The 87326-nt window shown below is 59.4% G+C and carries 77 protein-coding genes (1 of these 77 only partly in view); 41 read left to right on the top strand and 36 right to left on the bottom strand.

The features are described 5' to 3' along the window. The first annotated feature begins 342 nt into the window (after positions 1-342). The 4 genes from GVK95_RS22155 to GVK95_RS22140 all read left to right on the top strand — a co-directional run bounded on the left by GVK95_RS22155 (position 343) and on the right by GVK95_RS22140 (position 5760). Entirely contained in the window at positions 343-1296 is a 954-nt protein-coding gene (locus GVK95_RS22155; protein WP_159952851.1) for an ornithine cyclodeaminase family protein, read from the top strand. Then, positions 1293-3770 (top strand): ATP-dependent helicase HrpB, encoded by a 2478-nt coding sequence (gene hrpB, locus GVK95_RS22150; protein ID WP_159952850.1) that lies wholly within the window; start codon positions 1293-1295, stop codon positions 3768-3770. The genes GVK95_RS22155 and hrpB overlap by 4 nt, the downstream gene beginning before the upstream one ends. 25 nt (positions 3771-3795) lie before the next feature. After that, positions 3796-5097, top strand: a complete 1302-nt coding sequence (locus GVK95_RS22145) for an ActS/PrrB/RegB family redox-sensitive histidine kinase (protein WP_159952849.1) — start codon at positions 3796-3798, stop codon at positions 5095-5097. A gap of 69 nt (positions 5098-5166) precedes the next feature. Beyond that, on the top strand, positions 5167-5760 hold the full coding sequence (locus GVK95_RS22140) for an ActR/PrrA/RegA family redox response regulator transcription factor (RefSeq protein ID WP_200844356.1): 594 nt from the start codon (positions 5167-5169) through the stop codon (positions 5758-5760). 1 nt (position 5761) lies between these two features. On the opposite strand, the gene GVK95_RS22135 is transcribed toward GVK95_RS22140, so the two are convergent. Continuing rightward, positions 5762-6244, bottom strand: a complete 483-nt coding sequence (locus GVK95_RS22135; protein WP_159952860.1) for an MmcB family DNA repair protein — start codon at positions 6242-6244, stop codon at positions 5762-5764. A 177-nt stretch (positions 6245-6421) separates the two neighbouring features. On the opposite strand from GVK95_RS22135, the gene GVK95_RS22130 reads away from it, so the two are divergent. Then, the gene (locus tag GVK95_RS22130) at positions 6422-7087 is read left to right on the top strand and encodes a L,D-transpeptidase (RefSeq protein WP_159952848.1); all 666 of its coding nucleotides are present in this window, start codon (positions 6422-6424) and stop codon (positions 7085-7087) included. A gap of 77 nt (positions 7088-7164) precedes the next feature. On the opposite strand, the gene GVK95_RS22125 is transcribed toward GVK95_RS22130, so the two are convergent. The 6 genes from GVK95_RS22125 to hslV form a co-directional block, all read right to left on the bottom strand. After that, complete coding sequence (locus GVK95_RS22125) at positions 7165-9336, bottom strand: malate synthase G (protein ID WP_159952847.1); 2172 nt, start codon at positions 9334-9336, stop codon at positions 7165-7167. Between the two features lie 107 nt (positions 9337-9443). Next, positions 9444-11447 carry a hydantoinase/oxoprolinase family protein gene (locus GVK95_RS22120; RefSeq protein ID WP_159952846.1) on the bottom strand — a complete coding sequence of 668 codons (2004 nt, stop codon included), beginning with the start codon at positions 11445-11447 and terminating at the stop codon, positions 9444-9446. Positions 11448-11493: 46 nt separating this feature from the next. Continuing rightward, on the bottom strand, positions 11494-12957 hold the full coding sequence (locus GVK95_RS22115; protein ID WP_159952845.1) for a cytochrome P450: 1464 nt from the start codon (positions 12955-12957) through the stop codon (positions 11494-11496). Positions 12958-12995: 38 nt separating this feature from the next. Further along, positions 12996-13934: a DUF1402 family protein gene (locus GVK95_RS22110; RefSeq protein WP_159952859.1), complete on the bottom strand. Its 939-nt coding sequence runs from the start codon at positions 13932-13934 to the stop codon at positions 12996-12998. 181 nt (positions 13935-14115) lie between these two features. Beyond that, complete coding sequence (gene hslU / locus GVK95_RS22105) at positions 14116-15426, bottom strand: ATP-dependent protease ATPase subunit HslU (protein WP_159952844.1); 1311 nt, start codon at positions 15424-15426, stop codon at positions 14116-14118. A 73-nt stretch (positions 15427-15499) separates the two neighbouring features. After that, positions 15500-16027 carry an ATP-dependent protease subunit HslV gene (gene hslV / locus GVK95_RS22100; RefSeq protein ID WP_159952843.1) on the bottom strand — a complete coding sequence of 176 codons (528 nt, stop codon included), beginning with the start codon at positions 16025-16027 and terminating at the stop codon, positions 15500-15502. A gap of 200 nt (positions 16028-16227) precedes the next feature. Here hslV and hisB point away from each other — a divergent pair, with 200 nt between their 5' ends. The 6 genes from hisB (at position 16228) to coaA (ending at position 20438) form a co-directional block, all read left to right on the top strand. Beyond that, positions 16228-16821: an imidazoleglycerol-phosphate dehydratase HisB gene (hisB, locus tag GVK95_RS22095; protein ID WP_007605741.1), complete on the top strand. Its 594-nt coding sequence runs from the start codon at positions 16228-16230 to the stop codon at positions 16819-16821. Positions 16822-16909: 88 nt separating this feature from the next. After that, positions 16910-17560, top strand: a complete 651-nt coding sequence (gene hisH, locus GVK95_RS22090; protein WP_159952842.1) for an imidazole glycerol phosphate synthase subunit HisH — start codon at positions 16910-16912, stop codon at positions 17558-17560. A gap of 22 nt (positions 17561-17582) precedes the next feature. After that, positions 17583-18317, top strand: coding sequence for a 1-(5-phosphoribosyl)-5-[(5-phosphoribosylamino)methylideneamino]imidazole-4-carboxamide isomerase (gene hisA, locus GVK95_RS22085; RefSeq protein WP_159952841.1), 735 nt, complete (start codon positions 17583-17585; stop codon positions 18315-18317). A gap of 10 nt (positions 18318-18327) precedes the next feature. Continuing rightward, complete coding sequence (hisF, locus tag GVK95_RS22080) at positions 18328-19104, top strand: imidazole glycerol phosphate synthase subunit HisF (protein ID WP_159952840.1); 777 nt, start codon at positions 18328-18330, stop codon at positions 19102-19104. 18 nt (positions 19105-19122) lie between these two features. Further along, a complete protein-coding gene (locus GVK95_RS22075; RefSeq protein ID WP_159952839.1) occupies positions 19123-19446 on the top strand; it encodes a phosphoribosyl-ATP diphosphatase in 324 nt (107 codons plus the stop codon). Next, complete coding sequence (coaA, locus tag GVK95_RS22070) at positions 19443-20438, top strand: type I pantothenate kinase (protein ID WP_159952838.1); 996 nt, start codon at positions 19443-19445, stop codon at positions 20436-20438. Before GVK95_RS22075 ends, coaA begins: the two co-directional genes overlap by 4 nt. A gap of 22 nt (positions 20439-20460) precedes the next feature. Here the strand turns inward: coaA and GVK95_RS22065 are convergent, their stop codons facing one another. The 4 genes from GVK95_RS22065 to GVK95_RS22050 all read right to left on the bottom strand — a co-directional run bounded on the left by GVK95_RS22065 (position 20461) and on the right by GVK95_RS22050 (position 23842). Continuing rightward, a complete protein-coding gene (locus tag GVK95_RS22065; protein WP_159952858.1) occupies positions 20461-21069 on the bottom strand; it encodes an alpha-ketoglutarate-dependent dioxygenase AlkB in 609 nt (202 codons plus the stop codon). A gap of 48 nt (positions 21070-21117) precedes the next feature. Next, positions 21118-21591, bottom strand: coding sequence for a peptidoglycan-binding protein LysM (gene lysM / locus GVK95_RS22060; protein ID WP_159952837.1), 474 nt, complete (start codon positions 21589-21591; stop codon positions 21118-21120). 85 nt (positions 21592-21676) lie between these two features. After that, positions 21677-22111, bottom strand: a complete 435-nt coding sequence (gene arfB, locus GVK95_RS22055) for an alternative ribosome rescue aminoacyl-tRNA hydrolase ArfB (RefSeq protein WP_159952836.1) — start codon at positions 22109-22111, stop codon at positions 21677-21679. Positions 22112-22231: 120 nt separating this feature from the next. Continuing rightward, entirely contained in the window at positions 22232-23842 is a 1611-nt protein-coding gene (locus GVK95_RS22050) for a phosphoenolpyruvate carboxykinase (RefSeq protein ID WP_159952835.1), read from the bottom strand. A 357-nt stretch (positions 23843-24199) separates the two neighbouring features. Here GVK95_RS22050 and GVK95_RS22045 point away from each other — a divergent pair, with 357 nt between their 5' ends. From GVK95_RS22045 to trxA, 12 genes are all read left to right on the top strand, one after another. Beyond that, a complete protein-coding gene (locus GVK95_RS22045) occupies positions 24200-24925 on the top strand; it encodes a response regulator transcription factor (protein ID WP_085995842.1) in 726 nt (241 codons plus the stop codon). 95 nt (positions 24926-25020) lie between these two features. Continuing rightward, positions 25021-26802: a sensor histidine kinase gene (locus GVK95_RS22040; protein WP_159952834.1), complete on the top strand. Its 1782-nt coding sequence runs from the start codon at positions 25021-25023 to the stop codon at positions 26800-26802. After that, positions 26799-27245 (top strand): HPr kinase/phosphorylase, encoded by a 447-nt coding sequence (locus GVK95_RS22035; RefSeq protein ID WP_159952833.1) that lies wholly within the window; start codon positions 26799-26801, stop codon positions 27243-27245. The genes GVK95_RS22040 and GVK95_RS22035 overlap by 4 nt, the downstream gene beginning before the upstream one ends. A gap of 108 nt (positions 27246-27353) precedes the next feature. Then, positions 27354-27755, top strand: a complete 402-nt coding sequence (locus tag GVK95_RS22030) for a PTS sugar transporter subunit IIA (protein ID WP_159952832.1) — start codon at positions 27354-27356, stop codon at positions 27753-27755. A 6-nt stretch (positions 27756-27761) separates the two neighbouring features. Beyond that, the gene (locus tag GVK95_RS22025; RefSeq protein ID WP_007605706.1) at positions 27762-28040 is read left to right on the top strand and encodes an HPr family phosphocarrier protein; all 279 of its coding nucleotides are present in this window, start codon (positions 27762-27764) and stop codon (positions 28038-28040) included. A gap of 164 nt (positions 28041-28204) precedes the next feature. Next, a complete protein-coding gene (gene ahcY / locus GVK95_RS22020; RefSeq protein ID WP_159952831.1) occupies positions 28205-29602 on the top strand; it encodes an adenosylhomocysteinase in 1398 nt (465 codons plus the stop codon). 242 nt (positions 29603-29844) lie between these two features. Then, on the top strand, positions 29845-32391 hold the full coding sequence (locus tag GVK95_RS22015) for an ATP-binding protein (RefSeq protein ID WP_159952830.1): 2547 nt from the start codon (positions 29845-29847) through the stop codon (positions 32389-32391). After that, positions 32388-33917 carry a tRNA (adenosine(37)-N6)-threonylcarbamoyltransferase complex ATPase subunit type 1 TsaE gene (gene tsaE, locus GVK95_RS22010; protein ID WP_159952829.1) on the top strand — a complete coding sequence of 510 codons (1530 nt, stop codon included), beginning with the start codon at positions 32388-32390 and terminating at the stop codon, positions 33915-33917. Before GVK95_RS22015 ends, tsaE begins: the two co-directional genes overlap by 4 nt. Before the next feature lie 5 nt (positions 33918-33922). Beyond that, a complete protein-coding gene (locus GVK95_RS22005; protein WP_159952828.1) occupies positions 33923-34654 on the top strand; it encodes a nucleotidyltransferase family protein in 732 nt (243 codons plus the stop codon). 3 nt (positions 34655-34657) lie between these two features. Then, positions 34658-37849, top strand: a complete 3192-nt coding sequence (gene addB / locus GVK95_RS22000; protein WP_159952827.1) for a double-strand break repair protein AddB — start codon at positions 34658-34660, stop codon at positions 37847-37849. Then, on the top strand, positions 37842-41405 hold the full coding sequence (addA, locus tag GVK95_RS21995) for a double-strand break repair helicase AddA (RefSeq protein ID WP_159952826.1): 3564 nt from the start codon (positions 37842-37844) through the stop codon (positions 41403-41405). The genes addB and addA overlap by 8 nt, the downstream gene beginning before the upstream one ends. A 73-nt stretch (positions 41406-41478) precedes the next feature. Beyond that, positions 41479-41799: a thioredoxin gene (gene trxA, locus GVK95_RS21990; RefSeq protein ID WP_159952825.1), complete on the top strand. Its 321-nt coding sequence runs from the start codon at positions 41479-41481 to the stop codon at positions 41797-41799. 51 nt (positions 41800-41850) lie between these two features. Here the strand turns inward: trxA and GVK95_RS21985 are convergent, their stop codons facing one another. The 8 genes from GVK95_RS21985 to GVK95_RS21950 form a co-directional block, all read right to left on the bottom strand. Next, entirely contained in the window at positions 41851-43191 is a 1341-nt protein-coding gene (locus GVK95_RS21985) for a folylpolyglutamate synthase/dihydrofolate synthase family protein (RefSeq protein WP_200844355.1), read from the bottom strand. Between the two features lie 37 nt (positions 43192-43228). Then, positions 43229-44134 carry an acetyl-CoA carboxylase, carboxyltransferase subunit beta gene (accD, locus tag GVK95_RS21980; RefSeq protein WP_159952824.1) on the bottom strand — a complete coding sequence of 302 codons (906 nt, stop codon included), beginning with the start codon at positions 44132-44134 and terminating at the stop codon, positions 43229-43231. Between the two features lie 38 nt (positions 44135-44172). Then, a complete protein-coding gene (gene trpA, locus GVK95_RS21975) occupies positions 44173-45012 on the bottom strand; it encodes a tryptophan synthase subunit alpha (RefSeq protein ID WP_159952823.1) in 840 nt (279 codons plus the stop codon). 2 nt (positions 45013-45014) lie between these two features. Next, entirely contained in the window at positions 45015-46235 is a 1221-nt protein-coding gene (gene trpB / locus GVK95_RS21970; protein ID WP_159952822.1) for a tryptophan synthase subunit beta, read from the bottom strand. After that, entirely contained in the window at positions 46232-46906 is a 675-nt protein-coding gene (locus tag GVK95_RS21965; RefSeq protein WP_159952821.1) for a phosphoribosylanthranilate isomerase, read from the bottom strand. The genes trpB and GVK95_RS21965 overlap by 4 nt, the downstream gene beginning before the upstream one ends. A 72-nt stretch (positions 46907-46978) precedes the next feature. Beyond that, on the bottom strand, positions 46979-47737 hold the full coding sequence (locus tag GVK95_RS21960) for a SprT family zinc-dependent metalloprotease (RefSeq protein WP_159952820.1): 759 nt from the start codon (positions 47735-47737) through the stop codon (positions 46979-46981). Between the two features lie 91 nt (positions 47738-47828). Continuing rightward, on the bottom strand, positions 47829-48263 hold the full coding sequence (locus tag GVK95_RS21955) for a DUF2852 domain-containing protein (protein WP_037074656.1): 435 nt from the start codon (positions 48261-48263) through the stop codon (positions 47829-47831). Between the two features lie 147 nt (positions 48264-48410). After that, positions 48411-49691 (bottom strand): polyhydroxyalkanoate depolymerase, encoded by a 1281-nt coding sequence (locus GVK95_RS21950; protein ID WP_159952856.1) that lies wholly within the window; start codon positions 49689-49691, stop codon positions 48411-48413. 298 nt (positions 49692-49989) lie between these two features. Here GVK95_RS21950 and GVK95_RS21945 point away from each other — a divergent pair, with 298 nt between their 5' ends. Further along, positions 49990-50580, top strand: a complete 591-nt coding sequence (locus tag GVK95_RS21945; protein ID WP_159952819.1) for a nitroreductase family protein — start codon at positions 49990-49992, stop codon at positions 50578-50580. 125 nt (positions 50581-50705) lie between these two features. Here the strand turns inward: GVK95_RS21945 and gyrB are convergent, their stop codons facing one another. From gyrB to GVK95_RS21920, 5 genes are all read right to left on the bottom strand, one after another. Continuing rightward, complete coding sequence (gene gyrB, locus GVK95_RS21940) at positions 50706-53141, bottom strand: DNA topoisomerase (ATP-hydrolyzing) subunit B (protein ID WP_159952818.1); 2436 nt, start codon at positions 53139-53141, stop codon at positions 50706-50708. A gap of 140 nt (positions 53142-53281) precedes the next feature. Continuing rightward, a complete protein-coding gene (locus GVK95_RS21935; protein WP_007605667.1) occupies positions 53282-53647 on the bottom strand; it encodes a helix-turn-helix transcriptional regulator in 366 nt (121 codons plus the stop codon). Further along, complete coding sequence (locus GVK95_RS21930; protein WP_159952817.1) at positions 53644-54210, bottom strand: Smr/MutS family protein; 567 nt, start codon at positions 54208-54210, stop codon at positions 53644-53646. The genes GVK95_RS21935 and GVK95_RS21930 overlap by 4 nt, the downstream gene beginning before the upstream one ends. Further along, positions 54211-55329: a murein transglycosylase A gene (locus GVK95_RS21925; RefSeq protein WP_159952816.1), complete on the bottom strand. Its 1119-nt coding sequence runs from the start codon at positions 55327-55329 to the stop codon at positions 54211-54213. Next, a complete protein-coding gene (locus GVK95_RS21920) occupies positions 55326-56021 on the bottom strand; it encodes a Tim44/TimA family putative adaptor protein (protein WP_159952815.1) in 696 nt (231 codons plus the stop codon). Before GVK95_RS21920 ends, GVK95_RS21925 begins: the two co-directional genes overlap by 4 nt. Positions 56022-56161: 140 nt before the next feature. Here GVK95_RS21920 and GVK95_RS21915 point away from each other — a divergent pair, with 140 nt between their 5' ends. Together GVK95_RS21915 and secB are read left to right on the top strand one after the other, a co-directional pair. Next, a complete protein-coding gene (locus GVK95_RS21915) occupies positions 56162-56653 on the top strand; it encodes an FxsA family protein (RefSeq protein ID WP_159952814.1) in 492 nt (163 codons plus the stop codon). Positions 56654-56741: 88 nt separating this feature from the next. Beyond that, positions 56742-57218: a protein-export chaperone SecB gene (secB, locus tag GVK95_RS21910; RefSeq protein WP_007605662.1), complete on the top strand. Its 477-nt coding sequence runs from the start codon at positions 56742-56744 to the stop codon at positions 57216-57218. A 50-nt stretch (positions 57219-57268) separates the two neighbouring features. Here the strand turns inward: secB and dnaQ are convergent, their stop codons facing one another. From dnaQ to GVK95_RS21885, 5 genes are read right to left on the bottom strand one after another with little or no spacing between them, the layout of a single operon-like run. Further along, positions 57269-57970: a DNA polymerase III subunit epsilon gene (gene dnaQ / locus GVK95_RS21905; protein WP_159952813.1), complete on the bottom strand. Its 702-nt coding sequence runs from the start codon at positions 57968-57970 to the stop codon at positions 57269-57271. A gap of 2 nt (positions 57971-57972) precedes the next feature. Beyond that, entirely contained in the window at positions 57973-58572 is a 600-nt protein-coding gene (gene coaE, locus GVK95_RS21900; RefSeq protein ID WP_159952812.1) for a dephospho-CoA kinase, read from the bottom strand. After that, a complete protein-coding gene (locus tag GVK95_RS21895) occupies positions 58569-59426 on the bottom strand; it encodes a shikimate dehydrogenase (protein WP_159952855.1) in 858 nt (285 codons plus the stop codon). The genes coaE and GVK95_RS21895 overlap by 4 nt, the downstream gene beginning before the upstream one ends. Next, on the bottom strand, positions 59419-60018 hold the full coding sequence (locus tag GVK95_RS21890) for a Maf family protein (protein ID WP_159952811.1): 600 nt from the start codon (positions 60016-60018) through the stop codon (positions 59419-59421). Before GVK95_RS21890 ends, GVK95_RS21895 begins: the two co-directional genes overlap by 8 nt. A 32-nt stretch (positions 60019-60050) precedes the next feature. After that, positions 60051-60872, bottom strand: a complete 822-nt coding sequence (locus tag GVK95_RS21885; RefSeq protein WP_159952810.1) for a pyruvate, water dikinase regulatory protein — start codon at positions 60870-60872, stop codon at positions 60051-60053. 404 nt (positions 60873-61276) lie between these two features. Between GVK95_RS21885 and hemE the strand changes: the two genes are divergently transcribed. From hemE to GVK95_RS21845, 8 genes are all read left to right on the top strand, one after another. After that, positions 61277-62308: a uroporphyrinogen decarboxylase gene (gene hemE, locus GVK95_RS21880; protein WP_159952809.1), complete on the top strand. Its 1032-nt coding sequence runs from the start codon at positions 61277-61279 to the stop codon at positions 62306-62308. Positions 62309-62312: 4 nt separating this feature from the next. Next, positions 62313-62849, top strand: a complete 537-nt coding sequence (gene hemJ, locus GVK95_RS21875) for a protoporphyrinogen oxidase HemJ (protein ID WP_200844357.1) — start codon at positions 62313-62315, stop codon at positions 62847-62849. Between the two features lie 196 nt (positions 62850-63045). After that, entirely contained in the window at positions 63046-64311 is a 1266-nt protein-coding gene (rho, locus tag GVK95_RS21870) for a transcription termination factor Rho (protein ID WP_159952807.1), read from the top strand. 54 nt (positions 64312-64365) lie between these two features. Next, the gene (gene mnmE / locus GVK95_RS21865; protein WP_159952806.1) at positions 64366-65691 is read left to right on the top strand and encodes a tRNA uridine-5-carboxymethylaminomethyl(34) synthesis GTPase MnmE; all 1326 of its coding nucleotides are present in this window, start codon (positions 64366-64368) and stop codon (positions 65689-65691) included. A 39-nt stretch (positions 65692-65730) separates the two neighbouring features. Next, positions 65731-67602, top strand: a complete 1872-nt coding sequence (mnmG, locus tag GVK95_RS21860; protein WP_159952805.1) for a tRNA uridine-5-carboxymethylaminomethyl(34) synthesis enzyme MnmG — start codon at positions 65731-65733, stop codon at positions 67600-67602. A gap of 29 nt (positions 67603-67631) precedes the next feature. Next, a complete protein-coding gene (rsmG, locus tag GVK95_RS21855) occupies positions 67632-68237 on the top strand; it encodes a 16S rRNA (guanine(527)-N(7))-methyltransferase RsmG (protein ID WP_159952854.1) in 606 nt (201 codons plus the stop codon). 16 nt (positions 68238-68253) lie between these two features. Beyond that, positions 68254-69048, top strand: a complete 795-nt coding sequence (locus GVK95_RS21850; RefSeq protein ID WP_159952804.1) for a ParA family protein — start codon at positions 68254-68256, stop codon at positions 69046-69048. Positions 69049-69071: 23 nt separating this feature from the next. Then, a complete protein-coding gene (locus tag GVK95_RS21845; RefSeq protein ID WP_159952803.1) occupies positions 69072-69953 on the top strand; it encodes a ParB/RepB/Spo0J family partition protein in 882 nt (293 codons plus the stop codon). Here GVK95_RS21845 and holA read toward each other — a convergent pair. Genes holA through leuS form a run of 3 tightly spaced genes read right to left on the bottom strand, consistent with a single transcriptional unit; the run spans position 69950 to position 74134 of the window. After that, a complete protein-coding gene (holA, locus tag GVK95_RS21840) occupies positions 69950-70996 on the bottom strand; it encodes a DNA polymerase III subunit delta (protein WP_159952802.1) in 1047 nt (348 codons plus the stop codon). The genes GVK95_RS21845 and holA overlap by 4 nt on opposite strands. Positions 70997-71004: 8 nt before the next feature. After that, on the bottom strand, positions 71005-71523 hold the full coding sequence (locus GVK95_RS21835) for a hypothetical protein (protein WP_159952801.1): 519 nt from the start codon (positions 71521-71523) through the stop codon (positions 71005-71007). Continuing rightward, positions 71513-74134 carry a leucine--tRNA ligase gene (leuS, locus tag GVK95_RS21830; RefSeq protein ID WP_159952800.1) on the bottom strand — a complete coding sequence of 874 codons (2622 nt, stop codon included), beginning with the start codon at positions 74132-74134 and terminating at the stop codon, positions 71513-71515. Before leuS ends, GVK95_RS21835 begins: the two co-directional genes overlap by 11 nt. A 191-nt stretch (positions 74135-74325) precedes the next feature. Here leuS and GVK95_RS21825 point away from each other — a divergent pair, with 191 nt between their 5' ends. Then, positions 74326-74985, top strand: coding sequence for a YggS family pyridoxal phosphate-dependent enzyme (locus tag GVK95_RS21825; RefSeq protein WP_159952799.1), 660 nt, complete (start codon positions 74326-74328; stop codon positions 74983-74985). Positions 74986-75095: 110 nt separating this feature from the next. Continuing rightward, on the top strand, positions 75096-77009 hold the full coding sequence (locus GVK95_RS21820; RefSeq protein ID WP_159952798.1) for a propionyl-CoA synthetase: 1914 nt from the start codon (positions 75096-75098) through the stop codon (positions 77007-77009). Between the two features lie 137 nt (positions 77010-77146). Here GVK95_RS21820 and GVK95_RS21815 read toward each other — a convergent pair whose 3' ends face one another. Next, positions 77147-77854 (bottom strand): DUF1013 domain-containing protein, encoded by a 708-nt coding sequence (locus GVK95_RS21815; protein ID WP_007605627.1) that lies wholly within the window; start codon positions 77852-77854, stop codon positions 77147-77149. A 233-nt stretch (positions 77855-78087) separates the two neighbouring features. Between GVK95_RS21815 and acs the strand changes: the two genes are divergently transcribed. Then, a complete protein-coding gene (acs, locus tag GVK95_RS21810; RefSeq protein WP_159952797.1) occupies positions 78088-80040 on the top strand; it encodes an acetate--CoA ligase in 1953 nt (650 codons plus the stop codon). Positions 80041-80132: 92 nt separating this feature from the next. On the opposite strand, the gene GVK95_RS21805 is transcribed toward acs, so the two are convergent. Together GVK95_RS21805 and GVK95_RS21800 are read right to left on the bottom strand one after the other, a co-directional pair. Beyond that, the gene (locus GVK95_RS21805) at positions 80133-80552 is read right to left on the bottom strand and encodes a thermonuclease family protein (RefSeq protein ID WP_244618861.1); all 420 of its coding nucleotides are present in this window, start codon (positions 80550-80552) and stop codon (positions 80133-80135) included. A gap of 84 nt (positions 80553-80636) precedes the next feature. Then, positions 80637-80843 (bottom strand): DUF1674 domain-containing protein, encoded by a 207-nt coding sequence (locus tag GVK95_RS21800; protein WP_159952795.1) that lies wholly within the window; start codon positions 80841-80843, stop codon positions 80637-80639. Between the two features lie 123 nt (positions 80844-80966). Between GVK95_RS21800 and htpX the strand changes: the two genes are divergently transcribed. From htpX to purH, 4 genes are all read left to right on the top strand, one after another. After that, entirely contained in the window at positions 80967-81929 is a 963-nt protein-coding gene (htpX, locus tag GVK95_RS21795; protein ID WP_159952794.1) for a zinc metalloprotease HtpX, read from the top strand. Continuing rightward, positions 81920-83308 carry a transcription antitermination factor NusB gene (locus GVK95_RS21790; RefSeq protein ID WP_200844354.1) on the top strand — a complete coding sequence of 463 codons (1389 nt, stop codon included), beginning with the start codon at positions 81920-81922 and terminating at the stop codon, positions 83306-83308. Before htpX ends, GVK95_RS21790 begins: the two co-directional genes overlap by 10 nt. A 200-nt stretch (positions 83309-83508) precedes the next feature. Then, positions 83509-85185, top strand: coding sequence for a heparinase II/III family protein (locus tag GVK95_RS21785; protein ID WP_159952792.1), 1677 nt, complete (start codon positions 83509-83511; stop codon positions 85183-85185). A gap of 94 nt (positions 85186-85279) precedes the next feature. Then, on the top strand, positions 85280-86896 hold the full coding sequence (gene purH, locus GVK95_RS21780; protein WP_159952791.1) for a bifunctional phosphoribosylaminoimidazolecarboxamide formyltransferase/IMP cyclohydrolase: 1617 nt from the start codon (positions 85280-85282) through the stop codon (positions 86894-86896). A 63-nt stretch (positions 86897-86959) separates the two neighbouring features. Here the strand turns inward: purH and GVK95_RS21775 are convergent, their stop codons facing one another. After that, positions 86960-87326, bottom strand: partial view of an MFS transporter gene (locus tag GVK95_RS21775; RefSeq protein WP_159952790.1) — the 3' portion only. It continues 1034 nt past the right edge of the window; 367 of the gene's 1401 nt are visible here — the last part of the coding sequence; its start codon lies beyond the right edge, outside the window — the gene reads right to left on this strand; its stop codon occupies positions 86960-86962.

The raw sequence follows: 87326 nt of genomic DNA, 5'->3' as shown, positions 1-87326 counted from the left end.
CGGCAACCAATCAGCGTCTCAGCCAATTTCCTTAGATTTCTCTAGAACGAAGGTCGTCGTCGCCAGCAGCGCCGCCGCCCTCGTCAGTGAGCGGGGTTATAGATTTCACACCTCAAACAGTCAACAGCCTCTGTCGCAAAAACTTCAGAAAAGACGCAAATGATTGAATTATAAATGTGAATAGGATTTGCTAATGTTGAGGAGCGCTTCAGCTAGCCGAAAGTCATGCTGTTTTCGCAATTCTGGCCACCGAGCAAGGCTCAAACGACCATCGGCCTCGGCGCCCGCTTGCACGAACCGTGCCTCTTGCTAGTGTCACGCACAACAACAGGAGACATGACCATGCTTTTTCTCGACCGGACCGCAACCGCTGACGCCTTGAACTGGGAGCGGCTGATCGAGGCCATCGCCGGATTGTTTGCCGGTGGCTGCGTGATGCCGGTCCGCCACCATCACGGCGTCGCGGTGCCCGGCGAGGCCGAGGCGACGCTGCTATTGATGCCCGCCTGGGTTCCCGGCTCCTATATAGGAGTAAAGCTGGTGTCGGTGTTTCCCGACAATTCCCGGCGCAGCCTGCCGGCCATTCATGGCAGCTATCTGCTGTCGTCCGGCAAGACCGGTGAAATGCTGGCGGTCATCGATGGTGGCGAGCTGACTGCACGACGGACAGCCGCCACCTCGGCGCTTGCAGCACGTCATCTTGCACGCACCGACGCGTCCGTGCTGCTGGTCACCGGCACTGGTCGGCTGTCGCTGAACCTGATCGAGGCACATAGCAAGGTGCGTCCGATCGCTCGTGTCATCGTATGGGGCCGTGATCTGTCGAAGGCTGAGGCGATTGCCGCGGAGGCGCGTGCGCTTGGCCATCCGGCAGAGGCGGTCGCAGACCTGGAGCCGGCGGCGCGGATCGCCGACATCATTTCCTGCGCGACGCTATCGCATCAACCCTTGATCCTCGGCGCGTGGCTGAAACCCGGCGCGCATCTCGATCTGGTCGGTGCCTTCAAGCGCGACATGCGGGAAAGCGATGACGAAGCCGTGCGGCGCGCAACGCTGTTCGTCGATACGCGCGACGGCGCGTTCGGCGAGGCCGGCGACATCCTTCAGCCGCTCGAGGCGGGCATCATCACACGCGAGGACATCCGCGCCGAACTTGCCGAACTGGTAACGGGTCGCCATGCGGGACGGCGGTCAGACGACGAGATCACCCTTTTCAAGTCGGTCGGTGCGGCGCTCGAGGACCTGGCCGGCGCGATCCTCGCCTACGAGACCGCAACGGATACACCTGCGGCATGACGCCTGCCCTATCTGCCGGGTCTGCCCTGCCCAAGCTTCCGATCAGCGACCAGTTGCCGGCTATTGCCGACGCCCTGCAGACCGGCAACCGTCTGGTGCTTTCGGCTCCGCCCGGCGCCGGCAAGACCACGCTGGTACCGCTTCATCTGCTCGGTGAAAGCTGGCGGGCGGATGGGCGGATCATCGTGCTGGAGCCGCGGCGGCTGGCGGCGCGGGCGGCGGCGTCCCGTATGGCGCACCTGCTCGGCGAGAGTGTCGGCGAAACGGTCGGCTACCGGATGCGGCTGGACAACCGGATCTCCGGACGGACGCGGATCGAAGTGGTGACCGAGGGGGTCTTTGTTCGCATGGTTCTGGAGGATCCGGAACTGACGGGCATTGCCGCCGTTTTGTTCGATGAGTTCCATGAACGGTCACTGGACGCCGATTTCGGCCTGGCGCTTGCTGTCGATGTGCAATCGGCTTTGAGGCCAGACCTGAAGCTTGTGGTGATGTCGGCAACGCTGGATGTCGACCGCATCGCAGCCCTGCTCGACAATCCCCCCGTCGTCAAAAGCGAGGGCCGCAGCTTCCCGGTCGAAACCAGCTACCGCGACCGGTCCGGCACGGAACGGATCGAAGACGCGATGACCTCGGCAATCCTGGAGGCCCATGCGAAAGAGCAGGGCTCGATCCTTGCCTTTCTTCCCGGCCAGGCCGAAATCCGCCGCGTGTCGCAGCGGCTCGAGGACAAGCTGCCGCCGGCAAGTCATGTCACCCCGCTTTACGGCAATCTTTCCCAGGCAGAACAGGATGCGGCGATCCGGCCGGCGCCTGCCGGTCAACGCAAGATCGTGCTGGCGACCTCGATTGCCGAAACCTCCATCACCATAGATGGTGTGCGCGTGGTCATCGACAGCGGCCTGCAGCGCCTGCCGGTGTTCGAGCCGGCGACGGGAATTACGCGGCTGGAGACGGTGCGGGTGTCACGGGCATCGGCAGACCAGAGGGCTGGACGCGCCGGGCGAACGGAGCCGGGCCTTGCCATCCGGCTCTGGCATCAGGGGCAGACGGCCGCCCTTCCCGCCTTCACGCCGCCGGAGATCCTGGCGACCGATCTGTCCGGCCTGGTGCTCGACATGGCCCATTGGGGCGTGACGGATCCGGCGCAACTGGCCCTGCTCGACATGCCGCCCGCTGCAACGCTGAAAGAGGCACGTGCGCTGCTGCAGGCATTGGGTGCGCTGGATGCGCAAGGCCAGTTGACAGCGCGTGGGCGAAAAATGCGGGATTTCGGCCTGCCGGTGCGACTGGCAGCCATGGTTCTTGCAGCGGCAGACGAAAACCTTGCGCGACCGGCCGCAGACCTTGCGGTGCTGTTGACCGAGCAAGGCCTTGGCGGCCCGGATCTTGATCTCGACGAAAGATTGCGGCGCTTTCGCCGCGAGAGCGGCCACAGGGCGGTGTCTGCACGCAGGCTCGCGGAGCGGCTTGCCGAGGAGGCGGGCGGCAACAAAGCCGCGACCGATACAGCGGCCGGTGCTCTGCTGCTGCATGCCTATCCCGACCGGATCGCCAAGCGGCGCGGCGGGCGCGGGCGTTTTGTCATGGCGAACGGACGCGGTGCCGAGATTGCCGAGACGGAACGACTGGCCGGCGCAGACATGCTGGTCATCGCCGACCTGACCGGTAAGGCAGCGCAGGGGCGCGTGCTGGCGGCCGCGGAAATAACGCGCGGCATGATCGAGGACAGTCTGCCCGAGGCCATTGCGACATCGGAAGAAAGCGGCTTTGACGCAACAAGCCGGCAGGTGCGCGCGCGCCGGGTCACCCGGATCGGGGCCATAGTGCTGGAAGAGTCGCCGCTTGCAAAACCGAAGGGAGAGCAGGCGGCCCGCGCACTTGCCGAAGGCGTCAAGCTGCTTGGAGTGCCGGCGCTTGCCTTTTCCAGATCGGGCGAGCAGCTTCGACAGCGGCTGGGCTTCCTGCATCGAAGCCTGGGAGAACCATGGCCGGATATCGGCGACGACGCGCTGCTCGACGCGCTGGAAATCTGGTTCGTGCCCTTCCAGTCGGGCGTCACGAGCCTCGAGCAGGTAAGCGCAGGCAGTCTGCAAGACGGCTTGATGTCGCTGATGCCGCACGGGCTCGGCCGCGACCTCGACCGCCTGGCGCCGACGCATTTCACCGCGCCGACTGGGCACGCGCATCCGATCCGCTATGACGGCACGGAGCCGGTCCTGGCGATCCGCGTGCAGGAACTCTATGGCATGAAGAGCCATCCGGCGATTGCCGGCGGCAAATTGCCGCTGGTTCTCGAGTTGACCTCGCCGGCACATCGGCCCATCCAGACGACACGCGATCTGCCCGGTTTCTGGGCCGGTTCCTGGAAGGATGTGCGCAGCGAGATGCGCGGTCGCTACCCACGCCATCCCTGGCCGGAAAACCCGGCAGAAGCGGATCCGACCACACGGGTGAAGCCGCGCGGAACCTGAAGCATCAGACGAAAGGCGAGACTGAATGAGCATGGAGCTTTCGGCCAAGTTCGGCCCCTCGAGCCGCAGGTTGCGACTTGAGACACTGGTGCGATTGCGCTGGGTGGCGGTGGCCGGCCAGGCGCTGACCGTCATGGTTGTTGCCTTCTGGTTCGACTTTCCGCTACCACTGGCCACCTGCCTTGGCCTGATCGGCGCACTGGCCGCCGCCAATGCGCTTTTATCTTTTGCATTCCCTTCGACTTACCGACTGGAACCGGCGGCCGCGCTTGCGGTTCTGGCGCTCGATCTTTTCCAGATGGGCGCCCTGCTGTTCATCACCGGGGGCCTGAACAACCCGTTCGCCCCCCTGATCTGTGTTCCGGTCATCATCTCGTTTGCATCGCAGCCACGTCGCCATTCGACAGCGCTGCTGATCACGGCCGTCGGGTTCATCACGCTGCTGGCCTTCACGCCTTATCCCCTGCCGTGGTTCGAAGGCCGGCATCTGGATGTTCATCCGCTGATGCAGGTCGGCATGTGGTGCTCGATTGTGTCGATGATGGCCTTTGCCGCCTTCTATGCCTACCGTGTCTCGCAGGAGGCCACGCTGCTGGCCGATGCATTGACCGCAACAGAACTCATTCTGCAGCGCGAGCAACATCTCCATCAGCTGGATGGTCTGGCGGCGGCCGCTGCCCATGAACTTGGAACACCGCTTGCGACGATCAGCGTGGTGGCCAAGGAAATGGAGCGCGAACTGGGCGAGGATGATCGCTTCCGCGAAGACGTTCAACTGCTGCGTAGCCAAAGCGAGCGATGCCGCGATATTCTCAGGCGATTGACCAGCCTGCCCTCCGAGGGTGAGGCGCATATGCGGGTACTGCCGCTGTCCTCGATGATCGAGGAGGTTCTGGCGCCGCACCGCGAATTCGGCATCAAGGTGGAACTGATCGAGCTATCCGATCGGGCGACGGAACCGGTTGGTACGCGCAATGCGGCCATCCTGTACGGGCTTGGCAATCTGTTGGAGAATGCGATCGACTATGCGCGATCCAAGGTCATTGTCAGCGTTGAGCACACATCAAGCCATGTCACCGTGACGATCGAGGATGACGGCGCTGGATTTTCTGCCGGAGTCTTGCAAAGAATTGGCGAGCCCTATGTTACAAGCAGACAGGGCGATGCACGTGCCGGCGGCTTGGGCCTCGGGCTTTTCATCGCCAAGACGCTGCTGGAACGATCCGGCGCAGGCCTTCGTTTCGAAAATGGCGCATCCGAGCATCCCGGTGCCCGCGTCATAGTGTCATGGCCACGGGAATTCATGGAGGCAAACACGCCCTTATGACTTTACCGGTCAGCCTTTCGTGCCCATAAGCTCAGCCAGGACGAGAATATCAGTCTCGGGATATAGATCATGACAGATGTTGCACCATCCATTGCGAAAGCAAACCCTTCCACCTCGCCAGCCGGCGTCGATCTCGGAGCAGATCCGTCGCTGCTGATCGTCGATGACGACGCGCCATTCTTGCGTCGCCTTGCAAGGGCAATGGAAAGTCGCGGCTTTGTCGTCGATCTCGCCGGCTCTGTTGCCGAGGGCATCGCCAAGGCGAAGTCGGCACCGCCAAGCTACGCGGTTGTCGATCTCAGGCTCGGTGACGGCAACGGTCTCGATGTCATCGAAGCCATTCGCGAACGGCGAATGGACACGCGGATCATCGTGCTGACCGGATACGGCAATATTGCCACCGCGGTGACAGCGGTCAAGCTCGGCGCGCTCGACTATCTGTCAAAGCCGGCAGATGCCGACGACATCTTCCTGGCGCTCACACAGAGACCGGGTGAAAAGGCCGAAATTCCGGAAAATCCGATGTCGGCGGACCGCGTGCGCTGGGAGCATATCCAGCGGGTCTACGAGAGCTGCGAGCGCAACGTGTCGGAGACGGCCCGGCGGCTCAACATGCATCGCCGCACACTCCAGCGCATCCTTGCCAAGCGAGCGCCGAAGTAAATCAGTCGCGAGGGGTGCGGGCCGCCCACTCCGCCATCATCAAGCGCTGGGCCGCCGCACGGGAGAAATCCAGTGTGACGGCCTTTCTCGTTGCCGGAGCCAAACGATGTTCCGGCGCCTCGCGCACGACATGGCCCGCATATCCATCAGATAGCAGCAGTCCACAATCCTCGGGGAAAATATCGAGGGGAACGGCGGCATGCGTCGCAAAGAACAGGCGATCGCAGTAGCGGCGGTAATCGGGCCATTTGCGGTCCACCCGAAAATCCTCGATGGAGGACTTGATCTCGACAATCCAGATCTCTCCACGTTCGGACAGCGCGATCAGATCGGCGCGACGGCCATTGGCAAGTGCCAGCTCCGGCAAGACTGCAAACCGCATATCCGTCAGCAAAAGCTGGACCCCGCGCCGAACCATTAACGCACGGTCCGACTGGCGGCCATCGATTAGCGGATTATTAACGGCGATCGAAACTAAGGTCATGGATATGTCCGTCCCTGCGGCCCACAGATGTTGCATAAAAACCATGCCGCGTCATTTTGCAGTGCCGAAGACGCCCGGCTGACATACTGCGCTTGCGTCACCGAGATTAATCAAAAATAAACCATAATCAAAGATGGTCGAGACAACCATCTCCCCGCCCAAACCATGAGCTCCCCCATGCGCTTCCGCAATTTACTGACCTTGCTCGGCCTCGTTGCATCCGTAGGCCTTGCCGGCTGTACCACCACATCCGAAGGATCCAAGGAGGTTGCCGAAACCACCAGGGTCGAGATCTTCAGCGATTCCTATGGCAAAGTTACCGATGCTGGTTTCGCACTGCCAGCGATCCCGATCGAAAAGGTGAACAAGAAGTTCCACCGCCAGATCGTCGATTACTCGACCACGGAAAAGCCGGGCACCGTCGTCGTCAACACACGCGAGCGGTTCCTCTACTACGTTCTGCCGCGCGGCAAGGCCGTTCGCTACGGTATCGGCGTCGGCAAGCAGGGCTTTGCTTGGGAGGGTGAAGCCTATATCGCATGGAAGCAGGCATGGCCGACCTGGCATCCGCCAAAGGAAATGGCGGCACGCAAGCCGGACGTGGCCCAGTATGTCGAAAAAGGCATGGACCCGGGCCTGCGCAACCCGCTCGGCGCGCGTGCGATGTATCTGTTCAACGAGAAGGGTCAGGACACGCTGTTCCGTCTGCACGGCACGCCGGAATGGGCTTCGATCGGTACCGCCGCTTCGTCAGGCTGCATACGCCTGATGAACCAGGACGTGATGGACCTTTACAATCGCGTTACGCCGGGCAAGAGCGCCAAGGTCGTCGTCCAGCAATAGGACGCCAAAGTTTTGACAACGAGAAAAGCCGCCAGATCGCTCTGGCGGCTTTTCTTTTTGGCGTTTCAGTGCCGAAATTATCGGCTGGTTTTGGCTTTCAACTCCAGGCGACGGCGATGCAGGACCGGCTCGGTGTAGCCATTCGGCTGTTGCCGTCCCTTCAGGACCAGATCGAGGGCTGCCTGGAAGGCGATCGAGGCATCGTAGTTGCCGGCCATCGGTGTGTAGGCCTGATCGCTCGCATTCTGGCTATCGACCACGACGGCCATGCGTTTCAGCGTTTCGACGACGTGCGCCTCGGTGATGACGCCATGATGCAGCCAGTTTGCCATGTGCTGGGCAGAGATACGCAAGGTTGCGCGGTCTTCCATCAAGCCGATATTGTTGATGTCCGGCACCTTCGAGCAGCCGACACCCTGGTCAATCCAGCGAACAACATAGCCAAGGATGCCCTGGGCATTGTTGTCCAGCTCACGCTGGATCTCGTCCGGCGTCCAGTTCGGCCGGGTTGCGACCGGTACCGAGAGAATATCGGCGAGCTTGGCGCGGGAGCGGGTCTTCAGCCCCTTCTGCACCTGCGCCACATCGACACTGTGGTAGTGGGTTGCGTGAAGGGTAGCGGCCGTCGGAGACGGAACCCAGGCGGTATTGGCGCCAGCCTTCGGATGGGCGATCTTCTGCTCAAGCATCGCAGCCATCAGGTCGGGCATGGCCCACATGCCCTTGCCGATCTGGGCATGGCCGGACAGGCCACATTCGAGACCGATATCGACATTCCAGTTCTCGTAGGCCGAGATCCAGGCTGCCTGCTTCATGTCGCCCTTACGAATCATCGGGCCGGCTTCCATCGAGGTGTGGATTTCGTCGCCGGTACGGTCCAGGAATCCCGTGTTGATAAAGACAACGCGGTCCCTGGCGGCGCGGATGCACTCCTTGAGATTGACCGTGGTGCGACGCTCCTCGTCCATGATGCCCATCTTGATGGTATTTGGCGCCATCCCGATCAAGGTTTCGACGCGCGAGAAGATCTCGCAGGCGAAAGCAACTTCCTCGGGGCCGTGCATCTTCGGCTTGACGACATACATCGAGCCCGAGCGGGAATTCTTCCGGCGACCCGAAGGCCCGACGTCATGCAGGGCGATCAATGCGGTCAGGGCCGCATCCATGATGCCTTCCGGCACCTCATTGCCATCCCTGTCCCGGATGGCTGGATTGGTCATCAGGTGGCCAACATTGCGAACCAGCATCAGCGAGCGTCCGGGCAGCGTGGCGAGTCGGCCGTCCGGCGCCATGTACTCGACATCCGGATTGAGGGCACGGAGAAAACTCTTGTTCCCTTTGGCGACTTCCTCCGTCAGATCGCCTTTCATCAGGCCAAGCCAATTGGCATAGACCGCCACCTTGTCATCCGCATCGACGGCAGCGACCGAATCCTCGCAGTCCATAATGGTGGTTATAGCTGACTCGAGGCGAATATCGTTGATCCGCGCGGCATCGGTCTCGCCGATGATGCCGGAGCCATCGATCAGGATGTCGACATGCAGGCCATTCTTGCCGAGCAAGATCGCTTTCGGCGAATCAGGTGCGCCCCGGTAGCCGGAAAACTGTGCCGGATCGGACAGGCCTGTCATGCCACCGTCGATCAGACGCACGGACAGCGCTTCGTTTTCAACTGTCAGAGCCGCCACGGAAGACCAGTCTCCCGCCGCGAGCGGAGCGGAGCGATTCAGAAAAGCCCGTGCCCAGGCAATGACCTTGGCGCCACGGGCCGGGTTGTAGCCCTTGCCCTTCTCTGCACCATCAGTCTCGGAAATGACGTCTGTGCCGTAGAGGGCATCATAAAGGGAACCCCAGCGGGCATTGGCAGCGTTCAGCGCGTAGCGGGCATTCATCACCGGAACGACGAGCTGAGGTCCGGCAATCGATGCAATTTCCGCATCGACATTGCCGGTTGCGATCTGAAATGCATCGCCCTCCGGCAACAGATAGCCGATCTCGCGGAGGAAAGCCTCATAGGCTGCCAAGTCGCTCGGCGCTCCGTGTTGGCGATACCAGGCGTCTATCTTTTCCTGCAATTCATCACGACGCGCCAGCAATGCACGGTTCTTCGGAGCAAGATCGTGAACAATCGCGGAAAGCCCGGACAGGAAGTGGTCGGGGTCAACGCCGGTCCCTGGAACGGCACTGCGGACGATGAAGTCATGCAATCTGCTGTCGATCGACAGGCCGTGGCTCTCAACAAACGTCATGGGCAATTCTCCTCGCAATGCGGCACACTCTTGGCGCTAGCATCATCCGAATGCATTTATAGTCAATCATGCATAAATTAGAAATATTCTTTCCAAAAACGAAACTATCAGTGTCTGGCCATTCTCGGACGGCCACTGGCGGTGGCAAAGATACGCGCTTCCACCAGCTTGCGGCGGCCTTCGATCTCCGGCGCATCGACCTCTTCGCGCCAGGTCAGGATCGCATCGGCGGCGCCACTTGCCTCGGCATGCGCCAATGCGATGGTCGAGGCTCGGTCGCGTGCCGCCGCAAACGCTTTGTCTTCATCGACGAAACGCAGGCTATCGCCGGCGCCAGAGAGAATAAAGAGGCCCTCTTCCGGCGATGTGATGAACACCGTTGTCGTGCTGCGGACCTGGCCGACCACGGCGCCGACAGCATTGGCAACATCGGCATCGGGCGGGACGGCACATTCGGCCGAGAGAAGATCGGCGATAGCCGGATAATAGACGGCAGCCGAAGCGCCGAGGCCGACCAACGGTCTGTCGAGAGACAAGGCAAAACGAGCGATGCCGGGCTCCCGGTTGAGCGCGCGATCGATCAGCACCGAGCGCACCGGGTCGACATCAGGAATGCCATCTTCGGCAAAACAGGAAGCCAGGATAACCTCGGCGGACTGGCGTGTCAGGCGATCGACGATGCGCTCAGCCAGCGCCTCGGGCGACGCTGCAATCGGCTGGCCTGCTCCATTTTTGTGGCGAATGGCGAGTTTCAAGCCGAGTTCTGCGGCATACCTGTTCCATTGTCCCTGGCGACCCAGCAGATGCATCGCATCCGACGGAGTCAGGCCGATAACATGAACGAGGCCGCGCGCGACGAGACGATCCAGCGTCGCTTTCTGCTGGGTGAAGGAAATCAACTGATCGAGGGGCACAGGCGTGGCGCCGATCTTGGCGAACAGTGCCGCCTCCTGTGGCTGAAGCCCGGCCGCAAGGTGATCGGGAATACCGGTGCGCACGGCAAAACGTCCGTCATGCCGGCCAAGATGGGTCGCCCGAACCTGGCGATCCAGAACATCGAGAATCGCCCCGCCATGCAAGGCGGCGGCGAGGCTAAGTGGCACCAGCCGGCGAGGCCCAAGATCGATACGGGCTGCAAGGCCGCGGTCATCAAAGCGAACCTCCGAATCACCGCCAAGACCAAAAGTGCGCATGGCAACTGCCTCGACCATGGTGCGGAAGTTGCCAACCACCGCGCCATCCTGATCAAGCCGCGGGCGACCGCCTTCCATGATTGCCACGTCCGTGGTGGTTCCGCCAATGTCGGAGACAACGGCGTTGTCCAGGCCGGTCAGGTGACGGGCGCCAACCAGGCTTGCCGCGGGTCCCGACAGGATCGTCTCGATCGGGCGCAGTCTTGCTTCTGCCGCGGAAATCAAGGCACCATCGCCTCGTACCACCATCAGTGGGGCGTCAATCCCGCGCTGCTTCAGATAGTTTTCGGCCGAGCCAACCAGCCGGTCGATCATCGAAACCAGGCGTGCATTGAGCAAGGTGGTCAACGCGCGGCGCGGACCGCCCAACTTGGACGACAATTCATGGCTGCAGGTAACAGGCAGACCACACTGGGCGCGGATCACGTCGCGCACCTTCAGTTCATGGGCCGGATTGCGAACTGCGAAATATCCGGCGACGGCAAAGGACGAAACATGCGGTGATAACGCCGGCAAGGCAGACTCAAGAGCCTCGAGATCAAGTGGAGCCTCGTTGCCATGCACATCATGACCGCCAGCGATGAAAAGCACCGGATCAGAGCCCAGAGCATCGGCCAGGCCATCGCGCTTGAGGTCTTCAGGCCCGAACCCGATCATGACCAACCCGGACCGCCCGCCCTGCCCTTCGACCAACGCGTTGGTCGCAAGCGTGGTGGAGAGCGAGACAAGCCCGATTTCCTCCGGCGCTATGCCGGAAGCCGCCAAAACGTTCTCGAGAGCGCCGGCAATCCCGATCGACAGATCGTGCCGCGTCGTCAGGGCCTTGGCCTTGGCGAGGATACCCGCCGTTTCGCTGTAGATCACCGCATCGGTATAGGTTCCGCCGGTATCGATGCCGAGCATAGTATCTGAGGTCACGCAGGTCGCCTTGTCTTCCGGTCACTGCTCCGGGGAGCCGCAACCGTTATGGCATAGTCGCTTCCGTTTGCACCAGCGGACCTGCGTCAGATGCAGGGTTGTTTCGCGCCTTCCGGCGCGTGATGCGCATCGGTATCCCACCTGCCGGCTGTGTCGTGAGTTTCTGCACCGGCCAGGGATTTGTCTCCGGCGTCACGTCGAAGCGGAAGCGATGCATCAGCACAGCAAGGGCGATGACGGCTTCCTGCAATGCGAACGTGGCCCCGATGCACACGCGAGGACCAGCGCCAAAGGGCAGATACTGGAAACGGCCGATCTTTTCCCGGGCGCCGGGCATGAAGCGCGTCGGATCGAAGACGCGCGGTTTGTCCCAATAGAGTTCGTGCCGATGCAGCGTCCAGGGCATGACGAGCACGGTCGTGCCCTGGGTTATTTCGATCACCTCGCCGCTGGCCGCCGTGTAGCTGTCATCCTCGATTGCATCGCGATTGATCGAAGGCGCCGGTGGATAGAGGCGCATTGCTTCCTCGAAAGCCGCACGCACATGCGGCATCTGTTCCAGCCAATCGACCGGGTCGGCACCACTTGCGATCACCCTGTCGATCTCCACTTCCATCGCGATGCGGACATCGGGACAGTGGGCGACGCAGTAGAATGTCCAGGCCAGTGCGCGTGCCGTGGTCTCGTGCCCGGCGCCGATGAATGTCAGGATGTTATCCTCGATTTCCTCTCCGCTCAGGCCATCCGGGCCTTCGAGGTCCAGCAGCAAGGTCAGGAAATCATTCGGAGCCGTGTTCCGGTCGGCGATCATCAGGGCGCGGCGCTGGTCCATGGTGTTGCGGACAAGCTGTCGGAACTTGCGTAAAACCTTCTGACCGCGGATCCGGGTGAGGCGCGGAACCCATTTCGGCGCCTTCAGCAGATCAAAAGGATCAACGCGGCCCATATTGTGCAGGAGATCCTCGACGTCTTTGGCAAAATCTCCCTGTTCAGAGACAATGCCGTCTGAAAACAGCGTCGCGGACAGGATGTCATAGGTGAGTTCGGTCATGTCGACCGCGATATCGCGCATGACGCCTGCCGGTTCATCCGTCTCGTAGCGGGAGAGGAAATCCTCGCTCTGCTGGCGCATCTGCAGCGCAAAACCGCGCGCGTGGCGGGGTGTGAACACAGGCGCCATGGCCTTGCGCGACCGCTTCCATACGGGGCCTTCCGCGGTCAGCAATCCATCCCGAAGGATTGGACGCAAGACCAGCTGGCGCACCTCGGACATTTCGTAATTGGCTGCATTGTCGACAAGGACATGGCGGATCAGGCCGGGATCATTGGCGATGAGCGTCGTCTGCCCGAAGAAGCGCGTCTCGATCCATGGCCAAGTATAAGACGGCAGGCCCCACAGTTCGAGCGGATTGCGCAGAACAGTTCTGATAATTTCAAGCCGACCGGGAGGAATGGTGCGCGGCAACGGCGCCGGCGGTTCGAAATCTGCGATTTGGGGCCTGGTAGTCATGCCTATGCTCCAACAGGGGCATCATCGCCCCTATGGAGTTAGAGCAGGTCCTCCAACTCGTCCAGTCGATCGTTGACCAACCAGCCGTAATAGTTCTCTTCCGGCCAATTGGTCGCACCACCGGCATTGCGCGAACGCAGCGCGCGGGCACGTTGCTGCGAATTGCCGATATTGAACAGTGTCGCCGTTACGCCGGGGTTCTGCGAGATATCGACATTGGCAATGCTGCGATAGTCATCAATGGACTTGCGGATGACAGCCGCCATGAAGGCGAGCGAGATGTCGGGATCCATGATCGCCTTGTAAACACCGACCGCGTCCTTTTCGTCGAGCTTGGCATAGCCCGATTTCTGATGGACGAGATCCGACAGCATGAGCGCGGTCAACGGATTGATCTGGCCAAGGCCGAATGTCTGGCCAGCATAGAAAGGCTGGAAGAAGACAGCGCTGAACCGATTGTTGGGATAGGCGGTGCCGCCGACCGTCTTGCCGCGAAACCGGTCCTGCCAGACATCTTCGCGGCAGGTCCACAGGCGGTAGGAATCGTCCAGCGCGGCGCATTCGGCAAATTCCGGCCGCTGGACGAAATCGGAAATGTCCTCATTCTTGTAGGCAAACCGGAAGCTGTTGCCGGCATAGGACGCCGCTTTCACATAGTAGCTTTGCAGGCTGTCATAGGCGTCGACGTTATAGGTGTGTTCGCCAACAATCGCACCGACCATGTGGATCGGCGCGATGCCATAAGCCGCAGCCGTCTTCTTGATCTTGCCCACCAAGGCATCATCATCGCGCAGCAGATCGCGAACCTTTTCGAATTTCAGATCAAAGCTGGTCTTGCCGGCCTTGGTGCGGCGGACAGATGCGCCCGGAATCGGCGGCTGCTCGATATTTCGATTGCCCGCCGGCACCGCCTGCGCAGCGTTCGACACCGAAGCCAGCGACCCCGCCAAAGCGACAGTGAGAAGAAAAGTCCGGATGAAAGGTAGCACGCTTCGCCGTCCTCAGACTGAGCCGCAATTTAAATCCCCGTCACCACAATGGGCGGGCCGCAGATCCACTGATCCACTCCTTACATAAGCACAGCCTGCATTGTCGACCTTCGGCGCTCTCACTTTCCCGATACTGCGGGAGGGAAAGAGCGCCATAGGTGCACAAAGATCACAGGATATAGCGGCTGAGGTCCGTATCGGCGGCCAAGTCGCCCACGTGCTTCTGCACATAATCTGAATCGATCATCACTACTGCGCCGCCGCGATCCGGTGCGTTGAACGAAATATCGTCCAGAACACGCTCCATCACGGTCTGCAGTCGCCGCGCACCGATATTCTCGACCGTGGTGTTCAGTTTGACTGCGACATCGGCCAGAGCGTCGATTGCATCCTCGGTGAAATCGAGATTGAGCTCCTCCGTCGCCATCAGCGCCTTGTATTGGCGGATCAGGCTTGCCTCGGTCTCCGTCAGAATCCGGCGGAAGTCTTCCTTGGTCAACGGCTTCAGCTCGACCCGGATCGGCAGACGGCCCTGCAGTTCCGGCAGAAGGTCTGACGGCTTGGAAACATGGAAGGCGCCTGATGCAATGAAGAGGATGTGATCCGTCTTGACCGGACCGTATTTGGTCGAAACCGTGGTGCCCTCGACCAGCGGCAGCAGGTCGCGCTGCACGCCTTCGCGCGACACGCCCGCACCCACGCCGCCTTCGCGGGCGGCGATCTTGTCGATCTCGTCGAGAAACACGATGCCATCGTTCTCGACCGAGCGCACAGCCTCGCGCTGGATCACTTCATTGTCGATCAGCTTGTCGGATTCGTCACGGATCAGGTCTGTGTAGGACGACTTGACCGTAGTCCGTACCTTCTTCGTCCGGTTGCCCATGGCCTTGCCGAACATTTCCGAAATGTTGAGGATGCCGACATTGGCACCGGGCATGCCCGGTATTTCGAAACCGCCCGGCATGCCGGATCCTGCGTCGGCCACTTCGATATCGATTTCCTTGTCGTCCAGCTCGCCGTTGCGCAGCTTCTTGCGGAAGCTGTCTCGGGTTGCCGGTGACGATGTAGACCCGACCAGCGCGTCCAGTACCCGCTCTTCGGCAAGTGCATGCGCCTTCGCCTCGACTTCGTTGCGCTTCTTGTCGCGGACCAGCGTTATCCCGATCTCGACCAGATCGCGGATGATCTGCTCGACATCGCGGCCAACATAGCCGACTTCGGTGAACTTGGTCGCCTCGACCTTGATGAAAGGCGCGCCGGCAAGTTTGGCCAGACGACGGGAAATCTCGGTCTTGCCGACACCGGTCGGCCCGATCATCAGGATGTTCTTCGGCATGACCTCATCGCGCAGATCCTCGGAAAGCTGCTGGCGGCGCCAGCGATTGCGCAACGCGATCGCCACGGCGCGCTTGGCATCGTGCTGGCCGATGATATGGCGATCGAGCTCGGAAACGATCTCGCGCGGAGAAAAATTGCTCATGTGGTTTTACTCCTGGCAGTCGCAAAAGATGCTCGACTGCTTGAACATGGTTTCATGGACCGGACAGGCAGGTTCAAGCGACGTCCAGGGTCTCGATAATGACGCTGTCATTGGTGTAGACGCAGATTTCGCCGGCAATCTGCATGGCGCGGCGGGCAATCTCCTCGGCGGAGCGATCGCTGTCCATCAAGGCTTGAGCTGCGGCATAGGCAAAATTGCCGCCCGAGCCGATGGCCATCGTACCATGTTCCGGCTCCAGCACATCGCCATTGCCAGTGATGGCCAGCGTGATCGTCTTGTCGGCAACCAGCATCATGGCCTCGAGGTTGCGCAGATATTTGTCGGTGCGCCAATCCTTGGCGAGCTCGACGGCCGCGCGCATCAGCTGACCTGGATACTGCTCCAGCTTCTTTTCCAGACGGTCGAGCAGGGTGAAGGCGTCGGCCGTCGCGCCCGCAAAACCGGCGATAACTTCGCCACCCTTGCCGATGCGGCGGACCTTGCGAGCATTGCCCTTCATCACGGTCTGCCCGAGACTCACCTGGCCATCGCCGGCCATCACGACCTTGTCGCCCTTGCGAACTGTAATAATCGTTGTCATCAAACACCTATATGCCCGAACATCGGGCCTTGTTTGCTTCGGCCAGCGGCCGTTTGTCGGAACCTATGTAAGTTGCCTTTTGGCGATTGCAATCATGGCGGACGGCCCGCTGCCGACGCCTTGCGGCAAGGCAATGTAACTTCTGGATATTTGCCTCACCTGCTGATATGGAACGGCGATTATTCCCATGGAGCAGCCCGATGGCAGAGCGCAAAGGCGAGATTTCGCGCAAGACCAATGAGACCTCGGTGTCCGTTTCCGTCGATATCGACGGCACCGGCACCGGCAAGATCTCGACCGGTGTGGGCTTCTTCGACCATATGCTGGACCAGCTCTGCCGCCATTCCCTGATCGACATGCATATCGATGTGAAGGGTGACCTGCATATCGACGATCATCACACCGTCGAAGACACCGGCATTGCGCTGGGCCAGGCGATCTCCAAGGCTCTGGGCGAGCGCAAGGGCATCACGCGCTATTCGTCGATCGACCTTGCGATGGACGAAACCATGACCAAGGCGGCCATCGATGTGTCCGGTCGGCCGTTTCTGGTGTGGAACGTCAATTTCAGCGCACCGAAGATCGGTACGTTCGACACCGAACTGGTGCGCGAATTCTTCCAGGCCCTGGCGCAGAATGCCGGCATTACCCTGCATGTGCTGAACCATTACGGCGCCAACAACCACCATATCGCCGAGACCTGTTTCAAGGCGGTGGCGCGGGCGTTGCGCACGGCCACAGAAATAGACCCGCGCCAGGCGAACCGTATCCCGTCCACCAAGGGTACATTGTGACGGCAGGACGTTTCCGCACAGCGGAAGCGATCTGCACCTTGCTCCGCTGTCGGCCGCGAGCCGAAGCGTCGAGCGGAAAGGATATGACATGCGTGTAGCGATCATCGACTACGGATCTGGCAACCTGCGCTCGGCGACCAAGGCTTTCGAACGCGCGGCGCGCGAAGCCGGCGTTGACGCCACGATCGAACTGACCGACCAGGCGGACCGGGTGGCCTCGGCCGACCGGATCGTATTGCCGGGGGTCGGCGCCTATGCGGATTGCCGCCGGGGCCTCGATGCGGTTCCCGGGATGCATGAGGCAATCGTCGATGTGGTCGAACACAAGGGGCGCCCCTTTTTCGGGGTTTGCGTCGGCATGCAGCTGATGTCCACGCGCGGCCTGGAAAAAACCACCACGCCGGGTTTCGGCTGGATCGAAGGCGACGTCATCGAGATGACACCTGCCGATCCCACGCTCAAGATCCCGCAGATCGGCTGGAACACGCTGACGCTCAGGCACCAGCACCCGCTTTTCGACGGGATCGCCACAGGCCCAAATGGCCTGCATGCCTATTTCGTCCACTCCTATCATCTTGCGGCCACACACGCCTCGGACGTGATTGCGACCACCGACTATGGTGGCGCAATGACGGCCTTTGTCGGCCGGGACAACATGGTCGGCGCGCAATTCCATCCGGAAAAGAGCCAGACGCTTGGTCTCAAGCTGATCGCCAATTTCCTCACCTGGAAGCCCTGACCCTCATTTTCGGATTTCTGTCATGATCCTATTTCCCGCCATCGACCTGAAGGACGGCCAGTGCGTTCGCCTGAAACTCGGCGACATGGACCAGGCCACCGTCTACAATCCGGATCCGGCTGCACAGGCGCGCGACTTCGAAACACAAGGGTTCGAATGGCTGCATGTGGTTGACCTCAACGGCGCCTTTGCCGGAGAAAGTGTCAACGGTGCCGCCGTTGACGCGATCCTGAAAGCTACCAAAAACCCGGTGCAGCTCGGCGGCGGCATCCGCACGCTAGAGCATATCGAGAGCTGGCTATCGCGCGGCCTGTCGCGCGTGATCCTGGGTACGATCGCAGTGCGCGACCCGGCTCTGGTCATCGAGGCCTGCAAGCGCTTCCCCGGCAAGGTTGCCGTCGGTATCGACGCCAAAGGTGGTAAGGTCGCGGTCGAGGGCTGGGCGGAAGCCTCGGAACTCGGTGTGATCGAGCTTGCACAGCGCTTCGAAGGTGCGGGTGTCGCCGCGATCATCTATACCGATATCGACCGCGACGGCATTCTGACAGGGATCAACTGGGCCTCGACGCTGGAACTGGCCGACGCTGTCTCCATACCGGTCATCGCATCGGGAGGCCTCGCCTCGATCGACGATATTCACCGCATGCTGCAGCCTGATGCAAAAAAGCTCGAGGGTGCCATATCCGGCCGCGCGCTTTATGATGGCCGCATTGACCCTGCGGAAGCACTCGCGCTGATCAAGGCCGCCAGAGGTTAAAGGACATACCATGACGCTCAAGGCCCGCGTAATTCCCTGTCTCGACGTCAAGGACGGCCGTGTCGTCAAGGGCGTCAATTTTGTCGACCTGATTGATGCCGGCGATCCCGTGCTGGCCGCAAAGGCCTATGATGCGGCCGGTGCCGACGAACTCTGCTTCCTCGACATCACCGCTTCATCAGACAATCGCGACACGATCTTCGACGTCGTCGCCCAGACGGCCGATCATTGCTTCATGCCGCTGACCGTCGGTGGTGGCGTGCGCGCGGTTGCCGATATCCGCAAGCTGCTGCTGTGCGGCGCCGACAAGGTTTCGATCAATTCGGCAGCGGTCAACAACCCCGATTTCGTCGCTGAAGCAGCCGACAAATTCGGCAACCAGTGCATCGTCGTCTCGATTGATGCCAAGAAGGTATCGGGGGCCGGCGAAACCGATCGCTGGGAGATCTTCACCCATGGCGGACGCCAGCCAACCGGCATCGACGCCGTCGAGTTCGCCATCAAGATGGTCGAACGCGGCGCCGGCGAACTGTTGGTGACCTCTATGGACCGCGACGGCACCAAAAGCGGCTACGACATCGGCCTGACGCGCATGATCGCCGACAGTGTCCGGGTGCCGGTCATCGCATCCGGCGGTGTCGGAAATCTCGACGATCTCGTGGCCGGCATCCGGGACGGTCATGCAACGGCCGTGCTTGCCGCTTCTATCTTCCACTTCGGCACCTATTCGATCGCCGAGGCCAAGGCCTACATGGCCGAATCCGGCATCGCGATGCGGCTCGACTGAGCGCAAGGAAGGCAGATCATGACCGCTTTTTCCCTCTCCGATCTCGAAGCCATCGTGGCAAAGCGCGCCAACGCGACCCCGGAAGAATCGTGGACTGCGAAACTCGTCGCTGGCGGGCAGAACAAGGCAGCGAAGAAGCTTGGGGAAGAAGCCATCGAAGCGGTGATGGCGGCGGTTCAGAACGACCGTGAGAACCTCGTCTATGAAAGTGCGGACCTGCTCTATCACCTGATGGTCGTATTGAAAATTGCTGACATACCTTTACAAGACATCATGCAGGAACTTGAGCGCAGAACGGCTCAAACGGGCCTGAACGAGAAGGCCAGCCGGCGGGATCCATGACGATATCTATGCGGGAATCCGAAGCGCCAGAAGTCCTCGACCATTTCCAGGCCAATGGCTATTCGCCCTACCTGTTCTTCGATTCCGAGGAATGGGCGCATTTTCGGGCCGATACGCCGCTGACTTTGACTGCCGATGAAGTGCATCGGCTGAGGTCGATCGACGACCCGATCGATCTTGACGAGGTGCGGCGGATCTATCTGTCGCTGTCGCGCCTGCTGTCATCGCATGTTGAATCTTCGCAGTTGCTGTTCGAGCAGCGCAATCGCTTCCTCAGCATGTCGGACGTTTTCAAGACGCCGTTCGTCATCGGCATTGCCGGATCCGTTGCCGTTGGTAAATCGACCACGGCGCGTATCCTGAAAGAGCTTCTCGCCCGCTGGCCTTCGAGCCCAAAGGTGGACCTGGTCACGACGGACGGCTTTCTCTATCCGAACGCACACCTGACCAAGAACGATATCCTCAATCGCAAGGGTTTCCCCGAAAGCTACGATATCGGCGCGCTGTTGCGCTTTCTGTCGGCGATCAAGGCGGGGCTGCCAAACGTCAAGGCTCCCTGCTATTCGCACCTGACTTATGACGTTCTGCCCAACGAACATGTGGTCATTGACCGGCCCGACATCCTGATTTTCGAAGGCATTAATGTTCTGCAGTCGCGCAATCTGCCGGCGGACGGCAAGATCGTGCCGATGGTCTCGGATTTCTTCGATTTCTCGATCTATATCGATGCCGATGAACATGCCATTCATCGCTGGTATGTCGAACGCTTCATGCGTCTCAGACAGACGGCGTTCCGCGATCCAAACTCCTATTTCCATCGCTATGCGACAATCAGCGAGCCAGAAGCAATGACTATTGCAGAGGGTCTGTGGAACAATATCAACCTGAAAAACCTGCGAGAAAACATCCTGCCGACCCGGCCCCGCGCCGATCTGATCCTGCGCAAGGGCAACAATCATCTTGTCGAGAAAGTCGCGCTGAGAAAACTGTAGGCGATATAACGCCGGCTATGGATCAGGGATTGACGCGGCGAAGGGTCAGATTGATGCGGCCGCCGTTTTTCAGAAGTGTCGAGGTTTCGGGATAGATCCGGTCGACGCCGTGAAAGCAGAGCCTGCCTGCTCCGCCCAGAACAAAGACATCGCCGCTTTCAAGCTTGAGCGAGCAGGTTCGATCCTTGCGCTCCAATCCGCCGATGCGGAAGAGGCAACTGTTGCCGAGGGAAACGGAGACAACGGGAGCGTTAAAATCGGTCTCGTCCCGGTCCTGATGCAGGCCCATCTTGGCATCGTCGCTGTAGAAGTTGACAAGGCAGGCTTCCGGATCCCTGTCGCAGCCGGACACTTCGCGCCAGAGATCAAGAAGTATTTGCGGAATTGCCGGCCAAGGCCTGCCGGTGACGGGATGTGTCGCCTGGTAGCGATAGCCGCGCTCCTTGTCGGTTACCCAACCGAGCGATCCGCAATTGGTCATGCGTACCGACATGGCTTTGCCGGTGCCAGGCATGACCGGTACATACAACGGCGCTTCTGCCACCACGTCGCGCACCGCAGTCACCAGCACGTCCTGTTCAGCCCGGTCAAAATAGCCTGGAAAATGAAAAAGCCCCTCCGAGAGGGGCAGCCTTGTTTTCACGTTCGTTGTCTTTGCTTCCGTTGCCCTCGGACGAGGTTAGTCGGCAAGCGGGGGGATGCGCAACACCTGGCCCGGATAGATCTTGTCAGGATGGCTGAGCATCGGCCGGTTCGCTTCAAAAATTAGCGTATGCTTGGCACCCTTGCCCTTGCCATAGGCGGCTTCGGCGATCTTCCACAGATTGTCGCCCTTCTTAACCGTATGAAAAACAGGTTCCTTCGCGGCGACGGGCGCTGCACTTTCCACGTCAGCGATCTTCAACTCGGTCGCTTCCACCGTGGAAATGCCCAGCGTATTGCCAACGGCCACGACAGCCTTTTCGAAAATCGACTGATCCTTGACCACGCCCTTCAGCACGATCTTGTCATTGACAACTTCGACGTCAACCTTGTCCGTGCCAAGATCGTGGGAGGCGAGTTCCTTCTTGACCGCTTCGACATCCGGCGCTTCGTCCTCGCCGCCCAGTCCAAGCTTCTTGCCGGCGCTCTTGATGAAATTGAAAAAGCCCATCGGTAGCCCTCCTTGGTTGTTATCGACCAGATGACTGCAGAGGCCTGCAAAAGACAAGCTATTTTCTAATTTAAAGACAACTGAATTAGTCGCCACCCGGTCTGCCGCGCATTTTTTTCACCTCGGAACGACCGGATTTTTCCTTCAGGCGGCGCTCCACCGATCCTTTAGTCGGCTTGGTTTTCCGGCGCGGTGGTGGCGGCGGTTCGGCGGCCTTCAGGATCAGTTCCTTCAGCCGCTCGCGCGCATCTTCGCGATTGCGTTCCTGGCTGCGAAAGCGGTTGGCCTCGATCATCAGCACGCCTTCCTTGGACAGGCGCTTGCCGGCGAGCTTGGCCGCATTCTGCTTCACACGATCATTGAGAGCTGGAGATCCGAGGATGCTGAAGAAGAGCTGGACTGCCGTCGAAACCTTGTTGACGTTCTGGCCGCCGGGTCCACCGGCCAGGACGAACTGCTCGGTCAGTTCCCAACCCGCGATGGTTATGCGGTTGTTGATGTAAAGCGGATCGCTGGCCATGGCTCTTCACGTCGTGTCTGTCGGACATTCCATATCGGCAACAAAGAGCAACATGGCAAGCGACAAGAAAAGGCCCGGTGAAACTCCACCGGGCCTTCCTGTCAGTGTATGAAGCCACACTTACTCGGCTGCGATCGCAACACCCGGCGCCGCTTCGCGCACCTTGCCATCGACATGGGCTTCGAACTTGGCGAAGTTGTTGATGAACATGCCAACCAGTTTCTTCGCTTGCATGTCATAAGCGGCACCATCGGACCAGGTCGAACGCGGATCGAGGATCCTGGTATCGACGCCGTCCACGACCACTGGAACCGCAAATCCGAAGTTCGGATCCGTCCGCATCTCAGCCTTTTTCAACTCACCCTTCAGCGCAGCCGTCAGCAAAGCGCGGGTCGCCTTGATCGGCATGCGGTTGCCGGTGCCGTAGGCGCCACCGGTCCAACCGGTGTTGACAAGCCAGCAGTCGACCTCATGACGAGCGATCAGATCACGCAGCAGGTTGCCGTATTCGGTCGGATGACGCGGCATGAACGGCGCACCGAAGCAGGTCGAGAACGTTGCTTCCGGCTCGGTTACACCCTTTTCCGTTCCCGCCACCTTGGCGGTATAGCCGGACAGGAAGTGGTACATGGCCTGCTCAGGCGTCAGACGGGCGATCGGCGGCAACACGCCGAAGGCATCCGCCGTCAACATGATGATCGTCTTAGGATGTGGCGCCGTACCGGTTTCGGATGCGTTCGGAATGAAGTGCAGCGGATAGGCACAGCGGGTATTTTCCGTCAGCGATCCATCGTTGAAATCCGGAATGCGGTTTTCGTCGAGCACGACGTTTTCGAGAACGGTGCCGAAGCGCTTGGTCGTGGCGTAGATCTCCGGCTCGGCCTCGGCAGACAGACGGATGGTCTTGGCGTAGCAGCCACCCTCGAAATTGAAGATGCCGTTTTCGCCCCAGCCATGCTCGTCGTCGCCGACCAGCGTGCGGCTCGGATCGGCCGACAGCGTCGTCTTGCCAGTGCCGGACAGGCCGAAGAAGACGGCCGCATCACCATCCGGGCCGACATTGGCCGAGCAATGCATCGGCATGACGCCCTTTGGCGGCAGAAGGTAATTGAGGACCGTGAAGACCGACTTCTTCATCTCACCGGCATAGGACGTGCCGCCGATCAAAACGATGCCATTGGCCAGGTCGCAGGCAATGACCGTCTCGCTACGGCAGCCGTGGCGGCCTGGATCGGCGCGGAAGCTCGGAAGGTCGATGATCGTCAGCTTGGGTACAAACGCAGCGAGATCCGGCCGTTCGGGACGGATCAGAAGATTGCGAATGAACAGCGAATGCCAGGCGAATTCCGTCACAACGCGGGTCGGAAGTGCATTATGCTTGTCGGCACCACCGATCAGATCCTGAACGAACAGGTCCTTGCCTGCAGCGTGAGCAAGCATGTCCTGGTGCAGGACGGCAAAATGCTCAGGCGACAGTGGTTTGTTGTTTTCCCACCAGATCTGGCCATCCGTCTTGCTGTCTCGCACGACAAACTTGTCCTTGGCGGAACGCCCGGTGTGCTGACCAGTCAAGGCGCGCAATGCGCCATCCGCAGTGACTTCGGCTTCGCCGCGGCGAATCGATTCCTCGTACAGGAGGCCTTCGCCCAGGTTGTAGCGAACGCTTGCGGCATTGCCGAGACCGATCGTCGCGACCCCAATTGCGGGGTTATTTACACCGAATTCCTCCATGGGCGCGCATCCTCTCAACGTGAGCCACAATACTTGAATAGGTGGAAATTAGTCGGTGAATTTTAGAAAGGCAAGTGTGCCTTCATGAATAATATAATGATATCAATTATTTAATCGATTTAAATTGCGAAACGCATTTTTAAATCGTTTAGTTCCCGTTCCATTCCAAGGGAAAGTACAACCCAAAAGAGTGCTTCAGGCAGCGATCTGCGCGCGCCAAGAGCCTCAGCAACATCGTCCCTTTATCTTTGCCACAATTTGTTCCACCTTTATCCCCATTAAGCACTGCCATGCCACCAGAGCTGGGCTGGGTTACACACCAGGAGCAGCGCTTACATGACGATGGAGACGTACAGCATGCAGACGATCGCGCTCGTGGATGACGACCGCAATATCCTCACTTCAGTCTCGATCGCGCTCGAGGCAGAGGGATACAAGGTCGAGACCTATACCGATGGCGCCTCTGCGCTGGACGGCCTGCTCGCGCGGCCCCCGCAGCTTGCCATCTTCGACATCAAGATGCCGCGCATGGACGGTATGGAACTGCTGCGCCGTCTGCGCCAGAAATCCGACATTCCTGTCATCTTCCTTACCTCCAAGGACGAGGAAATCGACGAGTTGTTCGGCCTGAAGATGGGTGCCGACGATTTCATCACCAAGCCGTTTTCGCAGCGACTGCTGGTAGAACGTGTCAAGGCAATCCTGCGCCGCGCAGCCAATCGCGAAAACCTGTCCGCCATCGGCGGCCCCGGCAAGCCGACGGCCGAGCAACAGGCTCGGACGCTCGAGCGTGGCCAGCTGGTGATGGACCAGGAACGCCATACCTGCACCTGGAAGGGCGATCCGGTGACCCTGACCGTGACCGAATTTCTCATCCTGCAGTCGCTCGCACAGCGACCCGGCGTGGTCAAAAGCCGCGACGCGCTGATGGACGCGGCTTACGACGAGCAGGTCTATGTCGACGATCGAACCATCGACAGCCACATCAAACGGCTGCGCAAGAAGTTCAAAATGGTCGATACGGACTTCGACATGATTGAAACGCTTTACGGCGTGGGCTACCGCTTCCGCGAAGCAGCGTGAACAAACCTGCCCGTTGATCGCGGTAGTCTGGTGAGACCCGGTGAGACCTGGGGCTCACGGACTAGCGGCGCGCAAGGCAGGCGAAGGGGTGGAGTTTGGCCAAGCAGGTAGATGAAGACACCTTGGAGGAGCTGGAAGGCGCCTCGGAGTCGCGTCGGCTCTATACCCACCCGTTCACCCTTATCCGACGCATCTTCGGCCATGCTCTGTTTTCAAGCCTGACGCGGCGGATTGTCTTCTTCAATCTGGCTGCCCTGATCGTCCTTGTCGGCGGGATCATGTATCTCAATCAGTTCCGCGAAGGCCTGATTGACGCGCGTGTCGAGAGCCTGCTCACACAGGGGGAAATCATCGCCGGCGCGATTTCCGCATCGGCGTCGGTCGACACCAATTCGATCACCATCGACCCGGAGAAATTGCTGGAGCTGCAGGCCGGGCAAAGCATTACGCCCGTTCCGAATGACGAAGACCTGGAATTTCCGATCAATCCGGAGCGCGTCGCACCCGTGTTGCGCCGGCTGATCTCGCCGACCCGCACCCGCGCCCGGCTGTTCGACGCCGATGCCAATCTGCTGCTCGATTCCCGTCATCTCTATTCCCGCGGCCAGGTCCTGCGTTTCGACCTGCCGCCGGTGGACAACGATTCTTCCAGTCTGACCAATTGGGTCGCGCGGATCTTCAACACTGTGCTGCAGCCGGGCAATCTGCCGGTCTATAAGGAAGCACCCGGCGGCGACGGTTCGATCTATCCGGAAGTTATGAATGCGCTGACCGGTGTGCGTGGTGCCGTGGTCCGAGTGACGGATCAGGGCGAACTGATCGTTTCTGTTGCCGTGCCGGTCCAGCGTTTCCGCGCCGTGCTCGGTGTGCTTCTGCTGTCCACCCAGGCCGGCGATATCGACAAGATCGTGCACGCAGAGCGCCTGGCGATCATGCGCGTCTTCGGCGTCGCAACGCTTGTCAACATCGTCGTGTCGCTGCTTCTGTCCTCGACCATCGCCAATCCACTGCGCCGGTTGGCCGCGGCGGCGATCAGGGTGCGGCGCGGCGCCAGGGAGCGCGAGGAAATCCCGGATTTCTCCGCCCGCCAGGACGAAATCGGCAATCTGTCGATCGCTTTGCGCGAGATGACCACCGCGCTCTATGACCGTATCGATGCGATCGAAAGCTTTGCGGCCGATGTCAGCCATGAACTGAAGAACCCCCTCACCTCGCTGCGGTCCGCCGTCGAGACCCTGCCGCTGGCCAAGTCCGATCATTCGCGGCAGCGGCTGATGGATATCATCCAGCACGACGTACGGCGCCTCGACCGGCTGATCAGCGATATTTCCGATGCCTCACGCCTTGATGCCGAACTGGCGCGTTCCGATGCCAAGCCGGTCGACATGGAAGTGCTGCTATCGAGCCTGGTGGATATCTCGCGCGAAATCCGCAGCGGCAAGAAGGCTGTAGAAATCGACTATATCATCGACCAGAAACCCGGCTCCAAAGCTCGGTTCCTGGTCAATGGCCATGATCTGCGTCTGGGGCAGATCATCACCAACCTGATCGAAAACGCCCGCTCCTTCGTCCCGGAACAGGGTGGCCGGATCAGGGTTCGCCTGTCGCGCACACGCGGACGATGCCTGGTGCAGATCGAAGACAACGGGCCCGGCATCCAGGCCGAGAATATCGACCGCATTTTCGAACGCTTCTACACAGATCGCCCTGAAGGCGAGAGTTTTGGCCAGAATTCCGGTCTTGGCCTGTCGATCAGCCGACAGATCGCCGAAGCGCATGGCGGGACGTTGCGGGCCGAGAATGTCATCGACCAGGACAGCAAGACGCTGCTGGGCGCACGCTTCGTTCTGACCCTACCGATCGATGCGCCTGTATGACGGACCTTGGCGATAACATTCATGCGACCGCCATCGTTGTTGACGGTACAGGTCTGATTTTTGTTGGCCCTTCAGGGGCCGGAAAATCGTCCTTGGCCTTCGACTGCATGGCCGAAGCGCGCCTCAGCGGAAAATCCGCTGCACTGATCTCCGACGATCGGGTCATCGTTTCGCGCCGAGATGACCAGATCATCGGACGCGGGCCAGCCAGCATCCGTGGGCTTCTCGAGTTGCGCCACAGCGGTATCGTCAGGATGCAGTGGGTCGAGCAGGCTCCGCTTCACTACGCAATCGTGCCCGTAGCATCGGCAGAAGCCGACAGATTGCCCCCAGAGCATGAACAATTGGAAGTCACAACATCAATTCACCTTCCCGTTATCCGTGTTCCTTTGTCTGTCCGGTTTCCACTTTCCCATATCTTCGCCCTTATTCAGAGCGTATGATTCTGAGCTTGCACTTCCCATTTTCATCGCCAAGATGGCCTCGTGCTGATAGACGGAGCCTCTGTGTTGCGTTATTTGGCCAATGTTTGCGCTAAGGGGCAGTAAAGAATGATCGGACTTGTGCTTGTCACACATGGCAAGCTGGCTGAAGAGTTTCACCATGCGGTGGAGCATGTCGTCGGCCCACAAAAAAACGTCGAGACCGTTTCGATCGGCCCGGATGATGACATGGACCAGCGCCGTCAAGACATTCTTGACGCGGTTCTGCGGGCCGATGACGGCCACGGTGTGATCATCCTCACCGACATGTTTGGCGGGACACCTTCCAATCTTGCAATTTCTGTCATGAACAACGGTCGGATCGAGGTCATCGCCGGCGTAAACCTGCCGATGCTGATCAAGCTCGCCGGCGTGCGCGGCGACAATGACATGGACCGGGCGCTGATCGAGGCGTCCGAAGCCGGGCGCAAATACATCAACGTTGCCAGCCGTGTGCTCAGCGGAAAGTAAGACATCATGACTGGTCCGATCGCCCGCGAAATGCTGATCATCAACAAACGCGGACTGCATGCACGCGCTTCGGCGAAATTCGTCCAGATGGTCGGCGGCTTCGATGCGGCCGTGAGCGTGTCCAAGGACGGCACCACCGTCGGCGGTACGTCGATCATGGGACTGATGATGCTGGCCGCAAGCCCCGGATGCTCGATCCATGTCAGCGCCACCGGCAATCAGGCGATCGCCGTCATAGAGGCGCTGGAAACTCTGATCGCCGACAAGTTCGGCGAAGAGATTTAGTCCATCCGACATAAAGACATAAAGACTTCTTTATGTCAGATTGCCAACACTCCCGATCCCTGTTACAGAAGCGGCATGGCCTGCAACGGTTGTTGCGGGCGGCACATTCGCATCGGTCCTGTCAGTGAATGCGGGAGCCGGGCCAAATTTAGCCGGAGAACACCATGAGCCAACATGATTACGTCATTGCCGATATCGGTCTTGCCGATTTTGGACGCAAGGAACTCGACATCGCTGAAACCGAAATGCCGGGCCTGATGTCCTGCCGCAGCGAATTCGGTGACAGCAAGCCGCTCAAGGGTGCGCGCATCACCGGCTCGCTGCACATGACGATCCAGACGGGCGTTCTGATCGAAACGCTGATCGCCCTCGGCGCCGAAGTGCGCTGGGCATCGTGCAACATTTTCTCGACCCAGGACCATGCCGCTGCTGCGATCGCCGCTGCCGGCATTCCGGTCTTCGCCGTCAAGGGCGAATCCCTGACCGAGTACTGGGACTACACCGACAAGATCTTCCAGTGGACCGATGGTGGCCTGTCCAACATGATCCTCGATGATGGCGGCGACGCCACGATGTACATCCTGCTCGGCGCCCGTGCCGAAGCTGGCGAGGACGTTCTCTCCAATCCGCAGTCGGAAGAAGAAGAAATCCTGGTCGCGCAGATCAAGAAGCGCCTGGCTGCAACGCCTGGCTGGTTCACCAAGCAGCGCGATGCCATCAAGGGCGTTACCGAAGAAACCACCACGGGCGTGCACCGCCTGTACGAACTGTCGAAGAAGGGTCTCCTTCCCTTCCCGGCGATCAACGTCAACGACTCGGTCACCAAGTCGAAGTTCGACAACAAGTACGGCTGCAAGGAATCGCTTGTTGACGGCATCCGCCGCGGCACCGACGTGATGATGGCCGGCAAGGTTGCCGTCGTCTGCGGCTATGGCGACGTCGGCAAGGGTTCGGCTGCCTCGCTCCAGGGCGCCGGCGCCCGCGTCAAGGTCACGGAAATCGACCCGATCTGCGCGCTGCAGGCCGCTATGGATGGCTTCGAGGTCGTCACGCTGGAGGACGTTGTTTCTTCGGCCGACATCTTCATCACCACGACCGGCAACAAGGACGTCATCCGCATCGAGCATATGCGCGAGATGAAGGACATGGCGATCGTCGGCAATATCGGCCACTTCGACAATGAGATCCAGGTTGCCGCGCTGAAGAACCTCAAGTGGACCAACGTCAAGCCGCAAGTCGACATGATCGAGTTCCCGAAGGGCAACCGCATGATCCTCCTGTCGGAAGGTCGCCTGCTGAACCTCGGAAATGCAACCGGCCACCCATCCTTCGTGATGTCGGCCTCGTTCACCAACCAGACGCTGGCCCAGATCGAGCTGTTCACCAAGCCCGGCGAATACAAGAACGACGTCTACGTTCTGCCAAAGCACCTCGATGAAAAGGTCGCCCGTCTGCATCTCGCCAAGCTTGGCGTGAAGCTGACCGAACTTTCTGGCGAGCAGGCAGCCTATATTGGCGTCACTCAGCAGGGTCCTTTCAAGTCTGAACACTATCGCTATTAATAAATCTCTGGATAATACCAGATGTGGTAGGCGCGGCATTGACAAATGCCGCGCCTTCTTTTTTGGCCGCCGGCCTTCCCGACACTTTCCATCGGCGGTATTGTTTAGAACTTGATTCGTGGACTGCCCGATGGGCGTGGACTCGAAATCGGATGTCTTGTCGACGATGCGGCACATAATAAGACGGAGACAGACCGAGCATGTCGGTACATCAATGCGACCCGCTTTCGCGGGAGACGGCTATGACGGCGTCTAAATCTGGCCTCTGGCGGCAAACGACACATCAACAGGGGCAAGCCCTTCGCTCGACCGCGCGCAAGCATGCAGTGGTTTCGTGGCGCCGGGTGCTGGCAAACGGTTCGGCTCTGGCCGGTCTGCTCCTGCCGGCGCTTGCGCACGCCCAGACCAGTGATGAAGCCGGAACACAGCTGCTTACCAGCGTCGATATGGCTGGTTACGCACTTGTCATCGGTGTGGTGTCGGCTGCTGTGTTTTCATCGATCTTGCTGATCCGCCAACGCAATCGCCTTGAATTCGAGAACCGGGACATTCGCTCGACACTGTCGGACAACCAGCAGAAGATTTCCGGCTATCATGCTGTCATCGCCGACAATAGCCGGCGGATCGTGATGTGGGACGGGCAAAACGGCAAGGCAGAATTTCTCGGTCAGCTGCCGGCCGATACTGGTGCTCCACAATCGGACAACGAATTTCTGGCTCTGGGACGCTGGCTGAAGCCAAGTTCGGCGAGCGAACTTGAAAAAGCGATCGAAGCGCTGCGCTCGCATGCAAAAACCTTCGACCTGGTGATCGAGACACAGCGGGGCGAAGTCATCGAGGTTCAGGGTCGCCTGTCGGGTGGCCGGGCCTTTGCCCACTTTGTTGCACTCAACAACCTGCGCGCAGAACTGGCCGAGCTGAAGATCGAACGCAATCGTCTGCGCAGTTCCATCGCGACCTTCGAATCCCTGCTCGACTCGATCGAGCAACCGGTCTGGCAGCGCGACGGCGACGGCCGGCTGACCTGGGTCAACCAGGCCTATTGCGAAGCGGTCGAAGCCGGCTCTCCCGAGCAGGCAATCCAGGAAGGACGCGAAGTCCTGAGCAGCCTGACACGCGAGAAAATCAAGGCAAGCACGACGCCTGAATCGCCGTTCCACGACACCGTCTCGACGGCCGTGCGCGGTGCGCGGACTTTCTTCGATGTTGTCGATATCCGCGGGCCTGGCGGTTCATGCGGCATGGCAATCGATGTCTCCGGGACCGAAGCCTTGCGCGAGGAACTGGCCCGCACGCTGAAAAGCCACGCGGAAACACTCGATCATCTCGGCACACCTGTCGCGATCTTCGACGGCGAGCGTCGGTTGCAGTTTTACAACCAGGCCTTTGTCGCCCTCTGGGCACTGGAACCGAAGTTCCTGGAATCCAAACCCGACAACGCCGAAATTCTCGACCGGTTGCGCTCGGCAAACAAATTGCCGGAGCAGCTGAGCTGGAAGGCGTGGAAGGAAAATACCCTTTCCGTCTATCGATCGCTCGAGACACAAACCGATCTCTGGCATCTGCCGAATGGCCAGACACTGCGGGTTATCGCATCTGCGCATCCGCAAGGCGGCGCGACCTGGGTGTTCGAGAACCTGACCGAACAGGTCGACCTCGAGACGCGTTACAACACCCTGCTTCAGGTTCAGGGCGAAACCATCGATCACCTCTCCGAAGGTGTTGCCGTGTTCGGTCCGGATGGCCGTATACAGCTGTCCAACCCGGCATTCCGCGCGCTCTGGGCTGTCACCGACGCCGAGACCGCTGTCGGCACGCATATCCGCACGATCGAAGCGACCTGTGCGCCATCCTACGATCGCGCCGACGGCTGGAAGGCCTTTGGCAAGATCATCACCAGCTTCGAAGACGAGCGGCCGTCGAGCCAGGGCACATTGGAGCTCTATTCCGGACTTGTGCTGGACTATGCCGTCACGCCGCTGCCAAACGCCCAGACCATGCTGACCTTCGTCAACATGACCGACAGCGTTCGTGCCGAGCGGGCACTGAAGGAAAAGAACGAAGCGCTGCGCAAGGCAGACGAGTTGAAGAACGATTTCGTCCAGCACGTTTCCTACGAGCTGCGTTCGCCGCTGACCAATATCATCGGCTTTACCGACCTGCTCAAGACACCGACGATCGGCCCGCTCAACGAGCGACAGGCTGAATATGTCGATCATATATCAACCTCGTCCTCGGTCCTCCTGACCATCGTCAATGATATTCTAGACCTGGCGACCGTCGATGCCGGTATCATGCAGCTCGACTATTCCGAGATTGATCTGAGCGATCTGCTCGACGATGTATCAATGCAGATGACCGATCGCCTGCAGGAAGGCGGTGTGACATTGGAGATCGCCGCGGCCAGCCAGCTCGGCTATGTGATCGCGGATCGGCAGCGTCTCAAGCAGATCCTGATCAAACTGCTGACAAACGCCGTGAATTTTGCGCCCGAAGGCTCTGTTGTCGCGATGAAATGCTGGCGCGAAGACACCGATTTCGTCTTCTCGGTGACCGACAAGGGCTGCGGCATGAGCGAAGAAATGCTTTCCACCGTCTTCGATCGGTTCTCCACACATGGCAAGAGTGGAAAGCGCAGCGGACCTGGTCTCGGCCTTTCGATCGTACAGAGCTTTGTCAATCTGCACAGCGGCAAGGTTTCGATCGACAGCGCTCCCGGCCTTGGCACGACCGTGCATTGCCGCATCCCATCCGCCAGCGTGCCGCAAGCCATCGCCGCCGCAGAATGAGCGACAGCCTGCCCTCGATCATGCTGGACCTGCCGGACGAAGCGGCGACCATGCGGCTGGGCGAGGATCTGGCACTGGCGGTGCAGGCGGGCGACTGTCTGGCACTGCACGGTGATCTGGGCGCCGGCAAATCGACGCTCAGCCGCTCGCTGCTTCGGGCGATCGCCGATGATCCCGAACTGGAAGTGCCAAGCCCGACCTTCACGCTGGTGCAGAGCTACGAGCTTCGGTTGCCGGTTGCACATTTCGACCTCTACCGGCTGTCAGATCCCAGCGAACTTGACGAACTCGGCTTCGACGAAGCGATTGCGACCGGGATATGTCTGGTGGAGTGGCCGGACAAGGCCGGCGGGGCACTGCCGAAATCGAGGATCGATATCCACTTTGCCTTTACGCCCGATGGCGGTCGTCGCCTGACGATATCCGGACCGGAGGCTAAGCTTGCCAGGATCCGGCGGGTCTTGCAGATCCGCAACTTTCTCGACAAGAACGGCTATGCCAATGCCGCGCGCCGGCATCTGATGGGCGACGCCTCGACGCGGGCCTATGAATTTATCTATCCGGTTGGCGAGTACGCACGGCTCGTGCTGATGGATGCGCCAAAACGACCCAACGGGCCTGTCATTCGCGACGGCAAGCGCTATTCGCAAATCGCTCATATCGCAGAGGATGTCTATCCTTTCGTGGCGATCGATCTGGCCCTGCGGGAACGCGGATTTTCGGCACCGGCCATCCTGGCCAGCGATTGCGAAGCAGGCATCCTGTTGCTTGAGGACCTCGGCAGCCAGGGTATTCTCGATGAGGCCGGCCGGCCGATCGCGGACCGCTACTGCGCCAGCGTTGCCTGCCTTGCTGCCATCCATGGCACATCTTTCGAACGGGACATTGCGCTTGCCGACGGTCGAACCCATCAGATCCCGGATTTCGACCGCACCGCAATGAAGATGGAAGTCGAGTTGCTGATCGACTGGCATCTGCCGTGGAAACGCGGTGGTCTCGCAGTCAGTGACGACGCGCGTCGGTCCTATCTCGGCATCTGGGATGATCTGATCGATCAGCTTGCCGATGCGGAAACCTCGCTGGTGCTGCGCGATTTCCATTCGCCGAACATTATCTGGCGAGGCGACAAAACCGGTCACGACCGGATCGGCATCATCGATTTCCAGGATGCGATGATCGGACCATCGGCCTATGATCTCGCGTCAATCGTCCAGGATGCACGGGTGACTGTCGAACGCCCGCTGGCCGACCAGTTGATGGCCGACTATCTCGCGATCCGGCGTGTGTCGCCCTCGTTCGATGAAACTTTGTTCCAGAAAAGCTGGGCTATCATGGCCGCTCAACGCGCCTGCAAGCTGTGTGGTCTGTGGGTACGTTTGAAAGCGCGCGACGGCAAAGACGGCTATATGAAGCATATGCCACGCACGCTCCGGCATCTGTCGGTCGCTTTCGAACATCCGGCACTCGCCCCCTTGCGCGACTGGTGTATTGAAGCTGGAATCGAACTTCCCGAATCAGCGGCGTAGTCACAATGAAAATCACCCAAGCCATGGTGCTCGCGGCCGGTCTCGGCACGCGGATGCGGCCGATCACCGAGACGACCCCGAAGCCGCTGGTGAAAATCAGTGGCAAACCGATGATCGATTACGCCCTGGAGGCGCTTGCGGAGGCTGGCGTCGAAACGGTGGCGGTCAACGTGCATCACCACGCGGATCAGATGGAAGCACATCTCGGCGCTTGCCACCGCCTCGAGATCAAGATTTCCGATGAGCGGGACCGGTTGATGGATTCCGGCGGCGGCTTGGCCAAGGGATTGAAGCGGCTCAATCCGTCACCCGCTTTCGTGATGAATGCCGATCTCTTCTGGATCGGCGAACCAGAGGATGAACCGTCCAACTTGCGGCAGCTTGCGGCAATGTTCGATCCGCAATCGATGGATATCGCCATGTTGTGTGCCGACCCGGAGCGGACGACCGGACACAATGGCAAGATCGACTTTTCGCTAGCTGCCGATGGTCGCTTGACCCGTTACACAGCAGGCGATGTAAATCCTGTCATCTATGCGGGTGCACTGGTGCTGATGCCCGGTTTCCTGGCCGATGCGCCTTCCGAACCGTTCAACCTCAATATCTACTTTGATCGTGCCATTGCGGCCGGACGCCTGCGTGGCCTGAAGCTCGACGGCGAATGGCTGACCGTCGGCACGCCTGAAGCGATCGGCGAGGCGGAAGCGACCATCCAGCGCGTCAACCGAGGCATATAGACCATGGCAAGCGGTCACACGCCACGGGTCTTCACCATTCCGCCGGGTCTGCCTTTTCTGCGAATGCTGACACGTGCCCTGGTCGAAGGCGATCTTGTCGAAAGCTATCGCTATGATCCGGCCGATCCGCTGTCTCTGTCCAGGGTAACTATCCTAGTTCCGACCCGACGTGCAGCACGCGTCCTGCGGTCGGAATTCGTCGATCTGCTCGGTGGCCGCTCGGCGATCCTGCCGCAGATCAGGACCCTGGGTGAGACCGAGGACGACAGCGGGTTCTTCGAAACTGATGCGCCAACGGCTCTCGATCTGGCGCCTCCGGTCAGCGGAACAGTGATGCTGCTCGAGCTCGCCCGGCTGATCCTCGCCTGGCGAAACCAGTTGCCGGAGATCGTGCGGTCCATTCATGCCGATACGCCGCTTGTCGCTCCGGCAAGCCCGGCCGATGCGGTCTGGCTGGCGCGGGCATTGACCGAACTGATCGAAGCGGCAGAGACCGAAGGCAGCGACTGGAAAAACCTGTCCAACCTGAAGGCGGAGAACTTCGCCTCCTGGTGGCAACTCACGCTGGAATTCCTGAAAATCGCCACGGCTTTCTGGCCGGCACGTCTGGAAGAGCTGATGCGCTCCTCGCCGGCCCGCCACCGGGATGCGGTCCTGCGCGCGGAAGCGGACCGCATCCGCCGTCAGGGATCTGAAGGACCGATCATTGTCGCCGGCTCGACTGGTTCTATTCCCGCAGCGGCCGAGCTGATCGCCGCAATCGCTGGACTCGATCAGGGCGTCGTGGTCCTGCCCGGGCTTGACACGAGCATGCCGGACGCGCACTGGGCCAAGCTCGACGATCGTTCGGCTCTTGATGTACTACCAAATCCCGCGGTGCGCGGTCATTCGCAATACGGACTTGCCCATCTGCTGAACCGGATCGGTATAAGCCGAGATGAGGTGCAGCGTCTTGCGGCAGCGGACGCTGCGTTGGGTGATCGCGCGGAAATCCTCTCGCGTGCCATGGCTCCTGCCGAGGCAACTGATGGCTGGAAGGCCTGGCGCGACGGATTTGCCACGGACCGGTTCGGAGTTGCATTTGGTGATGTCGCACTGATCGAAGCAGCCAACGAGCGCGAGGAGGCCACCGCCATCGCGATCGCGCTTCGGCTGGGTCTGGAACAGCCCGGGGCCGACAGTGAAAGCCGCGTAGCGCTGATCACGCCGGATCGCGCATTGGCACGCCGGGTGATGGCAGAACTTGCCCGCTTCGGTATCCAGGCCGACGATTCGGCCGGTACACCGCTGACCGGCACGCAGCAGGCCATGCTCACGCAGGTACTGGTCGAAGCCTGCCTGCGGCCGGGCGACCCGGTGGCGATCGTCTCCCTGCTCAAGCACCCGCTGGCGCGGTTCGGCTTCGATGCGGAGACCGCGCGCACGGCTGCCGACGCGCTTGAAACGATCGCATTGCGCGGCGGCATCAAATCGCTGGATCTGGCGGAGATGGAGCCACTGTTCGAGCAAGGTCTGGCGGCCCATCTTGTCGACCGACACGCACCGCAATGGCGTCAGTCACTCTCCGACGAGGCCATCATGCTTGCGCGGGAACTGGCGCGACGGGTGACGGCTGCGGTGGAACCATTGGTGGGCGTCCTGGTGCGCAACGCCGATGGTCGCGTCCTGTCGAACAGACTGGCGCTGGGGGACTGGGCAGAACGCACAGGTCGGGTGATCGAGGCCGTTTGTGTCGATGAACGCGGAGATCTGGCCGGGATCTGGGGCGAAGAGGCCGGCGATACGCTTGCCGAACTGCTGACCCAGGTCATCGCAACCGAAGGGCGGATCGAGGCCGACGGCTCGCAATGGATCGACATTGTCGCAGCCTTGATGGCCGGACAGGCCGTGAAGCCAAAGGCGATGCGCCATCCTCGGGTTTTCATCTTCGGTACGCTCGAAGCGCGGCTGCAGACTGTCGACATGATGGTGATCGGCGGGATGAACGAGGGTAGCTGGCCGGGACAAACCACCAACAATCCTTTCCTGTCGCGCGTGATGAAAGCGGAAATCGGACTAGAGCCGCCAGAGCGGCAGATTGGTCAGGTTGCACATGATTTCGAAATGGCCTGCGGGACCCGCCGGCTGATCTTTTCGCGTTCGCTGCGCCAGGGATCGGCACCGACCGTTGCCTCGCGCTGGCTGCAGCGGCTTCTGGCGCTGGGTGGATCTGCCTTTGAGAAGGATCTCAAACAGCGCGGCGATCTCTATCGCCGCTATGTCGAACTGCTGGACAATGGCGACAACCAGGCGCCGGCACAGAGACCGGCACCCAGACCGAAGGCAGAGCTGCAACCACGTTCTTTCACCTTCAGCGAGGTCGGACGCTTCCGGCGGGATCCCTACGCGATCTATGCCAAACGCATTCTGCGACTTGATGCCGTCGATCCGTTCAATGAGGATCCCGGTGCAGCAGAACGTGGCACGCTCTATCACGGCATCGTCGATCGCTTCATCAGGGAGGGACATGATCCGGCACGCAGGGATGCCCTCGACATCCTCTACCGGATTACCGACGAGGAATTCCTCAAGGAAGACCTGCCACTGCATATCGATATCGTCTGGCGCCAGCGTTTCTATGGCGTGGCACAGTCGTTTCTCAAATGGGAGAGAGAACGAAGACCGGAGATTCGCAAGACGCTGACCGAGGTGCGCGGCAATGTCGTGTTGAAACCGATTGATATCACCATTCGGGGGATCGCCGACCGGATCGACATCAAGGGCGGCGGCCATGCCGATATCATCGACTACAAGACCGGTCTCAATCCGAGCGCTGCCCAGGCGCGAAGCCTGCTCGATCCGCAGCTGGCGCTGGAGGCCGCAGCGTTGATGGAGGGCGCTTTTGGTCCTGCCGGACAACTGAAGCCGGAAAACCTGATCTATGTACGGTTGAGACCAGGAGACCGGTTCGGTGCAGACCACGTCAACAACGAACTTTCGGGCCGAGGTGACAATCGCAAATCGGCAGCGGAACTGGCCGTCCAGGCGGTCGATGAGCTGGGGAAATTCATCCAGGCGCTGCAATCGGGCGACCGTGGCTTTGTCTCGCGGCTGATCCCGGCCGAGCAGACCAAATACGGCGGCGAGTATGATCATCTGGCGCGTGTGGCAGAATGGTCGACCGCCGACAGCGAGGAGGCGAGTTCCGATGAGTGACAATCCTTCCCTGCCCTCAGACCTGCCGACCGGCGATGATCCTGGTGCGTGGATCGACTGGACGACCGTGGAGCAGTCGCGCGCCTCGCATCCCGGCCAGTCCGCCTGGGTGTCGGCCAATGCCGGCTCCGGCAAGACGCATGTGCTGACCCAGCGCGTCATTCGCCTTCTGCTGGCAGGGGCCCGCCCCTCCTCCATCCTTTGCCTCACCTATACAAAGGCGGCTGCTTCGGAAATGTCCAACCGTGTTTTCGACCGACTGGCCGAATGGGCAACACTGGATGACGCCGAACTGGCCAAGCGCGTGACGGCCATCGAGCAGCGCGTACCGGACCGCACGACGCTTGCGACCGCACGCCAACTCTTTGCCAAGGCGCTCGAGACGCCGGGCGGGTTGAAAATCCAGACAATCCACGCCTTCTGCGAGGCGCTGCTGCACCAGTTTCCGCTGGAGGCCAATGTCGCTGGCCATTTCAGCGTTCTCGATGATCGGGCCGCCATTGCGGTTCTCGCCGAGGCCCGCCGCTCGCTGCTGACAGCGACATCGACCGAAAACAACGCGGACCTGGCGGAAGCCTTCTCCCAGGTACTCAGCATAGCGGATGAAAGTGGGCTGGAAACGCTCATCAGCGATATCGTCGCCAATCGCCACGCCATCCGGCAGTTCCGTCGCGAATCCGCCCGCCACGGCAGCATTGACGCGACCTTGCGCCTGCGCTTCGGAATCAGCCCCGATGAAAGCGAAACATCCCGGGCAGAGGCCTATTGGCCGCTTGCCGGCCTGTCAGGTCCGGTCTTTGCCCACTATGTTCGTTTGGCGCTGGAAAAAGGCGGCGAGAAGGTTCGCTCGGTTGCCGAAACGCTGGAGCGTGTGCTTGTCGAACGCGATCCCCTGGAGCGGGCAAAGCTGCTCGATGGTGCCTTCCTGACACAGGCGGAAGCGCCCAAGGCCGACAGCTCGCTGATTGCCGCTGCCATGACCAAGCAGGCACCCGAGTTGCGCGACGCGGTGATTGCGGCCCGTGAACACGTGGTTTCCACCCGCGACCGGTTGCGGATCTTCCGCATGTACGAGGCGACAAAGGCGGCCCTGACACTCGCAGTCCGGTTGGACGAAGACTATGAAGAGCTGAAGAAACGCCGGTCGCAGCTCGATTTCGAGGATCTGATCGCCCGCAGCGCGGAACTTCTGATGCGCGCCGATGTCGGCGCCTGGGTGCACTACAAGCTCGACCAGGGCATCGATCATATCCTCGTCGACGAGGCACAGGATACGAGCCCGGTTCAATGGTCGGTTATCCGGTCGCTGCGCGAAGACTTCTTCTCCGGTGCCAGCGCCCGTCCCGGCGTGCGAACTTTCTTTGCCGTGGGTGACGAAAAACAGTCGATCTATTCATTCCAGGGTGCCCGCCCGGAACAGTTTTCCGTCGAGGCAAAACAGACGCAGCAGGCCGTCAACAATGGCGGCCAGACGTTCAACACGATCCGCCTGCCGCTTTCCTTCCGGTCGACCTCGGCAATCTTGTCCGCTGTCGACCAGGTATTTTCCGTCCGCGAGAACTTTCGCGGCCTCAGTGCTTTCGGCGATGCCGTCGTGCATATGTCGAGCCGTAGCGGCCACCCGGGCGAAGTCGATCTCTGGGAGATGATTGCAGCGGAAAAGCTGGACAAGAACGAGGACTGGACGGCGCCTTTCGACGCCACCCCGGAAAGCGCGCCGTCGGCCATTCTTGCACGGCGCATAGCGCATACGATCAGCGAAATGGTGGGCAAACAGACGATCATTGAAAAGGGTGTCGAACGGCTGATCCAGCCCGGCGACATCCTGGTGCTGGTGCGCAAGCGCGACAGTTTCGTCAATGCATTGACCCGGTCGCTGAAGCGTCCCTACAGTATTCCGGTAGCGGGTGCCGACCGACTGAAGCTGACAAACCATATTGCCGTGCAGGACATGCTGGCGCTTGGCCGTTTCCTGCTGCTACCGGCCGACGATCTTTCTCTGGCTGCGATCCTGAAAAGTCCGCTGTTCAATCATCTCGAAGACCAGCTTCTGGTTCTTGCCGCCGAACGGCCGGAAAAGCAGAGCCTCTGGGCTCGCCTGCAGGATCTTGCAGCCCAGGACGGATCGCCCTGGGCTGCAAGCTTGAAGAAACTGCAGCTTTTTCTGGATCTCTCGCGCACTCACTCGGTGCACGACTTCTATGCCCGGGTCTTGGGCATGCATGGCGGACGACGGGTTTATCTCGGACGGCTCGGGACGGAAGTCAGCGACATTCTCGACGAGTTCCTGACGTTTGCACTGTCCTTTGAAACCGCCGGGCTGCCGGGCCTGCAATCCTTCATCTCAACGCTGGAGATGGAAGCGCCGGAGGTGAAGCGGGAGCAGGACAAGGAGCGCAACGAAGTCCGGATCATGACCGTGCACGCCTCGAAAGGGCTTGAAGCGCCCGTGGTTTTTCTGGTCGATGGCGGATCAAAGGCTTTCAACGCGAACCATCTCGCCAAGCTCCGTCTGCTTGAATTACACACGGAGCAACCGGCAGTTCCGATCTGGGTGCCGACCAAGGCGCTCGGCAACTCTCTGACCGAGGCAGATAGCCAAATACGCCGGAGCCAGACGGAAGAGGAATATCGGCGGCTTCTCTATGTTGCCATGACGCGAGCGGCCGACCGACTGATCATCTGCGGTTATCGCGGCGTGCAGGATCCGGGCGATATCTGGCACCGGATGATTGCCGATGCGCTTGCCGGTGACGAAATCCATTGCAGCCCTGCAGAATTCAAAGGCGCAGACGGGGAATGGTCAGGTCTCAAATGGCGCCTGCCGCTTTCGCAGAAAGTATTTCCGCTTTCGGACGAGGCGGCCGTTGACGATGTCGAATTGCATCTGCCAGTAGCGCTATCTCGGCCCCTGCCCCCACCTGTCAGTCTTCCGCGACCGCTCAGCCCATCGGGCGCCGGCAGCATCGTTCTCGACGACACCGACGATATGCTGACGGCCTCGGCACTGTTTACCGAGGAGAAGAAGGCGGAGCTTTCGCTTCAGCGCGGCCGATTGGTCCACCGCATGCTGCAGACACTGCCTGCCATCGCGGCCTCCGACAGGGTCCAGGCAGCACAACGTTATGCCGCGCGTGCCGCGCGTTTCTGGCCCCGGCCCGAGCGGGATAGCCTTGTTGATACGGTCATGTCCGTACTTGATGCACCTGGCCTTGCGCCTCTGTTTTCGAGTGCGAGCCAGCCGGAAGTGTCTGTGATGGGCACGCTCATGCTAAAAGGCGAACCTCGCGCAGTCTCCGGCCGCATCGACCGGATGGCCGTGCTGGACGACCGGGTTCTGCTTGTCGACTACAAGACCAATCGCAACCCGCCGCATCATGTGCGCGATGTGCCTCTTTCGCATCGGGCACAGCTGGCGATCTACCGGGAAATCCTCAAACCGCTTTATCCGTTGAAGCCGATCGAATGCCTGCTGATCTACACGGAAACGGGGACAGTGCTGGACCTTCCGGAAGACGTGATGCGCGCCTCTCTTGCCGACCTCGAAACATCATGAGATACCGCATATTGAAATTACCGCGACGCGGCATCACATATCTAGTCAATTCGATATCTATAAGGAGAGCCCGATGGCTACTGTAAAAGTCGACAAGTCCAATTTCCAGGCCGAAGTTCTCGATGCGGCCGAGCCGGTCGTCGTGGATTTCTGGGCCGAATGGTGCGGCCCGTGCAAGATGATCGCGCCGAGCCTGGAGGAGATCTCCAACGAGCTCGCCGGCAAGGTGAAGATCGTCAAGCTGAACATCGATGAAAATCCAGAACTGGCTGCCCAGTTCGGCGTTCGCTCGATCCCGACGCTGGCCGTGTTCAAGGGCGGCGAAGTGGCCGATATCAAGGTCGGCGCTGCGCCCAAGACTGCCCTGTCGAGCTGGATTTCCAGCGCCGCCTGAGGCCCTGCGAAAGCTTGGAGAATTCAAAAGCCCGGAATTTCCGGGCTTTTTTCATGTCGGAATGGTGCCGTTCTGCGCCAGAACATTGCCGGCAAGATAGAGCGATCCACCGATCATGATACGCGGCGGCGGTCCGCCCGCTGTTCGTTCTGCAATCGCATTCAGCGCCTCGCCCAGCGACCCCATCGGCAAAGCGGTCAATCCGGCATCCGCTGCGGATTGCGCCAGCGCGACGGGATCGAGACCGACGTCGGAGCCTTCGATTGGTACGGTGTACACCGCATGGGCGATACCGGCGAATGCGCGGAAGTAGCCGATCGGATCCTTTGTGTTGATCATGCCGACAACCAGATGCAGCGGGCGCGCCTTGCGCTCTTCCATCGCCGCCATGGCTTCGGCAATCACTTCGCCAGCACCCGGATTATGGCCGCCATCGAGCCAGATCTCGGCACCCGCCGGTGCACGATCGACCAGATGCCCTTCGGTCAGTCGTTGCAGACGACCGGGCCATTCGACCGACAGCATGGCCTTCTCGGCAACCATCTCGTTGACCGCAAAGCCAGCCGCCTTCACAGCACGGATGGCCGTTGCGGCATTGCCGATTTGGTGGCGCCCGGGAAGGCGGGGAAGCGGCAGATCCATGAGGCCGAACTCATCCTGATAGACCAATCGGCTGAATTCCTCATAGGCGAGGAAATCCTGGCTGAAGACGGAAAGCGGACAGCCCAGCCTTTCAGCTGTGCCAATCAACACGTCACGGGCGCCTTCGAACTCCTGATGGCCAATGACCACTGGAACACCGCGCTTCATGATGCCGGCCTTCTCGGCTGCGATCAGTTCGACTCGATCGCCGAGATAGGCCTGGTGATCGAGGGAAATCGGCTGGATGATCGAGACGGCGGGCTTTTCAACGACATTGGTGGCATCGAAACGACCACCGAGGCCAACTTCGATAACGGCAACGTCGGCAGGCTGCTCGGAAAACAGCAGGAACGTCACCGCCGTCAGGATTTCGAAGACGGTGATCGACTGGCCACCGTTGGCGTCGGCAACACGGCGGAGCGCATCGGCAAAGACCGCATCATCGACGATCTGGCCTGGACCGGCCTTGACGCCGATGCGATAGCGTTCATGCCAGCGGACAAGGTGCGGCGAGGTATGGACATGGACCGACAGCCCCTGGGCTTCGAGCAGTGCCCGGCAAAAGGCCGTCGCCGAGCCTTTGCCATTGGTGCCGGCGACATGAATGACCGGCGGCAAACGCCTTTCGGGATTGCCCAGAAGGTCGAGCAGGCGGCGGATGCGGTCGAGGGAGAGATCGTAACCCTTGGGGTGCAGCCCCATGAGTTTTTCGATCTCGGCATCGGCCAGACTCAAGGTAGGCACTGTCATCACGGTCGTTCCACTGCCATCGGCCAAATACTAAGTGTCAGGCCGATGCCTTTGTCGGGAGTGTTATGGCGCCGTTCGAAACCACATCGTTGGCCGGACGCTTGGTCATGATCTTCAAGACGCGGGCCAGAAGATCGGGAATCTCGTGACGCTTGACCACCATGTCGACCATGCCATGCTCGAGCAGATATTCCGATGTCTGGAAACCTTCTGGCAGCTTTTCACGGATGGTCTGCTCGATGACGCGTTTGCCGGCAAAGCAGATTTCAGCGCCCGGTTCGGCGATGTGCAGATCGCCAAGCATGGCGTAAGATGCGGTGACACCACCCGTGGTCGGATTGGTCAGAACGACAATGTAAGGAAGCCCGGCTTCCTTCAGCATGTCCACAGCAACCGTCGTTCGCGGCAACTGCATCAAGGACAGGATGCCTTCCTGCATGCGCGCGCCGCCCGATGCGGGGAACATGACCAAGGGGCACTTTTCCTTCAGCGCGCGTTCGAAAGCCTTCACGATCGCCTCGCCGGCTGCAATGCCGAGCGAACCGCCCATAAAGTTGAACTCATGAACAACGGCTACAAGTTTGAGCCCCTGGACGGTGCCGACGCCAGCCAGGATGGTATCCTCCTGTTCGGTCTTCAGACGGCTGTCCTTCAGGCGGTCGGTGTATTTCTTCGAATCGCGGAACTTCAGCGGGTCCTGCGCCACCTTGGGCTGCTGCAGGGCCTCATACTGGCCGTTGTCGAACAGGTCGATCAGGCGATCCTTGGCCGGCATCTTCATATGGTAGCCAGAGGCGGGAATGACCCACTTGTTCTCTTCGAGGTCCTTGTGGAAGACCATCTCACCCGTTTCAGGGCACTTGATCCAGAGGTTTTCCGGCACTTCCCGGCGACCCAGCATGGAATTGATGCGCGGGCGCACGTAATTGGTGATCCAGTTCACGCGGTATACTCCTGACGTTTACAGCCTTTATCGGAAAATTACTCGGCAGCAGCAAGGCGCGCACTGCGCACACCACTTGCAAGGCCGCGAACCAGGGTGACGACGGCCTGAACCGTATCCGCCGTGGCTTTCCCGTCAGCTGTCAGATTGTTGGCGACCTGATTGACGATGGCGGTGCCGACGACAACGCCGTCCGCGCTCGTCCCTATCAGGCGGGCATGTTCTGCGGTCTTGACGCCAAAGCCGACACAAATCGGCAGATCCGTGTGGGACTTGATGCGCTGAACGGCGCCTGCCACACGGGATGGATCAAGCATCGACGACCCTGTGATACCGTTCATCGACACGTAGTAGACAAAGCCGGACGTATTCTGCAGCACAGTCGGCAGGCGCTTGTCGTCCGTTGTCGGCGTGGCCAGACGGATGAAATTGATGTCGCGGCGACGGGCAGGAATACAAAGTTCGTCGTCCATTTCCGGCGGAAGATCGACAACGATCAGGCCGTCGATGCCCACTTCGATCGCAACATCGAGGAAATGCTCGACGCCGAAGACATAGATCGGATTGTAGTAGCCCATCAGCACGATCGGCGTGGACTGATCGATCTTGCGGAATTCGCGTGCAAGTTCCAGCGTCTTAAGCAGGGTCTGGCCCGACTTCAGGGCGCGCTGCCCCGCCATCTGGATCGCAGGACCATCGGCCATCGGATCAGAGAACGGCATGCCAAGCTCGATCACGTCAGCACCAGCTTCCGGCAGCGCCTTCATGATCGCCAGCGATGTGGCATAGTCCGGATCGCCGGCCATGAAGTAGGTCACCAGGGCGGGACGGCCTTCAGCCTTCAGATCGGCGAAGCGTTTATCCATACGTGCAGTCATGATCAGAGCCCCATTCCGAGAATCTTGCCGACAGTGAATATGTCCTTGTCGCCGCGACCGCAGAGATTCATGACAATGATCTGGTCCTTGTCCATCGTCGGCGCGCGCTTGATGACTTCGGCAAGAGCGTGGCTCGGCTCAAGCGCCGGAATGATGCCTTCGGTCCGGGTCAACATCTGGAAGGCGGCGAGCGCCTCGTCGTCCTTGATCGGCACATATTCAACGCGGCCCATGTCCTTCAGCCAGGAGTGCTCTGGCCCGATGCCCGGATAGTCGAGACCGGCGGAGATCGAGTGACCTTCCTTGATCTGGCCGTCGCCGTCCTGCAGCAGATACGTGCGGTTGCCATGCAGGACGCCCGGCGAACCCGCCGTCAGAGAGGCGCAATGCTCTTCGCCCTCAAGCCCCTTGCCACCGGCTTCGACGCCAACGATCCGGACACTTTCGTCATCCAGGAACGGATGGAAAAGGCCGATCGCGTTTGAACCGCCACCGACGGCTGCGATCAGCATGTCCGGAAGACGGCCTTCGGCCGCCATAAGCTGTTCGCGCGTCTCGCGACCAATCACCGACTGGAAGTCGCGGACCATTTCTGGATAGGGATGCGGGCCAGCGGCCGTACCGATCATGTAGTAGGTGTCATCGACATTGGTGACCCAATCCCGCAGCGCCTCGTTCATGGCGTCCTTCAGCGTTCCGTGTCCGGCCGTCACTGGCTTCACCTCGGCGCCGAGCAGCTTCATTCGGAAAACGTTCGGTGCCTGGCGCTCGACATCGGTCGCGCCCATATAGACGACACAGGGAATGCCGAAACGCGCAGCGACGGTTGCCGACGCCACGCCATGCTGGCCGGCACCGGTCTCTGCGATGATGCGGGTCTTGCCCATGCGCTTGGCAAGCAGGATCTGACCAAGGCAATTGTTGATCTTGTGCGAACCGGTGTGGTTGAGTTCGTCACGCTTGAAATAGATCTTCGCGCCGCCCAGTTCTTCCGTCAGGCGCTCGGCGAAATATAGCGGGCTCGGCCGGCCTGTATAATGGGTGTTCAGATGCGCCAGCTCAGCCTGGAATTCCGGATCGGTCTTCGCCTTTTCCCACTCTGCCTGGAGGTCGAGGATCAGCGGCATCAGTGTTTCGGCAACGAAGCGGCCACCGAATATGCCGAAACGGCCGTCTTCGTCCGGACCTTCCCGGAAGGAATTGGGTTTGGGTGTTTCGTTCACTTGACACTCCCTGATACCGGTACGCGGCGCGAGGCATCAGCGACCGCCGCAAAAAACTCGTCCATCATCTGCAGATCCTTGACCCCAGGCGCGCTTTCGACGCCAGAGGAAACATCAATCCCACGGGCGCCCGTTTCGCGCAGGGCGTCAGCGATATTGTCCTTGTTGAGCCCACCGGAAAGCATGTAATTCACACTTTCGTCAAGCGAGCTGAGTAGGCGCCAATCAAAGGTTACGCCGTTTCCACCGGGCAGGTCCGAGCCGACCGGCGGCTTCGCATCGAAGAGAAACCGGTCAGCAATGCCTATATAGGGTTCGATCCGCTTCAGGTCATCGGGCTCGCGGATCGAAAATGCCTTCATGATCGGCAACCCTGTCATAGCCTTGACCGTCAAAAGCCGATCCGGGCTTTCATGTCCATGAAATTGCAGGATATCGGGACGCAGCAGCGCGATGATTTCGTCCAGGTCGTCGGCATCTGCATCGACGGTTACAGCAACGATCTTGGCACGGCCGCGGACGCGGTCCGCAAGGGTCCCCGCAATGTCCGGCTCGATGTTACGCGGGCTCTTGGCGAAAAAAATGAAGCCGATATGGGTCGCCCCGCGCTCAACAGCGCGATCGACAGCCTCCGGCGTCTTCAATCCGCAGATCTTGATATCGGGTCTCATGGCAGCGAATTCGCACGAAATCGCCAAAGAGTCGAGCCAAATTGCGACCTATGCTGAACGGTCAGAGGCCGATCAGCTGAAGTCGATCGCATGAAGCGCAGAGCCATGGCGTTTCAACCATGCCTTGGATTCATCCATGTGCGGGCAGAGTTCCCTGCAAAGTGTCCAGAATGCCGGACCGTGGTTCATTTCACGCAGATGCGCGACCTCATGGGCGGCGAGATAATCGATCACCGGCGGCGGCGCCATGACGATCCGCCAGGAGAAACTCAGCTTGCCATCCCAGGAACAGGATCCCCATCGGCTGCGCGTATCCTTCAAGCTGAGGCTCCTGATCGGTTTGCCGACCGACCGGGCGTGTTGCTCGGCCAAACGCTCCAGGTCCCGACGCGCTTCCTTCTTGAGAAAATCGCAGATACGGCGGGGCAGATGATCCTCGAGACCACTGACGCTGAGGATATGGCCGATTTCGCTGTCGATCGACTGGGTCAGTCCACGCATCTGTCCGGAGTGGACAATGCGGTGCTTGATGCCGCGCAGCGTGATCTCGCCACCATCCTCAATCGCACCGCCAACGGACTGCCGCGCAAGCCGGGTCCGGAGCCAGCCCTGATGGCGATCGAGGAAGTCGTCAATGTCGCGCTCCTTGAGACCATGAGGAATGGTCATCTTCAATGCCCGGCCGCCGGGCTCGATACGCAGCGTGATGCGTGTTGCCCGGATGTTCCTGCGGATCGTCAGAGGCAGTTCCCGGCCATCGACAGCCAGCGTCCTGTCCAGCGCTATACTGGACGTGCGTGTGGCGGCGGGCTTTTTGAACAGGGAGAACATCGATGTCTTTTAGCCGATTCGTACGGGAAAATGACGCATAAAAAGGCCGGCATCAAGGATGCCGGCCTCGTTTGGTCGCGCAAGCACACCGTCAGTTGCCGGAATTGCCCATCGGCGCAATCCCCTGATCGGCAGATTTCACCTGTTGGCGATCGCGCATGAAGCGATCGAATTCTTCCTGGTCCTTGGCGCGACGCAGTTCACGCCCATAAGCGTCGAACTCCGCGCGCATTTCGTCGAGCCTGCGACGCTCTTCATCAAGCCGATCGAGCTCTGCCTTGCGCCAATCGTCGAAGGCGACATTGCCGGTGGCCGAAGTCGAACCCTGATAGCGGCTCGAGCGGCACCAGGCAAAAGCGTCGTCCGCCTTGCGGTTGGCTTCACGCTTGAAAGTCTGGAACTTGTCGCCAAACAGAATGTAGGCAAGCATGGCAAGGCCGAGCGGCCAGAATACCATGAATCCAAGTACCATCAGGACGACGGTCGCCGGAGTCCAATCCGGTCGAAGCAATGCTGACTGGTTCATCATCGATTACCCTCGTTTCATCGGGGGCAGGATGCCGACCGATGGAATCGATGTGGGAAACGGCAGGCTGGCGTTCAAGAGAAAAGCGGATCCAAATGAATAACCATCTGAATCCGCTAATGTAAATCGGATCTAGTAGCTCGCGCTTTAGCTCGCCTTGCCGCCCTTGATAACGCGCTTTACCGGCGTCGCCTTCACGCCCTTGCTGTGCTTGGCAGCGAAAGCGATGATGCGAGGGGCGATTTCCCTGCGGAAACGCGAACCATTGAATACGCCGTAGTGACCGACATCCGGCTGCATGTAATGCATTCGCATCTCATCCGGAATGCTGCTGCAGATCGTCTGCGCCGCCTTGGTCTGTCCAACGCCGGAGATATCGTCGTTCTCGCCTTCAACCGTCAGCAGAGCGACATTGCGGATCGCCTTGGTGTCGACCGGCTTGCCACGATGCAGCATCTCGCCCTTCGGCAGAGAATGCTTGATGAAGACCGTATCGACGGTCTGGAGATAAAACTCGGCGGTGAGATCCATCACGGCCAGGTATTCGTCGTAAAAGTCGCGATGCTTCTCCGCGGAGTCGCCATCATTCTTGACCAGATGGCCGTAGAATTCCTTGTGCGCGATCATATGGCGATCCAGGTTCATCGACATGAAACCCGAGAGCTGCAGGAAGCCAGGATAGACGGAACGCATGACGCCCGGCTGCGGCCACGGAACCTGCATGATGACATTGTCGCGGAACCATTCGATCGGCTTGTTCTGCGCCAGCTGATTGACGGCTGTCGGATTGATGCGTGTGTCGATCGGGCCACCCATCAGCGTCATCGACGCCGGCGCGCAGGTATCGCCATCAGCTTCCATAACAGCGACCGCAGCCAAGACCGGAACGGACGGCTGACAGACGGCGACCACGTTGGTGTCCGGGCCGAGATGATGGAGTATCTCGATCACGTAGTCGATATAGTCATCCAGATCGAAGTCACCATCGGTTACCGGCACCATACGGGCATCGATCCAGTCGGTGATGTAGACGTCGGCGCTCGGCAGCAACGCCTCGACCGTACCACGCAACAGCGTGGCATAGTGGCCGGACATCGGTGCAACGATCAGAATACGGGGGCCCTTATCCGTGCCGGCCGGAAGATGGCGCTTGAAGTGGATCAGGTCGCAGAATGGCTTGCGCCAGACCACCTCTTCCTCAACGGGAATTGCTTCACCGTTGATCGGCGTTGTCGGAAGACCAAATGCCGGCTTTCCGTAGCGGCGCGTGACGCGCTCAAACACTTCGAAGCCGGCCGAAAAGCTACGGCCGACGACCGTGTGTGACCAAGGGTTGAGAGGGTTTTTCCAGGCCAGGTTCATCGCATCCGCTGTCGCGCGAAACGGCGCCATAACAGCATGGTTGAGTTCATAGAGCTGATAGAACATCGCTTGGCTCACCTTCCGGTCGTGTTGGGCATATAAGCCCATTTCGATATGCTACACTAACAGAGTTTTTGCAGTGCAAAAGCCTTTTGATGCGTAGCATCCAAGGAGTGTGAGGCACGCGCATACCCGTTCAGACATAAGCTGACTGAAAAGACTTAAAGTTCCCATCACATCCGCTGGTTAACCGTTATCCGCGTCCGCTTGAGGGATTTGTGCGACAGCGAAGGAAGTGCTGGCAAGGGTTTGGCAATTGCGCCATCTTGTGCGGGCAAGCCTGCCAAAACTGCAAAGGAACCCTATGACCACCAGCAATAGCCGTCAGTCCGAGCACAAAGTTGATTCGGTATTTCTCGACCGTTGGTCTCCGCGCGCTTTCGACGACAGCATCATGCCGAAGGCGGATCTGCTGACCATTCTCGATGCCGCCCATTGGGCACCGTCCGCGTTCAACTACCAGCCCTGGCGTTTTGTCTACGGCCTCAAGGGCACTGCCGAATTCGACAAGTTGCTCGGCATCCTGAATGAGTTCAACCAGGGCTGGGCCAAGACGGCCTCGGCACTGGTCATCGTGTTTTCCGACACGCTGAGCCGCCCGGCGGATGGCTCTGCGCCAAAGCCATTCCGGAGCCACAGCTTCGATGCGGGCGCAGCCTGGGGTCTTCTGGCGCTCCAAGCCGTCAAGTCAGGTTATTTCGCCCACGGCATGACCGGCATCGACTTCGACAAGGCGGCGGCAGATCTCGGCGCTCCGGACGGCTTCCATGTCGAAGCCGCCATCGCGATCGGAAAGCCCGGTGACAAGTCGGTCCTGCCGGAAGGCCTGCGTGCCCGTGAAATGCCAAACGACCGCAAGCCGCTGAGCGACGTGGCGTTCGAAGGTGGCTTCTGACAGCATGTCGAGATTAAGAGTTTCACGTGAATCACGTTAACTATGATTCACGTGAAAACTGCGGACAAACAAAATGGCCACATTCCCGGGAATGTGGCCATTTTGTTTGATGATTGCCGACCAGATCAGATGTCGAGATTGGCAACGTTCAGAGCGTTTTCCTGGATGAAATCACGCCGTGGCTCAACTTCGTCGCCCATCAATCGTGCGAACAGGCTATCGGCATCTGTCGCGTCATTGACACGGACCTGGAGCAGCGAACGAACGTTCGGATCGAGCGTCGTTTCCCACAACTGCTCGGCATTCATCTCGCCAAGGCCCTTGTAGCGCTGCATGGAAAGACCCTTGCGGCCGGCAGCAAAGATATGGTCGAGCAAGGCTCGCGGGCCAGACATGTCGGTCTTGCCATCCTTGCGCGCCAGAACCGGCGGCTCGGAATAGATATCATGCAGACGCGGCGTCAACTGATCGATATGGCGGGCATCGGACGAACCGATCAGCGCAACATCGACGGCTGCCGTTTCTTTCACACCGCGCACCATGCGCTCAAACCGCAGGCCACCCTCGTCAGTGACAAAGCCTTGCCAGCCGCGCTCGGTTTCCTCGGCGATCATGTCGAGGCGGCGCGCGACTTCCGCAGCGGTTGCCTCGGCGCGGGCGCGGTTGTCGGTGAGTTCGGGATTGAGTGCACCGGCAATTGCCGCCTGCTCGATGACATTGCGATTGTAGCGCGAATGCAGACCTTCAACGAGAGAACGCAGGCGAAGGGCATCCTGGATGACATCGCGCAGATCCTGACCGGCGCGAACTTCACCATTGGCAAGCGTCAGGGTCGCTTCCTCGATACCCATGGTGATCAGGTACTCTTCGAGTGCCTTCTCGTCCTTGAGATACTGGACCGACTTGCCGCGCGACACCTTATAGAGCGGCGGCTGGGCGATGTAGAGATGGCCGCGCTCGATCAGTTCCGGCATCTGGCGGAAGAAGAAGGTCAGAAGCAGCGTTCTGATATGCGCACCGTCCACGTCAGCATCGGTCATGATGATGATCTTGTGGTAACGCAGCTTGTCGGCGTTGAACTCATCCTTACCGATCGACGTTCCGAGCGCCGTGATCAGCGTGCCGATTTCCTGGCTCGACAGCATCTTGTCGAAACGTGCGCGTTCGACGTTCAGGATCTTACCGCGCAGCGGCAGGATCGCCTGGCTTTCGCGAGACCGGCCCTGCTTTGCCGAGCCACCAGCCGAGTCACCCTCGACGAGGAAGAGTTCGGACTTGGCCGGATCGCGCTCGGAGCAATCGGCGAGCTTGCCGGGCAACGAGGCGATGTCGAGAGCGCCTTTGCGGCGGGTCAGTTCACGCGCCTTGCGCGCAGCTTCGCGCGCGGCAGCAGCTTCAACGACCTTTCCGACGAGGATCTTGGCTTCGCTCGGATGCTCTTCGAACCATGTGCTGAGCGCCTCATTCACCAGGCTTTCGACCACCGGGCGAACTTCGGACGAAACAAGCTTGTCCTTTGTCTGCGAGGAGAATTTCGGATCCGGCACCTTGACCGAGAGGACAGCAGTCAGGCCTTCGCGGCAGTCTTCGCCCTGGAGCGTGACCTTTTCGCGCTTGGTGATACCCGAGCTTTCACCGTAGGACGTTACCTGACGGGTGAGCGCCGCGCGGAAACCCGCCATGTGGGTGCCGCCGTCGCGCTGGGGAATGTTGTTGGTGAAGCAGAGCACGTTCTCGTGGTAGCTGTCGTTCCACCACATGGCCACTTCGACCGTGATACCGTCCTTTTCGCCGCGGATGGCCACCGGCTTTTGCACCAGTGGCTTCTTCGCACGGTCGAGATAGACAACGAATGCTTCGAGACCGCCGTCATAGACCATTTCTTCCTGGCGGATATCCGAGCGACGCTTGTCGGTCAGCAGAATACGGACGCCGGAATTGAGGAAGGCCAGCTCGCGCAGGCGATGCTCCAGCGTGTTGTAGTCGAATTCGATGTTGGTGAAGGTGTCCGGGCTTGGCAGGAAGGTGACTTCCGTGCCGGAGCGGCCTTCGTAGTCGCCGATGACGCGTAGCGGCGCGTCGGCCACGCCATGGGTAAAGCTGATCTCGTGGACCTTGCCGACACGACGGATCTTGAGGTTCAGCTTGACCGACAGCGCATTCACGACCGAAACGCCTACGCCGTGCAGACCACCCGAAACCTTGTAGGAATTCTGGTCGAACTTGCCGCCGGCATGCAGCTGGGTCATGATGACCTCGGCAGCAGACACACCCTCGCCGGTATGGATATCCGTCGGAATGCCACGACCGTTATCTGTCACGGTGACCGAGCCGTCTGCGTTCAATGTGACCGTGACGATGTCGGCATGTCCGGCCAAGGCTTCGTCGATCGCGTTGTCGACGACTTCGTAGACCATGTGGTGTAGACCTGAACCATCGTCCGTATCACCGATATACATGCCCGGCCGCTTGCGGACTGCATCCAGTCCCTTGAGCACCTTGATCGAGTCGGCACCATATTCGGCCGGTCCATCATTTTCCGTGATCGGCAAGTCGGTCATTCAGCAATCTTTCCAGTCAATTCTCAAAGGGTCTGCCTGATTCGAATCAGCAGCTTCAAGCGGCTCGACTATAGGGGTTTTGATATCAGTTCCAAAGGCGCGAGCATTGTTTCCCGTGGATATCGCGGGATTTACGCCTTTCACATCCGATTTTTGGCAGCATCAAGGACGTCCTGCAATTGCCTTAGCACATCCGGCGGCAACTGGCGAATCAGGCGCGCAAGGTCATTGGCAAAGACGGTGTAGTCAGGCGCCATGCCGGCCGTGTCGAGAACGACACGCGGATCAGACTGCCGTGCGGTCGCAAACAGTTCGTCGGCCTCGTCCCAGATGATGTTGAAATAACCGGCGACGCGCTGGAGGAAGTCGAAATTCGGCAGGCCACGCTTTCCGTGTTCCAGCGCCGACAGATAGGCCGGCGAGACACCGATCGCCGCCGCCATCTGCTTTTGCGAAACGCCCTTGCGTTCCCGCAGTTCGCGCAGCGCATTGCCGAAGGGGGTCATCGACGATCCACTCCATGGCGCGAAAGACGAACATAGAGAGCGCCCTCCCCGCCGTGCTGACGGGCGGCGGGCTCGTAGGACGAAATCAGAAAGCGAAATTCCGGCATGGAAAACCAAATCGGCACCGCTCGTTTCAACGCGCCTTCGCTGCCGAGTGAACTGCCCTTGCCGGTGATGACCAGCACATGACGCAAACCGCGTTCATGGGCGCGGTGAAGGAAATCGAACAGCATGCCATGCGCTTCGCTCTGGATCAGGCCATGCAGATCGATGCGTGCTTCCAGAGCCAGATGGCCGCGCGACAGCTTGCGCTTGACCGGTCGTTCTAGCGGGTGATGGGTTCCAGATGGTTTGCGCGGGCCAGCAACCTGGCTGTTTTCGACGCTTGCGGGCAAAGCGAGGGCAGCCTTGGTCGGTACGGTATGTTCCGCTTCTGCTTCGACCTGGAATTGCTTTTCAAATTCCAGCAGATCTTCCAGTCGGCCAGGCATCGCGCGCGTCGAGCGGGCCACCTTGCCCCAGAGAATGCGATCTTCCGGATTGAATTTTGACCCGCCTGACACTCAGACAAACCTCGCTGCTGCCTGCTTCGGGATCAATATATAGAAGTCTGCCGCATCGCGCACGGCACCGGCCAATTCTCCGGCCTCGTCACCCGAGCCGGTGAAAATATCGCCACGGGCAGAACCGAGGATCGCCGATCCGGTATCGAGCGCCAGCATCAGCCGGGCGAATGGCGCACCGTGATCGAGGCTGGTCAGTGTTTCGGCATGAATGAAGAATGGAAATCCGAAAGTGTGGATCAAGCGATCCACTGCCAGCGAGCGACCTGCCACCAGCGGCACTTTGGCGGCGGCAATTGGTCCCTGGCACAGATCATCGACTTCGGCTTCGCGGAAGAAGATGTAGGAGCGATTGTGCCAGAGGATTTCGTCAACACGCTTCGGATGCGCGGCCAGCCAGGCACGGATCGACTGCATCGATATTTCAGCGTCCGGGATTTCCCCGAGATCGATCAAAAGTCTGCCAATGCCGGAAAACACATGCCCCGCCTTGCCGGCATAGGTTATGCGTTTGATGTTTCCATCCGGATAGCGCAGACGGGCTGCTCCCTGGACATGGGCGAAGAAGACATCGACCTTTGATTTGGCCCAGGCAATCTCCAGATCGCGCCCGTCCAGATAACCCTCGTCGATCGCTCGTCGATCCGGATAATGCGAAATCACGCCGCCAGCCTGATGTGCAAAGACATAGGATGGATCGATGGAGGCTGGCCGATTGTTGTCATCCAGATCGATCAGGTCTGACGGACGGCGGTAGAATGGAAATCGGTACTCATCGTCCGGGCGGCTCGATACCGGCACCTCGGGCTCGTAGAATGCAGTCACACGACCGGATGAGCCATCGAGCAATTCGATACGAAAGGGCTGACAGCGCTCGTCAAAAAAGGCGCGCGCTGAGGCGTCGTCGCTTGGATCGACCTGCTTTGCCTCTTCGAACAACGGCAAAAGGTCGCTGGCGTTCAAGCCAAGCGACCCGGTGCGATAGGGTTTAACGTCCGTGATATATGTCCGGCATGCCTGCATCGCCGGAAAGAGTGCCGAAGGGTCGTCCTTCTCCCAGCCCGGAAGATCTTCGAAGCGCACCGGCTTCAGCCGAAAATCGACACGGCCTTCAGTCATTGTTCTGCTTCGGTCGCGATCAGCTTCCAGTTCGGATCACGCGAACGAATGTCGCGTGCGAAGGTCCAGACGTCGTTGACCTCAGAAACGGCTTCCGCATCGCCATCGATCAGGGCACCAGCCTTGTCGTAGGTGGCCGTAATCAGTTGGCTGGCAATACGAACGGTTACCTGCTCCTCGCTGTCACGAACGGATGCCTGGGTGATTTCCGCTTTTTCAATGCCGACGAATGTTGACTTGATCACTTCGCCGCGGCTTTCGCGATCCGCAATGGCGCTTTCGAAGCCTTCGAGGACATCCCGCGACAGAAGGGTTTTCAAGGTCTTCCGGTCGCCATCGGCATAGGCCATGACGACCATCTCGTAAGCCATCTTGGCGCCGTTGAGAAATTCCTTCGGATTGAAAGCGGAATCGTGCCGGGTCAGTTCACGCAACTGATCGTTCAGCGGTGTGCCAGGCTTGGCGAAAGCGTCAATTGCAGCAAAACGATCCTCGCCATTGCCCTCTTCACGGCGTGGCAGGGTTACAACCTTGCTGTCGTCGGCCGGATCTTTCGACTGGTCGCGTTGCGCCAAAGGATCAAGCGGCGGCTTTTCATGCCCGGTCCGGCGTCCAAGGACGCTTCGCAGCTGGAAAAATATCAGCACCGCCGCCACAAGGAAGAACAATGTAACAAAATCATTTGATCCCATGGATACCGCCGGCCTTGATTGAATTTACTTATTCGATCTCCCATATAGTCGTCAGCGCCGTATCATTCAAATGGCAATCTTTGCAAAGAGTTTGCGCCGGCTCTTGCGATCGCATCGACACGTGGCGTTCGGAGACCGTTATGCGCATATCCCTGGCGCTCATACTGCTTGCGCCACTCGCTGAAATCGCCAGCCTCATTCTTGTAGGTCAGGCCCTGGGTGTGATGGCAACGCTCGGTCTTGTCCTGCTCGCCGGTATCGTTGGCCTGTTTCTTCTGCGCATTCAGGGGGCCGGCATCTTGCGGCGGCTGCAGACGGAGGCCAGCAAAGGTGTCGATCCGGGCCGCGAGCTTGTTCATGCCTCACTGCTTGTCGTTGCGGCATTTCTCCTTCTCGTTCCCGGCTTTGTCGGCGATGTGATCGGTCTCCTGCTGTTCTTGCCTTTCGTTCGCGACTTTGCCTGGCGCCTGGCCAAGCCGCGCATCGTGGTCAAGCGCAGCGGTTTCACCACATCTGATTTCAGCTACCAGGCCGGCAAGGATGCATCCGTGGTTGATCTCGACGAGGACGAATATCGTCGCGATCCAAATCCCGGTTCTCCCTGGCGTGGGCCGCGCATCGGTGACCGCTAGGCTGCGGCTAGGCCCGGTGCCGAGGGTTGTAAGCGCAAAGCCTAGATGTTAGATGGCCTTAGCAAAACACGCTTCGAGGAAAAGCCCTATGGCCGACGACAATCAGGGAACAAGCAGCCCTTCCCTCAACATTCTTGCCCAGTACATCAAGGATCTGTCCTTTGAGAACCCGGGTGCGCCGCGCTCGCTGCAGGCTCGCGACAAGGCGCCGGCGATCAACATCAATGTCAACGTCAATGCCAATCCGTTGACCGAAACGGATTTCGACGTCGTTCTGGCGCTGACTGCCGAAGCCAAGGAAGGCGACAAGGTCGTCTTCGCAACCGAACTGGTCTACGGCGGCGTCTTCCGCATCACCGGTTTCCCGCAGGAACATATGCTGCCGGTTCTCTTCATCGAGTGCCCGCGCCTGCTGTTCCCGTTTGCCCGTCAGATCATCGCCGATGCGACCCGCAATGGTGGCTTCCCGCCGCTGATGATCGATCCGATCGACTTTGCGCAGATGTTCGCCCAGCGGGTTTCCGAAGAGCAGGCACGCGCCAAGGTTCAGGGCGCCCCGAACTGATCCGTTACACTTGATTTCAGACTTTCAAAAGGGCCTTTCGGGGCCCTTTTTCATGCGTCGAATTTAGACCAGATCGCGCTTGCGCCAAGGCGAGCGACAAGCTTCGAATGCTCCTCGACTTCACTGGCTGCGAGGCGCGCGGCAAGTGGACGCGGCCGCTCATAGGAAATCTCCACCGTCTCGAGCATATCCGCATTTCGGTTCTGGCGATTTTCGACGGAGGTCAGGCCAAGTGCTGTCTGACGGCCGCCGAGCATTTCGATATAGACTTCGGCCAGCAACTCGGAGTCGAGCAGCGCGCCGTGTTTGTTTCGGTGCGAATTGTCTATCCCGTAACGTCGGCACAGCGCATCCAGCGAATTCGGACCCATCGGATTCTTACGGCGGGCAAGTGCCAACGTATCAATCACGACATCCGACTGAACGGGAGGCAGGCCAAGCCGCTCGAATTCGGCGTTGATGAAACCAATGTCGAAATTCGCGTTGTGCGCGACCCACTTGGCGCCATCAAAAAATTCGCGCATATCGGCCACAATGTCACCGAACGGCGGCTTGTCCTTCAAAAATTCATCCGTGATGCCATGCACCGCAAGGGCATCCGGATGCACTTTGCGGTCACCCGGATTGATGTAAACGTGAAAGCTGCGTCCTGTCGGGAAATGATTGAACAGTTCGATACCGCCTATTTCAATCACCCGGTCCACCTTGCTTTCAAGGCCGGTGGTTTCAGTATCGAATACGATCTCGCGCATGGTCACTGCATCTCCGGTCGACGCTGTCTGAGTTGTTGCAGGATGGTTTTCACCTGGGTGCGTGCGCTGTCAATGCCGTGCGACGTATCGACGACAAAATCAGCGCGCCGCCGCTTTTCGTCATCTGGCAACTGGCGGGCCGAAATGAGCGCAAATTTCTCCTCCGTCATCCCAGGCCGGGCCATGACACGCTGGCGCTGAATTTCGGCACCGCAGGAAACGACGACGATCACATCGACGCGGTCCTGGGCTCCGACCTCAAACAGCAGCGGAATATCCAGCAGGACAATTTCCGTGTCCTGGGCACGATGTGCTTCGACAAACGCCCGTTCGCGATCCCTGACAAGGGGATGAATGATAGCCTCAAGGGTTTTAAACTTATCCGGATTCTTAGCCAGAGTCCGAGCGAGTATCTCACGGTCAACCACGCCATTGACGACAGCGTCTGGAAATTCTGTGCCAAGTGCTGAAACTGCGGCGCCGGCATAGAGGTCGTGCACGACCTGGTCAGCGTCATTGACGGGAATGCCCTCATCGGCAAACATCTGCGCTGTCGTGGATTTCCCCATGCCGATCGACCCGGTCAACCCAATCACAATCATGCGCGTGCTCCGATATCTGCAAGAATGATGTCGCGCAATTCCTGGGTGACAACGGGGCGACGACCAAACCATTTCTCAAAACCCGGCACAGCCTGATGCAGCAACATGCCGAGACCGTCCACTGTCGCCAATCCAACGCTCTCTGCCTGATGCATGAACGGCGTCTTGAGGGGCACGTAAACGATATCTGCCACCAGCGCATCACTTCGCATGCCGGCAAACGGAAGATCTGGAGCCGGATTCCCATCCATGCCGAGAGAACTGGTGTTCACAAAAAGACCCGCGCCCTGCAGCAGTTCCGGCAAGGCCTCCAGGCCATGGGCCTGGAGCGGTTGGCCGAAGCGATCGGCCAGTTCCTGCGCGCGCTCGACAGATCGGTTGACGATATGGATTTCAGCCAGGCCGCGGTCACGCAATGCTTGAACAATCGCGCGGCTCGCACCGCCTGCACCGAGCACCACAGCGATATTGGCCCGGTCCCATCCGGAATGGCTTGAATCGAGGTTTGCGGTAAAACCGAAGCCATCGGTATTTGTCGCGCATAAAACGCCCTCTTCCATCCAGAGCGTATTTGCGGCGCCCAGCTCCTCGCTGACAGCATCTGGCCGGTCTGCGAGGCGAAACGCCTCTTCCTTGTGCGGGATGGTGGTATTGCCGCCGCGATATGTATCCTCTGTTTTCAACCGGTGAATGAATGCAGGGAAATCTGACGGCGCGACTTCGACTTTCTCATAGCTTCCCGCCAGGCCGAACTGCTTCAGCCAGAAATTGTGAATGAGCGGCGAGCGGGAATGCTTTATTGGATAGCCGGCAACAAACGCACGGGGCGAAAATGTTTCACGTGAATCATGCATGGTTAATACCCAGTGTACGCAGTTCAGCAAGCAGGGGTAAAATCGGCAGACCAAGGATGGTGAAATAGTCGCCATCGACGGCATCGAATAGCTGGATTCCCTCGCCCTCCAATTGATAGCAGCCAACACTGCCAAGAATGCGCACAAGGTTCCGGTCAAGATACTGATCCAGAAAACTGGTGGTGAAATCGCGCATGGACATTCTGGCGATGCCGACATGCGACCAGAGAACTTCGCCATCGCGGACCAAGCAAACAGCGCTGTTCAGATGATGTGTTTGCCCACGCAGGGTTTTCAGCGTGGCGTGTGCATGGGCGCGATCCGGTGCCTTGTGGAACAGCTGGTCGCCCAATGACATGGTCTGATCGCAGCCAATGACGATCGTTCCGGGATGCCGAACGGATACTTCCCTTGCCTTGGCAATGGCAAGTTGCTCGGCGATACCCGCCGGCGTTCGCATTTCGGCGGGCAGGCCATTCTCGATTGCACGTTCATCAACCCGTGCCGGTTCTGCATCGAAGGCCAGTCCGGCATTGCGGAGCAGCTCACGTCGGGCTTGGCTGCCGGAGGCAAGGATCAGGTGTTCAGGCATGGCGACATCCCGTGCAATATGGCTGGATTCGCTTAACGCAGCTTGGGTCGCAGAGCAACGATTGCGGCGGCGGTTTCCTCAATCGACCGGCGGGTTACGTCGATGATCGGCCAATTGTTGCGCGCGCACAGCGCGCGGGCATATTTCAACTCTTCGGTAATCGAGGCGCGATCGACATAGTCGCTGCGGTCATATCCCGCGGTCGTTCCGAGAATGCGGTTTTCCCGAACCTGGGAGATACGGTCCGATGTGGCGATCAGTCCGACAATCAATGGACGGGTTGCTGCAAGCAGACTGTTCGGCAGCGTGACGCCCGGGACAATCGGAATGTTCGCGGTCTTGATGCCACGGTTTGCGAGATAGATACTTGTCGGCGTCTTCGAGGTCCGACTGATGCCGATGATCACGACATCAGCCTCGTCATAGTCTTCGGGCGCCTGACCGTCATCATGATCCATGGTGAAGTTGAGTGCTTCGATGCGCGCAAAATATTCAGCATTCAGGACATGCTGCGCCCCTACCCTGCCACGCGAGGGTGCGCCGAGATAGGTCTGGAACTTTTCGACGATGGGCGCCAGGACATTGACGCAGGGCAAACCAAGCTCGTGACAACTCGTCTCGATCAGTGCTGCGAGATCGGCATCGACGATGGTATAGAGGACAATGCCGGGTTCACGATCGATCGCCTCGATCAGCGAGTTGATCTGCTTCTTGCTGCGGATCAGCGGATAGACATGCTCGATGGCATTCGATCCGCGGAACTGGGCTGCCGCGGCGCGGCCTGCCGAGATCAGAGTCTCCCCGGTTGAGTCAGAAATCAGGTGGAGATGGAAGAAGTTTTTCCGGTTCTCCACGTTGTTCTCCGTCGCCTGTTGATAATCCGGGATAAACACAGCTAGCTGGCCGGAGCGAGGCAAGGCAAGGGGAAAAGTGCCGATTTATCCACAGACAGCGGCACGGCGGCATTTCGAAATCGAGGGCTGTGGATTGTGTTAAGAAGTCGCAGTCACCACGGCTTGGCTCAAATCTATCCACAGAAGTCCGCTTCTCCTATCAAGCCATATCCTTCTGAATTATCGGGTTAATTTCGTGTTATCCCCAGAAGCCGCCTTTCTTCCGATGAAGATGTTTCGACATAGCGGCGAGGCAGCATGGATGCGGCACAACCAGTGGAGCGCCATTAATCCTTGATCCCCACAGACTCTTAGAAATAGAAGAAGACTCTCTATATCTTTTCTTTTTTGAAAGGGCCTTGGCCTTGAGTGTTCCGAACCGTAAAGTCCTGGATGTGTTGAATGGAAAAACGGTCTCGCCTCCGCCGATCTGGCTTATGAGACAAGCTGGACGATATCTTCCCGAATATCGCCAAACGCGCCAGCAAGCAGGTAGTTTCCTCGATCTCTGTTATTCGCCAGAGCTGGCAACCGAAGTGACCCTTCAGCCGATTCGCCGGTACGCATTCGATGCGGCGATCCTGTTCTCGGACATTCTCGTCATTCCCGATGCCTTGAAGCGCAATGTCCGCTTCACCGAAGGGCATGGGCCACAGATGGATCCCATTGATGTCGACGGCATCGATGGTTTGCGAGAAGACGGTATTCTCGATCACCTGAAGCCGGTTATGGCAACTGTCACACGGCTGCGTCAGGAATTGCCCGCGGAAACTACCCTGTTGGGCTTCTGTGGAGCACCGTGGACGGTCGCGACCTACATGATCGCCGGGCACGGAACCCCCGACCAGGCGCCAGCTCGCCTGTTCGCCTACCGGTATCCGGAGGCTTTCCTCCGGCTTCTGGATTTCCTGGCGGATGTGTCGGCCGATTATCTGGTGGCCCAGATCGATGCTGGAGCCGATGCGGTGCAGATTTTCGATTCCTGGGCAGGCGTCCTCGGTGAAACAGAGTTCGAAAAATTCTGCGTTGCGCCGGTTGCCCGCATCATTCGCTCGGTGAAGGCGCGCCGTCCCAACGCCAAAATTATTGCCTTTGCCAAGGGTGCCGGCGTGCTGCTGACGACGTATCGGCAAAAGACGGGCGCCGATGCGATTGGTCTGGACTGGTCGGTGCCCTTGAGCTTTGCTGTGGATTTGCAGAAGGAAGGCCCGGTTCAGGGCAATCTCGATCCGATGCGGGTCGTCGCTGGTGGTGCCGCATTGACCGAGGGTATCGATGCAATCCTCCAGGCGTTGGGCAATGGACCGCTGATCTTCAATCTCGGTCACGGGATCACGCCGCAGGCAAATCCCGATCATGTGACCGACCTTGTCAACCAGGTTCGTCGGAACGGGTGAGATGATGGAAAAGCAGACCGACCGCAATCCGGGCCGCAGGGCTGCCGGCAGGGCTGCCGGGGCGATCGCCTTCTTCGTGGTGGTCGGTCTTTCGATTGTGATATTCGGGGCAGACGAAGCCTATCTCTGGATCAAGGCCTTGCATGTGATCGCGGTAATCTCATGGATGGCGGGCTTGCTCTATCTGCCGCGGCTTTTCATTTATCACGGCGACTGTGAGCCGGATTCGGATCAGGCGCGGACATTTGCCGTGATGGAAAGCCGGCTGATGGGGGTGATCATGAACCCGGCGATGATCGTAAGCTGGGTGCTTGGGCTCTATCTCGCCTGGTCGGTCTATGGATTTCAGGGCGGCTGGCTGCATGCAAAGCTTGCGTCTGTCGTGGCTCTTTCCGGTGTCCATGGGTATTTCTCGAAAGCCGTTCGCTCCTTTAGCCGTGGAAAATATGTTGGAAATGCACGCCATTGGCGTCTGATGAACGAAGTGCCGACTGCGCTGATGATCGCCATCGTGGTTTTTGTGGTTGTCAAACCATTCTGATCGAAACGCTGTTTCGCGCTTTATTTTGACAAGTGCCGGGTTTTCGCTTGCGGTGAAATCGCTGACTCGCTATTTTCGCGACATCTCATCTTTTAGGCTTGCGTAACATTCAGTCATTTGCGGCACTTCGCGATCGCACCGAATTCCATCAGCTCGCCGTTCCCCATAAAATAAGAACCTGACGTGGTCCCTCTTCATGGCTGAAATGAAGCTACAAGAACTTAAAAGCAAATCGCCAACCGATCTGCTGACTTTCGCCGAATCGCTCGAAGTCGAAAACGCAAGCACCATGCGCAAGCAGGAACTGATGTTTGCGATCCTGAAGATGCTGGCGAGCCAGGACGTCGAGATTATCGGCGAAGGTGTCGTTGAAGTCCTGCAGGACGGCTTCGGCTTCCTGCGTTCTGCCAATGCCAACTATCTGCCAGGCCCGGACGACATCTACATTTCGCCGTCGCAGATCCGCCGGTTTTCCCTGAAGACAGGTGATACCGTCGAGGGACCGATCCGTGGACCCAAGGAAGGCGAGCGTTATTTCGCGCTGCTCAAGGTCAACACGATCAATTTCGAAGATCCGGAAAAGATCCGCCACAAGGTACATTTCGACAATCTGACGCCGCTCTATCCGAACGAGCGCTTCAAGATGGAACTCGAAATTCCAACGACGAAGGATCTGTCGGCCCGGGTCATCGATCTCGTCGCGCCACTCGGCAAGGGCCAACGCGGCCTGATCGTCGCTCCGCCACGCACCGGTAAGACGGTTCTGCTGCAGAACATTGCCCATTCGATCACGGCAAACCATCCGGAATGTTATCTGATCGTTCTTCTGATCGACGAACGTCCGGAAGAAGTCACCGACATGCAGCGTTCCGTGAAGGGCGAAGTTGTGTCTTCGACCTTTGACGAGCCGGCTGTGCGTCACGTTCAGGTGGCCGAAATGGTCATCGAGAAGGCCAAGCGTCTTGTCGAGCACGGCCGCGACGTGGTCATCCTGCTGGATTCGATCACTCGTCTCGGCCGCGCCTACAACACTGTTGTGCCGTCTTCCGGCAAGGTCCTTACCGGTGGTGTGGACGCCAATGCCCTTCAGCGTCCGAAGCGGTTCTTTGGTGCTGCGCGTAACATCGAGGAAGGCGGTTCGCTGACGATTATCGCGACGGCCCTGATCGATACCGGCAGCCGCATGGACGAAGTCATCTTCGAAGAATTCAAGGGTACGGGTAACTCGGAAATCGTGCTCGATCGCAAGGTGGCTGACAAGCGTATCTTCCCGTCGATGGACATCCTCAAGTCCGGTACCCGTAAGGAAGACCTGCTGGTACCGCGCCAGGACCTCCAGAAGATCTTTGTGCTGCGTCGTATCCTGGCGCCCATGGGCACGACGGACGCAATCGAGTTCCTCATCGACAAGCTCAAGCAGACGAAGAACAATGGCGACTTCTTCGACTCGATGAACACCTGACCAGAGACCGGCCTTCGGGCCGGTTTTTCGTTCCGCCCCAGGCAGATGATCTGCATGACTGCACCCCGTGATACGATATTTGCCTTGGCGTCCGGCGGCCTTCCCGCCGGTGTGGCTGTGGTGCGGTTGAGCGGACCGCTTGCCTGCCCCGTGGCGGCCAGCATGGTTGGTGCCTTGCCGGTGGCAAGGACAGCCGCTCTGCGGACTATCCGTGACACAGACGGGTCCATGCTCGATAAGGGTTTGGTCATTGTGTTCCCAAGCCCCAATTCCTTTACCGGCGAAGACTGTGTGGAATTGCATCTGCATGGTGGGCCAGCACTTGTCGCAGCGACTATGAACTCATTAGCCGGATTCTCCGGTTGCCGTTTGGCAGAGGCCGGCGAGTTTTCTCGGCGGGCGTTTGAGAATGGCAAGATGGATCTTGTCGAGATCGAGGGTTTGGCTGACTTGCTGGCGGCGGAGACCGAGATGCAGCGGCGATTGGCAACAGAACAAAGCAACGGCCACTTGTCTTCGATCTATGAAGGTTGGCGCGAACGGCTGATCTTTTGTCGGGCAATGATTGAGGCCGAACTCGATTTTAGTGATGAAGGCGACATTCCAGGTGCGGTCTCGGATCAGGTGTGGAGTGAGGTCGAAACGTTGATCGGCGAACTCGATCAGGTGCTGGGACAATTGAAGTCCGGCGAGATCATCCGCGACGGGTTCAAGGTGGTCATCGCAGGAAGGCCAAATGCGGGAAAATCGAGCCTTCTGAACGCTTTGGTGAGCAGGGATGTTGCAATCGTTACTCATTTCGCCGGAACAACACGCGATATCCTGCACTGCGAACTGGATCTCTCCGGGTATAAGGTGCACCTATACGACACTGCTGGATTGCGGGAGACCAATGAACCAGTGGAGCGGGAGGGTATCCGTCGGGCGCTGTTGTCGATTGAAGAAGCCGATCTGGTGCTTTATCTTGTCGACCTAAGCGCACATGAAGACGTTGCCGCGATATTGAATCCCCATGTGCTGAAAATCGGTACGAAAAGTGATCTGATACAGGTCGATTCGGGTGCGGTCCGAACTGTAGATCTGGCGCTCTCCACCGAGACCGGTTCAGGCCTGGTTGAACTTCGATCTCGGCTGCTGGCCGAACTGCAAAGCCGTGTTCAAGTGAATAGTCTTGCAATTCCCAGCCGATTGCGGCATGCACAACTGCTGTCGAGTGCTAAAGTGCATCTGACGGATGCCCTGAACCTGACTTTTCATCCACTGGAGATCAGGGCCGAGTCGCTTCGGTTGGCCTCCGATGATCTGGCGCGCGTCACGGGTCGAATCGATACCGAAACGCTTCTTGGCAAGATCTTCTCGGAGTTTTGCGTCGGCAAGTGATTCACGTGAAACAGCCGACCCTTTATTCGGACTAAAGCCATGGAAAAATTGAAGTTTGACGTCATTGTCGTCGGTGGCGGCCATGCAGGCACCGAAGCCGCCGCCGCTGCCGCACGAATGGGTGCCAGTACGGCGCTTGTAACTCATCGCCGGGATACCATCGGCGCTATGTCGTGCAACCCGGCTATTGGCGGCCTCGGCAAAGGCCACCTTGTGCGGGAAATCGATGCGCTTGATGGTATCATGGGCCGCGCCGCCGATATGGGCGGCATCCAGTTTCGCATGCTCAATCGCAAGAAAGGCCCCGCCGTATGGGGACCCCGTACGCAGGCTGACCGTAAGTTGTACCGGCAGGCCGTCCAGACGATGTTGGCGGAAATTCCCAACCTTACGATTGTCGAAGGTGGTGTACATCGGTTTATTCGTAACGATACCGTAATAAATGGTGTTGTGCTGGAGGATGGACGGCAGTTGCATGCGCGCGCGGTTGTGCTGACAAGCGGCACATTTCTTCGCGGTCTGATTCATATTGGCGACCGCAAGATCCCCGCCGGCCGCGTGGGGGAAGCCCCAGCTCTCGGATTGAGCGAGGATCTAGAAGCGCTTGGCCTGACATTGGGACGGTTGAAAACTGGCACACCAGCGCGATTGGATGGGCGGACGATCAATTGGTCGGATCTGGAGATGCAGGAAGCGGACAGTGATCCGACCCCATTTTCACTGCTGACGGATCGGATCACCACGCCTCAGATCAGTTGCGGTATTACGCGAACTGTGGCCGACACGCATAGAATCATTCGCGAAAATATTCATCGGTCGGCGATGTATTCCGGTCAGATCGCGGGTGTCGGTCCGCGTTATTGCCCGTCAATTGAAGACAAGATCAATCGCTTTGGGGACCGCGACGGGCATCAGATCTTTCTCGAACCGGAAGGCCTAGATGACCACACCATTTATCCCAACGGAATCTCGACCTCTTTGCCTGAAGACGTACAAGAGGCATTCATTCGCTCGATCCCCGGGTTGGAAGAAGTGGCTATTTTACAGCCTGGTTATGCGATCGAGTATGATTTTGTTGATCCGCAACAACTGGATTTGACCCTCAGCGTCAAGAAGGCCAAGGGACTTTTTCTGGCTGGACAGATCAACGGGACGACCGGATACGAAGAAGCTGGCGCGCAGGGGCTAGTCGCCGGTATCAATGCTGCTCTCCATGCAGCAGGCTCGGCGGGCCAAAGCTTCAGCCGCACCAATTCCTATATCGGTGTGATGATCGATGATCTGACATCACGCGGCGTGGCTGAACCTTATCGGATGTTTACGTCTCGCGCTGAATATCGCTTGAGTCTTCGTGCAGACAATGCGGACATGCGCCTGACGCCGATTGGCGTGCAACTGGGCTGCATCGGATTTGAGCGTGCGAACAAATTCGCCAACTATGAGTTGGCACGGACTGATCTCAATCAGAAACTATTGGAGTTGACGGCGTCGCCCACAGAAATGGCGGGCGCCGGATTGCATATCAATCATGATGGTCGCCGCCGTAACGCGAGGGAAATTCTGTCCTACCCGGAAATACAGTGGGACGATATCTGCCGTGTTTGGCCGTCTCTGCTCGACATCGATATGAAGATGGCGAAGTTGGTCGCGATTGATGCTCTCTACAGCACCTATATTGCCCGCCAGGCGAATGACGTTGCCTCGATACGATCGGAGGAAGACCGGACAATTCCATCAGATTTCGCCTACCAGAATTTGCCGGGTCTTTCCAATGAGTTAAAACAAAAGCTTGTCCGTCTTCGGCCTCTGAATATCGCACAGGCCTCTCGCATCGAAGGTATGACGCCGGCGGCAATGGCCCTTTTGATTGCCCATCTTCGGCGCGCGAACGATGTTAAACAGGCGAGCTGATGAAAAGTGACTTTATGAGGAATCAATTGATGCTCGGTGTTTCACGTGAAACGCAAGGGCGACTCCAGCGCTTTGCCGAACTATTCATGAAATGGTCGGCCAAGATAAACCTCGTGGCGCCATCCACCATCGATGCGCTTTGGACAAGACATATTGCCGATTCGTTACAGCTTCGAAACATAGTGCCGGAGGCAAAGCACTGGATTGATTTGGGGAGCGGCGGTGGCTTTCCCGGCATCGTCACCGCGATCGTGCTTGCGGAGCACGGTCAGGGCTGGGTCGATCTCGTTGAGAGCAATCACAAAAAGGCAAGCTTCCTGCGCATGGCGCTGCTGGAGACTGGCGGGCGCGGCTCCGTCCATCCGCTCCGGATCGAAGAGGCTGGAGCAAAGTTGCCCGAAGCCGATGTAATTTCGGCCCGGGCGCTGGCAGAGCTTGATCTTCTCCTGGCCTATGCCGAGCCGTGGGCGCAAAGAAACCCCGAATTGCGGATGGTTTTCCATAAAGGGCGGGATTACCTGGACGAGATCGATAAAGCGCGTGGTCGGTGGGCATTTGATCTGGTAACACATCAGAGCGCTGTCGAGGCGGACTCCGTCATTCTGGAAATCGCCTCACTGAAGCGCAGGGGCTAACACTTCGGGTGGCTGCATGGGTTTCGAGAAGAACCGTATCATTACTATCGCGAACCAAAAGGGTGGCGTTGGCAAGACGACGACAGCCATCAATCTGGCAACCGCGCTCGCTGCAATCGGCGAACGTGTGCTGATCGTCGATCTTGATCCGCAGGGCAATGCCAGTACCGGCCTCGGGATAGACAGGCGTAACCGCAAACTATCCTCGTATGACGTGCTGATCGGCACCGAGACAGTGTCGCAGGCGGCACTTGAGACCGCTGTTCCGAATTTGTCGATCGTTCCGTCGACCATGGACCTGTTGGGTTTCGAGATGGAAATCTCCCAACAGGCCGACCGCGTCTTTCGCCTGAAGAAGGCGCTGAACAGCGAGGATGCGCGGGCTTACAGCTACATTCTGCTCGACTGCCCGCCCTCGTTCAATCTTCTCACCATGAACGCGATGGCCGCTGCACATTCGGTCCTGGTGCCTCTGCAATGCGAGTTTTTTGCATTGGAAGGCTTGAGCCAGTTGCTCGAGACCATCAACCAGGTGCGTCAGACAGTGAATCCCACTCTCGATATTCAGGGCATTGTGCTGACGATGTTTGACTCGCGCAATAATCTTGCGCAACAGGTTGTCAACGATGTGCGGGAGCATCTCGGTGAGAAGGTCTACACGACCCTCATTCCGCGCAATGTCCGGGTATCCGAGGCGCCGTCCTACGGCAAGCCGGCCATCCTGTATGATCTGAAATGCGCCGGTAGCCAAGCCTATCTGCAACTGGCATCCGAGGTGATCCAGCGCGAACGTCAACGTAAGGCGGCCTAACCGTCCTATAAGGGTCTGAGTATATGAGTGAAGACGTTTCGAAACGGCGCCTGGGTCGCGGTCTTGCGGCACTTATCGGTGAAATGGATCAGCCCCTGCCCGCAGGTGATGCCCGTCCCAGCATCAATCCAGATCGCACTGTGCCGATCGAGTTCGTATCGCGCAGTCCGAAAAACCCGCGTCGCTATTTTGATGAATCGGAGCTCCAGGATCTGGCGGGCTCCATCCGTCAGCACGGCATCGTGCAGCCGGTTGTCGTGCGAACCACCAGCAAGGATCGCTACGAGATCATTGCTGGTGAGCGGCGCTGGCGTGCGGCCCAACTGGCCGGTCTGGTGGATATTCCAGTCATTGTGCGTGACGTCGACGACCGTACGGCGCTGGAACTTGCAATCGTTGAAAACGTCCAGCGCGCCGATCTTAATCCTCTAGAAGAGGCGCTCGGTTACGACCAGCTGATCGCCGAGCACGGGTATACCCAGAACGATCTCGGCGAAATTATCGGCAAGAGCAGAAGCCATGTGGCTAACAGCCTGCGATTGTTGAAATTGCCGGAACCGGTTCGTGACATGCTGGCCGAGGGAAGCCTTTCTGCCGGTCACGCGCGTGCGCTGGTCTCGACACCCGATCCTGTCGTCCTTGCCAAGATCATCACCTCCAAGGGTATGTCGGTGCGCGATGCCGAGAAATTGGCGCAAAACCATATCAAGGCACAGAATGCTCCTCCTCCGGTCGAGCATCGCGACGCCAAGGATTCCGATACAATCGCGCTCGAGCGCAGCTTGACGGATCGCCTCGGCCTCTCAGTTGCGATCAATCACCGAGGCGGCGCTGGTCAGCTGAAGATCAATTACAAAACACTCGATCAGCTCGAAGAAATCTGCCGTCTGCTGGAAGCCCGCTAGCCTTTGCGGTTGCGGCGCGCCGATTGCAACACTGTCGCCAGCAAGGTCTGAATGGCGAGATTGTCTTCCAGGGCTGCCCGCTGGCGACTCTGGAAAATTGCCGCATTGAGGCGGCTGGCCTCGCGACCAAGATCCTGACTGTTCCAGTTCCGTAACGTTTTCTCAATTACCGGCTTGCGCTTGAAATGAATGCCGCGCCCGAGCGTTTGCATGACCTGGGCGACCTGTTGTTGACGCTCTTCCATCTCGAGACGCATGACTTCAAGTTGCTGAAATTGCTTCATACAGGATTGAAGAACGAGAAAGACAGCCGTTTTCGAGGCAACAACTTTCTGGATGGCATGCAAAAATGCGTCAGGATCGCCGTACAGAACGGCATCCACTACTTCATCGGTCGATATGGCACTGGCATCGCCGACAATATCGAGTACGTGGTGCTCGTCGATGACCGGCTCATTCAGACAGTAGAGGATGAGCTTGCGCACTTCATTGCGCGAGGCAATGCGGTCTCCGCCGATTGATTCGAGCAGGAGTTCGCGTGCCGCTGGCGTAATCCTGAGGTTTGCCGATGAAAGCTCATTGTCGACCAGGGCGTTGAGCGCTCTTGCGTCATCTTGATAACAGGCGACACAAGCAATCGACCGTTCGCCTTCCGCGACTTTTCGCAGCCCTGATCCTTTCTTCAGATCACCGGCTTCGACGATCACATAGCTTCCCTCAGGCGGATTGGCACCCAGATACTGCAGGCCGTCAATCAATGACTTTTCGTTGGCTGCACCGCGTATCCAGATGAGTTTCTCGCCTCCAAAGAGGCCGAAAGCGTTGACCTCATCTAGCAGGCGTCCCGGATCGGACTGCAGATCGCCGACATCAAGCCGTATAAGGGCAAATCCGTCGTGCAGATCGACACCGGTTGTCTTGGCAATCTGGCTTGCCCGCTCATTCACAAGTCCGCGGTCGGGGCCGTAGATGACGAATACGCGGTAGTGGCGGACCGACTTCTGTAGAAACCCTTCGAACTCGTGCGACTTGATCTCGGCCATGGCTGAGATCAGCGACCCAGCGCCATGGCAAGATCGGCATAGACAAGTTCCGCCAATTCACGCGCCGCGCGGTCCTCTGCGTCGCGGACGGCGCGGAGCTTGGCGAATTCCTGCTTCGGATAGTCGAAGAGCGCAACGCTTTCGCGGCGGCCGGCCTTGAGCACGGTGTCATCGGAGATGCGTCGGATGTTGTAGGTCGCACTGACGACGGCCCGGCCGGCGTTCGGCGTGTCCGCCGCTTCGTCGAGCAGAATGCCGGCGACCGAACTCTGAACATCGAGTTGGACCCTGTATTGGGGCGTAACGCTCTCCCCGGAGCCGCCGCTGGTCAGGAAGATCAGACGGTTGCGCACTTCAAGCCCGACGCGGCCATTCGCCGGTGAATAGGCAATGGCGGCCAGCGCCTCGCGCGTCTGGCCATCATCATTGTTGTAAAGCGGGCGCGCCTGGCAGCCTGCGAGAAGCAGGGCTGCTCCGATCAGAATCGAACGACGAAGCACTGCGGAAGCTTGCTGTTTAGAGGACAATATTCACAATCCTTAGGGGAACGACGATGATCTTCTTCGGAGCCTGTCCGTTCAGGGCAGCCCGCACGGGCTCAAGGGCGAGCACCGCTTCGCTGACCGCATTCTGGTCCGCGTCGCGGCTGATTGTCAATTCGGCGCGCTTCTTGCCATTGATCTGAACCGGCATTGTCACGTCGTTTTCGGCGACGAGTGCCTCGTCATAGCCTGGCCACGGGGCTTGAGCCACGAGACCGTTCTTGCCAAGCACCGTCCAGCATTCTTCGGCCAGATGCGGCGTCATCGGAGCGATCAACTGCACGAGGATTTCCGCCGCATTGCGAACGGCCGCTGTCAGTACGGCATCGGCTTTCCCGGACGCTACGGTTGCCAAAGGTGTCGCGAGGGTGTTGACCAGCTCATAAATGCGGGCGATCGCCTTGTTGAAGGCGAGCTTGTCCAGATCGGATTGAACAGCCTTCAGCGTCTTGTGGGCCGCCTGGGACACGGCCAGACCTTCGCCATCCTTAGCCGGATTCGCAGCAACGGACTTCAACTGTTCCGCGGCTTCCGACACCAGACGCCAAACGCGCTGGACGAAACGATGCGCACCTTCGACACCGGATTCAGACCAGATCACATCGCGATCCGGCGGCGAATCCGAGAGGACGAAGAAACGCGCTGTGTCAGCACCGTACGAGCCGATGATGTCATCGGGATCGACGACGTTCTTTTTCGACTTCGACATCTTCTCGATCGAGCCGATCCTGGCCTCAGTGCCGTTGCTCAACAGGAAAGCACGGCGAAGACCGTCGGTCTCCTCGATGCGCAGATCGATCGGCGCCACCCATTCGCGGGTCAGACCCTCACCGATGCTATAGGTCTCATGCACGACCATGCCCTGGGTGAACAGGCCCTTGAAAGGCTCCTTGACGTCGACATGGCCGGTTTCGCGCATGGCGCGGGTGAAGAAGCGCGAGTACAGAAGGTGCAGAATCGCGTGCTCGATGCCGCCGATATACTGGTCGACAGGCAGCCATTTATTGGCGGCCTTTGGGTCCGTAGGATTATCTTCCCAAGGCGCGGTGAAGCGGGCGAAATACCAGCTGGAATCGACAAACGTATCCATCGTGTCGGTTTCACGGCGGGCATCCTTGCCGCAATGCGGGCAGGCGACGTGGCGCCAGGTCGGATGGCGATCGAGCGGATTGCCCGGCTTGTCGAAGGTCACGTCATCGGGCAGCTTGACCGGAAGGTCTTTCTTCGGCACCGGCACGACGCCGCAATCATCGCAGTGAATGACCGGGATCGGGCAACCCCAATAACGCTGGCGGGAGATGCCCCAGTCGCGCAGGCGGAAATTGACCTTGCGCTCGCCCTGGGCAGCATTACCGAGGGTCTGTTCGGTCAGCCGCCTTGCTACTTCTTCGAAGGCTTCGTCGCTTCCGAGGCCATCGAGGAAACGGGAGTTAATCATCACGCCATCGTCGACATAGGCAGTGTCACCGATTGCAAAGCCTGCGGCATCGGCGTCGCGCGGCATGACAACCGGCACCACCGGCAGATCATACTTGCGGGCAAAGTCGAGGTCGCGCTGGTCACCGGACGGGCAGCCGAAGATGGCGCCCGTTCCGTAGTCCATCAGGACGAAGTTGCCGACATAGACCGGCAGCTCCCAGCTCGGATCAAGCGGGTGTTTCACCTTGATGCCGGTGTCGATACCCTTCTTTTCCGCGGTCTCAAGCGCCGCAAGCGAAGTGCCGGCATGGCGGCATTCCTGGCAGAAGGCTTCTACTTCCGGGTTTCTTTCGCCGACTTCCTTTGCCAGCGGGTGGTCGGCCGCAATGGCCAGGAACGAGGCGCCAAACAAGGTGTCCGGACGGGTGGTATAAACGGTCACTTCCGATTGCGTGCTGCCGGATGCCACTTCCCAGCGTACCAGCATGCCTTCGGAGCGTCCGATCCAGTTCTTCTGCATCAACCGGACCTTTTCCGGCCAGTGATCGAGCGTATCGAGCGCGTCGAGCAGATCCTGGCTGAAATCGGTGATCTTGAAAAACCACTGGGTCAGTTCGCGTTGTTCGACCAGCGCGCCGGAACGCCAGCCGCGGCCATCAATGACCTGCTCGTTGGCGAGCACGGTCATGTCTTCCGGATCCCAGTTGACCTTGGAGTTCTTGCGATAGACGAGGCCCTTTTCCATGAAATCCAGGAAGAGATGCTGCTGACGCTGATAGTATTCCACGTCGCAGGTGGCGAATTCACGCGACCAGTCGATCGAAAGGCCCATGGATTTCAGCTGGCTGCGCATCGTGGCGATGTTTTCATAGGTCCAAGCCTTGGGGTGGACCTTGTTCTTCATGGCAGCGTTTTCCGCCGGCATGCCGAACGCATCCCAGCCCATTGGATGCAGCACATTGTAGCCGCGAGCGCGTTTGTAGCGGGCCACGACGTCGCCCATGGCATAGTTGCGCACATGGCCCATATGGATCCGTCCCGACGGATACGGGAACATCTCAAGCACGTAATACTTCTCGCGCTCGTCATTGTTGTCGGTCGTGAAGACGTTGTCTTCGGACCATTTCGCCTGCCAACGGGGCTCGGCGTCGCGCGGATTGTAACGTTCGGTGGCCATGGATCGCATTTCCGGGATTGCAATAAAAAGGAGGGCTGACCTTCACCACGAAACCGGCCAAGCGTCAAGTTTTCGGGGCCATTTGCGTGATGGAGGAGATGCGACTTGCCATGCGAATTCAGGCGCTTTAACGACTTTGTCTCGAGAAGGTCCTGATCCGTCTTTCGGGAGCGTGACTGCGAGGAGTTGTGATGTCGGTCGAAGAGAGATTGCGCGAAATTCAGGGCCGGATGGCCAAGGCGGCGACGGAAGCCAATCGTGAGCCGGAGTCCGTTTCGCTTGTCGCCGTGTCGAAAACCTTCGAGGCGGATGATATTCGTCCGTTGATCGCCGTCGGCCAGCGTGTGTTTGGCGAAAACCGCGTGCAGGAGGCACAGGGAAAATGGCCGGCGCTTAAGGCGGAAACAGCCGGGCTCGAGCTCCACCTGATCGGTCCTCTGCAGTCCAACAAGGCGGCTGAAGCGGTTGCGCTTTTTGATGTGATCGAAACGGTTGATCGGGAAAAGATCGCCCGCGCCCTGGCCGAAGAATGCAAGCGGCAAAATCGCGACCTGCGCTTCTATATACAGGTCAATACCGGTCTTGAGCCGCAGAAGGCCGGTATTGCCCCCGATGATGTCGCAGCATTCGTCCGGCTATGCCGCGACGAGTTGGGGTTGAACGTCGAGGGGCTGATGTGCATTCCGCCGGTGGATGAAAACCCTGGCCCGCACTTTGCCTTGTTGGCCAAGCTCGCCGGTGAAAACGATGTCGCACGCTTGTCCATGGGCATGTCCGGCGATTTCCAGACGGCAATCGGTTTCGGTGCGACAAGCGTCCGGGTCGGATCCGCCATTTTTGGCAGTCGCTAAGTTTCCTACGACCTTTGACATAGCGCTTTCGTCTGGGTTCCCACCGGGCTGACTGCTTCCTACACTTGTGGTCCAGAACAAGTGACTTGCGTGGCATCGGGAGGATCGGCATGCGTGGGAGCTATCAGGAGACATATGCCCTGTGGCAGGCGGATCCGGAAGGATTCTGGCGTCGAGCAGCCGAGCAGGTACATTGGTTCAAGTCGCCGGAAAAAACCTTCGATACGGATCAGGGGCCTTACGGTCGGTGGTTTGTCGGGGGTGAAACCAATACCTGCTACAATTGCCTCGACAGGCACATAGCGGACGGCCGGGGTGCGGAGAACGCCCTGATTTACGATAGCCCGATGACCGGACAGACGGCGCGCTATTCCTATGACCAGATGCTGGTCGAGGTGAGCGCCATTGCGGCTGTTCTTCGCAACCACGGGGTCGGCAAAGGCGACCGGGTGATCATCTACATGCCGATGATCCCGGAGGCGGTATTTTCCATGCTTGCCTGCGCACGCCTGGGCGCCGTGCATTCTGTCGTCTTCGGTGGTTTTGCCGCGCATGAGTTGGCGACGCGCATCGACGATTGCGGTGCAAAGGTTGTCATCGGTGCGAGCTGCGGCCTGGAGCCGGGCCGCATCGTTCCCTACAAGCCACTGCTCGACCATGCGATCGACATGGCGAGTGTGAAGCCCGATTGCTGCCTCATCCTGCAGCGCGACCAGTACCACGCGCCCTTGCGCTACGAGCATGGCGATGTCGACCTTGCCCAGGCGGTAGAGGTGGCGAAGATCAATGGCACGACCGTTGACTGCACCCCGGTTCTGGCGACGGATCCGCTCTATATTCTCTACACATCCGGAACCACCGGCCAGCCGAAGGGCGTCGTTCGCGACAATGGCGGGCATATGGTGGCGCTCAACTGGACCATGGCCAACATCTATGGGGTGAAGCCCGGGGAGGTCTTCTGGGCAGCGTCCGATATTGGTTGGGTCGTCGGCCATTCCTATATCGTCTACGGCCCCTTGCTGGCCGGCAATGCGACGGTGATCTTCGAGGGAAAACCGGTCGGAACGCCGGATGCCGGCACGTTCTGGCGCGTGGTCGCTGATCATGATGTCAAGGCGCTGTTTACCGCGCCGACGGCTTTTCGCGCAATCCGGCGCGACGATCCGGAGGGAGAGCATGTCCGGCGCTACGACGTATCGGGCTTGCGCGCATTGTTTCTTGCTGGCGAACGTGCGGATCCGGAAACCCTGAAATGGGCCGAGCGCATCCTGAAAATCCCGATCATCGATCACTGGTGGCAGACCGAGACGGGCTGGGCGATCGCAGCCAATCCGGCTGGTCTCGAGCTCTTGCCGGTGAAACACGGGTCACCGACAAAACCGATGCCGGGATATGGCCTGGAGGTGCTGGATGATGCTGGTCATGCCGTGTCACCCGGAACGCTGGGCAATATCGTGCTGAAGCTGCCCCTGCCTCCTGGTTGCCTCGTGACGTTCTGGGGCGCCGACGAGCGATTCAGGACATCCTGTCTCGAAGAATTCCCCGGCTATTACAAGACGGCAGACGCCGGGGTGATTGACGAGGACGGCTATGTTTTTGTCATGGCGCGCACGGATGACATCATCAACTGTGCCGGACACCGGCTGTCAACAGGGGCAATGGAGGAAGTCTGCGCGATGCATCCGGATGTGGCAGAATGCGCCGTCATCGGCATAGCAGACGAGCTCAAGGGGCAAATCCCCTGCGGCTTCCTTGTCTTGAAGAAGAATGTCCATCGAGACCATGCGGCGATCTCGAAAGAGGTGGTGCAACTGGTACGGGATGAGATCGGCCCGGTTGCCGCTTTCAAAATGGTTCTGATGGTCGATCGCCTTCCCAAGACACGGTCAGGCAAGATCCTGCGCGGTACGATGCAGAAAATCGCAGATGGCCTTCCTTGGAAAATGCCAGCGACCATCGATGATCCGGTTGTCCTGGACGAGATTTCCGCCGTGCTCAAAGCCTGTGGCCAGGTGGCTGCCTGATCTGGGCGGAGCTGTGTTGGATGGTTGACCTCCTGTCCTGTCCTGTCCTGTCCTGTTCTGGCCCCTGCCTTGGCCAAACAAAAGCCCCGGGCGCTGATGCGACCGGGGCTCGATTTCTGCTGGAACCGGAGGGACGATCAGTACTGATCGTCGTCCTCATCCTTGTTGCGGTCAGACTTGAGCGACTGCAGCTTGGCGAATACCGCGTTGGCGTCGATCGTCTTTTCTTCGTCGCGGTCACGACCATAGCCGAAGTCGAGGTTTTCGGTCTCGGTGGCGGCCTGCAGCGTCGCGCCGAGTTCGGCAGCGGTCGGCAGCGGACGGCCCTTGGATGCCTTTTCAACTTCCAGGTCGAGGTCGATCTGGCTGCAGAGTCCCAGCGTGACCGGGTCCATCGGCGTCAGGTTGGTCGAGTTCCAGTGGGTGCGCTCGCGGATCTGCTCGATCGTCGACTTGGTCGTGCCAACCAGACGGGAGATCTGGGCGTCCTTCAGTTCCGCGTGGTTGCGAACCAGCCAGAGGATCGCGTTCGGACGATCCTGACGCTTGGAAACCGGGGTGTAACGCGGGCCACGACGCTTGGATTCCGGAACACGAACCTTCGGTTCGGAAATCTTCAGCTTGTGGTTCACGTCCTTTTCAGCCCGGGCGATCTCGTCGCGCGACAGCTGTCCCGTTGCGATCGGGTCCAGGCCCTTGATGCCCTGCGCCGCTTCGCCGTCGGCAATCGCCTTGACTTCGAGCGGGTGCAGTTTGCAGAACTGGGCGATCTGGTCGAATGACAGGGCGGTATTGTCGACGAGCCATACGGCCGTTGCCTTCGGCATAAGCAATGTCTGTGCCATGGATACAATCCTTCTGAGGTCCGCGCCGGTTGTCGCGAGCCGTGGGTTTAAACCACTATTTCCGGGAATTCGGCGTCCTTATACCGATTATGTAACGAAATTGCAATTCGCGAAGTAACGAATGACCTTTGTCTAATTGCTGGACGCATCTTAGTTGATAAGAATGGGTGCAAGAGGCCCGAGGAGGACGGTCCGAAGTTCGACAGTCCTGGCCGTTTAATGAGGAGGAGTTAATGTCAGCCAAGACCTATCCGGTGCTCAAGTCGGCGAAAGCCCAGGCCCTGATCGATGAAGACAAGTACCGCAAGTGGTACGAGGAAAGCATCGAGGATCCCGAGAAATTCTGGGGCAAGCACGGCAAGCGTATCGACTGGTTCAAGCCTTATACCAAGGTCAAGAACACATCTTTCAAGGGCAAGGTCCCGGTCAAGTGGTTCGAAGACGGTCTGACAAACGTCTCCTACAACTGCATCGATCGCCATCTGAAGACCAATGGCGAACGGGTGGCGATCATCTGGGAAGGTGACAATCCGTATATCGACAAGAAGATCACCTATAACGAGCTTTATGACCATGTTTGTCGCATGGCGAACGTGCTGAAGAAGCATGGCGTGAAGAAGGGTGATCGCGTCACCATCTACATGCCGATGATTCCGGAGGCGACCTATGCGATGCTTGCCTGTGCCCGCATCGGCGCCATTCATTCGGTGGTCTTTGGCGGCTTTTCGCCGGAAGCGCTGGCCGGACGCATCGTTGACTGCGAATCGACATTTGTCATCACCTGCGATGAGGGTGTACGCGGCGGCAAGCCAGTGGCGCTCAAGGAAAACACCGATATCGCCATCGACATCGCTGCCAAGCAGTATGTCATCGTCAACAAGGTCCTGGTCGTGCGCCGAACCGGCGGCAAGATCGGCTGGGCCCCCGGCCGCGATGTCTGGTATCACCAGGAAATCGTGACGGTGAAGGGTGATTGCCCTCCGGCCAAGATGAAGGCGGAAGATCCGCTGTTCATCCTTTACACGTCAGGCTCGACGGGCAAACCGAAGGGCGTGATGCACACGACCGGCGGCTATCTGGTCTATGCCTCGATGACGCATGAATATGTCTTCGATTATCACGATGGCGATGTCTATTGGTGCACGGCCGATGTCGGCTGGGTAACCGGCCATTCCTATATCGTCTACGGGCCGCTGGCCAATTGCGCGACGACGCTGATGTTCGAAGGCGTGCCGAATTTCCCCGATCAGGGGCGTTTCTGGGAAGTGATCGACAAGCACAAGGTCAACATCTTCTATACAGCGCCGACCGCCATCCGCTCGCTCATGGGTGTCGGCGACGAGTTTGTCAAACGCTCCTCGCGCTCGAGCCTCCGGTTGCTCGGCTCGGTCGGCGAACCGATCAATCCGGAAGCCTGGGAATGGTATTACAACGTTGTCGGCGACCAGCGTTGCCCGGTTGTCGATACCTGGTGGCAGACCGAGACCGGCGGGATCATGATCACGCCGCTGCCGGGCGCGACCGCTCTGAAACCCGGTTCGGCCACCCTGCCCTTCTTCGGCATCAAGCCGGAACTGGTCGACAATGAAGGCACGGTGCTGGAAGGGGCCGCAGACGGCAATCTGTGCATTACCGACAGCTGGCCAGGCCAGGCCCGTTCCGTCTATGGCGATCACGAGCGCTATGTGCAGACCTATTTCTCGACCTACAAGGGGAAATATTTCACCGGTGACGGCTGCCGACGCGATGAGGATGGCTATTACTGGATCACTGGCCGCGTCGATGACGTGCTCAATGTCTCCGGCCACAGGCTGGGAACGGCTGAGGTGGAATCGGCGCTGGTTTCGCATCATCTGGTCTCTGAAGCCGCCGTCGTCGGCTATCCGCATGGGATCAAGGGTCAGGGTATCTATTGCTATGTGACCCTGATGGCGGGACATGACGGAACGGATGCGCTTCGCCAGGATCTCGTCAAGCATGTCCGCACCGAGATCGGGCCGATCGCAACTCCGGACAAGATCCAGTTTGCCCCGGGCCTGCCGAAGACCCGTTCGGGCAAGATCATGCGGCGTATCCTGCGCAAGATCGCCGAGAATGATTTCGGTGCGCTTGGCGATACATCGACACTCGCCGATCCCGCAGTGGTCGATGATCTGATCGAAAACCGGCAGAACCGCAGCGTTTGATCATCACCCTGCTACAAACGACAAGGGCTCCTCCGTCGCGAGGGGCCCTTTTTCATCAGGTGTCCGGTTCTGCAGACGTCCGCTTTTTGTTTCTATGTGTCCGGGCAATGGTGACGGGTCTTGGTCTTGCCGGCATAGGGTTCGACAAGGCCGGCCTCAAGCAGCAGATCAGCCGGGCTCCGTCCGTCGGCAAGAATCAGTCTTGCCACCACACGCCCGAAATATTTGTCGCCCGAAATTTCGGTCAGGGACACCTGTTTCTGGCCTGACATGAACTCGGTCAATTGATCCTGCGCTTCTCGTGCAGCCTCGCGGAAAGCCGGGCAATGTGATTTGAGTTCCGGCGCATCAATGCCACGCAAACGGACATAGGTGCTGATGCGGTGATCAGGCCAAGGCATGGCTTCGACCAGAACCGTGTCTCCGTCGATGACCCGCACCACTTCAGCCAGCACAGGGCCATCAAACGTCTGGCCCGCGTGGCAAGGCCCCGTCGCAAGTGCGATCATCATCAAGACTAGCCATGGAGAGCGATATCGGACCATAAAAGGAATATATTCCGATATTGCTGCGCCATCAATAGGTATATTTTCAGACTAGAAGTCGATCGCGCGGCCCTTGATCTCCCAGTCGCCGAAACGCGCGGGATCAGATCCGCCACGACCGCCGATTTCCGGAGCGGGCTCTGTTGGCGTTTCTCCCTTGCGGCGTTCCTCGGCTTCGGCGAGTGCCCGTGTGGCTGCCGGGCTCAGCGCGCGCGCCGGTTCCGGCGCCACACCTTCGTGTTCTTCGTCTTCGGACATAACTACACCTCTATTTCGCGGTTTTTATGCGCAAACATTGAAATTGGCATTGCTGCTTTTTAAATCAACGGGTGAAATCGGCAACAGGTCCGTTGCCGAACGTGTATCTCAGAGGAGCAGGACATGAACTTCATGCGCACGGCAATGCTGCTTGCCTTCATGACGGCGCTCTTCATGGGCGTCGGCTTTCTGATTGGCGGCCGCGGCGGAATGATGATCGCATTCGTCGTTGCCGCGGGTATGAACTTCTTTTCCTACTGGAACTCGGACCGAATGGTGCTGTCCTCCTATCGGGCACAGGAGGTCGATGAGCGGACTGCGCCGGAATTCTACCTGATGGTCAAGGATCTGGCGCGCAATGCCAATCTGCCGATGCCGCGTGTCTATGTTTTCGACAGTCCGCAGCCGAATGCATTCGCGACCGGCCGCAATCCGCAGAATGCGGCCGTGGCCGCCTCGACCGGCCTGCTGCAGCGACTGAACCCACAGGAAGTCGCGGGCGTGATGGCCCACGAGCTGGCGCATATCGAAAACCGCGATACGCTGACGATGACGATTACCGCGACACTCGCCGGTGCGATCTCGATGCTGTCGAATTTCGCCTTCCTGTTTTCCGGCAATCGCGACGAGCGCAGCAATCCACTCGGTTTCATCGGCGTCATTGTCGCCATGATCGTTGCGCCGCTGGCGGCGATGGTGGTGCAGATGGCGATCAGCCGAACGCGTGAATATGCCGCCGACCGGCGTGGCGCCGAGATTTGTGGCAATCCCCGGGGACTTGCCTCCGCGCTACAGAAAATTGCCGGCGACGCTTCACATATCGAAAACATGGATGCTGAGCGCAACCCGGCAACCGCGCATATGTTCATCATCAATCCGCTCAGCGGGCGGCGCATGGACAATCTGTTTTCGACCCATCCGGACACGCGCAATCGTATCGAAGCGCTGATGGCGATGACCGACATTCAGCCGGGGGTATCGACGCCAACCGGTCCCGCTGCTAATGCAAGGCCCAAAGCGCGCTCCGTTCCGAATACCGGATGGGGACGTGGCAACTCCGAACCGCCCAAAGGACCATGGTCTTGAACGATAAAGCACCGGGAAAACCGCAGAAGCACTTTCACAAGGGCAATGGCGGATCCCGTCCGACGGAACAGGCGGAGACAAAACCGGGTCTGGATGCGCGTATCGCTGCATCGCGCCTGCTTGCGGCCGTGATCGAACGCAAGACACCGCTTGACGGGATGCTCGATGCAGAACATGGCAATCCCGCGTTCCGGGCGTTGAACGAAGCCGATCGCGGCCTGGTTCGCGCGATCCTGCACAGCGCACTTCGCCATCTGCCGCGCATTGAAGCGATCCTGCACGAGCTTCTGGACACGCCGCTGCCGGAAGGCGCCCGCTCGCTGCATCACCTGCTGGTCGTCGCCGCAGCGCAGATGCTCTATCTCGATGTCCCGGACCACTCGGCGGTCGATCTGGCTGTCGAGCAGGCAAATCGCGACCCCCGCAGCCGCCGTTTTTCCAAACTGGTGAATGCCATCCTGCGACGTGTCGGGCGCGAGAAGGAAGCGCTGCTCGAATGGGTCAACGACATACCCTGCATTCCGGAGTGGTTCCTGAAGCGATTGATCGCGGTCTACGGCCTGGATCATGCCCTGGCGATTGCCGCGGCACAGCTGCAGCCGGTGATGATCGACCTCACGGTCAAGAGCGATGCAAAGGGCTGGGCCGAAAGACTTGGCGGCAAGGTCTTGCCGACCGGTACGGTACGCTTGGCGCCGTTCAAGGGCAGCATTCCCTCGCTCGAAGGTTTCGACGATGGCGAATGGTGGGTTCAGGATGCTGCGGCCGGCATTCCGGCCAAACTCTTCGGCGATCTCAGTGGCAAACGTGTTGCCGATCTGTGTGCAGCACCTGGCGGCAAGACTGCGCAGCTTGTGCTGGCTGGTGCCCAGGTGACCGCGGTCGAGCAATCCGCGTCCCGTCTCAAGCGGCTTCAGTCCAACCTGGAGCGACTTCGTCTTTCCGCTGAATTCGTCACCAGCAATCTGCTGGAGCTCGATGACAGCAAGGTCTATGACGCTATTCTGCTCGATGCGCCCTGCTCGTCCACCGGAACCACGCGCCGACATCCCGATGTCTTGTGGAGCAAGGATGCCGAAGACATCACCAAGCTCGCGGCCCTGCAGGAAAAACTCCTTCGACACGCTATCACCTTGCTCGCACCCGGTGGGCGCATGGTCTTTTCGAACTGCTCCATCGATCCCTCAGAGGGGGAGCAGGTCGTGGATCGGGTTCTGGCCGACCATCAGGATTTGAAGCGCGTTCCGATCCGCAAGGAGGATTGGCCAGGTCTGGAAGCTGCGATCAATGATCTCGGAGAATTCAGAACCACGCCGGCGATGTTGCACGCTGAAGGTGGTCTCGATGGATTCTACGCTTGCGTAATTGCTAAAATTTAGCGAAATATTCAATAAAACTGTTAGAACCTGAAAAACTGGCGGACGAGCGCTCATTGCCTGTCCGCGTCGTCGCTATGAACTTTGCCTTTGCGATCGGCTGATTTGTCATGAAGCGATTTAAAGGATGGCTTGCGCCTCACTAATTATCTGAATTTTCCATGGAAAACATATAGTTATCGGCCGTAGCAACGGGAATGAGAATGCGAATTTCTGATCGTCGGAGACTGATCTCTCTGTATCTTGCAGAGAGCTGGCGCAGAACGGGGCTGGCGATCTCGCTGGCATTGCCTGTGGTAAGCGGCCGTGCAGGTTTCCGTGCCATGCGTCTGGTCGTCGCGCCGACCGACCTTCGGGCGATCGATCCCTTCGTGGCGGAAGAGATTTTCCAGGGGCGTTATCCGCTTGCCGGCCGGGTGCTGGATGCCGACCAGCAATCGCCATTCGATCTTGAACTGCCGTCCCAGCAGTTCGCCGTGCGCCTGCATGGTTTCGGCTGGTTGCGCCATATCCGGGCCGACAAGTCGCATGCGGCCTGCGAGAATGCCCGGTGGGTCGTCGATCAGTGGATCCACCTGCATGGAGGACGTGTGACGGGCGTCGCCTGGGATGCCGATGTCGTTGCTCAACGCATCGTTGCCTGGCTGTCGCATTCACCGGTCGTACTTCAGGATGCCGATGCCGGCTTCTATCGACGTTTCATGGCGTCGCTCAGCTATCAGATCGGCTATCTGCATCGCATTGCCGGTTACTTGCCGGAAGGACTGCCACGCCTTCGGGCACGTATTGCGCTGGCGATGGCGTCGATTTCCACCGAAGCGCGGGCTTCGGCCATTCGTCGCGCAGGCCGTCAGCTCAATCGTGAACTGGAGCGCCAGATCCTTCCAGACGGCAGCCATGTCTCGCGCAATCCGCAGGCGGCGGTCGAACTGCTCTTCGACCTGCTGCCGCTTCGCCAGACATATATCAATCTCGGCCATGACGTGCCGCAGCGCTTGATCCCGGCGATCGACCGGATGTATCCCGCCGTGCGATTTTTTCGCCATAGCAGCGGTGATCTTGCGCTGTTCAATGGAGCAAGCTCGACGCTCGCGACCGATCTGATGTCGGTCCTGCGATATGATGAAACGGCGGGCCAGCCATTCAAGGCATTGCCGCATGCCGCCTATCAACGTCTTTCCGGAGGTGACACGGTATTGCTGCTGGATACCGGCCATGCGCCATCGGGATCCCTGTCACGGACAGCGCATGCAGGTTGCCTGTCACTGGAGCTCTCGTCGGGTCGCAACCGCTTCATCGTCAACAGCGGATCTCCCCGCTTTGCCGGAGAAAAGCTCCGCCAACTGGCGCGCACGACGGCTGCCCATTCAACGGTCGCAATCGGCGACATGTCCTCGGCCCGGATTTCTTCGTCCGGGTTCCTTGGCCCACTTTTGGTTGCCGGCGTTGCCAAGGTGGAGATCAGTCGCCAGACCGGCCCTGATGGCAGCGATCGGCTGTCGGCGAGCCACGATGGCTATCTGGCGCGTTTCGGCGTGCTGCATGAGCGCGAGGTACGGATCAACGAGGGAGGTACAAAGATTGCCGGTCGAGACCGGTTTCTCCTGCCGGAAGGCTTGCCCGCCCCGGGTATCCCGTCCGAACCGGCCATCGCGCGGTTCCACATTCATCCGGCCATTTCCCTTGAGCGCATCGACGAGCGCAGGGTTCGCCTGATCGCGCCGGATGGCGAGAGCTGGGTCTTTTCGCTTCCGGTCGGGGAGGTCGAGATCGCCGAGGACATCTTTTTTGCCGATGTCTCCGGTGTCCGGCCATCGCAGCAGCTGGAAATTGCCTTTCACGGCCCGGAAATACGCTGGTTTCTCGCACATCACGCATAGACTGTTGGTTCTGAGGCCCAGCTGTGCTAGGCGGCGGCATCGCGCTCGTCATGCTGATCTTTTCGACGGGCGCCCGTCAGATCGGAGCTGAACCATGGCCGTCGTTTCCAAGAAAATTCCCGCACCAGACCTCGTGCGTGTTCGCACTGCCCTGCTTTCGGTTTCCGACAAGACGGGGATCGTCGAGTTTGCCCAGGCGCTGCACGATCGCGGCGTTCGGCTGCTGTCGACGGGCGGCACGCACAAGGCGCTTGCCGCTGCCGGCCTGCCGGTGACCGACGTGTCGGAAATCACCGGTTTTCCCGAAATCATGGACGGCCGCGTCAAGACCCTGCATCCGCTGGTGCATGGCGGCCTGCTGTCGATCCGTGACGATGCCGAGCATGTCGAGGCGATGAAAGCACATGGCATCGAAGCGATCGATCTCTCGGTGATCAATCTCTACCCGTTCGAGCAGGTCCGCGCTGCCGGCGGCGACTATCCGACGACGGTGGAGAATATCGACATCGGCGGTCCGGCGATGATCCGCGCTTCCGCCAAGAACCATGCCTATGTCACCGTGGTGACCGATGCTGCCGACTACGCCGAAGTGATCGAAGCGCTGGCCCAGAACGATGGCCAGACCAGCTACGTGCTTCGTCAGCGTCTGGCTGCCAAGGCTTATGCCCGTACCGCTGCCTATGACACGATGATTTCCAACTGGTTTGCCGAAGCGCTCGACATCGAAATGCCGACATATCGCACGGTCGGCGGCGCCCTGAAGGAAAAAATGCGCTACGGCGAGAACCCGCACCAGAGCGCCGGCTTCTATGTCACCGGCGAAAACCGCCCGGGTGTCGCCACGGCGACCCTGCTGCAGGGCAAGCAGCTTTCCTACAACAACATCAATGACACGGATGCGGCCTTCGAACTTGTTGCCGAGTTTGCGCCGGAAAATGGCCCCGCCTGCGCGATCATCAAGCATGCCAACCCCTGCGGCGTTGCGACCGGCGCGACGCTAGTCGAAGCCTACCAGCGTGCCCTCGCCTGCGATTCCGTGTCGGCTTTCGGTGGCATCATCGCGCTCAACCAGATGCTGGATGCCGCGACTGCGCAGGAAATCGTCAAGCTGTTCACCGAAGTCATCATCGCGCCCTCGGTCACCGATGAAGCCAAGGCGATCATCGCGGCAAAGCCCAATCTGCGCCTGCTGATCACTGGTGCGCTGCCCGACCCGCGCGCGCGCGGCCTGATGGCAAAGACGGTTTCCGGCGGCCTGCTGGTTCAGACCCGCGACAACATCCTTGTCGAGGATCTCGACCTCAAGGTGGTCACCAAACGTGCACCGACTGCAACCGAGCTCGAAGACATGAAATTCGCCTTCAAGATCGCCAAGCATGTGAAGTCGAATGCGGTCATCTATGCCAAGAACGGCCAGACGGCGGGCATCGGTGCCGGCCAGATGAGCCGCGTTGATTCGGCCCGTATTGCGGCGCTCAAGGCCGAGGACGCCGCCAAGGCGCTTGGCCTGACAACGCCGCTGACTAAGGGTGCAGCCGTTGCCTCGGAAGCCTTTTATCCGTTCGCCGATGGCTTGCTGGCCGCAATCGCGGCGGGTGCAACGGCCGTTATCCAGCCCGGTGGCTCGATGCGCGACGAAGAAGTGATTGCGGCGGCTGACGAACACGGCGTGACCATGGTGTTCACGGGCGTTCGCCATTTCCGCCACTGATGGTTTGACATCCGGATAAAGAAAGGCCGGTTGCGGAGACGCAACCGGCCTTTTCATGATGTTTCAGGCCTGGGCCTTTGTTTCGTCGCCGGCCGGATAGGCGGTATTCCAGAGAATTGCCAATCCCACCACCAGGAAGAACAGCATGCTGGCCATGCCTATGCGCGGCGAACCGGTCCAGGTTGTCAGAACGGAAAAGGACAGGGTGGCCATGAAGCTCGTGGCCCGTCCCGAAAGTGCGTAGATGCCGAAATAACGCCCGGCCTCGTGCGGTTTCACGCTGCGCGCCAGATAGGAGCGGGATGAGGCCTGGACAGGGCCGAACGACAGGCCGATCAGCAGGCCATAGAGGATGTATGCCTTTTCTGCTGGGGTGGCGAACAGGCCCTCGGTGGTGGTGATGGGCAGGCTGACAAAGCCGAAAAGGGTG

Origin of the sequence: Rhizobium sp. 18065 (assembly GCF_902706095.1) — a bacterium.
Taxonomy (GTDB): Bacteria; Pseudomonadota; Alphaproteobacteria; order Rhizobiales; family Rhizobiaceae; genus Allorhizobium.
The sequence above is the reverse complement of the archived record's forward strand: the minus strand, read 5'-3'. Positions and strand labels throughout refer to the sequence as shown.

Excerpts from the sequence above, each read along its gene's own strand:
- GVK95_RS22155 (WP_159952851.1), top strand. The coding sequence starts at position 343 with ATGCTTTTTCTCGACCGGACCGCAACCGCTGACGCCTTGAACTGGGAG.
- hrpB (WP_159952850.1), top strand. The coding sequence starts at position 1,293 with ATGACGCCTGCCCTATCTGCCGGGTCTGCCCTGCCCAAGCTTCCGATC.
- GVK95_RS22145 (WP_159952849.1), top strand. The coding sequence starts at position 3,796 with ATGAGCATGGAGCTTTCGGCCAAGTTCGGCCCCTCGAGCCGCAGGTTG.
- GVK95_RS22140 (WP_200844356.1), top strand. The coding sequence starts at position 5,167 with ATGACAGATGTTGCACCATCCATTGCGAAAGCAAACCCTTCCACCTCG.
- GVK95_RS22135 (WP_159952860.1), bottom strand. The coding sequence starts at position 6,244 with ATGACCTTAGTTTCGATCGCCGTTAATAATCCGCTAATCGATGGCCGC.
- GVK95_RS22130 (WP_159952848.1), top strand. The coding sequence starts at position 6,422 with ATGCGCTTCCGCAATTTACTGACCTTGCTCGGCCTCGTTGCATCCGTA.
- GVK95_RS22125 (WP_159952847.1), bottom strand. The coding sequence starts at position 9,336 with ATGACGTTTGTTGAGAGCCACGGCCTGTCGATCGACAGCAGATTGCAT.
- GVK95_RS22115 (WP_159952845.1), bottom strand. The coding sequence starts at position 12,957 with ATGACTACCAGGCCCCAAATCGCAGATTTCGAACCGCCGGCGCCGTTG.
- hslU (WP_159952844.1), bottom strand. The coding sequence starts at position 15,426 with ATGAGCAATTTTTCTCCGCGCGAGATCGTTTCCGAGCTCGATCGCCAT.
- hslV (WP_159952843.1), bottom strand. The coding sequence starts at position 16,027 with ATGACAACGATTATTACAGTTCGCAAGGGCGACAAGGTCGTGATGGCC.
- hisB (WP_007605741.1), top strand. The coding sequence starts at position 16,228 with ATGGCAGAGCGCAAAGGCGAGATTTCGCGCAAGACCAATGAGACCTCG.
- hisH (WP_159952842.1), top strand. The coding sequence starts at position 16,910 with ATGCGTGTAGCGATCATCGACTACGGATCTGGCAACCTGCGCTCGGCG.
- hisA (WP_159952841.1), top strand. The coding sequence starts at position 17,583 with ATGATCCTATTTCCCGCCATCGACCTGAAGGACGGCCAGTGCGTTCGC.
- hisF (WP_159952840.1), top strand. The coding sequence starts at position 18,328 with ATGACGCTCAAGGCCCGCGTAATTCCCTGTCTCGACGTCAAGGACGGC.
- GVK95_RS22075 (WP_159952839.1), top strand. The coding sequence starts at position 19,123 with ATGACCGCTTTTTCCCTCTCCGATCTCGAAGCCATCGTGGCAAAGCGC.
- coaA (WP_159952838.1), top strand. The coding sequence starts at position 19,443 with ATGACGATATCTATGCGGGAATCCGAAGCGCCAGAAGTCCTCGACCAT.
- lysM (WP_159952837.1), bottom strand. The coding sequence starts at position 21,591 with ATGGGCTTTTTCAATTTCATCAAGAGCGCCGGCAAGAAGCTTGGACTG.
- arfB (WP_159952836.1), bottom strand. The coding sequence starts at position 22,111 with ATGGCCAGCGATCCGCTTTACATCAACAACCGCATAACCATCGCGGGT.
- GVK95_RS22050 (WP_159952835.1), bottom strand. The coding sequence starts at position 23,842 with ATGGAGGAATTCGGTGTAAATAACCCCGCAATTGGGGTCGCGACGATC.
- GVK95_RS22045 (WP_085995842.1), top strand. The coding sequence starts at position 24,200 with ATGCAGACGATCGCGCTCGTGGATGACGACCGCAATATCCTCACTTCA.
- GVK95_RS22035 (WP_159952833.1), top strand. The coding sequence starts at position 26,799 with ATGACGGACCTTGGCGATAACATTCATGCGACCGCCATCGTTGTTGAC.
- GVK95_RS22030 (WP_159952832.1), top strand. The coding sequence starts at position 27,354 with ATGATCGGACTTGTGCTTGTCACACATGGCAAGCTGGCTGAAGAGTTT.
- GVK95_RS22025 (WP_007605706.1), top strand. The coding sequence starts at position 27,762 with ATGACTGGTCCGATCGCCCGCGAAATGCTGATCATCAACAAACGCGGA.
- ahcY (WP_159952831.1), top strand. The coding sequence starts at position 28,205 with ATGAGCCAACATGATTACGTCATTGCCGATATCGGTCTTGCCGATTTT.
- GVK95_RS22015 (WP_159952830.1), top strand. The coding sequence starts at position 29,845 with ATGACGGCGTCTAAATCTGGCCTCTGGCGGCAAACGACACATCAACAG.
- tsaE (WP_159952829.1), top strand. The coding sequence starts at position 32,388 with ATGAGCGACAGCCTGCCCTCGATCATGCTGGACCTGCCGGACGAAGCG.
- GVK95_RS22005 (WP_159952828.1), top strand. The coding sequence starts at position 33,923 with ATGAAAATCACCCAAGCCATGGTGCTCGCGGCCGGTCTCGGCACGCGG.
- addB (WP_159952827.1), top strand. The coding sequence starts at position 34,658 with ATGGCAAGCGGTCACACGCCACGGGTCTTCACCATTCCGCCGGGTCTG.
- addA (WP_159952826.1), top strand. The coding sequence starts at position 37,842 with ATGAGTGACAATCCTTCCCTGCCCTCAGACCTGCCGACCGGCGATGAT.
- trxA (WP_159952825.1), top strand. The coding sequence starts at position 41,479 with ATGGCTACTGTAAAAGTCGACAAGTCCAATTTCCAGGCCGAAGTTCTC.
- GVK95_RS21985 (WP_200844355.1), bottom strand. The coding sequence starts at position 43,191 with ATGACAGTGCCTACCTTGAGTCTGGCCGATGCCGAGATCGAAAAACTC.
- trpA (WP_159952823.1), bottom strand. The coding sequence starts at position 45,012 with ATGACTGCACGTATGGATAAACGCTTCGCCGATCTGAAGGCTGAAGGC.
- GVK95_RS21965 (WP_159952821.1), bottom strand. The coding sequence starts at position 46,906 with ATGAGACCCGATATCAAGATCTGCGGATTGAAGACGCCGGAGGCTGTC.
- GVK95_RS21960 (WP_159952820.1), bottom strand. The coding sequence starts at position 47,737 with ATGTTCTCCCTGTTCAAAAAGCCCGCCGCCACACGCACGTCCAGTATA.
- GVK95_RS21955 (WP_037074656.1), bottom strand. The coding sequence starts at position 48,263 with ATGAACCAGTCAGCATTGCTTCGACCGGATTGGACTCCGGCGACCGTC.
- GVK95_RS21950 (WP_159952856.1), bottom strand. The coding sequence starts at position 49,691 with ATGTTCTATCAGCTCTATGAACTCAACCATGCTGTTATGGCGCCGTTT.
- GVK95_RS21945 (WP_159952819.1), top strand. The coding sequence starts at position 49,990 with ATGACCACCAGCAATAGCCGTCAGTCCGAGCACAAAGTTGATTCGGTA.
- gyrB (WP_159952818.1), bottom strand. The coding sequence starts at position 53,141 with ATGACCGACTTGCCGATCACGGAAAATGATGGACCGGCCGAATATGGT.
- GVK95_RS21935 (WP_007605667.1), bottom strand. The coding sequence starts at position 53,647 with ATGACCCCCTTCGGCAATGCGCTGCGCGAACTGCGGGAACGCAAGGGC.
- GVK95_RS21925 (WP_159952816.1), bottom strand. The coding sequence starts at position 55,329 with ATGACTGAAGGCCGTGTCGATTTTCGGCTGAAGCCGGTGCGCTTCGAA.
- GVK95_RS21920 (WP_159952815.1), bottom strand. The coding sequence starts at position 56,021 with ATGGGATCAAATGATTTTGTTACATTGTTCTTCCTTGTGGCGGCGGTG.
- GVK95_RS21915 (WP_159952814.1), top strand. The coding sequence starts at position 56,162 with ATGCGCATATCCCTGGCGCTCATACTGCTTGCGCCACTCGCTGAAATC.
- secB (WP_007605662.1), top strand. The coding sequence starts at position 56,742 with ATGGCCGACGACAATCAGGGAACAAGCAGCCCTTCCCTCAACATTCTT.
- dnaQ (WP_159952813.1), bottom strand. The coding sequence starts at position 57,970 with ATGCGCGAGATCGTATTCGATACTGAAACCACCGGCCTTGAAAGCAAG.
- coaE (WP_159952812.1), bottom strand. The coding sequence starts at position 58,572 with ATGATTGTGATTGGGTTGACCGGGTCGATCGGCATGGGGAAATCCACG.
- GVK95_RS21895 (WP_159952855.1), bottom strand. The coding sequence starts at position 59,426 with ATGCATGATTCACGTGAAACATTTTCGCCCCGTGCGTTTGTTGCCGGC.
- GVK95_RS21890 (WP_159952811.1), bottom strand. The coding sequence starts at position 60,018 with ATGCCTGAACACCTGATCCTTGCCTCCGGCAGCCAAGCCCGACGTGAG.
- hemJ (WP_200844357.1), top strand. The coding sequence starts at position 62,313 with ATGGAAAAGCAGACCGACCGCAATCCGGGCCGCAGGGCTGCCGGCAGG.
- rho (WP_159952807.1), top strand. The coding sequence starts at position 63,046 with ATGGCTGAAATGAAGCTACAAGAACTTAAAAGCAAATCGCCAACCGAT.
- mnmE (WP_159952806.1), top strand. The coding sequence starts at position 64,366 with ATGACTGCACCCCGTGATACGATATTTGCCTTGGCGTCCGGCGGCCTT.
- mnmG (WP_159952805.1), top strand. The coding sequence starts at position 65,731 with ATGGAAAAATTGAAGTTTGACGTCATTGTCGTCGGTGGCGGCCATGCA.
- rsmG (WP_159952854.1), top strand. The coding sequence starts at position 67,632 with ATGCTCGGTGTTTCACGTGAAACGCAAGGGCGACTCCAGCGCTTTGCC.
- GVK95_RS21850 (WP_159952804.1), top strand. The coding sequence starts at position 68,254 with ATGGGTTTCGAGAAGAACCGTATCATTACTATCGCGAACCAAAAGGGT.
- GVK95_RS21845 (WP_159952803.1), top strand. The coding sequence starts at position 69,072 with ATGAGTGAAGACGTTTCGAAACGGCGCCTGGGTCGCGGTCTTGCGGCA.
- holA (WP_159952802.1), bottom strand. The coding sequence starts at position 70,996 with ATGGCCGAGATCAAGTCGCACGAGTTCGAAGGGTTTCTACAGAAGTCG.
- leuS (WP_159952800.1), bottom strand. The coding sequence starts at position 74,134 with ATGGCCACCGAACGTTACAATCCGCGCGACGCCGAGCCCCGTTGGCAG.
- GVK95_RS21825 (WP_159952799.1), top strand. The coding sequence starts at position 74,326 with ATGTCGGTCGAAGAGAGATTGCGCGAAATTCAGGGCCGGATGGCCAAG.
- GVK95_RS21820 (WP_159952798.1), top strand. The coding sequence starts at position 75,096 with ATGCGTGGGAGCTATCAGGAGACATATGCCCTGTGGCAGGCGGATCCG.
- GVK95_RS21815 (WP_007605627.1), bottom strand. The coding sequence starts at position 77,854 with ATGGCACAGACATTGCTTATGCCGAAGGCAACGGCCGTATGGCTCGTC.
- acs (WP_159952797.1), top strand. The coding sequence starts at position 78,088 with ATGTCAGCCAAGACCTATCCGGTGCTCAAGTCGGCGAAAGCCCAGGCC.
- GVK95_RS21805 (WP_244618861.1), bottom strand. The coding sequence starts at position 80,552 with ATGATGATCGCACTTGCGACGGGGCCTTGCCACGCGGGCCAGACGTTT.
- GVK95_RS21800 (WP_159952795.1), bottom strand. The coding sequence starts at position 80,843 with ATGTCCGAAGACGAAGAACACGAAGGTGTGGCGCCGGAACCGGCGCGC.
- htpX (WP_159952794.1), top strand. The coding sequence starts at position 80,967 with ATGAACTTCATGCGCACGGCAATGCTGCTTGCCTTCATGACGGCGCTC.
- GVK95_RS21790 (WP_200844354.1), top strand. The coding sequence starts at position 81,920 with ATGGTCTTGAACGATAAAGCACCGGGAAAACCGCAGAAGCACTTTCAC.
- GVK95_RS21785 (WP_159952792.1), top strand. The coding sequence starts at position 83,509 with ATGCGAATTTCTGATCGTCGGAGACTGATCTCTCTGTATCTTGCAGAG.
- purH (WP_159952791.1), top strand. The coding sequence starts at position 85,280 with ATGGCCGTCGTTTCCAAGAAAATTCCCGCACCAGACCTCGTGCGTGTT.